At 59.7% G+C, this 86,469-nt stretch carries 79 protein-coding genes, 2 tRNA genes and 1 pseudogene (1 of these 82 running past the window's edge); 43 read left to right on the forward strand and 39 right to left on the reverse strand.

Annotated elements, in window-relative coordinates; genetic code table 11:
• The 8 genes from fabI to gloB all read right to left on the reverse strand — a co-directional run.
• A protein-coding gene (fabI, locus tag BMZ23_RS08240; protein ID WP_093475310.1) for an enoyl-ACP reductase FabI crosses the window boundary here: on the reverse strand, positions 1-547 show its 5' portion. The gene continues 251 nt to the left of window position 1, outside the view; the window shows 547 of its 798 coding nt (coding positions 1-547); its start codon is at positions 545-547; its stop codon lies beyond the left edge, outside the window.
• A gap of 16 nt (positions 548-563) precedes the next feature.
• On the reverse strand, positions 564-2,192 hold the full coding sequence (locus BMZ23_RS08245; RefSeq protein WP_093475313.1) for an ABC transporter ATP-binding protein: 1,629 nt from the start codon (positions 2,190-2,192) through the stop codon (positions 564-566).
• Position 2,193: 1 nt separating this feature from the next.
• On the reverse strand, positions 2,194-3,225 hold the full coding sequence (locus tag BMZ23_RS08250; RefSeq protein WP_093475318.1) for an ABC transporter permease: 1,032 nt from the start codon (positions 3,223-3,225) through the stop codon (positions 2,194-2,196).
• A 1-nt stretch (position 3,226) separates the two neighbouring features.
• On the reverse strand, positions 3,227-4,300 hold the full coding sequence (locus BMZ23_RS08255; protein WP_093475321.1) for a microcin C ABC transporter permease YejB: 1,074 nt from the start codon (positions 4,298-4,300) through the stop codon (positions 3,227-3,229).
• A gap of 2 nt (positions 4,301-4,302) precedes the next feature.
• The gene (locus BMZ23_RS08260; protein ID WP_093475325.1) at positions 4,303-6,138 is read right to left on the reverse strand and encodes an extracellular solute-binding protein; all 1,836 of its coding nucleotides are present in this window, start codon (positions 6,136-6,138) and stop codon (positions 4,303-4,305) included.
• A gap of 16 nt (positions 6,139-6,154) precedes the next feature.
• Positions 6,155-7,981, reverse strand: a complete 1,827-nt coding sequence (locus tag BMZ23_RS08265; RefSeq protein ID WP_093475536.1) for an extracellular solute-binding protein — start codon at positions 7,979-7,981, stop codon at positions 6,155-6,157.
• 14 nt (positions 7,982-7,995) lie between these two features.
• A complete protein-coding gene (locus BMZ23_RS08270; RefSeq protein ID WP_093475328.1) occupies positions 7,996-9,390 on the reverse strand; it encodes a LysM peptidoglycan-binding domain-containing protein in 1,395 nt (464 codons plus the stop codon).
• A gap of 69 nt (positions 9,391-9,459) precedes the next feature.
• Positions 9,460-10,233 (reverse strand): hydroxyacylglutathione hydrolase, encoded by a 774-nt coding sequence (gene gloB / locus BMZ23_RS08275; protein ID WP_093475331.1) that lies wholly within the window; start codon positions 10,231-10,233, stop codon positions 9,460-9,462.
• A gap of 82 nt (positions 10,234-10,315) precedes the next feature.
• Here gloB and BMZ23_RS08280 point away from each other — a divergent pair, with 82 nt between their 5' ends.
• From BMZ23_RS08280 to dnaQ, 3 genes are read left to right on the forward strand one after another with little or no spacing between them, the layout of a single operon-like run.
• Positions 10,316-11,104 carry a methyltransferase domain-containing protein gene (locus BMZ23_RS08280; protein ID WP_093475334.1) on the forward strand — a complete coding sequence of 263 codons (789 nt, stop codon included), beginning with the start codon at positions 10,316-10,318 and terminating at the stop codon, positions 11,102-11,104.
• A gap of 7 nt (positions 11,105-11,111) precedes the next feature.
• Positions 11,112-11,558: a ribonuclease HI gene (gene rnhA / locus BMZ23_RS08285; RefSeq protein ID WP_093475337.1), complete on the forward strand. Its 447-nt coding sequence runs from the start codon at positions 11,112-11,114 to the stop codon at positions 11,556-11,558.
• Complete coding sequence (gene dnaQ / locus BMZ23_RS08290) at positions 11,558-12,265, forward strand: DNA polymerase III subunit epsilon (protein WP_093475340.1); 708 nt, start codon at positions 11,558-11,560, stop codon at positions 12,263-12,265. Before rnhA ends, dnaQ begins: the two co-directional genes overlap by 1 nt.
• A gap of 59 nt (positions 12,266-12,324) precedes the next feature.
• Here dnaQ and nhaB read toward each other — a convergent pair whose 3' ends face one another.
• Entirely contained in the window at positions 12,325-13,821 is a 1,497-nt protein-coding gene (gene nhaB, locus BMZ23_RS08295; protein WP_093475343.1) for a sodium/proton antiporter NhaB, read from the reverse strand.
• A 274-nt stretch (positions 13,822-14,095) separates the two neighbouring features.
• Between nhaB and BMZ23_RS08305 the strand changes: the two genes are divergently transcribed.
• Genes BMZ23_RS08305 through BMZ23_RS08320 form a run of 4 tightly spaced genes read left to right on the forward strand, consistent with a single transcriptional unit; the run spans position 14,096 to position 18,113 of the window.
• Positions 14,096-14,908 (forward strand): crotonase/enoyl-CoA hydratase family protein, encoded by an 813-nt coding sequence (locus BMZ23_RS08305; protein WP_093475349.1) that lies wholly within the window; start codon positions 14,096-14,098, stop codon positions 14,906-14,908.
• A gap of 30 nt (positions 14,909-14,938) precedes the next feature.
• Positions 14,939-16,624, forward strand: a complete 1,686-nt coding sequence (locus BMZ23_RS08310) for a FimL-related protein (protein ID WP_093475352.1) — start codon at positions 14,939-14,941, stop codon at positions 16,622-16,624.
• Complete coding sequence (nudC, locus tag BMZ23_RS08315) at positions 16,617-17,453, forward strand: NAD(+) diphosphatase (RefSeq protein ID WP_093475355.1); 837 nt, start codon at positions 16,617-16,619, stop codon at positions 17,451-17,453. Before BMZ23_RS08310 ends, nudC begins: the two co-directional genes overlap by 8 nt.
• 54 nt (positions 17,454-17,507) lie before the next feature.
• Complete coding sequence (locus tag BMZ23_RS08320; RefSeq protein ID WP_143069575.1) at positions 17,508-18,113, forward strand: hypothetical protein; 606 nt, start codon at positions 17,508-17,510, stop codon at positions 18,111-18,113.
• Between the two features lie 57 nt (positions 18,114-18,170).
• On the opposite strand, the gene BMZ23_RS08325 is transcribed toward BMZ23_RS08320, so the two are convergent.
• The 4 genes from BMZ23_RS08325 to BMZ23_RS08340 all read right to left on the reverse strand — a co-directional run bounded on the left by BMZ23_RS08325 (position 18,171) and on the right by BMZ23_RS08340 (position 21,261).
• Positions 18,171-18,938, reverse strand: a complete 768-nt coding sequence (locus BMZ23_RS08325) for an SDR family oxidoreductase (RefSeq protein WP_093475361.1) — start codon at positions 18,936-18,938, stop codon at positions 18,171-18,173.
• 29 nt (positions 18,939-18,967) lie between these two features.
• Positions 18,968-20,035 (reverse strand): phosphotransferase family protein, encoded by a 1,068-nt coding sequence (locus BMZ23_RS08330; protein WP_093475364.1) that lies wholly within the window; start codon positions 20,033-20,035, stop codon positions 18,968-18,970.
• 151 nt (positions 20,036-20,186) lie between these two features.
• Positions 20,187-20,501 (reverse strand): SCP2 sterol-binding domain-containing protein, encoded by a 315-nt coding sequence (locus tag BMZ23_RS08335; RefSeq protein ID WP_093475367.1) that lies wholly within the window; start codon positions 20,499-20,501, stop codon positions 20,187-20,189.
• Between the two features lie 58 nt (positions 20,502-20,559).
• Complete coding sequence (locus BMZ23_RS08340) at positions 20,560-21,261, reverse strand: histidine phosphatase family protein (protein WP_093475370.1); 702 nt, start codon at positions 21,259-21,261, stop codon at positions 20,560-20,562.
• Between the two features lie 176 nt (positions 21,262-21,437).
• On the opposite strand from BMZ23_RS08340, the gene sohB reads away from it, so the two are divergent.
• Together sohB and BMZ23_RS08350 are read left to right on the forward strand one after the other, a co-directional pair.
• Positions 21,438-22,457 carry a protease SohB gene (sohB, locus tag BMZ23_RS08345; protein WP_093475372.1) on the forward strand — a complete coding sequence of 340 codons (1,020 nt, stop codon included), beginning with the start codon at positions 21,438-21,440 and terminating at the stop codon, positions 22,455-22,457.
• A 9-nt stretch (positions 22,458-22,466) separates the two neighbouring features.
• Positions 22,467-23,453 (forward strand): YhdH/YhfP family quinone oxidoreductase, encoded by a 987-nt coding sequence (locus tag BMZ23_RS08350; RefSeq protein WP_093475375.1) that lies wholly within the window; start codon positions 22,467-22,469, stop codon positions 23,451-23,453.
• A 92-nt stretch (positions 23,454-23,545) separates the two neighbouring features.
• On the opposite strand, the gene BMZ23_RS08355 is transcribed toward BMZ23_RS08350, so the two are convergent.
• From BMZ23_RS08355 to cysK, 3 genes are all read right to left on the reverse strand, one after another.
• Positions 23,546-23,752 (reverse strand): cold-shock protein, encoded by a 207-nt coding sequence (locus tag BMZ23_RS08355; RefSeq protein WP_036989629.1) that lies wholly within the window; start codon positions 23,750-23,752, stop codon positions 23,546-23,548.
• Between the two features lie 228 nt (positions 23,753-23,980).
• The gene (gene aceK / locus BMZ23_RS08360; RefSeq protein ID WP_093475378.1) at positions 23,981-25,696 is read right to left on the reverse strand and encodes a bifunctional isocitrate dehydrogenase kinase/phosphatase; all 1,716 of its coding nucleotides are present in this window, start codon (positions 25,694-25,696) and stop codon (positions 23,981-23,983) included.
• A gap of 87 nt (positions 25,697-25,783) precedes the next feature.
• Positions 25,784-26,758, reverse strand: coding sequence for a cysteine synthase A (gene cysK / locus BMZ23_RS08365; RefSeq protein WP_093475381.1), 975 nt, complete (start codon positions 26,756-26,758; stop codon positions 25,784-25,786).
• 131 nt (positions 26,759-26,889) lie between these two features.
• Here cysK and BMZ23_RS08370 point away from each other — a divergent pair, with 131 nt between their 5' ends.
• Both BMZ23_RS08370 and BMZ23_RS08375 read left to right on the forward strand, forming a co-directional pair.
• Entirely contained in the window at positions 26,890-27,735 is an 846-nt protein-coding gene (locus tag BMZ23_RS08370) for an AAA family ATPase (protein ID WP_093475384.1), read from the forward strand.
• 26 nt (positions 27,736-27,761) lie between these two features.
• Positions 27,762-28,940: a vWA domain-containing protein gene (locus BMZ23_RS08375; RefSeq protein WP_093475387.1), complete on the forward strand. Its 1,179-nt coding sequence runs from the start codon at positions 27,762-27,764 to the stop codon at positions 28,938-28,940.
• Between the two features lie 33 nt (positions 28,941-28,973).
• Here BMZ23_RS08375 and BMZ23_RS08380 read toward each other — a convergent pair whose 3' ends face one another.
• A complete protein-coding gene (locus tag BMZ23_RS08380; RefSeq protein ID WP_093475539.1) occupies positions 28,974-29,444 on the reverse strand; it encodes a MaoC family dehydratase in 471 nt (156 codons plus the stop codon).
• Between the two features lie 250 nt (positions 29,445-29,694).
• Here BMZ23_RS08380 and fadD2 point away from each other — a divergent pair, with 250 nt between their 5' ends.
• The 6 genes from fadD2 (at position 29,695) to BMZ23_RS08410 (ending at position 40,829) form a co-directional block, all read left to right on the forward strand.
• Positions 29,695-31,380, forward strand: coding sequence for a long-chain-fatty-acid--CoA ligase FadD2 (fadD2, locus tag BMZ23_RS08385; RefSeq protein ID WP_093475390.1), 1,686 nt, complete (start codon positions 29,695-29,697; stop codon positions 31,378-31,380).
• Between the two features lie 309 nt (positions 31,381-31,689).
• The gene (gene fadD1 / locus BMZ23_RS08390) at positions 31,690-33,378 is read left to right on the forward strand and encodes a long-chain-fatty-acid--CoA ligase FadD1 (protein WP_093475393.1); all 1,689 of its coding nucleotides are present in this window, start codon (positions 31,690-31,692) and stop codon (positions 33,376-33,378) included.
• Between the two features lie 79 nt (positions 33,379-33,457).
• The gene (gene hrpA, locus BMZ23_RS08395) at positions 33,458-37,345 is read left to right on the forward strand and encodes an ATP-dependent RNA helicase HrpA (protein WP_093475396.1); all 3,888 of its coding nucleotides are present in this window, start codon (positions 33,458-33,460) and stop codon (positions 37,343-37,345) included.
• Positions 37,346-37,505: 160 nt separating this feature from the next.
• Positions 37,506-38,627, forward strand: coding sequence for a beta-ketoacyl-ACP synthase III (locus tag BMZ23_RS08400; protein WP_093475399.1), 1,122 nt, complete (start codon positions 37,506-37,508; stop codon positions 38,625-38,627).
• Between the two features lie 269 nt (positions 38,628-38,896).
• Positions 38,897-39,958: a porin gene (locus BMZ23_RS08405; protein ID WP_093475402.1), complete on the forward strand. Its 1,062-nt coding sequence runs from the start codon at positions 38,897-38,899 to the stop codon at positions 39,956-39,958.
• A gap of 157 nt (positions 39,959-40,115) precedes the next feature.
• On the forward strand, positions 40,116-40,829 hold the full coding sequence (locus BMZ23_RS08410; RefSeq protein WP_093475405.1) for a DUF2057 family protein: 714 nt from the start codon (positions 40,116-40,118) through the stop codon (positions 40,827-40,829).
• Between the two features lie 61 nt (positions 40,830-40,890).
• Here BMZ23_RS08410 and BMZ23_RS08415 read toward each other — a convergent pair whose 3' ends face one another.
• The 3 genes from BMZ23_RS08415 to BMZ23_RS08425 are packed head-to-tail and all read right to left on the reverse strand — an operon-like array spanning position 40,891 to position 43,214.
• The gene (locus BMZ23_RS08415) at positions 40,891-41,466 is read right to left on the reverse strand and encodes a peptidylprolyl isomerase (protein ID WP_093475408.1); all 576 of its coding nucleotides are present in this window, start codon (positions 41,464-41,466) and stop codon (positions 40,891-40,893) included.
• A gap of 29 nt (positions 41,467-41,495) precedes the next feature.
• The gene (locus BMZ23_RS08420) at positions 41,496-42,302 is read right to left on the reverse strand and encodes an alpha/beta fold hydrolase (protein WP_093475411.1); all 807 of its coding nucleotides are present in this window, start codon (positions 42,300-42,302) and stop codon (positions 41,496-41,498) included.
• Positions 42,303-42,326: 24 nt separating this feature from the next.
• The gene (locus tag BMZ23_RS08425) at positions 42,327-43,214 is read right to left on the reverse strand and encodes a LysR family transcriptional regulator (protein ID WP_093475542.1); all 888 of its coding nucleotides are present in this window, start codon (positions 43,212-43,214) and stop codon (positions 42,327-42,329) included.
• An 82-nt stretch (positions 43,215-43,296) separates the two neighbouring features.
• Here BMZ23_RS08425 and BMZ23_RS08430 point away from each other — a divergent pair, with 82 nt between their 5' ends.
• Positions 43,297-43,617 carry a hypothetical protein gene (locus tag BMZ23_RS08430; RefSeq protein ID WP_093475414.1) on the forward strand — a complete coding sequence of 107 codons (321 nt, stop codon included), beginning with the start codon at positions 43,297-43,299 and terminating at the stop codon, positions 43,615-43,617.
• A gap of 188 nt (positions 43,618-43,805) precedes the next feature.
• Here BMZ23_RS08430 and BMZ23_RS08435 read toward each other — a convergent pair.
• Together BMZ23_RS08435 and BMZ23_RS08440 are read right to left on the reverse strand one after the other, a co-directional pair.
• Positions 43,806-43,881 (reverse strand) — tRNA-Asn (locus tag BMZ23_RS08435).
• 92 nt (positions 43,882-43,973) lie between these two features.
• Complete coding sequence (locus tag BMZ23_RS08440) at positions 43,974-45,179, reverse strand: amino acid aminotransferase (protein ID WP_093475417.1); 1,206 nt, start codon at positions 45,177-45,179, stop codon at positions 43,974-43,976.
• A gap of 145 nt (positions 45,180-45,324) precedes the next feature.
• On the opposite strand from BMZ23_RS08440, the gene uvrB reads away from it, so the two are divergent.
• The gene (gene uvrB, locus BMZ23_RS08445) at positions 45,325-47,370 is read left to right on the forward strand and encodes an excinuclease ABC subunit UvrB (RefSeq protein ID WP_093475545.1); all 2,046 of its coding nucleotides are present in this window, start codon (positions 45,325-45,327) and stop codon (positions 47,368-47,370) included.
• Between the two features lie 199 nt (positions 47,371-47,569).
• Here uvrB and BMZ23_RS08450 read toward each other — a convergent pair whose 3' ends face one another.
• Complete coding sequence (locus BMZ23_RS08450; protein ID WP_093475419.1) at positions 47,570-48,007, reverse strand: universal stress protein; 438 nt, start codon at positions 48,005-48,007, stop codon at positions 47,570-47,572.
• 487 nt (positions 48,008-48,494) lie between these two features.
• On the opposite strand from BMZ23_RS08450, the gene fadB reads away from it, so the two are divergent.
• The gene (gene fadB, locus BMZ23_RS08460; protein WP_093475429.1) at positions 48,495-50,642 is read left to right on the forward strand and encodes a fatty acid oxidation complex subunit alpha FadB; all 2,148 of its coding nucleotides are present in this window, start codon (positions 48,495-48,497) and stop codon (positions 50,640-50,642) included.
• Positions 50,643-50,669: 27 nt separating this feature from the next.
• On the forward strand, positions 50,670-51,845 hold the full coding sequence (gene fadA / locus BMZ23_RS08465; protein WP_093475432.1) for an acetyl-CoA C-acyltransferase FadA: 1,176 nt from the start codon (positions 50,670-50,672) through the stop codon (positions 51,843-51,845).
• A gap of 196 nt (positions 51,846-52,041) precedes the next feature.
• On the opposite strand, the gene infA is transcribed toward fadA, so the two are convergent.
• From infA to aat, 3 genes are all read right to left on the reverse strand, one after another.
• Positions 52,042-52,260: a translation initiation factor IF-1 gene (infA, locus tag BMZ23_RS08470; protein WP_093475435.1), complete on the reverse strand. Its 219-nt coding sequence runs from the start codon at positions 52,258-52,260 to the stop codon at positions 52,042-52,044.
• 125 nt (positions 52,261-52,385) lie between these two features.
• Complete coding sequence (locus BMZ23_RS08475; RefSeq protein ID WP_093475438.1) at positions 52,386-53,090, reverse strand: arginyltransferase; 705 nt, start codon at positions 53,088-53,090, stop codon at positions 52,386-52,388.
• Positions 53,083-53,826, reverse strand: a complete 744-nt coding sequence (aat, locus tag BMZ23_RS08480; protein ID WP_093475441.1) for a leucyl/phenylalanyl-tRNA--protein transferase — start codon at positions 53,824-53,826, stop codon at positions 53,083-53,085. The genes BMZ23_RS08475 and aat overlap by 8 nt, the downstream gene beginning before the upstream one ends.
• 183 nt (positions 53,827-54,009) lie before the next feature.
• Between aat and BMZ23_RS08485 the strand changes: the two genes are divergently transcribed.
• The 8 genes from BMZ23_RS08485 (at position 54,010) to BMZ23_RS08520 (ending at position 63,135) form a co-directional block, all read left to right on the forward strand.
• Complete coding sequence (locus tag BMZ23_RS08485) at positions 54,010-56,382, forward strand: DNA translocase FtsK (protein WP_093475444.1); 2,373 nt, start codon at positions 54,010-54,012, stop codon at positions 56,380-56,382.
• Positions 56,383-56,398: 16 nt separating this feature from the next.
• Complete coding sequence (gene lolA / locus BMZ23_RS08490; protein WP_093475447.1) at positions 56,399-57,034, forward strand: outer membrane lipoprotein periplasmic chaperone LolA; 636 nt, start codon at positions 56,399-56,401, stop codon at positions 57,032-57,034.
• Between the two features lie 54 nt (positions 57,035-57,088).
• Complete coding sequence (locus tag BMZ23_RS08495; protein ID WP_093475548.1) at positions 57,089-58,372, forward strand: replication-associated recombination protein A; 1,284 nt, start codon at positions 57,089-57,091, stop codon at positions 58,370-58,372.
• Entirely contained in the window at positions 58,369-58,755 is a 387-nt protein-coding gene (crcB, locus tag BMZ23_RS08500) for a fluoride efflux transporter CrcB (protein WP_093475450.1), read from the forward strand. Before BMZ23_RS08495 ends, crcB begins: the two co-directional genes overlap by 4 nt.
• Positions 58,756-58,779: 24 nt before the next feature.
• On the forward strand, positions 58,780-60,063 hold the full coding sequence (gene serS, locus BMZ23_RS08505; protein WP_093475453.1) for a serine--tRNA ligase: 1,284 nt from the start codon (positions 58,780-58,782) through the stop codon (positions 60,061-60,063).
• Positions 60,063-61,478: a siroheme synthase CysG gene (gene cysG / locus BMZ23_RS08510; RefSeq protein ID WP_093475455.1), complete on the forward strand. Its 1,416-nt coding sequence runs from the start codon at positions 60,063-60,065 to the stop codon at positions 61,476-61,478. Before serS ends, cysG begins: the two co-directional genes overlap by 1 nt.
• 18 nt (positions 61,479-61,496) lie before the next feature.
• Positions 61,497-62,555: a magnesium/cobalt transporter CorA gene (corA, locus tag BMZ23_RS08515; RefSeq protein ID WP_093475458.1), complete on the forward strand. Its 1,059-nt coding sequence runs from the start codon at positions 61,497-61,499 to the stop codon at positions 62,553-62,555.
• A gap of 109 nt (positions 62,556-62,664) precedes the next feature.
• Positions 62,665-63,135 (forward strand): thioesterase family protein, encoded by a 471-nt coding sequence (locus BMZ23_RS08520; protein WP_093475461.1) that lies wholly within the window; start codon positions 62,665-62,667, stop codon positions 63,133-63,135.
• Between the two features lie 4 nt (positions 63,136-63,139).
• Here BMZ23_RS08520 and BMZ23_RS08525 read toward each other — a convergent pair whose 3' ends face one another.
• On the reverse strand, positions 63,140-63,769 hold the full coding sequence (locus BMZ23_RS08525) for a TetR/AcrR family transcriptional regulator (protein WP_093475464.1): 630 nt from the start codon (positions 63,767-63,769) through the stop codon (positions 63,140-63,142).
• A gap of 99 nt (positions 63,770-63,868) precedes the next feature.
• On the opposite strand from BMZ23_RS08525, the gene BMZ23_RS08530 reads away from it, so the two are divergent.
• Both BMZ23_RS08530 and BMZ23_RS08535 read left to right on the forward strand, forming a co-directional pair.
• Positions 63,869-64,927, forward strand: a complete 1,059-nt coding sequence (locus BMZ23_RS08530; RefSeq protein ID WP_093475467.1) for an efflux RND transporter periplasmic adaptor subunit — start codon at positions 63,869-63,871, stop codon at positions 64,925-64,927.
• Between the two features lie 2 nt (positions 64,928-64,929).
• Complete coding sequence (locus tag BMZ23_RS08535; RefSeq protein WP_425431680.1) at positions 64,930-67,983, forward strand: efflux RND transporter permease subunit; 3,054 nt, start codon at positions 64,930-64,932, stop codon at positions 67,981-67,983.
• On the opposite strand, the gene BMZ23_RS08540 is transcribed toward BMZ23_RS08535, so the two are convergent.
• Positions 67,974-69,578 (reverse strand): L,D-transpeptidase family protein, encoded by a 1,605-nt coding sequence (locus tag BMZ23_RS08540; protein ID WP_177197250.1) that lies wholly within the window; start codon positions 69,576-69,578, stop codon positions 67,974-67,976. The two genes, BMZ23_RS08535 and BMZ23_RS08540, sit on opposite strands and share 10 nt — an antisense overlap.
• Before the next feature lie 211 nt (positions 69,579-69,789).
• On the opposite strand from BMZ23_RS08540, the gene BMZ23_RS08545 reads away from it, so the two are divergent.
• Positions 69,790-70,455 carry a murein L,D-transpeptidase catalytic domain family protein gene (locus tag BMZ23_RS08545; protein WP_245748165.1) on the forward strand — a complete coding sequence of 222 codons (666 nt, stop codon included), beginning with the start codon at positions 69,790-69,792 and terminating at the stop codon, positions 70,453-70,455.
• A gap of 22 nt (positions 70,456-70,477) precedes the next feature.
• Here BMZ23_RS08545 and BMZ23_RS08550 read toward each other — a convergent pair whose 3' ends face one another.
• Positions 70,478-70,891: a hypothetical protein gene (locus tag BMZ23_RS08550; RefSeq protein ID WP_093475480.1), complete on the reverse strand. Its 414-nt coding sequence runs from the start codon at positions 70,889-70,891 to the stop codon at positions 70,478-70,480.
• A gap of 15 nt (positions 70,892-70,906) precedes the next feature.
• Positions 70,907-71,710 (reverse strand): formylglycine-generating enzyme family protein, encoded by an 804-nt coding sequence (locus BMZ23_RS08555; protein ID WP_093475483.1) that lies wholly within the window; start codon positions 71,708-71,710, stop codon positions 70,907-70,909.
• A 195-nt stretch (positions 71,711-71,905) separates the two neighbouring features.
• On the opposite strand from BMZ23_RS08555, the gene BMZ23_RS08560 reads away from it, so the two are divergent.
• The 8 genes from BMZ23_RS08560 to BMZ23_RS08595 all read left to right on the forward strand — a co-directional run bounded on the left by BMZ23_RS08560 (position 71,906) and on the right by BMZ23_RS08595 (position 78,992).
• Complete coding sequence (locus BMZ23_RS08560; RefSeq protein WP_143069576.1) at positions 71,906-72,451, forward strand: hypothetical protein; 546 nt, start codon at positions 71,906-71,908, stop codon at positions 72,449-72,451.
• Between the two features lies 1 nt (position 72,452).
• On the forward strand, positions 72,453-72,782 hold the full coding sequence (locus BMZ23_RS08565; protein WP_093475489.1) for a winged helix-turn-helix domain-containing protein: 330 nt from the start codon (positions 72,453-72,455) through the stop codon (positions 72,780-72,782).
• Between the two features lie 58 nt (positions 72,783-72,840).
• Entirely contained in the window at positions 72,841-73,689 is an 849-nt protein-coding gene (locus BMZ23_RS08570; protein ID WP_177197251.1) for a MotA/TolQ/ExbB proton channel family protein, read from the forward strand.
• 2 nt (positions 73,690-73,691) lie between these two features.
• Positions 73,692-74,126: a TonB system transport protein ExbD gene (gene exbD, locus BMZ23_RS08575; RefSeq protein ID WP_177197252.1), complete on the forward strand. Its 435-nt coding sequence runs from the start codon at positions 73,692-73,694 to the stop codon at positions 74,124-74,126.
• Entirely contained in the window at positions 74,126-74,839 is a 714-nt protein-coding gene (locus BMZ23_RS08580; RefSeq protein ID WP_093475495.1) for a TonB family protein, read from the forward strand. Before exbD ends, BMZ23_RS08580 begins: the two co-directional genes overlap by 1 nt.
• Positions 74,840-74,858: 19 nt before the next feature.
• On the forward strand, positions 74,859-75,947 hold the full coding sequence (locus tag BMZ23_RS08585) for a lysozyme inhibitor LprI family protein (RefSeq protein WP_093475498.1): 1,089 nt from the start codon (positions 74,859-74,861) through the stop codon (positions 75,945-75,947).
• Between the two features lie 234 nt (positions 75,948-76,181).
• A complete protein-coding gene (locus BMZ23_RS08590) occupies positions 76,182-77,447 on the forward strand; it encodes an ankyrin repeat domain-containing protein (protein ID WP_093475501.1) in 1,266 nt (421 codons plus the stop codon).
• 18 nt (positions 77,448-77,465) lie between these two features.
• The gene (locus BMZ23_RS08595) at positions 77,466-78,992 is read left to right on the forward strand and encodes a phospholipase D family protein (protein ID WP_093475504.1); all 1,527 of its coding nucleotides are present in this window, start codon (positions 77,466-77,468) and stop codon (positions 78,990-78,992) included.
• A 52-nt stretch (positions 78,993-79,044) separates the two neighbouring features.
• Here BMZ23_RS08595 and BMZ23_RS08600 read toward each other — a convergent pair whose 3' ends face one another.
• The 7 genes from BMZ23_RS08600 to BMZ23_RS08630 all read right to left on the reverse strand — a co-directional run bounded on the left by BMZ23_RS08600 (position 79,045) and on the right by BMZ23_RS08630 (position 83,097).
• On the reverse strand, positions 79,045-79,416 hold the full coding sequence (locus BMZ23_RS08600; RefSeq protein ID WP_093475507.1) for a DUF6746 family protein: 372 nt from the start codon (positions 79,414-79,416) through the stop codon (positions 79,045-79,047).
• Positions 79,417-79,524: 108 nt separating this feature from the next.
• A complete protein-coding gene (gene cls / locus BMZ23_RS08605; protein ID WP_093475510.1) occupies positions 79,525-80,967 on the reverse strand; it encodes a cardiolipin synthase in 1,443 nt (480 codons plus the stop codon).
• Entirely contained in the window at positions 80,967-81,308 is a 342-nt protein-coding gene (locus BMZ23_RS08610) for a TusE/DsrC/DsvC family sulfur relay protein (protein WP_093475513.1), read from the reverse strand. Before BMZ23_RS08610 ends, cls begins: the two co-directional genes overlap by 1 nt.
• Complete coding sequence (gene tusB / locus BMZ23_RS08615) at positions 81,305-81,604, reverse strand: sulfurtransferase complex subunit TusB (protein WP_093475520.1); 300 nt, start codon at positions 81,602-81,604, stop codon at positions 81,305-81,307. Before tusB ends, BMZ23_RS08610 begins: the two co-directional genes overlap by 4 nt.
• An 11-nt stretch (positions 81,605-81,615) precedes the next feature.
• The gene (gene tusC / locus BMZ23_RS08620; RefSeq protein WP_093475523.1) at positions 81,616-81,969 is read right to left on the reverse strand and encodes a sulfurtransferase complex subunit TusC; all 354 of its coding nucleotides are present in this window, start codon (positions 81,967-81,969) and stop codon (positions 81,616-81,618) included.
• 2 nt (positions 81,970-81,971) lie between these two features.
• Complete coding sequence (gene tusD / locus BMZ23_RS08625; RefSeq protein WP_093475526.1) at positions 81,972-82,361, reverse strand: sulfurtransferase complex subunit TusD; 390 nt, start codon at positions 82,359-82,361, stop codon at positions 81,972-81,974.
• A 61-nt stretch (positions 82,362-82,422) separates the two neighbouring features.
• Positions 82,423-83,097, reverse strand: a complete 675-nt coding sequence (locus BMZ23_RS08630) for a Bax inhibitor-1/YccA family protein (protein WP_093475554.1) — start codon at positions 83,095-83,097, stop codon at positions 82,423-82,425.
• 183 nt (positions 83,098-83,280) lie between these two features.
• Between BMZ23_RS08630 and BMZ23_RS08635 the strand changes: the two genes are divergently transcribed.
• Positions 83,281-83,370: transfer RNA gene (locus BMZ23_RS08635), tRNA-Ser, on the forward strand.
• 263 nt (positions 83,371-83,633) lie between these two features.
• On the opposite strand, the gene BMZ23_RS14815 is transcribed toward BMZ23_RS08635, so the two are convergent.
• Together BMZ23_RS14815 and BMZ23_RS08640 are read right to left on the reverse strand one after the other, a co-directional pair.
• Complete coding sequence (locus BMZ23_RS14815) at positions 83,634-83,942, reverse strand: hypothetical protein (protein WP_218143581.1); 309 nt, start codon at positions 83,940-83,942, stop codon at positions 83,634-83,636.
• 508 nt (positions 83,943-84,450) lie between these two features.
• A pseudogene (locus tag BMZ23_RS08640) lies at positions 84,451-85,146 on the reverse strand (IS3 family transposase); the annotation flags it as partial.
• Between the two features lie 89 nt (positions 85,147-85,235).
• On the opposite strand from BMZ23_RS08640, the gene istA reads away from it, so the two are divergent.
• Both istA and BMZ23_RS08650 read left to right on the forward strand, forming a co-directional pair.
• A complete protein-coding gene (gene istA, locus BMZ23_RS08645; RefSeq protein ID WP_093475530.1) occupies positions 85,236-86,258 on the forward strand; it encodes an IS21 family transposase in 1,023 nt (340 codons plus the stop codon).
• Positions 86,255-86,469 (forward strand): ATP-binding protein (locus BMZ23_RS08650; RefSeq protein ID WP_245748163.1); only part of this gene is annotated, 215 nt, incomplete at its 3' end. The genes istA and BMZ23_RS08650, both read left to right, overlap by 4 nt.

Here is an 86,469-nt window from a genome sequence, read left to right on the forward strand (position 1 = left end):
CTGGGCCCAGGCTGGTGGCCAGGTAGCGAACGCCGGCTTCCAGGCTGGCCTTGGCCATACCCATCACGTTGTAGTTGGGCATGGTGCGTTCTGCACCCAGGTAGGACAGGGTCAGCAGGCTGCCATTGCGACCCTTCATCAGTGGGCGGCCGGCCTTGGCCAGTGCCACCAAGCTGTAGGCGCTGATGTCGTGGGCGATGCGGAAACCTTCACGGGTGGTGACCTCGGTAAAGTCACCGTCCAACTGGTCGCCGGGGGCAAAACCAACTGAATGCACGATACAGTCGAGGCCGTCCCATTGCTTGGCCAGCTCGGTGAATACCTGTTCGATCTGTGCGTCGTCGGCGACGTCACAGGGAAAGCACAGCTCAGGGCCTGAGCCCCATTCGCTGGCAAAGCCTTCAACACGACCCTTGAGCTTGTCGTTCTGGTAGGTGAAGGCCAGTTGCGCGCCTTCGCGGTGCATGGCGGCTGCGATGCCCGAGGCAATCGACAGCTTGCTGGCTACACCAACGATAAGTACGCGCTTGCCGCTGAGAAATCCCATGGTCTGCTTCCTGTAATTACGGGGTCATCTGGACCCGGTTGCTGGTAGCCGGCAGGGCGAAGGCCGCATCCAGCAGCTGACGGGTATAGTCATGCTGCGGTGCGGCGAACACCTGGTGCGCCGGTCCCTGTTCTACTATCCGACCCTGGCGGATCACCATCAGCTGGTGGCTGAGGGCGCGTACCACGGCCAGATCGTGACTGATAAACAGATACGTCAGATTGTGTTTGCGCTGCAGTTCGCGCAGCAGTTCAACCACCTGGCTCTGCACTGTACGATCAAGCGCCGAGGTTGGTTCGTCGAGCAGGATCAGCGACGGCTTGAGCACCAGTGCCCGGGCAATCGCAATACGCTGGCGCTGCCCTCCAGAAAACTCGTGGGGGTAGCGGTGCCGGCTGTCCGGATCCAGTCCGACCTCGGTCAACGCCTCGATCACCCATTGCTCGCGTTCCTGCTCAGTGCCAATCCCATGGATATCCAGCCCCTCGCTGATGATCTGTGCCACCGACATGCGCGGGCTCAGACTGCCGAAGGGGTCCTGGAAGACCACCTGCAGCTGCCGGCGCCAGGGCCGCACGTCATTCTGCGACAGCCCGTCCAGACGCTGGCCATCGAACTCGATCAGTCCCTGGCTGTCGATCAGTCGCAACAGTGCCATACCCAGTGTGGTCTTGCCCGAGCCGCTCTCGCCAACTATACCCAGCGTCTGTCCGCGTTGCAGGCTGAAGCCGGCATCGGTGACCGCCTTGACGTGATCGACCACACGGCGCAGCACACCCTTGCGTATCGGGAACCACACCCGCAGATCCTCGCAGCGCATCAGCGTCGGTGCCAGCGGATCGGCCTCCACCGGATTGCCGCTGGGGTCGGCCGCCAGCAACTGACGGGTATAGGGATGCTGCGGATCGGCAAACAGTTGCGCACAATCTGCCTGTTCGACGACGCGACCGCGATGCATGACACATACCCGGTGGGCAATTCTGCGCACAAGGTTCAGGTCATGACTGATCAGTAGCAGCGCCATGCCCAGTCGCTGCTGTAATGACTGCAACAGTTCAAGAATTTTCAGCTGGACAGTAACGTCAAGGGCGGTGGTGGGTTCGTCGGCAATCAGTAATTCCGGCTCATTGGCCAGCGCCATGGCGATCATCACCCGTTGTCGTTGGCCGCCGGACAGCTCATGCGGGTAGGCGCCAAGACGTTTTGCCGGCTCCGGGATGCCAACCAGCTCCAGCAACTCCAGGGTGCGCGCGCGGGCCTCGGCCTTGTTCAGGCCCTTGTGCAGGAACAGTACCTCGCTGATCTGCCGCTCCACCGTATGCAGCGGATTCAGTGAGGTCATCGGCTCCTGGAAGATCATCGAGATGCGGTTGCCACGCACCTTGCGCAGCTGTTTCTCGTCAGCCTGTAACAGGTCAGTGCCGCGATACAGGATGCGCCCGGCGGGGTGACTGGCGCTGGGGTAGGGCAGCAGGCGCAGGATCGAATGGGCGGTGACCGATTTGCCCGAGCCGCTCTCGCCGACCAGTGCCAGGGTTTCACCGGGGCGGATGTCGAAACTGACATCCTCGACGGCAACGCTCTGCTGTTGCCCTTGGGCAAAGCTCACCGCCAGTTGCTCGATACGGATCAGTGGCTGGTCCATGTCATTTCCTCGGGTCAAAGGCATCACGCAGGGCCTCGCCAATGAACACCAGCAGGCTGAGCATCACTGACAGCACGACAAATGCGGTGATCCCCAGCCAGGGTGCCTGCAGGTTGGATTTGCCCTGGGCAATCAGCTCGCCGAGCGAGGGCGAGCCGGGTGGCAGGCCGAAGCCGAGAAAGTCCAGCGAGGTCAGGGTGATCACGCCGCCGGTGAGGATGAACGGGAAGAAGGTCAGGGTGGCGACCATCGCGTTTGGCAGTATGTGGCGGAACATGATGGTGCGGTTGCCGGCACCCAGGGCGCGTGCCGCCCGCACATATTCCAGGTTGCGGCCCCTGAGGAATTCGGCGCGTACCACATCCACCAGCGCCATCCAGGAAAACAGCAACATGATGCCCAGCAGCCACCAGAAGTTCGGCTGCACGAAGCTGGCCAGGATGATCAGCAGGTAGAGTACCGGCAGCCCTGACCAGATCTCGATAAAGCGCTGGCCGAACAGGTCGATACGGCCGCCATAGAAGCCCTGAATGGCGCCGGCGACAACGCCGATGATCGAGCTGAGAATGGTCAGGGTCAGGGCAAACAGCACGGAAATGCGGAAGCCGTAAATGACCCTGGCCAGCACGTCGCGGGCCTGGTCATCGGTGCCCAGCCAGTTGTCCCGCGAGGGCGGTGCCGGTGCCGGCACCTGCAGGTCATAGTTGATGCTGCTGTAATAGTAGGGAATTGGCGGCCAGAGCATCCAGCCATTGCCCTGTTCCTCGATCAGCTGGCGGATATAGGGGCTGCGGTAATCGGCACTGATGGGAAATTCGCCACCGAATTCGGTTTCCGCATAACGCTTGAATACCGGCACATAAAGCTCACCCTGGTATTTCACCAGCAGCGGCTTGTCGTTGGCGATCAGCTCGGCACCCAGACTCAGCACGAACAGCAGCATGAACACATGCAGCGACCACCAGCCACGCCGATTGGCCTTGAACCGGGCAAAGCGGCGCTGATTCAGCGGGGACAGGTTGAACAGGCGCATCTCAACCCTCCCGGTTTTCAAAGTCGATGCGCGGATCGACCAGGGTGTAGGTGATGTCGCCGATCAGCTTCACCACCAGCCCGAGCAGGGTGAAGATAAACAGGGTGCCGAACATCACCGGGTAGTCGCGGTTGATCGCTGCCTCGAAGCCGAGCAGGCCAAGGCCGTCCAGCGAGAAGATCACCTCGATCAGCAGGGCGCCGGTAAAGAACACGCTGATCAGCGCCGAGGGGAAGCCGGCAATGATCAGCAGCATGGCATTGCGAAAAACATGGCCATACAGCACCCGCGACGGTGACAGCCCCTTGGCGCGGGCAGTCACCACATATTGCTTGCCGATCTCGTCGAGGAAGCAGTTCTTGGTCAGCATGGTCAGGGTGGCGAAGCTGCCGATCACCATGGCGGTAATCGGCAGCACCAGATGCCAGACGTAGTCCTTGATCTTGCCCCAGGTGCTCAGTTCTTCCCAGTTGTTCGAGGTCAGTCCGCGCAGCGGGAACCAGTCCCAGTAGCTGCCACCGGCGAACAGCACGATCAGCAGGATCGCCAGCAGGAAGCCGGGAATCGCATAGCCGACAATGATCAGTGAGCTGGTCCAGACGTCGAAGCTGGAGCCGTGATGCACCGCCTTGCGGATGCCCAGTGGAATGGAGATCAGGTAGGTGATCAGCGTGGTCCAGAGTCCAAGCGAGATGGATACCGGCATTTTCTCGATGATCAGGTCGATCACGCTGGCATCACGGAAGAAACTGTCGCCGAAGTCAAACGTCAGGTAACCCTTGATCATCAGCCAGAAGCGCTCATGTGCCGGTTTGTCGAAGCCGTACATGCGCTCTATTTCGGCGATGATGTCCGGGTCCAGTCCCTGGGCGCCGCGGTAGCTGCCGCCACTGGCGACCTCGCCGTGGATGCTGCCGGAAATGCGGCTGGTGGCTCCCTCGAAGCCTTCCAGTTGGGCGATCATCTGCTCTACCGGGCCACCCGGTGCCGCTTGGATGATCAGGAAATTGATCAGCAGGATGCCGAACAGCGTCGGAATGATCAGCAGCAAACGACGGATGATGTAGGCCAGCATGCTCAGCGATCCTCGCTCTGGCTCTGGGCACTGCGGGTGCGCAGGGCGGCTTCCTTGTCGGGGTCAACCCACCAGGTGTACAGCCCAAGATCATAGCGGGGTGATTGCTCGGGGTGGGAGAACTTGTTCCAGTAGGCTACCCGGTACACATCGGTATGGAAATTCGGTACCAGAATATGCTGTGCCCGTAGCAGGCGATCCAATGCCCGACTGTGGCTGACCAGTGCGGCCCGAGACTCGGCGCGGATCAGGCCCTCGACCAGAGTGTCCACTGTCGGGTCCTGCAGCCCCATCAGATTGCGGCTGCCGGGGTTGTCGGCGCTGCTCGAGTGCCAGTATTCACGCTGCTCGTTGCCGGGAGAATTGGACTGGCCGAAGCTGGCGACCAGCATGTCAAAGTCCCGCGAACGTACCCGGTTGATGTACTGCGAAACATCTACCCGGCGCAGGGTCATGTCGATGCCAAGGGAAGCCAGATTGCGCTTGAACGGCAGCAGAATGCGTTCGAAATCGGCCTGCACCAGCAGAAACTCAAAGCTCAGGGGTTGGCCCTGCTCGTTCACCAGACGGTCATTCTCGATGCGCCAGCCGGCCTCCTGCAGCAGTGCGTAGGCCTCACGCATCTGCTCACGGATCATGCCGCTGCCATCGGTTTGTGGCGGAATCCAGGCCGGCTCGAACACGTGCGCTGGCAATTGCTCGCGCAGTGGCTCCAGCAGCACCAGCTCATCCTCACCAGGCAGGCCGTCAGCTGCCAGTTCGGAGTTGCCAAAGAAGCTGCTGCTGCGCTTGTAGGCGTTGTGGAACAGGCGGCCATTCGACCATTCAAAGTCGAACAGCAGGCTGATGGCCTTGCGCACCCGCACATCGGCGAACATCGGCTTGCGCATATTGAATACGAAGCCCTGCATGCCCTGAGTGTTGTGGTTGGGGATTTCTTCCTGGATGATCCGCCCGTCACGCAGGGCCGGGCTGCTGTAGCCGGTCGCCCAGTTGCGTGCACTGACCTCCTGATTGAAGTCGAACTGGCCGGCCTTGAAGGCCTCCAGTGCTACCCCGGTGTCGCGGTAGTAATCCACCACCACCCGATCGAAATTGAAAAAGCCACGGCGCACCGGCAGATCGGCCGCCCAGTAGTCCTCAACCCGGCGAAAACTCAGGCTGCGCCCGGCATTCACCTGGTCGATACGGTAGGGGCCGCTTCCCAGTGGCGCTTCCAAGGTGCCGCGGCTGAAGTCCCGGCCCTGCCACCAGTGTTCTGGCAGAATCGCCATTTGTCCTAGCACCAGCGGCAGTTCACGGTTGTCGCCGTGGTGGAAATGGAAGATCACGCTGTGCGGTCCATCGGCCAGCACCTCACGCACATCGGCATAGTAGGCGCGGTAGAAGGGCGCGCCCAGTTCGACCAGGGTGTTGAAGGTAAACACCACATCGCTTGGCTTGACCGCTTCGCCATCGTGGAAGCGCGCCTGTGGGCGCAGGTGGAAACGCACCCAGAGATTGTCCGGATCGCGCTCGATCCGCTCGGCCAGCAGGCCATATTCGCTGAAGGGTTCATCCAGGGCATGGAAGGTCAGGCTGTCATAGATCAGTGACAGTTGATCGGCCGGTGTGCCGCGGCTGTTGAAACCGTTCAGGCTGTCGAAACTGCCAAACCCGGACAACCGCAGGGTGCCGCCCTTGGGTGCCTGCGGGTTGACATAGTTGAAATGCGTGAAGTCTCCGGGGTATGCCGGCGGATCACCGTAGAGGGTCAGGGCATGCTGGCCAGTGGCAGCCAGCAGGCTGGCGGGGAACCACAGCAAACAGGCGAACAGTGATCTGAGTATCACGGGCATGCAGGTCCTTGTTGTTCTAGCGGGCGGCCGGGTCGATCCACCAGCTACGGATGGCCAGTGAATAGGGCGGCGTGGCAGCCCAGCGCAGCCAGTGGCGATGCGCGATCCGGTGGTAGTTTATATGCCAGTTGGGAATTGTATAGTGCTCCCACAGCAGCACCCGGTCGAGGGCGCGGGCGGCGGCTTCCTGCTGTTCGCGGCTGCTGGCAGCCAGCAGGCTTTCCAGCAGATCGTCAACCACCGGGTTACTGATGCCCGCATAGTTGCGGCTGCCGGGAACATCGACCTGGCTGGAGTGGAAATAGCCATGCTGCTCCAGTCCGGGCGACAGGCTTTGCGGCAGTGAGGTGAGAATCATGTCGTAATCGAATCTGTCCAGTCGGGCCTTGTACTGGGCACGGTCAACGCTGCGGATATGCAGGCGGATGCCCAGTTGTTCCAGATTGCGTCGCCAGGGCTGGATGATCCGCTCAAGACTCGGGTTGACCAGCAGCACTTCGAAGGCCAGTGGTGTACCGCTGCGGGCATTCACCAGTTGGCCCTTGCGCATCACCCAGCCTGCTTCGGCGAACAGCGCCATGGCTTCGCGCAGGTGTTCTCGCGGAATACCGCGACCATCGGTAACCGGCAGACTGAAGGGCTGGGTGAAAAGTTCCGCCGGCAAGCTGTTACGGTGTTTGTCGAGGTGCAGGAACTCCTGGCCACGCGGCAGGCCCGAAGCAGCAAACGGGCTGTTCGGGTAGAAGCTCAGCGAGCGTTGATAGGCATCGAAGAACAGCACCCGGTTGCTCCACTCGAAATCGAACAGCAGGCCGAGCGCCTGGCGCACCGGGCGCTGGTCGAACGGCCGCCGACGGGTATTGAAGAACAGTGCCTGGGTCGGACTGGGGATCTGGTGTTCGACACTGCGGCGGATTACCTGGCCGTTGCGTATTGCCGGGAAGTCATAGGCTCCGGCCCAGTTGCTGGCCTTGTGATCAAAGTAGATATCGAACTGGCCGGCCTTGAATGCCTCGAAGGCGATGTTGTTGTCGCGGTAGAACTCCACTTCCAGACGCTGAAAATTGTATTTGCCACGGTTCACCGGCAGGTCACGGCCCCAGTAGTCGGCGACCCGCTCAAATACCAGCCGGCGGCCCGGCTGCACATCGACGATGCGGTAGGGGCCGCTGTTCAGACCGGGCTGGAAAGTGGTCGGGCCAAACTCCCTCCCGCGCCAGTGGTGTGCCGGCAATACCGGCAGTTCGCCAAGGCGCAGGATCAGCAGCGGGTTGTTGCTGCGGTTGAAGATAAAACGGATCTTGCGTGGCCCGAGGATATCGACCCGCTGCACATCCTGCAACATGGCGCGGTAGTCAGGGTGGCCGTGCTCGCGCAACAGGCGCCAGGAGAACTCCACATCCTCGCTGGTAATCGGCGTGCCGTCGTGAAAGCGCGCCTGTTCACGCAGGTTGAATACCACCCAGCTGCGGTCATCACTGTACTCAAGCGTCTCGGCAATCAGGCCATAGGCTGAGTAGGGCTCGTCAGCGGAGGGGTCGTAGCGGCCACTGCCGATCATCAGTGGTTCGTTCAGTTCAGTGATGCCGTAGTGATGGAAATTGCCGGTATTGATCGGGCTGGTGCCCTTCAGGGTGTAGGGGTTGACAGTGTCAAAGGTGCCGTTGGCCATCACCCGCAGGGTGCCCCCACGCGGTGCGTCAGGGTTGACGTAGTCGAAGTGGCTGAAATCCGCAGCGTACCTGGGCAGGCCGTACAGGCTGTAGGCATGGCTGCGCTGCACGTCCGCCATGGCAGGCATGGTCAGTCCCAGCAAAAGTGCAGCGCTGAGAAGCCAGGCCATGGCAGACATGGGCGTCAGGGCAGTCTCAGCATCTGCCCGACCTGCAGGGCGGAGTTTTCCAGTCGGTTGAGGCGCTTGATTTGGGCAACTTCAATGCCATTGTTTCGGGCAATGCTCCACAGGTTGTCACCAGCGCGCACCCGGTAACTGGCGGCTCCAGCCGCTTGGGTAGTGGCGGCGGGTGTCTCGGAAGTCTGCGCAATGGCTGTTCCGACACCCGGCAGTACCAGTTCCTGGCCCACTCGAATCAGAGTGCCTTTCAGGTTGTTGTGTTCACGGATCATGTCTGGGGTCAGCCCATGCCGACTGGCAATCTGTGAAAGGGTGTCCCCGCGCTGTACACGATACTGGCTGAATGACAAGCGTTGGTCGGCAGGCAGGCTGGCCAGTGCTTCGGCGAATTGATCGGCCTGTTCCAGTGGTATCAGCAGTTCAAAGCTGCCGCCGGGAGCAGTGATGCGCTGTTTGAAGGCAGGGTTCAGTTGGCGCATCTCCTCGGGGGAAATGGACGCAAGACTGGCTGCAGTGTGCAGGTCCAGTTGTTGCTCGATGCTGATACGGGCAAAGTAAGGCTGGTCGGGTAACTCTGGCAGGGCGGTGTCGTGGGAGTCTGGACTGTCGATAATCTGTGCCAGTGCCAGCAATTTGGGTACATAGTTCATGGTTTCTGCAGGCAGTTGCAGATTCCAGTAGTCAGTCGGCAGCCCCAGTGACCGGTTGCGTGCAACGGCCCGCGACACACAGCCTTCGCCGCAGTTGTAGGCGGCCAGGGCCAGCAGCCAGTCACCTTCGAACATGGCGTTCAGGCGGGTCAGGTATTCAATGGCCGCGCGGGTCGACTCGACGATATCTCGACGGCCGTCATACCAGCGATCCTGGCGCAGCGAGAAATTCAGACCGGTGGAAGGAATGAACTGCCAGATACCGGCGGCCTTGCTGGTAGACACAGCCATTGGATTGTAGGCGCTCTCGACGAAGGGCAGCAGTGCCAGCTCGAGCGGCATTTCCTGCTGGTCCAGTTGCTCGACCACATAGTGCAGATAACGGCCGGCACGCTCGGAGGTCAGTTCGAAGTAGCGCGGTTGTCCGGCATACACCAGACGCTGGCGCTCGATACGTGGATTGTCCAGCAGCGCCGGATCCAGCTGGAAACCATTGCGTATGCGAGCCCACAGATCCAGCGTTTCCTCGCTGTCGATGGCCTGTTCACGCGACGCTTCGGCGCGTCGCTGGGCGACACGCAGGCTGACCTGGCGTTCTGCTTTATGAGCCGCTTCCGGCAACACCTGTCCCTGTGCCGGCTGCTTGCTGATAGGTGCGCTGGTCTGGCAGCCGACAAGGGCTGCAAGGCCAACGGCAAGCAGTATGGTGCGGCATGATCGTTGCGGATGCCCGTTGAAACGAATCATGTCGTGGTCCTGAAAAAATTTGCCCGATTCTAGGGAGCAGGGCCTGCAGGGTCAAGTAAAAGCCTGGCGTCAGAAACTGTCCTTCCATTGACGCAACACCGCAAAGCAGTCTGCGCCGGGCGTTACAGCGCGATCGGTATGTGCGCTGGCGGCTGCCAGGGTTGCTGCCTGACGGGTGCGTAGAAAAGGATTGGTTTGTAGTTCCAGTCCAAGGGTGCTGGGCAGGGTAATGCGGTCATCCTCACGCAGTTCGGTGACTACTTCAAACCGTACCCGGATGTCGGCGTTATCCGGTTCTACAGCATGGGCAAAGCGCAAGTTGGAGAGGGTGTATTCATGCGCGCAATACAGACTGGTGTTGGCCGGCAGGCAGCCAAGCTTATCCAGGGAAGCCTGCATCTGTTGTGCAGTGCCCTCGAAAAGACGTCCGCAACCACCAGCAAACAGGGTGTCACCGGCCATTAACCACGCTTCCTGCGGGCAATGAAAAGCCAGATGGTCGAGCGTATGTCCCGGAACGCCGAGCACGCCAATCTTCAGACCGAAAAGTTCGAAGACGTCGCCATCATGCAGGCGGCGATCGATACCCTTGATCGCCGGATTGTCCGGGCCGTACACCCGGCACCCGGTGGCGGCTTTCAGTGTCAGCAGGCCACCAGTATGGTCGCGGTGGTGGTGTGTGATCAGCAGATGCGACAGACTGTAGTCCGGATGTCTGCCCAGCCAGGTAACTACCGGAATGGCGTCTCCTGGATCAACCGCAGCGACCTGCTGACTGTCATGATCGACAATCAGCCATATATAGTTGTCATTGAAAGCCCTCAGGGCAATGATTTCAGGCATGCGTCACCTCGGTCTGAACTGGTCACGATTAAGACACAGCCAGTGCGGCTTGTCAGCCCCGGGTGCAAGGCAGGAGAAGAAGATGCGCAGGCACAGGCGAGTCGGCGATATCAGTCAGCAGGATCTGCAGCAATTGCTGCAGGAGGCCCGAGACTGGCTCGATACCGAATCGGGGCGGCAGTTGTTGCTGGCTGAAGGACAAGCGCTGGAGCAGGCGATGCAACGTTGCTTCGGGCGTCATCTGGTGCAGTTCGGACTGCACCGGGAGTTGCTTCCCGGAGCCGATTGCGGCATTGCCTGCTGCTGGCGTGCCGATCAACTTGATAGCAATGCCGATTTATTGATCGAGGAAGGTGCTTGGCCGTTCGAGCCGCACTCGCTGGATGTGCTGGTCTTGCACCACGCTCTGGATTTCACCCTCGCGCCCCATGCGGTACTTCGGGAAGCTGCCTTGATGGTGCGCCCCGGCGGACACTTGCTGCTGTTCGGCTTCAATCCCTGGAGCCTGTGGGGGGGAGCGCATCTGATCGGTCGTGGCTGGTTGGGCGAGGCTGGCTTTATTGCCCCGGCACGTTTGGCTGACTGGCTGGCATTGCTCGGTTTCGGGGTGGAGAAACCCCTGTCAGGCTGTTATCGTCCGCCGCTGCGTTCGGCTCGCTGGCTTGAACGTTTGCAGTGGATGGAGCGTCGAGGCCAGCGTCAGGCGTTGCCCTGTGGGGGGTTCTATCTGCTGCAGGCGCGCCGACAAATGCCCGGCATCAACGCCGATCCGGTGCGCCGGCCATTGTTTCGCCGACTGGATGTGCCAGCGCTGACTGCCGGCTCCCGCCGCCATAGTGGTCGTCAGAGCCTGTACCGTAGCCCGTATTGAGGACAGCATGATCGAAATTTTTACTGACGGTGCCTGCAAGGGTAATCCCGGCCCGGGCGGCTGGGGAGTTCTTCTTCGCACCGGTGAACACGAAAAGACCCTGCACGGTGGTGAGCCGGACACGACCAACAACCGAATGGAGCTGATGGCTGCCATCATGGGACTTGCAGCCTTGAAGCGGCCATGTTCAGTTCGTCTGACGACCGATTCGCAGTACGTAATGAAGGGTATGCAGGAGTGGTTGCCGAACTGGAAAAAACGCGGCTGGAAAACTGCCAGCAAGCAACCGGTGAAGAATGCTGACCTGTGGCAGCAACTGGATGAGCAGGTCAGTCGTCATCAGGTCGAATGGCGCTGGGTGCGCGGTCATACCGGGCACCCGGACAATGAGCGGGCTGATCAACTGGCCAACCTGGGTGTTGAGGAAGTGCTTGCAAAGAGAGGACGCAACTGATGCGCGAAGTGGTGCTGGATACCGAAACCACGGGTATTGATCCTCGTGAAGGTCATCGGATTATTGAGATTGGCTGTGTCGAGCTGCTGGATCGCCGACTGACAGGCCGGCACTACCATGTCTATATAAATCCCGAGCGTGAGGTTGAGGAGGGCGCAATCGCCGTGCACGGGATTACCAACGAATTTCTTGTCGACAAGCCGCGTTTTGCCGATGTTGTCGATGATTTCATGGCATTTATCCGTGGTGCGCGACTGGTCATCCACAATGCAGCGTTTGATGTTGGCTTCATTGACAGTGAACTTGATCGGCTGAAGGGCAATCACGGCCGGATTGCCGGGCACTGCAGTGTGCTTGACACCCTGCAGATGGCCCGTGAGCGGCATCCGGGACAGCGCAATAGCCTGGATGCACTATGCAAGCGCTATGGCGTGGATAATTCCCAGCGCGACCTGCACGGCGCCTTGCTGGATGCCGAAATTCTGGCTGACGTCTATCTGTTGCTGACCGGCGGCCAGACAGCACTGTCACTGGCTGGTCAGGGTGGTGAAGGTGCTGACGGCAACCAGGTGAGTGCCATTCAGCGCCTGCCCGCCGGGCGCCCAGCGCTGGCAGTGATTCGTGCCAGTCAATCGGAAATGGATGCCCATCAGATGCGGCTTGAGGCACTGGCCAAGGCGGCCGGCAGTCACCGCTGGCCGGAATGAACGCACGTGCCGGTACCGGTCAGCCATCATCCTGCGCCGACCGGTTACGGTGATTCAGATCACACCCACAGATTGACTGCCAGCAGACCCACGCCACCCAGCACCAGGGTATAAGGCAGAGCCATTACCACCATGCGGCCGTAGGACAGGCGTACCAGCGGGGCAATCGCCGAGGTCAGCAGAAACAGGAAGGCCGCCTGGCCGTTGGGTGTTGCCACGCTGGGCAGGTTGGTGCCGGTATTGATGGCGATAGCCAGTCGCTCGAAGTGTTCACGGCTGATCGCGCCGCTATCCAGACTTTGTTTGACTTCGCTGATATAGACGGTGGCGACGAAAACGTTGTCGCTGATCATCGACAATACGCCGTTGGCAATGAAGAACATGCCCGGTTGCACCTCTTCCGGCATAGCCAGCACCGCATGGATGATCGGGCTGAACAGGTGCTGTTCATGGATCACGGCGACAATTGCAAAGAACACAACCAGCAGTGCAGTGAAGGGCAGCGCTTCCTGAAAAGCCTTGCCGATCTGGTGCTCATCAATCACGCCATTGAATGAGGCAATCAGAATGATGACCATCAGCCCGATAAAGCCAACCTCGGCAATATGGAAGGCCAGGCCGAGCACCAGCAGCACTGCCGCCAGCGCCTGGATCAGCAGGGCTGCCTGCTGCGGGGCCTTGCGCTTGGCCTGTTCGGCCTTGGAAAAGTCTTCAAGAACCCTGCGCACCGCGCGTGGCAGACGAGCGCCATAACCGAACCAGCCGGTTTTCTCCAGCAGCAGGCAGGTCAGCAAGCCGGCTCCCAGCACCGGCATGCTGACGGGCGCCATCAACAGGAAAAACTCGACAAAGTCCCAGTCTGCAACCCGCGCAATCAACAGATTCTGCGGCTCGCCAACCAGGGTGCAGACGCCTCCCAGTGCGGTACCCACAGCGCCATGCATCAGCAGGCTGCGCAAAAAGGCACGAAATTCCTCGAGGTGCTCGCGGGCCAGAACTTCCTCGGGATCTGGCTCGTTTGCCGGGTCAGCATTGAAGCCGGCAGAGGCAACCTTGTGATAGACGCCATAGAAACCGACAGCCACGCTAATGATGACGGCTGTGACCGTGAGCGCGTCGAGGAACGCAGAAAGCACTGCTGCAACCAGACAAAAAAGCAGTCCCATCAGTGATTTGGAGCGAATACCAAGAATAAGTCTGGCAAAAGTCACCAGCAGCAAGTCTTTCATGAAATAGATGCCGGCAACCATGAACATCAAAAGAAGAATGACCGGGAAGTTTCCCAGCACTTCCTTGTACAGGGCATCGGGGGTGGTCATGCCTATCAGCAATGCCTCGATGGCCAGCAGGCCGCCGGGCAACAACGGATAGCATTTAAGTGCCATGGCCAGTGTGAATATGAACTGCAGGATCAGCACCCATCCGGCTACCGTGGGGCCGGCCAGCCAGAAGATAAAGGGGTTGAGCAGCAGAAACAGGACGATACAGCGTTTGTACCAGGCAGGAGCCTGCCCAAGAAAGTTGTGCGCCAGTGCTGGCAGCAAGGTTGTGGACATGGTGGAGTTCCGAGAGGGAGTGGAAGAAATCTCCGAATACAGTCTGCCGCCGTTGCCGCAAGGGTCGACGGGAGTGTGCATTCGGGGTTTTCCTCGGGCGATCGGAAGCCTGTTGTGCTTGTGGGAGGGGCTGTCGCCGGGCGGCGCAATCATACTCCTTTTTTACCACTTGGCCAGCCTCTGCCTTTTTGCTGTTACAGCGGCTGGCTGGCTTGGTATAGTCGGTGACGAATAGCCGGAGAGCCGGCCATACCTCTGATCAGGAGTTATACGCATGACTGAATACCAGAGCCTGCTGGTTGAGCAGCAGGGCCACATTGCCCACATTCGCATCAACCGTCCGCAGAAGATCAACGCCATGGACGCGCCCTTCTGGGATGAGATGGTGCGCGCCTTTGATTGGGTGGATCAGACAGACAGTGTGCGTGTGGCGGTGATCTCTGGTGAGGGCAAGCATTTTTCCGCAGGCATTGATCTTTCGTTGCTGGCTCAGGCGGCTTCAGGCATGGGAAGTGACATAGGTCGCAATGCCGAGCGTATTCGTCGCAACATTCTGCGCCTGCAAAAAGCATTCAATGCCGTTGATTACTGCCGCAAGCCGGTAATTGCAGCCATTCATGGCTATTGTATTGGTGGAGCAATTGATCTGATTTCGGCCTGCGATATGCGTTATGCCAGCCGTGATGCGGTTTTCTCGATTAAGGAAATCGACATGGGAATGGCCGCCGATGTTGGCACCCTGCAGCGATTGCCGCACCTGATTGGCGATGGCATCATGCGTGAACTGGCCTATACCGGACGCAATTTCGATGCAGCCGAAGCGCTGCGCATGGGTCTGGTCAATCAGGTGTATGACGACCATGGGGCGCTGCTCGAAGAGGTCATGCAGCTTGCCCATACTATCGCAGGCAAGTCGCCGGTGGCGATCCGCGGCACCAAGGAAATGATCCGTTTTGCCCGTGATCACAGTGTTGAAGACGGTCTGAACTACATTGCCAGCTGGAATGCATCGATGTTGCAGTCCGAGGATTTGAAACTGGCCATGCAAGCGCACATGACAAAGAAAAACCCTGAGTTCAAAGACTGATCAAGCACAACAACCATCGCAGGGATGATCATGGAGAACAACAAGAAGATGCAGACTGGCGCACATTCGCTCGACCTGATCCGGGATGAGCTGTTCGCCAGCATGGGTGAAGTCGAAGACCTGTTGCAGCAGTATCTTGAGGACCGTAGCAACGGCAGCCTGTTGCAACAGGCGATAGACGGCATGCAGCAACTGCGCGGCACGCTTGCCCTGGTGCAGCTCAAGGGCGGAGCCTTGTTGCTAGAGGAAATGGTCGCGCTGGGCAATGAGATACCCGTGCATGATGGCGATAGCCACAATGCCGCGTTGTCTGCGATTTGCGACAGTCTGTTCCTGTTGCAGCGCTATCTGCCCTTGTGCCGGCAGAAGGGCGCTGAAATTCCCGAATTGCTGCTTCCTGGCATCAACCAGTTGCGTGCCCTGCGTACAGCGGCGACACAACTGAGTGATAGCCATTTCTGGGATCTGGATCTGGCGACGATCGATCTGCGTCAGCGTCCGGCAGGTAATCCTGTTGATGCAAAAACCCACGGTCGTCTGCGCCAGATGTACCAGATTGGCTTGTTGGGTTTGTTGCGCAATGAAAATCTTTCATCTTGCAGGCCAATGTTGCAACGCGCTCTACAGCGTCTTCAAGGCACTGTGGATGCGCGGACGGTGACCCTGTGCTGGATGGCTGATGCAGCTCTTGAGGCCATCGAGCAGACGCCCTTGCGATTGGATCCAATGCGTAAACGGCTGTTTGGGCGGCTTGATCGCGAACTGCGCAGCCCTGGCCAGGCATCCGATGAGAGTTTGCATGCTCTGGTCAAGGAGTTGCTGTATCTGGTCGCCCTGGGTCGTGATGGCCTGCCGCTTGCGGATGCGGTAAGCACAGCCTGCCAGCTGCCACTACCCGACTGCACAGAAGCCGAGCTGGAATCGGCATTTGCCAGCTTGCGAGGTCCCGGCCTGGATGTGATGCGTTCAGTCGCCGAAGCGCTGCAGGAGGAGATTGCCGCTTGCAAGGACATGCTCGATTTGCTGGCACGTAACGCGGCGGACGTGGAGCAGACGCTGGACAGTCTGGGGCAAGCCCTCGAGCGACTCTGGAAGACGCTGTCGATGCTCAATCTGAACGGCGTGTCTGCCTTGTTGCGTGCTGCTGCCCAGTCCCTGGAAAACTGGCAGGCAGGCGATGTAGACAGCCTGGAGCAGGTGGCTGATACCATTTTGCAGGTCGAGCGTGCCGTTGGGCGTTTGCAGAGCGAATTGCTTGATCCGGGCTCGGACCACAAGGGTTCCAACGATGCCGGCAATTTGCCGGTGGAGCTCAAGGAAGCGCGGATTGTACTGATTGACGAGTCTCAGGCCGGCCTGGCGCTTGCCAAACGATCCATTACCGCTTACCTCGAATCGGGTCTTGACCGGATGCACCTGCTGAATGTTCCGACCACGCTCGAAAGCGTACGCGGGGCGTTGACCTTCCTCGGTATGTCTCGCGCTGCTGCGGTTGTCGAACAGGCGGCACGTTTCATTCAGGAAGTGATGCTCGCAGAGAACGCCAACCTCAGTGATAACCAGCTGGAAACTCTGGCTGATGCCCTGTCGGGGATCGAGTTCTATCTTGACTCCAGTGAGTTGTCTGCCGTCACGGCAAGAGACATCCTGCGGTTGGCCGAGGACAGCATGGAATCCCTTGGTTATCCGGTAGGCAGTGACGCGGCACATGATTGACCGGACGTCAAGCTTCACACCGCTGGCAGGCGTGCCGCAAAGCACTGCACAGCGGGTTGTGCTGATCAGCGGGGAGCTGGTTGCAAGCCTGGACGGGCGTGTATTGCTCGATCCCGATCAGGCACGCTTTCTGGTGGACGTGTCCGGGCGAATCAGTCTTGGGCATGTGGATGGACAATTGTGCGAAATGTGGCAAGTGGCACATCCCGACTCGGCCGGGGGGCTGGTCTGGCATGAATTGCGCAGCGTTATTGGTCAGGTTGACTCGCTGACCTTCAGGGTTCTGGGGCTGGCCAGACAGCTTGCCGAGTGGCAGCAGAGTCATCGCTATTGCGGTAGCTGCGGAGCGCCAACCCGACTGGTCGAGACTGAGCGGGCATTGCAGTGTGAAGCCTGCGATTTGCGGCAATACCCCAAGCTGGCACCCTGCGTAATTGTTCTGGTGACGCGGGGAGAGGAGTTGCTGCTGGCGCGGTCACCGCGCTTTCGCCCCGGTTTTTTCAGCACCCTGGCAGGCTTTATTGAGCCGGGCGAATCGGCTGAAGAATGTGTTGAGCGTGAGGTGGCTGAGGAGGTCGGCTTGCGCATCGGACAGTTACAGTATCTTGGTAGTCAGAACTGGCCTTTCCCCAATTCCCTGATGCTGGGCTTTCATGCCAGTTACCTGTCCGGCGATATCGTTCCCCAGCCGGGCGAGATTGAAGAGGCTGACTGGTGGCATCCGGATCATCTGCCGGGATTGCCGCCGCAAGGCAGTATTTCGCGCTGGCTGATTGATTGTCACCTTGCAGACTTGCGTGGCGAGCCCCGACCTCCGATTCCTCACTGAGAGCCCTTGAGCATGCTGCAATTTATCGGCCTTGGCGTCATTCTGTCACTTCCGTTGCTGTTGCTGCTGGTTTTGTTTGTGCGGCTGGTATGGCGCCGCCAGTGGATCGCTGGCTGGCTATACGGGAATGTGCTGGTGCTGTTTGCCGTCGTGCTCGTAATTGGTGGCGCGGCTGCTTGGGAGCTGCAGAGTTTTCGATCGCTGGCTGTCTCTGAGCCTGTGCTGAAGGTGAAGGTCAGCCAATTACAACCCGCGCTCTATCGTCTGACACTGGATCAGGCCGGCAAACGGCGGATATTTGATGTCTCGGGTGATTTGTGGGAGCTGGATGTTCAAGTGTTGCGCTGGAAAGGACTGAGTGCGGCGATTGGTCTGGAAGACGGCTATCGGCTGCATCAGCTACGAGGACGCCATCTGGGCCTGGAAGAACAACAGCGAACCATTGCACACAACACCCATCCGCTGCACGGATCGCCATCCTGGCGGGATCTGTGGTTCTGGCTTGAACGTTGTGACCGGCCTGTGCTTGTTGAAAGTGATGCTTTTACGCTGGCCTATATGCCTCTTGCGGACGAGGCGGAATTTGCTGTGCGCATCGGTGTTACCGGTCTGATACCGGAGCCGTTGAATGCTGCTGCAATGCGTGCCCTGAGGCCCTGAAAGTCGGGGCTGCGGAAATATCCGGCAGCCCCGTGTGCCCTGTCAGGAAGGTACTGATCAGGAGAGCATGCCGCCATCCACGTTGATGGCAGTGCCTGTGGTGTAGCTGGATGCGTCGCTGACCAGATACAGCACTGTGCCAGCCATCTCGCTGGGGTCTGCAGCACGACGCAGCGGAATGCGTTCCAGCGCACGCTTGAGAATGGCGTCATTGGTGGTCAGGGCCGAAGCAAACTTGGTGTCGGTCAGGCCTGGGAGCAGGGCATTGCAGCGAATGCCGAATTGCGCGCATTCCTTGGCAAACACCTTGGTCATGTTGATTACGGCGGCCTTGGTGATTGAGTAGATGCCTTGAAGCTCGCCAGGTACTATGCCGTTTACTGATGCCACATTGACGATAGACCCGCTACCGTTCTCACGCATCAGCTTGCCGGCTTCGACAGACATGAAGAAGTAGCCGCGAATATTCACATCAACGGTTTTCTGGAAAGCACCAAGATCGGTATCCAGTACGTTACCGAAGTAGGGGTTTGCGGCCGCATTGTTTACCAGAATGTCCAGCTTGCCGAACTTTTCACGGATTGCCTGAACTGTGGCGCTGATCTGATCCATATCACCAATATGGCAGGCCATGGCCACGGCCTTGCCGCCGCTGGCGGTAATGGCATCTGCTACCGCCTGGCAGTCATCGAGCTTGCGGCTGGAAATAATAACCTGAGCTCCCTGTTGGGCCAGCAGGCGTGCAATGGCTTCACCGATACCACGGCTTGCACCGGTTACCAGGGCAACTTTGCCGTCGAGGTCGAACAATTGGGTTTTTTGCATGGGTCGGTCCTGTTGGATGTCGATAACGCTCAAAGCGTCGATTTTTTAATGACGGCAAGACTCATCTGTTCCAGCAACCGGTTCATGTGAATGAACTGGGCGAAGCGCTGGTCGCGTGTCTGGCCATGGAAATAACGGTAGTAGATCTGTTGGACAATGCCGGCAAGACGGAACAGGCCGTAGGTGTAGTAAAAGTCGACGTTGTCGATGCGAATGCCGGCGCGCTCGGCATAGTAGTCGACGAACTCCTGGCGCGTCAGCATGCCGGGTGCATGGCTTGGCTGGCGGCGCATCAGTTGAACCGGCGCCGGGTCGCTCGCTTCGATCCAGTAGGCAAGACTGTTGCCGAGATCCATCAGCGGGTCGCCGATGGTGGTCATCTCCCAGTCCAGTACGCCGATGATGCGCATGGGATTATCCGGATCCAGTATCACATTGTCGAAGCGGTAGTCGTTGTGAACCAGTCCCGGCTTGGGGTGGTCCGCGGGCATCTTGTCGCGCAGCCATTGCATGACGTCAGTCCAGGCTGGCGCATCTTCGGTCAGTGCGCGCTGGTAGCGCTCAATCCAGCCCTCTATCTGGCGTTTTACATAGCCTTCCGGCTTGCCAAGGTCACCCAGTCCGCAGGCCTGATAGTCGACATTGTGCAGTTCAACCATGCGGTCGATAAAGCTCTTGCAGAGTTCACGCGTGCTCTGTTCATCAAGTCCCAGTTCTGCCGGCAGGTCTGCCCGCAGAATGACTCCCTTGATGCGCTCCATGACATAGAATTCGCAGCCAAGTACGGACTCGTCGGTGCAGTGCACGTAGGCTTTGGGGCAGTAGGGAAAGCCGGCATTGAGCTGGTTCAGAATGCGGTATTCGCGGCCCATGTCGTGGGCGGACTTGGCCTTGTGACCGAAGGGGGGGCGCCGCAGCACAAAGTCCTGTTGGGGATAGCTGATCAGATAGGTCAGGTTGGAGGCGCCGCCGGGGAACTGGCGGATTTGCGGACTTCCTTGCAGGCCTGGAATGTGTTGCTTGAGATACTCGTCAACGCGTGCTGTGTCCAGCTCCTCGCCTTCGCGAATACCGGTTGCTTGATCGGTCAAAGTCATGGGTCGGTCTGCTACCTGTTGCAATAGTGGCAGTCAATCTAACCGACAGGGGCAGGGGCAACAAGCTGGAACGGGCGTTTGAAAGCGTTTATCAGGCAGGGTGTTGTTTGTGGATTGGCCGGGGTGATGAATCACCCCGGCCATGTCCGCATCAGGCCGGGAACAGCTCGCTGAGCTTCAGTGCCAGCATCATGTCGCCTTCGGCGCGCAGCTTGCCAGCCATGAAGGCCTGCATGCCATCGGTCTCACCGGTCATGACGCCAACCAGAGTGGCAGTGTCCATGATCAGGGTGACGTTCGGAGTGCCGGCATCGCCCTGGGCGACGGCGCAGGTGCCATCCTTGACGGTGACGTTGAAGTTTTCACCGTCTTCGATGCTGAACTGGAATACCAGATCCAGGCCGGCGGCAGCGCTGGCGTTGAACTTGGATTCCATATTGCTGATGATGTCTGCAACAGTGGTCATTGGCCTGTCCTTATCTGTGTGTCATTTCAAAGGGTTCAACCCTTGGGCGGGTTGCGGGTCATCTGTAGGTCACCAGGTCGGGGCGGGGGTCAATATCAAGATGGGCCCGGCAATTGAAGCCGGCCAGACTGATTTTTTCCCGGCCGAACTGCAGGCGGGTTACAGAGGTATTCACGATCTGCCAGTTGAGCTCGAAAGCGCTTGCAACAGGCATTTGCGTGATTTGTTGTACGGCTGCGGTAATCGCGCCACCGGACGTAAAAACAGCAATATCATTACCGCTGTCGGCCTCACGCTGCAAACGCTGCAGGCCGTTGAGGACCTTTTCGGCATAGTGTTGCCAGCTTGGGCAGCCAGCAGGCAGCGCTGTGTCGCTAACCCACCAGCCAATTATGCGGCTGAAGATTTTCTGGAATTCCTTGCGGTGCTGCCCGGCGTTTTCAAGATAGAGCATCGCCTCAGGCTGGCTCTCCAGCAGTCTGGGCAGATAGGCCTTGATGACGGTGTCCGCGGGATATTCATTGAATGCAGGGTCTGACTCAAAGAGTCCGGTTGATCCGGTCATTTGTTGCAGTGCATGTTTGGCGGTATCAGACTGGCGCAACATGCTGCCGCTCAAAATCCGCTGGAAAGTCACTGCGGTTCGTTGCAGGTGCTGGCCAAGAACCTGAGACTGGATCACACCAAGCGGCGACAGCACGTCATAATTGGCTGCCCCGAGTGAAGCCTGTCCATGTCGGATCAGATAGATGCTGCCCACTGTGTTTACCCGCCTTGTTGATCTGTCTGAGGGTATGAGTGCCGGCAAGGGCTGTCAACAAAAATCATACGATCGTTTGAATTCCTCTGTTGCCGGAGGTGTCCGCAGTGTTGTCTGCATCCTGTATGCTCTAGGCAAACACTAGATCAATCCAGCTAGACCAAGGAGCCTGCAAGGTGGAGTGGATGTCCGAATATGGCCTGTTTCTGGCCAAGGTTATGACCGTCTTGTTGGCGGTTTTGGCGGTTATGTTGATGGTCGCTGTCAGCCGTGGGCAGCGTCGCCGTGGCGAAGGGGAGTTGCAGGTGACGCCGCTAAACCAGCGGCTCGAGCGCATGTCGGACCGTCTGGCCGCGAGTGTTCTGTCTCGCCCCGGACTGAAACAACGCAACCGGGAACGCAAACGTCTGGACAAGGCGCGGGAAAAGGAAGCCGAGAGTCGCCCGAGGGTATATGTGCTGGATTTCCACGGCGACATCAAGGCCAGTGCACTGGAAGGGTTGCGCCACGAGATTACCGCAGTGCTTGAACTGGCACGCCCCAAGGACGAGATTCTGGTTCGACTGGAGAGTGGGGGAGGTATGGTCCATGCTTACGGTCTGGCTGCGGCACAACTGGTGCGTGTCCGCGAGGCCGGCATCCCGCTGGTGGTCAGTGTTGACAAGGTGGCTGCCAGCGGTGGTTACATGATGGCGTGTATTGGAGATCGTATTTTGGCTGCGCCCTTTGCCATGCTCGGTTCTATTGGCGTGATTGCGCAGTTGCCCAACTTCAATCGATTGCTGAAGAAGCATGATGTGGATTTTGAGATGCTGACGGCAGGCGAGTACAAACGGACCCTGACACTTTTTGGTGAAAACACCGAGAAAGGTCGGGAGAAATTCCAGCAGGATCTGGAAAACATCCACAAGCTCTTCAAGGAGTTTGTCAGTCGTTACCGGCCTGAACTCAATGTTGGCGAAGTAGCTACCGGTGAGGTGTGGTTTGGTAGTGAGGCGCTGGAGCGCTCACTGGTTGACAGCCTGATTACCAGCGACCAGTACATCAGTAGCAGGGTGGCAGATGCAGACCTGTTCGAGGTGCATTTTGTCGTGCGCAAGCGCTTGCAGGAAAAGCTTGCCGGCAGCTTGTCGACAGCTGTCGACCGCTTGCTGCTGACATGGCTGTCGCGTTTGAACAAACAGTATTTTCATTAGGAGTGGCACATGTCTCAATTCAAGGCACTGGTAGCACAGGAGCAGGATGGGCAGTTCAAGTTGGCACTTGCCGAGCGGCACATTGATGATCTGCCGGCTGGAGAAGTACTGATTCGCGTGCGCTACTCATCACTCAATTTCAAGGATGCCCTGTCGGCCACGGGCAACCGCGGAGTCACTCGCAGCTATCCGCATACACCGGGTATTGATGCTGCCGGCGTGGTGGAAGCGTCTTCGGTAGGCGAGCTTGCGCCCGGTGATGAGGTGATTGTTACCGGCTATGATCTGGGTATGAACACCTCTGGTGGGTTTGGTCAGTACATTCGCGTGCCGGCTGCCTGGGTGCTCAAGCGTCCGTCTGCCTTGTCGCTGCGCGACAGCATGGTGCTGGGTACCGCTGGCCTTACGGCGGCGCTCTGCATTGACAAGCTTGAACAGGCCGGCCTGTCGCCCGATGACGGTCCGGTTCTGGTGACCGGGGCTACAGGAGGGGTGGGCAGTATTGCGGTGGCTCTGCTGTCACGCCTTGGTTATGAGGTGGCTGCATCCACGGGCAAGGCGCTGCAGGCTGATTTCCTGAAAGGTTTGGGTGCCCGGCAGATCGTTGATCGCAGTGTGCTGGAAAGTGGCAAGGAAAAGCCCTTGCTCAAGGAACAGTGGGCCGCAGCAATCGACACTGTGGGTGGCGATATTCTGTTCAATGTGCTCAAGTCGCTGCGTTACGGCGGTAGTGTCGCCTGCTGTGGGCTGACTGCCGGTGTGCAGTTCCAGGCCAGTGTGCTGCCATTCATCTTGCGCAATGTGAATCTGCTGGGCGTTGATTCTGTCGAGCAACCGCTGGTGGTCAAGGCGTCGATCTGGGATCGCCTGTCGGTACAGTGGAAAACCGATCTGCATAACCTAGAGCATGAGGTGTCACTGTCGGAATTGCCTGAACAGGTTGAGAAGATTCTTGCGGGCCGCATGATTGGCCGGGTGGTCGTGCGCGTCGATTGAGCAGGATATTGCACCCACAAAAAACCCCGGCAAGCCGGGGTTTTTTCAGAGCTTGAGTGCTGCGGCCTAAGCCGGCACCCAGTCAGCAGCTATTAGCCGATGATCTGGATGTTTGCAGCCTGCTTGCCCTTGGGACCAGTAGTGATGTCGAAGGACACCTTCTGGTTCTCGGCCAGCGACTTGAAGCCCTGTACCTTGATTTCGGAGAAGTGGGCGAACAGATCATCACCGCCACCGTCCGGAGTAATGAAGCCAAAACCCTTGGTGTCGTTGAACCACTTAACAGTACCAGTTGCCATTTCGGATAATTCCTATTCAGTTTTGTTAAACGAGCCGAAGCTCATCAAGCGTGGGAATCAAAGATTACGAGAATGACAAACTTACGTACTGTTTAGTGCGCTTGCAGCCTACAACTCTATCTTGAAAACCTACGCGCTTGACGGTCCGGCAAAAGCCGGTGCCCGTCAAACGGATTTCAGTATACGCCAGATTCGGAAAATAACACCCCCGAAAGGTAAAAATATTCCTCAGCCTTCGCCGCCGCCGCGGCGGTAGGGAAAAACGTCGAGTACCTGACCTTCCAGAATGCGTTGTTGGATGCCTTTCCAGTAATCGGCTTCGAACAGATCGCCGTGCAAGCTGGCAAACAGTCTGCGATGTCGGATGTCAGCAAACAGGAATACCGGAAACTCCTCCGGGAAAACATCATTCGGCCCGACGGAGTACCAGGGCTCGCTCGACATTTCCTGTTCCGGGTACATGGCTTCGGGAATGTGCCGGAAGTTCACTTCTGTCAGGTAGCTGATTTCGTCGTAATCATAGAAGACCACGCGGCCGTGACGGGTGACGCCGAAGTTCTTCAGCAGCATGTCGCCGGGAAAGATATTTGCCGCAGCCAATTCCTTGATTGCCTGACCATAATCCTGCAAGGCTTCGCGAGTCTGGGTCTCGCTGGCGGTTTCAAGGTAGATGTTCAGCGGTATCATCCGGCGCTCGGTCCAGCAGTGACGGATCAGGATGGTGTCGCCTTCTTCGACCACGGTGGAGGCGGCGACTTCCAGCAATTCGGCGAGACATTCAGGTTCGAAGCGGTCTCTGGGGAAGCGGAAATCGGCAAACTCCTGAGTGTCTGCCATCCGGCCAACCCGATCGTGGCGTTTTACCAGCCGGTATTTTTCGATCACAGTCGAGCGTTCAATATTTTTTGAAGGGGCAAACTTGTCCTTGATGATCTTGAAGACAGTGTTGAATCCGGGCAGCGTGAATACACTCATCACCATGCCACGCACACCTGCAGCCATTTCAAAACGGTCGTCAGTGTGCTCCAGGTGGTCGATCAGTCCGCGGTAAAACTCCGACTTGCCCTGTTTATAGAAACCTATGGCGGTATAGAGTTCGGCAACGTGTTTGCCGGGCATCAGTCGCTTTAGAAAACGTATCAGCTTGCGTGGAACAGGAGCGTCCACCATGAAATAGGAGCGGGTAAAGGAGAAGATGATCGATACTTCGCTCTCGTCCGTAATCAGCGTGTCAACAGCAATGCCTTTGTGCTCATGATGAATCAAGGGCAAAACGAAAGGCCATTGCTCGCCCTGACTGAGCACGCGACCAACCAGATAAGCGCCCTTGTTGCGATAGAACACCGATTGCACCAACTCCACAGCCAGTTGGGTATCCATCTGAGCCCAGTCAGGCAGGCCGCGGCGAAGCTGTGCCACTATCATGGCCTGGTCGCCCACCGGATCTGCCCAGGGCACATCAAAACTGAATTCTTCAAGAATTTCCCGCACCAGGTTTTCCAGTGATCCGTTGGAGACAAAGCCTCGGGTCAGCTGCACCCGGGAGGGGATCCGGTGGGCCGGGCGCGTGCTGTGGACGAACATGGTCTGATCGCTGATCAATTCGTGCTGGTGCAGGCTGCAGAAAATCGAGTTGAACCAGGTTTCTGCCAGCTCGTCATCAAAGCGTCCATTTATGATGTCGATGTAAGCCAGGCGAATTTCCGGCCAGCGTGATGCGTCCAGAATGCCGCTCTGCTCGGCTTGCAGCAGCAGGGCGTCAGCGGTGACCTGTACCTGTTCCTCGTAGAGGTTGATACGTGCGGTTGACGCCTCCTGTATGCCGTCCCATTGAGCCAGCTCAAAGCGCAGGCGCGCACCTTCAGTGATGTCACGAAAAGCTGCGCGATACAGGTCGAAACCATCAAGTATCAGTTGCGCAATGCGAGAGGCAGAGTAGGGCATGGGCGAGTATCCGGGAAGCTGGAAATAAGGCAGTTATGCGTGCACTGCCTGGCAACGGCCTGCCGGTGGCAGGCCGTTGCCAGGGAGTTACTGGATATTTTCCTGCTCGGTGAACAGGTCACTGAACAGCATGCTGGACAGGTAACGTTCGCCGGAGTCAGGCAGTACCACGACCAGCGTCTTGCCCTGCATCTCAGGCTCATGGGCAATGCGCACAGCCGCGGCCATGGCGGCGCCACAGGAAATGCCGCAGAGAATGCCTTCCTCTCGCATCAGGCGCAGAGCCATGGCCTTGGCTTCGTCGTCGCTGACCAGTTCGGCGCGGTCAATCAGCGTCAGGTCGAGGTTGCCGGGAATAAAGCCGGCACCCAGTCCCTGGATCTTGTGAGGGCTGGGGGTCAGTTCCTGTCCGGCCAGTGCCTGGCTGATTACCGGTGAGCTGGTGGGTTCTACCGCCACGCTGATGATTGGCTTGCCACACTGCTGCTTGATGTAACGCGATACCCCGGTCAGGGTACCGCCGGTGCCAACACCGGCGACAAAGACGTCAATGGCACCGTCGGTGTCCTGCCAGATTTCTGGTCCGGTGGTCTTTTCATGAATAGCCGGGTTGGCCGGGTTCTCGAACTGTTGCAGCAATAAATGATCAGTAGGACTGGCGGCCACGAGTTCGCCGGCTTTGGCGATCGCACCCTTCATGCCCTGAGCAGGTTCGGTCAGCACCAGTTCAGCACCCAGCGCCTTGAGTACCTTGCGCCGCTCAAGACTCATCGAGGCAGGCATGGTCAGCACCAGCCGATAGCCACGGGCGGCGGCAACAAAGGCCAGAGCGATGCCGGTATTACCGGAGGTCGGTTCGACCAGAGTCATGCCGGGCTTGAGTACGCCACGCTGCTCGGCATCCCAGATCATGCTGGCACCAATGCGGCACTTCACCGAGTAAGCCGGGTTGCGGCCTTCGATCTTGGCCAGAATGGTGACGCCGGCGGGGCCGAGACGATTGATACGGACCAGTGGGGTATTGCCGATGGATTCGGCGTTGTCGGCGTAGATCTTGCTCATGACGGACTCCTGCTCATTCAGTCAGTGAATACTACATCCCGGTTCACACTGCTGCTACCGTCACGTTATAGTCATGCGCCCCGGGCGAGCACTGCGTCGCCGCCGTTATAGATTCCGTTGAGGACAACCGAATGAAATTCGAAGGTACCGCTTCCTACGTTGCCACCGACGACCTGAAGCTGGCAGTGAATGCTGCCATCACCCTGCAGCGCCCGTTGCTGGTCAAGGGCGAGCCGGGCACCGGCAAGACCATGCTGGCCGAGCAACTGGCTGAGTCGCTGGGTGCCAAGCTGATCACCTGGCATATCAAGTCGACCACCAAGGCCCATCAAGGTCTGTACGAGTACGATGCGGTCAGCCGCCTGCGCGACTCGCAACTGGGTGAGCAGAAGGTTCATGACATCCGTAACTACATCAAGAAGGGCAAGCTGTGGGAGGCCTTCGAGTCTGACCAGCGCGCCATTCTGCTGATCGACGAGATCGACAAGGCCGACATCGAGTTCCCCAACGACCTGTTGCAGGAACTCGACAAGATGGAGTTCTACGTTTACGAGACCAACGAGACGATCAAGGCCAAGCATCGCCCGATCATCATCATTACCTCGAACAACGAGAAGGAACTGCCAGACGCCTTCCTGCGTCGCTGCTTCTTCCATTACATCGCCTTCCCTGATCGCGACACCATGAAGAAGATCGTCGAGGTGCATTTCCCCGGCATTCGCAACGAGCTGGTGGCCGAGGCAATGGACATCTTCTTTGACGTGCGCAAGGTGCCGGGCCTGAAGAAAAAGCCCTCGACCTCCGAGCTGGTGGATTGGCTTAAGTTGCTGATGGCGGACGAGATCGGCGCTGAAGTGCTGCGCGAGCGGGATCCGACCAAGGCCATCCCGCCAATGGCCGGAGCGCTGGTGAAAAACGAACAGGACGTGATGCTGCTGGAACGCCTGGCCTTCATGACCCGCCGGCAGAATCGCTGAGACGGTACAATTCAAGGGGGTGCCCGATGTTGCTGGGCCTGTTCAATGAAATGCGTGCGGCCAAGGTGCCGGTGTCAGTGCGCGAGCTGCTCGACCTGATCAATGCGCTGAAGCACCACGTGGTGTTTGCCGATATGGACGAGTTCTACTATCTGGCGCGCACCGTGATGGTCAAGGACGAGCGCCACTTCGACAAGTTCGACCGTGCCTTCGGCGCCTTCTTCAAGGGGCTGGAGAATCTGGATCAGTTGCTTGAGGCACTGATTCCCGAGGATTGGCTGCGCAAGGAATTCGAGCGTTCGCTGACCGATGAGGAGCGCGCCAAGATTCAGTCCCTCGGCGGGCTGGACAAGCTGATCGAGGAGTTCAAGAAGCGCCTTGATGAACAGAAGGAACGCCATCAGGGCGGCAGCAAGTGGATTGGCACCGGCGGTACCAGTCCGTTTGGTTCGGGCGGCTACAACCCCGAAGGTATCCGCGTTGGCAATGCCGGGCAGCGCCAGGGCAAGGCAGTCAAGGTCTGGGATCAGCGCGAGTACAAGAACCTCGATGACCAGGTGGAGCTGGGCACGCGCAACATCAAGGTAGCGCTGCGTCGGCTGCGCAAGTTTGCCCGCACCGGCTCGCCCGACGAGTTCGATATCGACGGCACCATCGACCATACCGCCCGGGATGCCGGGTTGCTGAACATTCAGATGCGTCCGGAGCGGCGCAATGCGGTCAAGCTGCTGCTGCTGTTCGATATCGGTGGCTCAATGGATGCGCACATCAAGGTCTGCGAGGAACTGTTTTCTGCCTGCCGCACCGAGTTCAAGCACCTGGAATATTTCTATTTCCACAACTGCGTGTACGAGTCGGTATGGAAGAACAACATGCGCCGCACCAGCGAGCGCACGCCGACCATCGACCTGCTGCACAAGTACGGGCCGGACTACAAGGTGATCTTTGTCGGTGATGCGGCCATGGCGCCCTATGAGGTCACCCAGCCGGGCGGCAGCGTCGAACACTGGAACGAGGAGGCCGGGGCGGTCTGGCTGCGCCGTTTTATCGACAAGTACAAAAAGGTCATCTGGATCAATCCCTACCCGAAGGATGCCTGGGAATACACCTCGTCCACCCGCATGATCCGTGAGCTGGTGGAAGACAAGATGTATCCGCTGACACTGCAGGGGCTGGAAGACGGGATGCGTTACCTGAGCAAGTGATGCGCAGCGGCGTTTGCCGCTGCGCTGCCGGTCTCAGTCAACCCTTGCCTGCGGCCGGGCCGGGCGCGCGATGCTGACCTTTTCGCTGGGTGCCATTACCGTTGCAAAGCCATCAACTACCTGCTTGTTGTCCTGATTGAATACCCGGGTGGCGATCTTCACCCGGTTCTTCGGCAGCTTTTCCAGAATTTCCAACTCCACCCGCAGGCTGTCGCCGAGCCTGACCGGGCGCAGGAAACTCAGCTCCTGTCCGATATAGATGGTGCCCGGCCCTGGCAGCTCACAGGCAATCGCAGCGGAGATCAGCGCGCCGGAAAACATACCGTGGGCAATACGCCCCTTGAACGGAGTGGCGGCGGCGAAGGCTTCATCCAGATGTACCGGATTGACGTCACCGGAGACAGCAGCAAACAGCTGCAGGTCCTGCTCGCTGACACTGTGCTGGATGTTGGCCTGCTGGCCGCATTCGAGTTCGTCGTAGGTATGGTTCTCAAGGCGTGACATCTTTATTCCTATGGCATTTTGTGATTGCTGGGCGCGGGCTTCGCGCAGGCGAATCATTCAGTTGATACTGTGCATTCATGTAACAAATGCGTGTTTTGCATGCTTTGAGTTTGTAGCGGGTTGCTGTTAGTTTTGTGCAACAGCTATGGCGACTGAACGCCGGGTCTCCAATCGCCCGGGTTTCGGTTTGACTGCTCTGACCGTTGAACAATTACACCAAAGACAGACCACGGGGAAGGGGATAACAATAATGGATGCAACTTTCTGGAACGACAAGCGTCCGGCAGGCGTGCCGAGCGAAGTTGATTTCAATCAGTACTCATCAATCATCGAAGTATTTGAGAAGTCCTGTCGCAAGTTTGCCGACCGGCCGGCTTTCACCAATCTTGGCAAGACCCTGACCTACGGTGAGCTTGAGAAACACTCCGCAGCCTTTGCCCATTACCTGCAGAATCATACCGACCTGCAACCGGGCGATCGTATCGCCGTGCAGATGCCCAACGTCCTGCAATTTCCGATTGCCGTATTCGGTGCTCTTCGTGCCGGTCTGGTAGTGGTCAACACCAACCCGCTGTACACCGCTCGTGAAATGCGCCACCAGTTCAAGGATTCCGGCGCCAAAGCCCTGGTGTTCATGAATATGTTCGGTCATCTGGTTCAGGAAGTGCTGCCGGATACCGAGATCAAGTATCTGTTCGAAGTGCGCATGGGTGACATGCTGTCTCCGCTGAAAGGATTCCTGATCAATACGGTGGTAAAGAAGGTCAAGAAGATGGTGCCTTCGTACCAGTTGCCGGGTGCGGTATCGTTTCGTGCCGCTCTGTCCAAGGGGCAGGGCGGGGCAGTCAAGCCGGTCACCCGTACCCTGGATGATATCGCTGTGCTGCAATACACCGGAGGCACCACTGGTGTGGCCAAGGGCGCCATGCTGACCCATGGCAACCTGACCGCCAACATGCTGCAGGTGTACGCGAACCTGCAACAGGTCGACAAGGATGGCAAGAAGATCATGGATGAAGCGGGGGAAGTGGTGATTGCTCCGCTGCCGCTGTATCACATCTATGCCTTTACCGTTAACTGCATGTGCATGATGGTGGCCGGCCATCACAATGTATTGATTACCAATCCCCGCGACATTCCCGGCTTTGTCCGTGAGCTGAAAAAGTGGCGGTTTTCCTCGATTGTTGGCCTGAATACCCTGTTTGTAGCCTTGATGGAGCATCCCGAATTTGCCGATATCGACTTCTCAAAACTGAAGTCGACCAACTCCGGTGGTACTGCTCTGGTCAAGGCCACCGCCGAACGCTGGCAGGAAAAGACCGGCTGCAAGATTGGCGAAGGCTACGGGCTGACCGAGTGCTCTCCAGTGGTTTCAGCAAGTCCGGGCGATGGCCTGTCACGTATTGGTACGGTTGGTCTGGCGGTTGTTGGCACGTCCCTGAAAGTAATTGACGATCAGGGTAACGAATTGCCTTTGGGCGAGCGTGGAGAGCTGTGTGTCAAGGGGCCGCAGGTGATGAAAGGCTACTGGCAGCGTCCGGATGCTACTGCCGAGGTGCTGGATGCAGAGGGCTGGCTGAAAACCGGTGATGTGGCAATCATCGACAATGACGGTTTTGTCAGTATCGTTGACCGTATCAAGGATCTGATCATTGTGTCTGGTTTCAATGTCTATCCCAACGAGATCGAGGATGTGGTCTCTGCCCATCCCAAGGTGGCCAATGCTGCTGCCATTGGCGTGCCGGACGAAAAATCCGGTGAGGCGGTCAAGCTGTTTGTGGTGCCGAGCTCCCCTGACCTGACCATCGAGGAGATCAAGGCCTATTGCCGTGAGAACTTTACCGGTTACAAGGTGCCCAGACACTTCGAAATTCGTGAATCACTGCCAATGACGCCTGTGGGCAAGATCCTGCGTCGGGAGCTCCGCGACAAGTAATTTTCTGCTGATTTGACTGCCGTCAAAAAGCCCTGCCGCCTGAAAGGGAGGCAGGGCTTTTGCGTGGGCAAATGCTGGTCGGGCTTGGTAAAAACTGCTAGTCTTCGGCCACTTTTCGACTTTAATGTACCGTTCGTTCACGGTCAGTGTCGGAAGAATTGACCGGCAGCTCGACTCAAGCCTGCAGCCCCACCAAGCATGCAGGTCCGCCCTTCAGGTGGTCACTGCTCGTCGCCATATAACAATCGCAGAAGACACAAGGCGGTCACCGTGCATGTGGCCGCCCCAAGCGTTCAGGAGCGGGCATCTATGCAAGAGAATTTCTGGAAGGACAAGTATCCGGCCGGCGTACCCACGGAAATCAATCCGGACCAGTACCCCAACATCCTCGCGGTACTGCGCGAATCCTGCAAAAAATTCGCCAGCAAGCCGGCCTTCAGCAATATGGGCAAAACCCTTACCTACGCTGAACTCTATACCCTGTCCGGCCAGTTCGCCGCCTACCTGCAGAAACACTCCGGCCTGCAACCGGGTGACCGCATTGCGGTGCAGATGCCCAACGTCCTGCAGTACCCGATCGTGGTTTTCGGTGCCATGCGTGCCGGCTATGTGGTGGTCAACACCAACCCGCTGTACACCGCCCGGGAAATGGAACACCAGTTCAATGATTCCGGCGCCAAGGCGCTGGTGTGTCTGGCCAACATGGCCCACCTGGCCCAGGACGTAGTGCCGAAAACCGGCGTCAAGCAGGTGATCGTTACTGAAGTCGGCGACATGCTGCCGCCGCTCAAGCGTCTGCTGGTCAATACTGTGGTCAAGCATGTGAAGAAGATGGTGCCGGCCTACAACATCCCCGGCATGGTCAAGTTCAACGATGCCATGGCCAAGGGCAAAGGTCTGTCGCTGCAGGAAGCCAACCCGGTCAGCGAAGATATCGCCGTACTGCAATACACCGGCGGCACTACCGGTGTGGCCAAGGGTGCCATGCTGACCCACCGCAATCTGGTCTCCAATATGCTGCAGGCCAAGGCAATGATGGGCAACAACATCAAGGATGGTGAGGAGGTGCTGATCTGCCCGCTGCCTCTCTATCACATCTATGCCTTCACCTTCCATTGCATGGCGATGATGATCAGCGGTAACCACAACATTCTGATTACCAATCCACGTGACATTCCGGCCTTCGTCAAAGAACTGGGCAACTATCGCTTCACCGGTTTTGTCGGGCTGAACACCCTGTTTGTCGCCCTGTGCAACGATGCCGAATTCCACAAGCTGGACTTCAGCAACTTCAAGGTCACCCTGTCTGGCGGCATGGCCCTGCAGCTGGCTACCGCCGAGCGCTGGGAACAGGTTACCGGCTGCAAGATCTGTGAAGGTTACGGCATGACCGAAACCAGCCCGCTGGCCACGGTGAATCCGATTGACAACATCCAGCTGGGCACCATCGGCATTCCGGTATCTTCAACCTTGTGCAAGGTGATCGACGACGACGGTAATGAGTTGCCGCTTGGCGAGCGTGGTGAGCTATGTGTCAAGGGTCCGCAGATCATGAAGGGCTACTGGCAGCGCCAGGAGGCCACCGACGAAATCCTTGATGCCGAGGGCTGGCTGCGTACCGGTGATATTGCGGTGATTCAGGAAGACGGTTACCTGCGCATTGTTGACCGCAAGAAGGACATGATTCTGGTGTCCGGCTTCAACGTCTACCCGAACGAGCTGGAAGACGTGATGGCGACCCTGCGGGGCGTGCTGCAGTGCGCTGCCATCGGTGTGCCGGACGAGAAGTCCGGCGAGGCGATCAAGGTGTTCCTGGTCAAGGCTCCAGGCAGCGAACTGAGCACCGAGCAAGTCAAGGAGCACATGCGCAGCAACCTGACCGGCTACAAGGTGCCGCGTTATGTTGAGTTTCGCGAGGCGCTGCCGACCACCAACGTCGGCAAGATCCTGCGCCGCGAGCTGCGCGACGAGGAGTTGAAGAAGCTGGCAGCCAAGTAACACGGCACAGGCTTTTCTGCGACAATGCACCCCGCCCGGGCAACCCGGGCGGGGTGTTTTCATTGTGGATGGATAATGCATGGGCGATCTGCGGCAACTTGCCAGTAATCTTGATCAGGCGATGGCCGCTGACCGTCATCGCTTGCGCCGCCAGTTGCAGCAACTCGGCCAACAGCCGGATGCGCAAAAGCTGGAGCAGTGGTTGCAGCGCTTCCAGCGCTCCGCAGCACGGGTGACACAGCGCCGGGCCAGCGTGCCGTCGATCCGTTATGACGATAATCTGCCGATTGCCGCGCGGCGCGAGGAAATACGCAAGGCGATTGCCGAACACCAGGTGGTGGTGATCGCCGGTGAAACCGGCTCGGGCAAGACCACCCAGTTGCCGAAGATCTGTCTGGAGCTGGGGCGCGGTGCGCATGGCCTGATTGGTCATACCCAGCCGCGCCGGCTGGCGGCACGCAGCGTTGCCAGCCGGGTGGCCGAGGAGCTGGGCAGCAGTCTGGGCGAGCTGGTCGGCTACCAGGTGCGCTTTACCGACCAGAGCAACGAAAACACCCTGGTCAAGCTGATGACCGACGGCATCCTGCTGGCCGAAACCCAGCATGACCGTTTCCTTGAGCGCTACGACACCCTGATCATCGACGAGGCCCACGAGCGCAGTCTGAATATCGACTTCCTGCTGGGTTACCTGAATACCATCCTCGACAAGCGCCCGGACCTGAAGCTGATCATTACTTCGGCGACCATTGATCTGGAGCGCTTTTCCGCACACTTCAACGATGCGCCGATTATCGAGGTGTCCGGGCGTACCTATCCGGTGGATGTCTGGTACCGGCCACTGGGTGCCGAGCTGGACGAGGAGGGCAACCGGGTCGAGGAAGACCTGTCGATTGATCAGGGCATAGTGGCTGCGTTGCGCGAGCTGGAGCAGCATGAGCGTGCCGCCGGCAAGGGGCCGGGAGATGCGCTGGTGTTCCTGCCCGGTGAACGCGAGATCCGCGATACCGCAGAATATCTGCGCAAGGCCAACCTGAAACACACCGAAATTCTGCCGCTGTATGCGCGGCTGTCGGTCAGTGAGCAGCAGAAGATTTTTGCCCCGCATGCCGGGCGCCGGGTGGTGCTGGCGACCAACGTCGCGGAAACCTCGCTGACGGTACCCGGGATTGCCTATGTGATTGATCCCGGCGAGGCGCGTATCAGCCGCTACAGTCCGCGCTCCAAGGTGCAGCGGCTGCCGGTCGAGGCGGTATCCCAGGCCAGTGCCAACCAGCGCAAGGGGCGTTGCGGCCGGGTCGCAGCGGGCATCTGCGTGCGCCTGTATACCGAGGAGGATTTCAACGCGCGGCCGGCCTTTACCGACCCGGAGATACTGCGCACCAACCTCGCCGCAGTGATCCTGCAGATGCTGCACCTGCGCCTTGGGCGTATCGAGGATTTCCCGTTTATCGAGCCGCCGGATGGTCGGGCGATCAGCGATGGTTTCACCCTGCTGCAGGAACTCGGGGCGGTGGACCGCGCCGGACAGATCAGCGAGATCGGTCGTCAGCTGGCGCGCCTGCCGGTGGATCCGCGTATCGGTCGCATGCTGATCGAGGCCAGCCGGCTGAACAGTCTGGATGAGGTGCTGATCATCGCCAGCGCGCTGGCGGTGCAGGATCCTCGCGAACGTCCGGTGGAGCGCCAGCAGGCCGCCGATCAGGCACATGCGCAATGGAAGGATGACAGCTCGGATTTCGCTGCCTTTATCAACCTCTGGCGCGGCTTTGAGGAGCAGCGTCAGGCGCTGACGCAGGGCCAGCTGCGCAGCTGGTGCCGGCGTCAGTTCCTGAATTACCTGCGGCTGCGCGAGTGGCGTGAAACCCACCGCCAGTTGCTGCTGACCTGCCGTGATCTGGGGTTACAGATCAACCGCGAGCCGGCGGGCTACGATGCGCTGCACCAGGCCCTGCTGGCCGGCCTGCTCAGCCAGGTCGGCAACAAGACCGAGGAAGGGGACTACATGGGTGCGCGGCAGCGGCGCTTTATGCTGCATCCATCCTCGGCGCTGGCGAAGAAGCGCCCGCCGTGGGTGATGGTCGCCGAACTCACCGAAACCCGTCGGCTTTACGGACGGCTGGCGGCGAAGATCGACCCGCAGTGGGTCGAGCCGCTGGCCGCACATCTGGTCAAGACCAGCCACAGCGAGCCGCACTGGGAGAAGAAGCGTGGTCAGGTGGTGGCCTTTGAACAGGTCAGCCTGTACGGGCTGATCGTGGTGCCGAAGCGGAAGGTACATTTCGGCCCGATCGATCCGCCGGCGGCGCGCGAAATTTTCATTCGCCGGGCACTGGTGGATGGCGAATGGCATGGCCGGGCAGCCTTCAATCAGGCCAACCGGAAACTGCTGGCCGAGCTGGATGAGCTCGAGGCCAAGGCCCGCCGCCGCGACATTCTGGTGGATGACGAGACGCTGTTCCGCTATTTCGATGCGCGGATTCCGGCGGACATCTATCAGCTGGCCAGCTTCGAGCGCTGGCTGAAAAAGGCCAGCCAGAGTCAGCCGGCCTTGTTGCATATGACCCGCGAAGATCTGCTGCAACGCGACGCCGGGGAGGTGACCGGCGAGCAGTATCCGGATCTGTGGCGCTGGCAGCAGGTGGCGCTGCCGCTCAGTTACCACTTCGAGCCGAATCACCCGGCGGATGGCGTGACCCTGCGGGTGCCGGCGGCGCTGCTGCGCCAGTTGCCTGTCGAGCGGCTGGACTGGCTGGTGCCGGGTCTGTTGTTCGACAAGTGCGTGGCACTGGTGCGTGGCCTGCCCAAGGCGCTGCGCAAGAACTTCGTGCCGGTGCCGGACTTTGTGCGTGCCGCGCTGGAGCGCATGCCCTTTGCCCAGGGCAGTCTGACCGAGACGCTTGGTCGCGAGTTGTTGCGCATGACCGGGGTGCGGATTGCCGACGAGGCCTGGGCCGATGTCGAACTGGAGCCGCACCTGCTGATGCGCATTGAGGTGCTGGATGCCGAGGGCAAGGTGATTACCGCCGGGCGTGATCATGCGGCGCTGTGTGCCGAGATGGCCGGGCGCCCGCTACCGGCGGCAGCCAGCTTGACAGTTGAGCCGCAGGCCGCTGCCGGCGTGCCCGGCGACTATGCGCTGGACGAACAGGTAACCCGCCAGCAGGCCGGGATCGCGGTGAACTTCTGGCCGGCCTGGGTGGAGCAGGGCGAGGCGGTGGTTGAGCAGTTGTTTGATACCCCGGCCCAGGCCCTGCAAGCCCACCGTCAGGGGGTGCAGCGGCTGATCCTGCAACGGCTGAATGAACAGGCGCGCTATTTGCGGCAGAAACTTCCGGCGATCCGCGATGCGGCCATTTACTACCGTGAGTTTGGCAGTCAGGCAGAGTTGCTGGATGACCTGCTGCTGGCCGCCATCGATCGCGCCTTTCTGGCTTCAGCCGATCTGCCGCGTGATCCGCAGACCCTGACCGCCTGCATCGAGGCCGGTCGCGGTGACTGGGTGGCGGTGGCCGAGCGCCTGGCCGCCGAGGTGCTGGCGATCCTCAAGGCCTGGCATGCGCTGCAGAAGCGTCTGAAAGGACGAATTGACCTGAGCTGGGCACTGGCGCTAAATGATGTGCGCGAACAACTGGTCGGGCTGGTGTTCAAGGGCTTTGTGCGGCAGGTGCCGGGGCAATGGCTGGCCCAGTATCCACGTTATCTGTCGGCGCTTGAACAGCGGCTGGACAAGCTGTCCGGTCAGTTGCAGCGTGACCGGGTCTGGACCGACGAGCTGCAGCAGTTGAGCCGCCAGTACCGCGACCGTGCCCGGCGTATGCAGCAGGAGGGGCGGGTTGATCCGCGCCTGGAGGAATGGCGCTGGATGCTTGAGGAATACCGGGTGTCACTGTTTGCCCAGCAACTGGGTACGCGGATGCCGGTGTCGGCCAAGCGGCTGGGCAAACTCTGGCAGGAGATGGCTGGCTGAGCGTGGCGCATGTTGGTGCGTGGCGGTATGATGACAGCCCTATGAAACCTGTGCGTGCATGTGACCGGCCGCCTCTGCGGTCGTCTCACGGGTATTGCCCGATGCATCCGGTTGCCGGCAGGGCCGGCGCCCATATCCAACAGACAGCAGGGGATCGAACGTGCACAACGTCGTGATCAGTGGTACCGGCCTCTATACACCACCCAACAGCATCAGCAATGAAGAACTGGTGGAAAGCTTCAATGCCTTTGTCGAGGCGCACAATCGTGAGAATGCCGACGCCATCGCCGCCGGTGAGATTGAAGCGCTGGCGCCCTCCAGCACCGAATTTATCGAAAAGGCCTCCGGCATCAAGAGCCGTTTCGTGGTGAACAAGAGCGGCATCCTCGACATTCAGCGCATGGTTCCGGATATCCCCGAGCGCAGCAACGACGAGTGGTCGGTATTTTGCGAGATGGCAGTGAAGGCCGCTACCGAGGCGCTGCAGCGCGCCGGGCGTACGGCGGCGGATATCGACGGGGTGATCGTGGCCTGCTCCAACCTGCAGCGCGCCTACCCGGCGATTGCCGTGGAAGTGCAGGAGGCGCTGGGTATCGAGGGCTTTGGTTTCGACATGAACGTGGCCTGCTCCTCGGCTACCTTCGGCATTCAGGTGGCCGCCAACAGCGTGCAGCTGGGCCAGGCCCGGGCGGTGCTGATGGTCAACCCGGAAATCTGCACTGGCCACATGAACTTCCGTGACCGCGACAGCCACTTTATCTTTGGCGATGCCTGCACCGCCGTGATTGTTGAGCGCGCCGACCTGGCGGTGTCCAAATACCAGTTCGATATTGTCGGCACCAAGCTGTTGACCAAGTTCTCCAACAATATCCGCAACAACTTCGGCTTCCTTAATCGTTGCGATCCCAGCGGGGTGGGCGCACCGGACAAGCTGTTTGTGCAGCAGGGCCGCAAGGTGTTCAAGGATGTCTGCCCTATGGTTGCCGAACTGATTGGCGCGCACCTGCAGGAACACCAGTTGCCGGTACCCGAGGTGCGGCGTTTCTGGCTGCACCAGGCCAACCTGAACATGAACATGCTGATTGCGCGCAAGCTGTTTGGCCGTGACCCGACCGCCGATGAGGCACCAGTGGTGCTGGACCAGTATGCCAACACCAGTTCGGCCGGCTCGATCATTGCCTTCCACAAGCACCAGGACGACCTGCCGTCCGGCAGCCTCGGGGTGATCTGCTCCTTCGGTGCCGGCTACTCGATCGGCAGTGTGCTGGTACGCAAGCGCTGAGATGCGGCTTGATCTGACACAACGCCCGGCCAGTCCGGGCGTTGTTGTTTCTGCTGTTTCTGATGTCAATTTGTTGTATGGCGCGAGACCTTCTGGCATGCAGGTTTCGGTAAATTCGTAAAAGTTCCCCTGTCATCAAACCTTCATCAGCCTGCAACCGAGCTGAAATGACCCGCTGACAAGATTCCCTCAACACCGGGCTGGCACCTCCGCCAGCGTCAACGTGTTGCACCACTGTCAACGCATAACCAAAACTGAGGGAAGACTCAATGACACTGCACAAGCATTTCGCCGGATTTGCCCTGACTGCCCTGGCTGCAGCCATCCCCGCTGTCGCCATGGCTGACGTGAGCATCTATGGCCGTGCCCATGTTTCCGTGGATTTTCTGGATGACGGTGCCGATTACTCCGAAACCAACCTGTCCAGCAACTCTTCCCGTCTGGGTTTCAAGGGCAGCCATGAAATCAACCCGAATCTGACTGCATTCTTCCAGATCGAGCAGCAGATCAACTTTTCCTCGGGTGAATCCGACTCCAGCAGCACCAACTTTGCCACCCGCGACACCTTTGTCGGCCTGAAAGGTGGTTTCGGCTCGGTGCAGATGGGCCGTTTCGACAGTCCGTTCAAGGCTGCCCGCGGCCCGGCCAACCTGTTCGGTGACCAGCTGGGTGACATGCGCAACCTGACCCGTGTTGGCAATGCGCGCTTCGACGAGCGTTATGACAACACCATCGAATACACCACGCCGAGCATCAACGGCTTCTCCGGCAAGCTGGGCTATTCGGTACATGAAACCACCGTGGCTGGCGAGGACCTGGATACCGACACCCTGAGCCTGTCGCTGAACTACGCCGGGTCGGCGCTGGAAGCCGCTCTGGCCTATGAGAAGGCTGAGGAAGATACCGGTCGTGGCGAGCGTGACGGTATCCGTTTTGCTGCGGGCTACAAGGTGACTGATGCGTTCAAGGCGGTGGCCTTCTACCAGACGGTTGATTACAAGAATGCTGCCGTTACCGATGCAGTGCGTGATCAGCTGACCTCCGACACCTACGGTCTGGGTGGCGAGTTCAAGGTCGGTGCCAATACTGCCCTGAAGGCCATGTGGATGACCCGCGATGCCGATGCCGACAATTACGATAGCGACATGTGGGTGGTGGGCGTCGAGCACAAGCTGGACAAGGCTGTGCGTGTGTATGCCAACTACGCGGTGGTCGACAACGATGACAACGCACGTCTGACGCCCTGGACCCAGGCCCGTTCGGCTACCCCGGGCGGTGCCTTCGGCGAGAAGGCCAGTGGTCTCAGCGTAGGTCTGCGTTACGACTTCTGATCCGCCGCAGATCAGCAGCAAGCAAGGCCGGACTGTTCTCTAGAACAGTCCGGCTTTGTCATCAAAGTGCAATGCAATCGTCCTAGCCTTGTCTTCCAGCGGTCATCCACTGATGGCCGGGTTGTTACCTGTTACCTCCATACTGCTCGGAGTCGCCATGCGCCTAGTCATCTGTCTTGCTGCTGTAGCCCTGTTGTCTGCCTGTGCCCAGCCGGCACCGGTCAAACTCTACAGTGGTGCCGAACTGTCACCCTCGCAGTTGCTGGTGGTGGAAATGCCCAACACCCTCGAGGTGCTCAACATCAACGGCCAGCCGGCACCGGCGGCCAACAGCATGATCGGCAACAGTACTCGCCAGCTGCACCTGCAGCCAGGTGAATACCGGGTGAATGCCTATTACGAGAATGTCTACGATATTGCTGGCGGGCTGAGCAGCGAGGTGGTGCGCAGTCGCAGTGCCACGTTCAAGATTGACGGACGGGCCGGTGAAACCTGGCGCCTGGAGTTTGATGCGCCGCGCAATGTGACTGAAGCCCGTGAACTGCGCAACCAGTTTGCCGGTTGGGCGGTGAATGCGCGCAGTGGTGAGCGCGTGCCGACTGAGCCGGGTCCGGCCTATGTGTCGATGCTCGGGCAATTGCTTGGCACTGGCGGCACCGCAGTGACTGCTGACAGCTCGATTGCGCCGCTGGGCAGTCAGGTAGCTCCGTCGGTTGCTTCTGCTTCAGCCATGCCTGCTGCCTCGCAGATGGCTGCGCAAACCCTGCCGCACAATGATGCCACCTTTACCACACTGCAGCAGATCTGGCTGCTGCTCGGCAGCGACAGCCGTAAAGCGTTCCTTGAGTGGGCTGCGGGACAGGGTCAATAAACACAAAGGCGCCCCTGTGGGCGCCTGACAGTGCTGCTCCTGGCCCCGCGAGGGGCCTTTTTTATTCGGCGTTGTCAGCCTGCGGCGTGGCACGGCGCACGGCATTGATGACCACCGGGTTGCGCGGTACGTCACTGTGCATGCCCTGGCGACCGGTCGACACCTTGGCAATGGTTTCCACCACCTGCTGGCCGTTGACCACCTGACCGAACACGGCATAGCCGAAGTCACGACCGCCATGGTTGAGGAAGTCGTTGTCGTTGACGTTGATGAAGAACTGGCTGGTGGCACTGTCGACCACATTGGTGCGGGCCATGGCAACGGTGTAGCGGTCATTGCGCAGGCCGTTGTCGGCCTCGTTCTTGATCGGCTCACCGACTGCGCGCTGCTTCATGTCTGGGGTGAAACCGCCGCCCTGAATCATGAAGCCGGGGATCACCCGGTGGAAGATCAGCCCGTCGTAGTGACCGGCATCAGCATAGCGCAGGAAGTTGGCCACACTGATCGGTGCCTTGTCCTGATTGAGTTCCAGTTCGATGTCACCCAGCGAGGTAGCGAGGATCACCCGCGGATTTTCGGCCAGCGCGTACTGGCTGGCGAGAGTCAGGGCGAGGCCGGCGAGCAGGGGTTTGAGCATGGGCAGTCTCCAGTTGAATGGGTCAGTGTTCAGGATTCAGTGACAGCAGGTTGCCGGCAGCTGGCGAGAAAGTCCAGCAGCAGGCGGTTGAAGGCTTCGGGCTGATCGACTGGTGTGGCGTGTCCGGAATCCTCGACCACCGCCAGCCGCGCATCGCCCAGCAGACTGACATATTCGCGCTTTTTCTCCACCGGGGTGTAGTCGCGGTCACCGCTGACCACCAGTACCGGACAATTGATGCGATCCAGGCGCTTGCTCACCCCCCAGCCAATCAGGGCGCGCAGTGAGGCCAGGTAGGCACGCCGGTCATTTTCCTTCCAGCGTTGCTCGAAGATCGCGCGCAGTTCTGCCTGTTCGGGTTTGGGCAGTAACAGTCTGGCCAGCCCGTGGGCGACGGTCGGCAGCGGCAGCACATGGGCAAAGAACAACCGCTTGGCAACCATGGCGTATTCGGCTGGCCGACGGGGGATCAGCTCGGGGCCGCTGTTGATAATGGTCAGGCTACCGGGAATCTGCGGGTGGTCGGTGGCCAGCTGGAAGGCGATCATCCCGCCCATCGATATACCGACTATATGCGGCCGTTCCAGTTGCATCTGCTCGATAAAGGCCCGGCAGTCCTCGGCAAAGGCCTTGATGCTGTAGCCGCGTGGCGGCTTGTCGCTGGCACCATGACCACGCATATCCAGCGTCAGTACGCGGTAGTGCGGGAGCAGTGCGGGCAGCTGGTGTTCCCAGTCGCGGCCGCTGGAACCCAGACCATGGATCAGCAGTACCGCCGGGCCCTGGCCCTGGTCGGTGTAGTGCAGGCGGCAGCCGTTGAGCATCAGATCAGGCATCGGCAAGGTCTCCGGAGCATTGCATCAGGCGTTGGAATGGCTGATCAGCAGATCGGCCAGTATGCGGGTGGCCGGGCCGGGTTGGCGGTCGCGGGCACTGTAGAGAAACATTGAATGTTCGCGCCGGCCACCCTCGGGCAGCGGCAGTGGCAGCAGTCGACCGCTGGCGATCAGTTGCTCGACCTGTTGCAGTGGCAGCCAGGCGAAGCCCAGACCGCTGGCCACTAGCTGTGCCGCAGTGGACAGGCTGGTGACCGTCCAGCGTTGTTCGGCGCCGAGCCAACCGGTATCGCGTGGCTGGCGTTGGCCGGAATCGCGGATCACCACCTGCAGGTGCTGCTCCAGATCCTGCACACCCGGCTGGCGTTGTAGCTGATGCAGCGGGTGTTGCGGGTTGGCTACTGCGATAAAGGTCACGGTATTCAGCTGCTGCGGCAGAAAGCCGGTAATGCTCAGGCCGGAAATCGCCAGATCGGCATGCCCGCCGATCAGGCGCTCCTCGACGCCGGAGAGCACCTCCTCGCGCAGCTGTACGCGGCAGCCACGGCTTTGCGGCATAAAGGCCTGCAGCGCGGCGGCCAGCCGTTCGGTGGGGTAGGCGGCATCCACTACCAGGCGGATTTCCGCTTCCCAGCCCTGATCCAGGGTATGGGCGAACTGCTCCAGCTGGCTGGCGCGGCTAACCAGCTCGCGTGAGCGGCGCAGCAGTACCTCGCCGGCCTCGGTCAGTACCGCCTTGCGGCCTTCGATTTCCAGCAGGGCAATGCCCAGCTGCTCCTGCATTTTTCCCACCGTGTAGCTGACCGAAGACTGCGAGCGATGCAGGGCCTCGGCGGCCTGGGCAAAACCGCCGTGGTCGACCACGGCTTGCAGGGTGCGCCATTGATCCAGGGTAACGCGGGGTGCTTTCATGGTGGATGGCATGTCCTTGAACATCGGCCTATTGTAGGTAACCCAAGTGATCTTTGCAGTCCATCACTGGACAGGAGACTATATGAACAGGGTATTGGCGATACCGCTGCTGCTGTGCAGCAGCCTGGCGCTGGCACAGATGTTTCCCATTGACCTGGAGCTGCGTGCCGAAGGGCTGGCGATGCTGGCGCGCACCGGCAGCCAGGACAATCTGGTGACCCTTGAGCTGGCCAATCAGGGGGCTGCTCCGGCCAGCTGCCGGATACGCTGGGTCAACGGCCCGGAGCGCCCGCCGGAGCAGCGCACGCTGCTGCAACCGGGCGAACAACGTATCCTGCATCAGGCGCTGCAGCGGCATGTGACCCGGGTACGGGTGCATGTTGATTGTCAGCCGCCGGACTGAATGGCTTGCGCGCAATAGCTGCCATCCACACCGATGATGGCGATGACCTTGCCTTGCAAGTCCTGCATGGTTGCACTCCCGTGATTGACTGAAAAGGGCAGTGACAACCATTGCACAGTCGATACGGCGAAACAATGACAGGGATCAGAAAAGCAAAAACCCCGGTGCAGGCACCGGGGTTTTCATGTTGGCTCCGCGACCTGGACTCGAACCAGGGACCCAATGATTAACAGTCATTTGCTCTACCGACTGAGCTATCGCGGATCGGATGCAGCGCACTTTACCAAAAAAATCTGCCCAGTCAAGGGCTTGTCAGCAATTTGCCGAACCTCGCCAAAGGTTCGGCAGGTCCCGTTTCAGGCGTCGCGCAGCACCGCAGCAATGGCCGTGGTGACTGCCGCAATATTGCCCTGATTCAGCGCCGCCACACAGATGCGGCCACTGCTGACCGCATAGATGCCGTACTCGCTGGCCAGACGCGCCACCTGATCGGCGCTAAGGCCGGAGTAGGAGAACATGCCGCGCTGGCGCTGGATAAAGCCCATGTCCCGGCTGACCCCGGCGGCCTGCAGCTGCTCGACCATGGCCTGGCGCATGGCCTTGATACGCACGCGCATCCCGGCCAGCTCGTCTTCCCAGAGGGCGTACAGGTGCGCGTCGTTGAGAACGCGGGCAACCACCTTGGCGCCATGGATCGGCGGGTTGGAATAGTTGGTACGGATCACCCGCTTGAGCTGCGACAGCACCGGGGCTGTCTCGTCACGCTCGCCGGTGAGGATGGTCAGCGCGCCAACCCGCTCGCCATACAGCGAGAACGACTTGGAGAAGGAGCTGGCGATCAGCAGCGGCAGACCGGATTCGGCAAACAGGCGCACCGCCACCGCATCGTCCTGCAGGTTCTCGCCAAAGCCCTGGTAGGCGATGTCGAGGAAGGGCACATGCTGGCGCCGCTGGATCACGTCGATTACCCGCGCCCAGTCGGCCAGACTCAGGTCAACCCCGGTCGGGTTGTGGCAGCAGGCGTGCAGCAGCACCACGCTGCCCTCGGGCAGGGCTTCGATGCCGGCGAGCATGCCGTCGAGGTTCAGCCCGTGGGTGGCCGGATCGTAATAGGGGTAGGTGACCACTTCATAGCCGGCGGCCTCGAACAGCGCCCTGTGGTTTTCCCAGCTGGGGTCACTGATGGCTACCAGCGACTTGCCGAGCTGGCGATGCAGGAAATCGGCACCCAGCTTGAGTGCGCCGGTACCGCCGAGTGATTGCGCAGTGACCAGTCGACCGGAGTCCAGCAGCGGCGAGTCCTGGCCGAACAGCAGGCGTTGTACCGCCGCGTCGTAGGCGGCAATGCCCTCCATTGGCAGGTAGGTGCGTGCCGCATGCTCGGCAACCAGTGCTTCCTCGGCGGCGGCTACCGCCTTCAGCAGCGGTACCTTGCCGGCCTCGTCGTAGTACACGCCCACGCCCAGGTTGACCTTGTTCGGCCGGGTATCGGCATTGAACGCCTCGTTGAGACCAAGGATGGGGTCGCGGGGGGCAAGCTCTACGGCGGAGAAAAGACTCATGGTGGGCAAACTCTGAGCGGGTGAATGATCGGGTTCACTGCCCGAAACCGGACTGCCGGCTGCGTAAAATCGGGCGCGACATTATAAACAGAGGCAACCCCGGCATGCGAGTACTGCTCGGCCAGCATCCGTGGCAAATGCTATGATGGGCGCCCGTCGCAGCACCCGGAGTCGCCCCTTGAGCCAGTTCACCCTGAAAACCCGTTTCCAGCCGGCCGGCGACCAGCCGGCCGCGATTGCCCAGCTGGTCGAAGGGCTGGAAGCCGGCCTGTCGCACCAGACCCTGCTCGGGGTGACCGGTTCGGGTAAGACCTTCAGCATTGCCAACGTGATTCAGCGGGTGCAGCGGCCAACCATCATCATGGCGCCGAACAAGACTCTGGCGGCGCAGTTGTATGGCGAATTCCGCGAGTTCTTTCCGGACAATGCGGTGGAGTACTTCGTTTCCTATTACGACTACTACCAGCCGGAAGCCTATGTGCCGTCGTCGGACACCTTTATCGAGAAGGACGCCTCGATCAACGACCATATCGAGCAGATGCGCCTGTCGGCGACCAAGGCGCTGATGGAGCGGCAGGATGCGATCATCGTGGCTACTGTGTCAGCCATCTACGGCCTGGGTGATCCGGAGTCCTACTTGCGCATGGTGCTGCATGTTGATCGGGGTGATCAGCTGGATCAGCGCCAGCTGCTGCGTCGCCTGGCCGAACTGCAGTACACCCGTAACGACATGGAGCTGGCACGTGCCACCTACCGGGTGCGCGGCGACGTGATCGATATTTTTCCCGCCGAATCCGAGCTGGAGGCCATCCGTATCGAGTTGTTCGACGACACCGTTGACAATATCTGCTTTTTCGATCCGCTGACCGGCGAGGTGCTTCGTCGCGTGCCGCGTGCCACCGTGTACCCGAAGTCCCACTACGTGACGCCGCGTGAGAACCTGCTGGAAGCGGTCGAGCAGATCAAGCTGGAGCTGGCCGACAGGCTCAAGGTGCTGCAGGAGCAGAACCGCCTGGTGGAGGCGCAGCGGCTGGAGCAACGCACGCGCTTCGATATCGAGATGATTCTGGAACTGGGCTACTGCAACGGCATCGAGAACTACTCGCGCTATCTGTCCGGCCGCGAACCGGGACTGCCGCCGCCAACCCTGTTCGATTACCTGCCGCCCAACGCGCTGATGGTGATTGACGAGTCGCATGTTTCGGTGCCGCAGATCGGTGCCATGTACAAGGGCGACCGTTCACGCAAGGAAACCCTGGTGGAGTACGGCTTCCGTTTGCCTTCGGCCCTCGACAACCGGCCCATGCGCTTTGACGAGTGGGAGGCGATTTCGCCGCAGACGATTTTCGTCTCGGCCACCCCCGGCCCCTACGAGGAGGCGCATGCCGGGCGGATTGTCGAACAGGTGGTACGTCCCACCGGGCTGGTCGATCCGGAAATCGAGGTGCGTCCGGCGACCACCCAGGTCGATGACCTGCTGTCACAGATCCGTCAGCGGGTAGCGCAGGAGCAGCGGGTGTTGGTCACTACCCTGACCAAACGCATGGCCGAGGATCTGAGTGATTACCTGTCAGATCATGACGTGCGGGTGCGCTATCTGCATTCGGACATTGATACGGTGGAGCGGGTCGAGATCATCCGCGATCTGCGCACCGGGGTGTTCGACGTGCTGGTTGGTATCAACCTGTTGCGCGAGGGGCTGGATATGCCGGAGGTGTCGCTGGTGGCGATTCTGGATGCTGACAAGGAGGGCTTCCTGCGCTCCGAGCGCTCGCTGATCCAGACCATTGGCCGCGCCGCGCGCAACCTGCACGGCAAGGCCATCCTGTATGCCGACCGCATGACCGGCTCAATGCAGCGGGCGATCGACGAGACCGAGCGCCGGCGCAACAAGCAGCTGGCGTTTAACGAAGCGCACGGCATAGTGCCGCGCGGGATAACCAAGAGTGTTACCGATATTCTTGAGGGGGCGGTGGTGCCGGGCAGTCGCAGCGGCAAGCGACGCAAGCTGAAGGCCGCCGAGGAGGGCGCCGATTACGCCGCCACACCACGTTCGGCCGCCGAAATCAGCAAGCGCATTGCCCAGCTGGAGGAACAGATGTACCGGCATGCGCGGGATCTGGAGTTCGAGTCAGCGGCACAGGTACGTGACCAGATCCATCAGTTGCGTGAGCAGTTGGTGACGGTCTAGGTAACAGCTGCTGCGCCAGCGCGACAACCGATGACCTGTTCAGGACACGCCGTAAACCCATCCCTGGGGGCTCGCCGCTAGCCATCCCTGGCTATCGACGGTCCTGAACAGGTCATCGGTCATCGCGCTCTGAATATCCGTGCAGTTGATCAGCGATTCCCCAAGGCCGCGCGTGCCCGGTTACCGCGTGGAATCAGTGCTACTCCGGCTTGCGCAGGCGCACGGCAATCACATCGCAGGGCGCGCCGTGCAGTACGTCGTTGGCGGTGGAGCCGAGCAGCAGGGCCAGGCCGTGACGGCCATGGCTGCCGACCATGATCAGATCGCAGTCCAGTTCCTTCGACAGCCGGTGGATTTCCTGACGCGGGTGGCCAAAGGCGATCTGCAACTGATCGGCCGGCAGTGCGTAGTCGGCGGCAAATGCCTGCATGCGTTCGCGGGCCTGTTCGAACTGCTGCTGTTGCAGGGTTGACAGGTCCATCGGTACATCGCCGCCGTAGGCCATGGCCAGAGGTTCGACCACATGCAGCAGGGTGACCTTGGCATCCAGGGCCTTGCCCAGTGCCATGGCGTGATCGGCGATGGCCCGGCATTCATCAATCAGATCCACTGCAGCCAGCAGGTGTTTGTATAGCATCGGCCCGTCTCCGCGTTGCCTTGTTATTAATGGTGCTGAATTTCGCCGGTTGCCCGGTTACTGTGCCGATACTAGGGCAGCACTGATGCTTTTGCCAGCTTGCGCGCGGCTGGCGTGTTTTGCCGCTATAGTGTCGCCTCTGCCTGTCGTGGTGGGCTGATGCTGCGCGCTGGAGGTTGCCAGTCGTGGTAATACCCATTTAAAGCGTACTGTCAGGGTTGGGTTGCAATGCATTGATATTAATCACATTTGATTTTTATCATGTTTGCCAATTCGATAACTGGTTCGCAGATTTTATTGACAAGGCGGGGGAATTCCCCGAAGGTGTGCGCACCCGAATCAAACAAGCGTATGAATTCGTCTATCCGGCGACTCAGACAGCCTCGGGAACGTTCATGACAAGGTCAGGCCTTGGCGTCGAGCAGATAGTCGGCGTGCCAGGCCAGGCCCTGTTTCTCATGTGCTTTTATAGCGTGGAGATCAGTTGATGATTTACGAAGGTAAAGCCATCACGGTTCAAGCCCTTGAAGACGGCATCGTCGAACTGAAGTTCGACCTGCAGGGCGAATCTGTCAACAAGTTCAACCGTGCCACCCTGGCCGAGCTGCAGACGGCGGTAACCGCCATCCAGAGCAACAGCAGCGTCAAGGGCGTCATCGTCACCAGCGGCAAGGACGTATTTATCGTCGGCGCCGACATCACCGAGTTCACCGGCACCTTCCAGCTCCCGGAAGCCGACCTGGTCACCGGTAACCTGGAAGCCAACAAGATCTTCAATGCCTTCGAAGACCTGAGCGTTCCCACCGTGGCCGCGATCAACGGTCTGGCCCTGGGCGGTGGTTTCGAAATGTGCCTGGCCTGTGATTTCCGTGTTATGGCCGCCAGCGCCAAGGTTGGTCTGCCGGAAGTCAAGCTGGGTATCTACCCGGGCTTCGGCGGCACCGTCCGTACCCCGCGCCTGATCGGTGTCGATAACGCCATCGAGTGGATCTGTGCCGGCGCCGAACAGCGTGCCGACAAGGCCCTGAAAGTGGGTGCCGTGGACGCTGTGGTAGAAGATGCCAAGCTGCGTGATGCCGCGCTGGATCTGGTCAAGCGTGCCGCTGCCGGTGAGATCGACTTCAAGGCCAAGCGTCAGCCCAAGCTGGAAAAGATCAAGCTGAACACCATCGAGCAGATGATGGCCTTCGAAACCTCCAAGGGTTTCATTGCCGGCCAGGCCGGTCCGAACTACCCGGCACCGCTGGAAGCGGTGAAGACCATCCAGAAAGCGGCCAACCTCACTCGTGAAAAGGCCCTGGAAGTCGAAGCTGCCGGTTTCGCCAAGCTGGCCAAGACCACTGTGGCCCAGGCCCTGGTCGGCCTGTTCCTGAACGACACCGAACTCAAGCGCAAGGCCAAGCAGTACGACCAGCAAGCCGCTGACGTGAAGCTGGCGTCGGTGCTGGGCGCTGGCATAATGGGTGGTGGTATCGCCTACCAGTCAGCGGTCAAGGGCACCCCGATCCTGATGAAGGACATCCGCGAGGAAGGCATCCAGCTGGGTCTGGACGAAGCCTCCAAATTGCTCGGCAAGCGCGTCGAAAAGGGTCGCATGAAGCCGGCCGAGATGGCCAAGGCACTCAACGCCATCCGTCCGACCATGTCCTATGGCGATTTCGGCAATGTCGATATCGTGGTCGAAGCTGTTGTCGAGAACCCCAAGGTCAAGCACGCCGTGCTGGCTGAGGTGGAGTCTAACGTGCGTGAGGATGCAATCATTGCCTCCAACACCTCGACCATCTCCATCACCTACCTGGCCCAGGCGCTGAAGCGTCCGGAAAACTTCTGCGGCATGCACTTCTTCAACCCGGTACACATGATGCCGCTGGTTGAGGTGATCCGTGGCGAGAAGTCCAGCGACAAGGCGATTGCCACCACCGTGGCTTACGCCAAGAAGATGGGCAAGACGCCAATCGTGGTCAACGACTGCCCCGGCTTCCTGGTCAACCGCGTACTCTTCCCGTACTTCGGTGGCTTTGCCCGCCTGCTTGGCATGGGTGCTGACTTCCAGCGCGTCGACAAGCTGATGGAAAAGTTCGGCTGGCCCATGGGCCCGGCCTACCTGATGGACGTGGTTGGCATGGATACCGGCCACCATGGCCGTGACGTAATGGCTGAAGGTTACCCGGACCGTATGGCCGACAAGACCCGCACTGCCGTTGATGTCATGTATGACGCCAACCGTCTTGGCCAGAAGACCGGCAAGGGCTTCTACGCCTACGAGATGGACAAGAAGGGCAAGCCGAAGAAGGTGGTTGATCCTGAGGCTTACGAACTGCTGAAGCCGATTGTGCTGGAGCAGCGTGAGTTCACCGACGAGGAAATCGTCGAGATCATGATGGTCCCGCTGTGCCTGGAGACCGTCCGTTGCCTGGAAGATGGCATTGTCGAAAGCGCTGCAGACGCCGATATGGGTCTGATCTACGGCATCGGCTTCCCGCCCTTCCGCGGTGGCGCACTGCGCTACATCGACACCCTGGGTGTGGCCGAGTTCGTTGCCATGGCCGACAAGTACGCCGAATTTGGTGCCATGTATCACCCGACTGCCAAGTTGCGTGAGATGGCCAAAAACGGTCAGAAATTCTTCGGTTAATGCGGAATACGGAGCGAGAGTAAAGCTATGAGCCTGAATCCGAGAGATGTGGTAATTGTCGACTTCGGCCGCACCCCGATGGGCCGTTCCAAGGGCGGCATGTATCGCAATGTACGCGCCGAGACCCTGTCCGCCAAGCTGATCACCGGCGTACTGGAGCGCAACACCAAGCTGAATCCGGCTGAGGTGGAAGATGTGATCTGGGGTTGTGTCAACCAGACCCTGGAGCAGGGCTGGAACATTGCCCGCATGGCGTCGCTGATGACCCCGATCCCGCACACTGCAGCTGGCCAGACTGTCAGCCGTCTGTGTGGTTCCTCGATGAGCGCACTGCACACCGCCGCCCAGGCGATCATGACCGGTAACGGTGACGTGTTTGTGGTCGGTGGTGTCGAGCACATGGGTCACGTTGGCATGATGCACGGCGTTGATCCGAACCCGGCGCTGTCGCTGTATGCAGCCAAGGCCGCTGGCATGATGGGCCTGACCGCTGAAATGCTCGGCAAGATGCATGGCATCACCCGCGAGCAGCAGGACCAGTTCGGTGAGCGTTCGCACCGTCTGGCGCACAAGGCTACTGTTGAAGGCCGTTTCAAGGACGAGATCATCCCGATGGAAGGTCACGACGAGAACGGCTTCCTGCGCGTGTTCACCGCGGACGAAACCATTCGTCCGGAGACCACCCTGGAAAGCCTGGCTGCCCTGCGTCCGGCGTTCAATCCGAAGGGCGGTACCGTGACTGCAGGTACTTCCTCGCAGATCACTGACGGTGCTTCCTGCATGATCGTCATGTCGGCCCAGCGTGCCAAGGACCTGGGTATGGAGCCGCTGGCGGTGATCCGTTCCATGGCCGTGGCCGGTGTTGATCCGTCGATCATGGGTTACGGCCCGGTGCCGTCGACCCACAAGGCACTCAAGCGTGCTGGCCTGACCATGGATGATGTCAGCCATGTCGAGTTGAACGAGGCCTTTGCTGCCCAGGCGCTGCCGGTCCTCAAGGACCTGAAGCTGATGGACAAGATGGAAGACAAGGTGAACCTGCACGGCGGCGCGATCGCCCTGGGTCACCCCTTCGGCTGCTCCGGTGCGCGTATCTCCGGCACCCTGCTGAACGTGATGAAACAGAACAACGGCACCATCGGTGTATCGACCATGTGTGTGGGCCTGGGTCAGGGCATCACTACCATCTTCGAACGCGTCTGACGCTGTTGCGGTAAGTGAAAACCGGGGCCATGCGCCCCGGTTTTTTTATGTCTGGAACAGGCTGGCTGCTGGCATGTTCTGCCTGAATGCCAGACAGCAGGAAAACCGCCGGTGACGAATCAGCTGCGGTGAAAAGGTTGGAAGTAAAGCGGGGAAAAGGGCTGCTGCGACTGCAGGAGCCCCGTACCGGCGGGACTTAGCGGGCGCGGTAGGTGATACGAGCCTTGGTCAGGTCGTAGGGGGTCAGCTCCACGCGCACCTTGTCGCCGGTGAGGATGCGGATGTAGTTCTTGCGCATCTTGCCGGAGATATGGGCGGTCACCACATGGCCGTTTTCCAGTTCAACGCGGAACATGGTGTTCGGCAGGGTGTCAATAATGGTGCCTTCCATTTCAATACTGTCTTCTTTTGCCATTCAGCAAGGGCCTCTCTGCTATCGGTTGCTGGCGAGCGTATCTGTTGCCCGCAAAAAAGGTGAGCAATTGTGCATCAAAAGCGCCGTCTAGCCAAGCCGGCATTGGCTGAAGCCGTTGATTTGTCTCAGATGCGCACCCATTTTTGGTGAATCAGCACCTCCAGCGGACGATATTCGCCCTTGTAGCTCATCTTCTGGCACTCGCGTATCCAGTAGCCAAGGTACAGGTGGGGCAGGCCAAGCTCTCGGCAGTGCGCTATTTGGTGCTGGATTGCAAAACGGCCGAGGCTGCGTTGTGGTAATTCGGGTTCGTAAAAGGTGTAGACCGCCGACAGCCCGTTGGGCAGGTGGTCGGTTACGGCTACTGCGACCAGACGTCCATCCAGGCGGAATTCGTGAAAGCGGGTAAAGGGCAGGTCGTGCAGCAGAAAGTCTTCAAACTGTGAGCGGCTTGGCGGGTACATGTCGCCATCGGCGTGGCGCTGCAGGATGTAGCGTTCATAGAGGGCGAAGACTTCGTCATCCAGTCGCGCAGCGCCAATGCTCAGTTGCAGGTCGGTATTGCGGCGTCGTATGCGTTGCTGGGTTCGACCGGGCCTATACAGATCGACCGGCACCCGGGCCGGAATGCAGGCGTTGCACTGGCGGCATTGCGGCCGATAGAGGTGGTTGCCACTGCGGCGAAACCCGAGGGCGGACAACTGGCCGTTCAGCTCGGCGCTGATGTTGACGGCAGGATCAAGAAACAAGGTGGTGGCCTGCTGGCCGTCAAGATAGCTGCAGTCATGCTCTGGGGTAACGAAAAAACGCAGTTGCGACAGGTCAGTCATGGCGGGTGTGCTCCAGCAGCCAGGCCGTATCAACCCGCTCACCGGGGCTGGATTCTGGCCAGGCTGACGGCTGCCCGGGCGGGCAGCATTCGGCCAGTTGGGCAAGGTAGCCGTTGCGACTGATATTGCAAGCCCCCAGGCTGTCAAGGTGCGCGGTGGGCATCTGGCAGTCGATCAGCATGAAGCGGCGTTGCTGCAGGTAATGGCAGAGGGCGAACAAGGCGGTCTTGGATGCGTTGTCTACGCGGCTGAACATTGACTCGCCACAGAACAGGCGGCCGATGACCACTCCGTAAAGACCGCCGACCAAGGTGTCTTGCTGCCAGACTTCGATCGAGTGAGCGTGACCCCGTCGATGCAGTTCGATATAGGCCGCTTGCATCTCGTCAGTGATCCATGTGCTGTCAGTGTAATCGCGCGGTGCGGCGCAGGCGGCGATAACCCCGGCAAAGTCACGGTCGTGACTGACCTGCAATCGATTGCTGCGCAGAAAGCGCCGCAGACTGCGCGATACATGCATGGTATTCGGTTGCAGCACAGTGCGCGGGTCCGGGCTCCACCAGAGCAGTGGTTGCCCCTTGGAGTACCAGGGGAAAATCCCGCTGCGATAGGCCAGCAGCAAGCGTTCCGGAGACAGGTCGCCGCCGCCGGCCAGTAGCCCGTTGGGGGCCTGCAGTGCATGCTGGGCAGGAGGAAACCACAGGCGATCCCGCTGCAGCCAGCTCAGGGCTGACATGGATGCCCCCTGTGAAGGTGCAGAAATGCTGATATTGTTATCAAGAATATGCCCCAAGCATTTGTAAGTGTTGAGTAAAGTTGGCTACAGCTGGAACTGTCCGGCGTGCTGTCGGTCAATCGTCAATACCCGGACTGCGCTGTTACAATAGCCAGCCGATGCCAATATAGGGAAGAGTCCGTTTTGAAGGATAGCCAAGTCACCCAGCCTGCCTTTGCCTGGCGCGAGCAACTGACCCTGCGTCTGCGTGAAGGGGTGTTGCTGGCGATGATCGCCCTGTGCGTGTACCTGAGCATGGCCCTGCTGACCCACCATGTCGGCGACCCGGGCTTTACCCGCAGCGGCAGTGGTGCCGAGGTGCAGAATGCCGGTGGGCGCATGGGCGCCTGGATTGCCGATGTGCTGTTGCTGGTACTGGGCTGGCTTGCCTACCTGTTTCCGCTGATCTGCATCGTCAAGACGCTGCAGATGTTTCGCAACCGTCATCAGCCCTGGGTGTGGAATGGCTGGTTGTTTTCCTGGCGGCTGATCGGGTTTGTGCTGACCCTGCTTGCCGGTACCGGCCTGCTGGCGTTGCATGCTGTGCCGGCTGACGGATTTCCCCAGGACTGTGCTGGCGGTGTGCTGGGACAATTGCTGGTACAGCTGAGTAAACCTCTGCTTAATACGCAGGGCAGTACCCTGTTGTTCCTCACCCTGTTCCTGTTCGGTATCACGGTCTTCACCAACCTGTCCTGGTTCCGGGTGATGGATGTCACCGGCAAGCTGACCCTGGATCTGTTCGACCTGCTGCAACGTGCCTGGCAGGGCTGGCGTGCCGGTCGCAACACTGGCGTCGCGCCAGGCAATGCACGTCGTGAACCTGAAATGTCGGCTGAGGACCGTCGGCGTACCGAGGACCTCAAGGCCAAGCGCCAGGAAGCCCTGGCGCGCCATGTGGCTGCCCAGGAAAACCGCAAGGCCCCGGAAATCGTGCCGCCGGAAAACAAGCCGGCGGAATCCAGCGTGCGCCTGCAGAAGGAAAAACAGACCAAGCTGTTTCGCGATACGGTTGATGCGGGCTCGTTGCCTCCAATCGGTCTGCTGGATCCGCCGAGCAAGAAGGTCAAGGGCTTCTCGCCGGAGTCGCTGGAGGCCATGTCACGTCTGCTGGAACTGAAACTCAAGGACTTCGGGGTGGATGCCGAGGTCGAGAAGGTACAGCCCGGTCCGGTGATTACCCGTTTCGAAATTCAGCCGGCACCCGGGGTCAAGGTCAGCAAGATTTCAAATCTGGCCAAGGATCTGGCGCGCTCGCTGGCGGTGATCAGCGTGCGGGTGGTCGAGGTGATCCCCGGCAAGACTACCGTGGGTATCGAGATTCCCAACGAAGATCGCGAAATCGTGCGACTGTCCGAGGTGTTGCAAACCCGCGAGTTCGACGAGGCGCAGTCGCCGGTAACGCTGGCGCTGGGGCATGACATTGGCGGGCATCCGGTGATGGCCGATCTGGCCAAGATGCCGCACCTGCTGGTGGCCGGCACCACAGGTTCGGGCAAGTCGGTGGGGGTGAATGCCATGCTGCTGTCGATCCTGTTCAAGTCGACACCGCAGGAAGTGCGGCTGATCATGATCGACCCTAAGATGCTCGAGTTGTCGATCTACGAAGGCATTCCGCACCTGCTGGCCCCGGTGGTGACCGATATGAAAGAGGCGGCCAATGCACTGCGCTGGTGCGTCGCCGAAATGGAGCGCCGTTACAAGCTGATGGCAGCACTCGGGGTGCGCAACCTCGCCGGCTTCAATCGCAAGGTCAAGGATGCCGAGAAGGAGGGAGCGCCGCTGGGTGACCCGCTGTACCGCCGCGAGTCGATGGATGATCAGCCGCCACTGCTGGAAACCCTGCCGATCATCGTGGTGGTGATCGACGAATTTGCCGACATGATGATGATCGTCGGCAAGAAGGTCGAGGAACTGATCGCACGTATCGCACAGAAGGCCCGGGCCGCCGGCATCCATCTGATTCTGGCGACCCAGCGGCCCTCGGTGGACGTTATCACCGGTCTGATCAAGGCCAATATTCCGACCCGCATGGCGTTCCAGGTGTCCAGCCGGATAGACTCGCGGACCATTCTCGATCAGGGCGGGGCGGAACAGCTGCTGGGCCATGGTGACATGCTCTACATGCCACCCGGCACCAGCCTGCCGGTTCGGGTGCATGGCGCCTTTGTCTCGGATGACGAGGTACACTGGCTGGTGGATGAGTGGAAGCAGCGTGGCGCGCCGGATTACATCCAGGACATTCTCGACGGGGTCGACGAGGGTGGCGGCGGCAGCTACGAGGGTGGCAGCGGTGGCGAGGGAAGCGATCTGGAGGATGATCCGCTGTACGATCAGGCCGTGCAGTTCGTGCTGGAGACTCGCCGCGCCTCGATTTCCTCGGTGCAGCGCAAGCTGAAGATCGGCTACAACCGGGCCGCACGGATGATTGAAGCCATGGAGATGGCCGGGGTGGTGACTCCGATGAATACCAATGGCTCGCGCGAGGTAATCGCGCCGGCCCCCATGCGCGACTAGTGGAGATACGTCCATCATGATCAAACGACTGGCGGTGACCCTTGGCTCCCTGTGTCTGGCCCTGACGCCCCTGTGGCTGCAGGCCGACGAGCAGAGCGCCTCGGCGGCACGCCTGAATGAGTTGCTGTCGAAAGCCAGCACCCTGACCGCGAATTTCTCGCAGATGACCCTGACCGCCAATGGCGCCAGCCTGCAGGAGTCCTCGGGTACCCTGGAGGTCAAGCGCCCCGGCATGTTCCGCTGGCACACTGATCCGCCGCTTGAACAGGAGCTGGTTTCAGATGGCCAGGTGATCTGGCTGTATGACCCGGATCTGGAGCAGGTAACCATTCAGCAGGTTGACCCGAGGCTGACCCATACGCCAGCGTTACTGCTGTCCGGGGATGTCAGCACCCTGCAGGAAAATTTCAATATCAGTCGCACCGAGGGCGGCAGCGTGGTCGACTTCGTGCTGACACCCAAGGCCAGTGATTCAATGTTCGACCACCTGCGTCTGTCGTTCCGAGATGGTCTGCTGAATGACATGCAATTGAATGATCCGGTCGGGCAGCGCACCAATATCCTGTTCAACAACGTGCAGCTGAATCCGCCACTGGACGCCACACGTTTCACCTTTGAGATCCCCGAAGGTGTTGACGTGATCAGCGAGTAGCCTGTGGGCGACCTGTTTGGCGCAACAACAGCGGTGCAGCCCCTGGCTGCGCGCATGCGTCCGCGCACACTGGATGAATACGCCGGCCAGGATCACCTGCTGGCACCGGGCCGCCCGCTGCGTCAGGCGCTGGAGCAGGGCGCGCTGCACTCGATGATTTTCTGGGGGCCGCCCGGGGTGGGCAAAACCACCCTGGCGCGCCTGTTGGCCAGCCTGGTGGACGCGCATTTTGTCACCCTGTCGGCGGTGCTTGCCGGCGTCAAGGATATCCGTGCAGCGGTGGATGAAGCACGCCAGCAACAGGCCCGGAGTGGTCGGCGCACTATTCTGTTTGTTGATGAGGTGCACCGTTTCAACAAGGCCCAGCAGGATGCCTTTCTGCCCTATGTCGAGGATGGCACCCTGGTGTTTATCGGGGCTACTACCGAGAATCCGTCCTTTGAGCTGAACAACGCCTTGCTGTCGCGCGCGCGCGTGTACCTGCTCAAGTCGCTGGATGCCCAAGCCTTGTCAACACTGCTGCAGCGAGCACTGACAGACCCCGAGCGGGGGCTCGGTGAGCTGCAGTTGAGCATCGAGCCGGCGGCGCAGCAGATGCTGCTGGAGGCCGCCGACGGCGATGGCCGGCGCCTGCTGAACCTGCTGGAAACCGCTGCCGATCTGTTGCAGCCGGGCGATTGCCTGGGCGTGGCGCTGCTGGCCGAGCTGCTCGGCGAGGGACGACGGCGTTTCGACAAGGGCGGTGAAGCCTTCTACGACCAGATGTCGGCGCTGCACAAGTCAGTGCGCGGCTCGAATCCCGACGCCACCCTGTACTGGTTCGCGCGCATGCTGGATGGCGGTTGTGACCCCTTGTATATCGCACGCCGGGTGGTGCGCATGGCTAGCGAGGATGTCGGCAATGCCGACCCGCGGGCACTGACCTTGGCTCTGAATGCCTGGGATGTGCAGGAACGCCTGGGCAGTCCCGAAGGCGAGCTGGCGATTGCCCAGGCGCTGGTTTATCTGGCCTGTGCACCAAAGAGCAATGCCGTCTACATGGCGTTCAAGGCAGCCATGCGCGATGTGGCGGAACAGCCGTCCCACGAGCCGCCGCTGCACCTGCGCAACGCGCCGACCAAGTTGATGAAGGAACTCGGCTACAGCCAGGGCTATCGCTATGCGCATGATAAGCCAGAGGCCTATGCCGCCGGCGAGGATTATTTCCCCGAACAGCTGGAGCCGCGTCAGTATTACCAGCCGGTGCCGCGCGGGCTAGAGCTGAAGATTGCGCAGAAGCTCGAGCACCTGCGCGTGCTGGACGCCGCCAGCAGCAACCAACGCAGGAGTTCGCCATGATCAAGATACTGCTGGCCATTGCCTTTGGTGGATCGCTCGGTGCGCTGGCACGCTTCGGCGTGGCGCACTGGGTGGCGCTGAGCTGGCCAAAGGCCTTCCCGCTGGCGACCCTGTTGATCAATGTCAGCGGCTGTCTGCTGATCGGTATACTTTATGCTCTGTGGTTGCAGCGACCCGAGTTGTCGCCACTGTTGCGTCAGGGCCTGTTTATTGGTTTCCTTGGCGCCTTTACCACCTTTTCCACGTTCTCCCTGGATACCCTGCGTTTGCTGGAGAACGGCGAGGGGCTGATGGCCCTTGGATATGTCCTGCTCAGTGTGTGCGTCTGTTTACTCGCCACCTGGGCCGGTCTGGCACTGACCCGTTCAGTAGCCGGACTGTAACCTGCAACCAAAAAGTGATGACCCATGCTTGATCCGAAACTGGTCCGTAGCCAAACCCAACAACTGGCCGAGCGCCTGGCGACCCGTGGTTTTGTTCTTGATGTCGCTGCACTGGAAGCGCTGGAAAGCCGCCGCAAGGCCGTGCAGACCCGCACCGAAACCCTGCAGGCCGAGCGCAATAGCCGCTCCAAGGCAATTGGCCAGGCCAAGGCTCGTGGCGAGGATATCCAGCCGTTGCTGGCCGACGTGGATCGTATGGGCGAGGAACTGAATACGGCCAAGCAGGAGCTGGAACAGATCCAGCAAGAGCTGGATGCATTGCTGCTGGCTATTCCCAACCTGCCCGACGACAGCGTGCCGGTGGGCGCCAGTGAGGACGATAATGTCGAGGTGCGCCGCTGGGGTAACCCGCGCAGCTTCGATTTTGAGGTGCGGGACCATGTGGCTATTGGCGAGCAGCGTGGCTGGCTGGACTTCGAGACCGCGGCCAAGCTGTCCGGTGCCCGCTTTGCTCTGATGCGCGGGCCGATTGCCCGTCTGCACCGGGCGCTGGCGCAGTTCATGCTAGACCTGCACATCAATGAACATGGCTACGAGGAGGTCTATACCCCCTATCTGGTGCAGGCCGAGGCGCTGCTGGGCACCGGCCAGTTGCCGAAGTTCGAGGAAGACCTGTTCAAGGTGCCGCGTGGCGAGGACCAGCGTGACCTGTACCTGATCCCCACCGCCGAGGTGTCGCTGACCAATATCGTCAGCGGTGAAATCCTCGATGCGACCAGCCTGCCGCTGCGGCTTACCGCACATACCCCGTGTTTTCGCAGCGAAGCCGGATCAGCCGGTCGCGACACCCGCGGCATGATCCGCCAACACCAGTTCGACAAGGTCGAGATGGTGCAGATAGTACGGCCCGATCAATCGCAACAGGCGCTGGAGGAGCTTACCGGGCATGCCGAGGATGTGCTCAAGCGTCTTGAGCTGCCGTTCCGTACCCTGGCGCTGTGTACCGGTGACATGGGCTTTGGTGCGGTGAAGACCTACGATCTTGAGGTGTGGATTCCCAGTCAGGGCAAGTACCGCGAGATTTCCTCCTGCTCCAGCTGTGGCGATTTCCAGGCGCGCCGTATGCAGGCGCGCTGGCGCAACCCGGAAACCGGCAAGCCGGAACTGGTACACACCCTGAACGGCTCGGGTCTGGCGGTAGGCCGGACTCTGGTGGCGATTCTGGAAAACTATCAGCAGGCTGACGGCAGCGTGCTGGTTCCTGCAGTACTACAACCCTACATGGGCGGACTGGAGCGTATCGGCTGATGGAATATCTTCCGCTGTTTCATAATTTGCAGGGCCGGCTGGTACTGCTGGTAGGCGGTGGCGAGATTGCCCTGCGCAAAGGGCGTCTGTTGTGTGAGGCTGGTGCGCGCTTGCGTGTAGTAGCACCCGATATCGAGCCGGAGCTGGCAGGACTGGCCGAGCAGGGCGGTGGTGAATGCCAACTGCGCGGTTATGCAGCGGATGATCTGGAAGGTGCTGTGCTGGCTATCGCGGCTACCGATGACGAACCCCTTAATGCGCGTATTTCTGCAGATGCGCAGGCGCGAGGGATCGCGGTGAATGCGGTGGATGCACCACACCTGTGTACCGTTATCTTCCCGGCAATTGTTGATCGTTCGCCGCTGGTAATTGCCATTTCCAGCGGCGGTCACGCGCCGGTACTGGCCCGCTTGGCGCGCGCACGTATCGAAACCCTGTTCCCGCATAGTTATGGCCGACTGGCGCAGCTCGCGCAGCGTTTCCGCGAGCGGGTCAAGGCAGCCTTTAGTCAGATCAACCAGCGCCGCGCCTTCTGGGAGCAGGTGTTTCAGGGTGAAGTGGCTGAGCGGGTCTTCGCTGGTCAGGATCAGCAGGCTGAGCAGGTGCTGGAGAAATTGCTGGCCGGACAGGCAGGTCAGGGTTATCAGGGTGAGGTGTATCTGGTCGGCGCCGGCCCCGGTGATCCGGATCTGCTGACCTTCCGCGCCCTGCGCCTGATGCAACAAGCTGACGTCGTGCTGTATGACCGGCTAGTGGCCCCGGCAATCATTGATCTGTGCCGGCGTGATGCTGATCGCATTTATGTTGGCAAGCAGCGCTCGGAACATGCTGTGCCCCAGGATGAAATCAACCAGCTGCTGGTGGATCTGGCACGTCAGGGCAAACGGGTGCTGCGCCTGAAGGGTGGCGATCCCTTTATTTTTGGCCGCGGCGGTGAGGAAATCGAACTGCTGGCGGAGAACCGCATTCCTTTCCAGGTAGTGCCGGGTATCACCGCAGCCAACGGCTGCTCGACCTATGCCGGTATTCCGCTGACCCACCGTGATCATGCCCATTCGGTACGTTTTATCACGGCCCATCGCAAGGAGGGGCGTACCGATCTGCCCTGGACCGAGCTGGTGGTACCCGGGCAGACCTTGGTGCTTTATATGGGGCTGGTGGCCTTGCCGGACATCTGTGGCGGGCTGATTGCCCATGGTCGAAGTCCGGATACGCCGATTGCGCTGATCCAGCAGGGCACCACCGCCAACCAGAAGGTGTATACCGGGACTTTGCAAAGCATGCCGGGGATAGTCGAGCGCGAGCAGGTCAAGGCGCCAACCCTGGTGATTGTTGGCGAGGTGGTCAGTCTGCACGAACGGCTCAAGTGGTTTGAGCCGGGGCAATCGAGTGCACAGGACAGCGCGGTAGTCTGAGTCATCAGGGGAGGGTGCATGTCTCGTAAATGGCAGGCCAAACGCAGCCGCAAGGCTGGTGCGCCACCCGGCACCCTGATGCATATTGGCCGGCCCGGCAGCAGCGACAGCCACTTGCGGTTGGTCAGTTACGACGCTGACCAACTGCAAGAAAGCCATCTGCAGGGACTGCAGCAGCTACCCGATGCCAACCGGGAGCGGGTGCTCTGGCTTAATGTGGATGGCGTGCATCAACCTGAGCTGATCGGCACACTGGGGCGGCAGCTGAACCTGCATCCACTGGTGCTGGAGGACATTGTCAATACCGACCAGCGCCCCAAGCTGGAGGATTACGATGGCTACCTGTTTCTGGTGCTGCGCATGTTGCAGCTGGATTCACACCAGCAGATCCAGTCGGAACAGCTCAGTCTGATTCTGGCGCCTGGCATGGTGCTGTCCTTGCAGGAGCAGCCCGGTGATGTGTTTGATGGCGTACGCGAACGCCTGCGCAATGGTCGGCGGATACGTTTTATGCATGCCGATTATCTGGCCTATGCACTGTTGGATGCGGTGGTCGATCATTATTTCGTAGTGCTTGAGCAGCTTGGTGAGCAGATCGAACAATTGGAAGACGAATTGATCGAGCGGCCTTCACCCGAGGTGCTGAAGCGCATTCACCACTACAAGCGCGAGATGCTGCTGCTGCGCAAGTCGGTATGGCCGTTGCGAGAGGTGCTGAGCCGTCTGAGTCGTGACGAAAGCCCGCTGGTCAGCAATGAAACCCGCCTGTTCCTGCGGGATGTCTACGATCACAGTATCCATGTGCTGGATACCATAGATACCCTGCGCGAACTGCTGGTGGGCATGCTTGATCTGTATCTTTCCAGCAGCAGCAACCGGATGAACGAGGTAATGAAGGTGCTGACCATCATTGCCACCCTGTTTATGCCGCTGACCTTTATTGCCGGCGTGTATGGCATGAACTTCGAACATATGCCGGAACTGGGCTGGCGCTGGGGCTATCCGGCGGTCATGCTGCTGATGCTGGGCGTGTCCTCCGGCTTGTTACTGGCGTTCCGGCGACGGCGCTGGATCTGAATAGTGGTTCAATCTTTGGCATAAATGCCATGCATTTTGTGCTGGCGCCATTGTCACCACTGATGCAGTCTCTGGGGTGCCAACCAACCATAACAAGGGAACGCCCCCGATGGCCGAGATAGATACCAGCTTGCCTGCCGATCTGGAAAAGCTGGTGCACAGTTTTTTTGACCGCATTCCCTTCAACCTGCTGCTGGGCATTCGCATTGACAGCCTGGCCAGCGACAAGGTGCATATGAGCCTGCCAATGCGCGAGGATCTGATCGGCAACTACTACCGCGGCATTCTGCACGGTGGGGCGATTTCCGCACTGATCGATGTCTGTGGCGGGGCCATGGCAATGATCGGTGCCTGGGAAAAACAGCAGGACCTGCCGGCCAGCGAACGCATGCAACGCCTGTCCAAACTGGGCACCATCGATCTGCGGGTGGACTACCTGAGCCCCGGCAAGGGCCAGCTGTTTACCTGTGATTCCAGCCTGTTGCGCATTGGCAACAAGGTGGCAGTGGTGCGCTCGCACCTGCACAGTGACAGCGGTGCGCTGGTGGCGGCCGGGACTGGCACCTATCTGTGTGGCTAACGGATCAGGTTTTTTGGCATGCCAGCGCGTTGAGCAGCAGGTCTGTCGCAGAAACTACGCGCTCTTCACGCTGTGCGATTGTTGGTGCATGACACCCGTTCATCAGCAGTCCGCTCATCAATGAGCCTTTCCACATGCCGACCAGTTGCTCGGCGCGCAGTAGTGGGTCATCCAGCGTTATGGCTCCGAGCTCGGCGGCTTGTTGCAGGTGCTCGGCGGCGCGCCGGACAAAGGCCATGGGGCCGTCACGAAAGATCATTTCGCCATGCTGGGGATGGCTGGCGCCATAGGCGTAGACGGCACGCAGTAGCCGGATACCCGCTTCACTGCTGTAAAAATCCACCAGCTGTAAACCCAAACTCAGCAGATGTTCACGCACCTGCGGCAAGTTCTGCGCCGACGCATCCACCTGGCCGGCAAGCTGGCTGTGATGGCGTTCCAGTACTGCCAGCAGTAGCGCGTCGGCATTGGCAAAATGCCGGTACAGGGTGCCCTTGGCTACGCCCGCGCGGGCCGCCACTTGTTGCATGTTGAAGTTCTGCTCCTCGGCCATGCAGGCCAGCGCCGCTTCAAGAATACGCTCTCGGCGCGCCGGATCGACCGGCCGGCCGGGGCCTTTGGTTGACGCTGTCATGCGAACTCCAATGAGTCAGTCATCATTAATGTTGATGCCATATTTACTGAACGCTATCGTTCTGTAAATATGGTGCGGACAACAACAAGGTAAACCGCCATGCGAAAAATAATTCTTGCGGTGCTGCTGGCCGGGCTGGCCGCCTGTGATACCGAGCACAGCCAAAATGATGTGCTCACGGATGCTCCGGTCAAGGTTCGCAGTGCACAACTGGAAATCCCCAAGGGGCAGCACTGGAGTCTGAGTGGCAGCGTACATTCGCGTCACGAGGCAGGATTGGCATTTCGTTTGCCGGGGCAGATCCGCGAACGTCTGGTGCAGGCCGGCGAGCAGGTCGAGGCGGGGCAGTTGCTGATGCGGCTGGATGCCCGTGATGTGCGCCAGCAATTGAATGCCGCCCAGGCGCAGCTGGATGCGGCCCGTGTACAGGCAGACAATGCCGAAGCCAGCCGGCGTCGTTTGCAATCCTTGCGTGAGCAGGATCTGGTGCCAGCCCAAGCTTATGAAAATGCTGAAGCAACCGCCAATGCCGCGTTGCAGGCGGTTCGCACAGCCCGGGCAGCCATGGAGCAGGCACGAACAGCTACCGAGTATGTCGACCTTCGCGCACCGGCCAGCGGCGTATTGATCGAAGTTGCCGGCGAAGCTGGTCAGGTTGTCGGTGCGGGTCAGACTGTGGCAAGACTGGCTTATGCCGGTGAGAGGGAAGTGCAGGCATGGGTGCCTGAAACCCGCCGCAATGATCTGCCCGAGCGTGCCCAGGTGCTGCTGTTCAGCGGTGCCCACACAGCGCCCGCACGCCTGCGAGAGGTGGCCGGTGCTGCCGACCCGCAAACCCGAAGCTGGCGGGTTCGCTATGCCATAGAGGATGAGCCGGATAACTGGCCTCTGGGCGCCAGTGTGACGCTGGACTTTACCCGCAGTGCGGACGATCAGGACAGCTTGCGTCGTGTACCGCTGTCTGCGTTGATTGATCGGGGGCAGGGTGCCGGCGTCTGGTTGATCGAGCAGGGGCAGGTGCGCTGGATTCGGGTTGATCTGCTGCGTGTCGATGCCGAGCACGCCTATGTCCGTAGCCGTCTGCCAGCAGGGACGCTGGTGGTTGCACTTGGCACGCATTTGCTGGAGCCCGGGCAGTCTGTCGAGGTGCTGCCATGAGCATGGATCCGTTGCGCTTCAACCTTTCTGCACTGGCAGTGCGCGAGCGCTCGGTGACCCTGTTTTTTTTGTTGCTGACGGCTTTTGCCGGTCTCTTCGCGTTTCTGGACCTGGGGCGGGCGGAAGATCCGGTCTTCGGTGTCAAGGCTGTACTGGTTTCGGCGACCTGGCCGGGTGCCAGTGCCGAACAGATGCAGCAGCAGGTAGCCGATCCGCTGGAAAAGCGTCTGCAGGAAGTCGCCTATTTCGAGAAAGTCGAAACCACCGCACGGCCTGGCCGGGTCGACATGCAGATCAGCTATCAGGATTACACTCCGACCGAGCTGCTGGCCGACCTGTCCTACGAGATCCGCAAGCGCATGCAGGATGCTCAGGCGAGCATGCCGCCCGGCGTGCAGGGCCCCTTCGTCAATGATGACTTCTCCGATGTGTATTTCTCGCTGTATTCCCTGACCGCGCCAGGTCTGCCGCCGCGCTTGCTGGTACGGGAGGCGGAACGTCTGCGGGATGCCTTCTCGCGCATCTATGGTGTGCAGAAGGTGCGGGTGCTGGGTGAGCGGCGCGAGCAAGTGTTTGTCGAACTGGATCCGCAGCGGCTGGCTGAGTTGGGTATTACCAGCGCACAGATTGCCGACGCGCTGGATGCCTGGAATCGTCTGACACCGGCAGGCCTGATCGAAACTGCTGGCGCCCGCTTGTACTGGCGGATCCAGGCTGATCTGGCTGACCTGGATGCCATTGCCGGCGTCCCGCTGCAGGTAGGTGAACGGTTGATACGCTTGGGTGATGTGGCGGATATCAAGCGCGGGTATGAGGACCCGCCCAGCTATATGATTCGCGCCTTTGGTGAAGATGCCGTGCTCATCGGTGTGGTACTGCGTAGCGGCGTCAATGGTCTGGAGCTTGGAGAGAAGCTGGCCGACATGCATCAGAGGCTGTCTGCCGAGTTGCCGCTGGGTATGGAGCTGCGTCAGGTGACCAACCAGCGCGAGGCCATCAGTCGTGCGGTGAACCTGTTCCAGTACAAATTCCTGATAGCTGTGCTGGTAGTGATGCTGGTGAGCTTTGCCAGTATCGGGCTGCGCCCCGGATTGATCGTCGGCATTGCCGTGCCCTTGACCCTTGGCATTACCTTTGTGCTGATGTACAGCCGTGGCATGAACCTGGACCGCATCACGCTGGGCGCGCTGATCATTGCCCTTGGCCTGCTGGTGGACGATGCGATCATTGCCATCGAGATGATGCTGGTAAAGATGGAGCAGGGCTGGGACAAGGCGCGTGCCGCTGCACATGCCTGGACGGTAACAGCCGCGCCTATGCTGTCTGGTACCCTGGTGACCATGATCGGCTTTGTGCCGATTGGCTTTGCCCGCTCCAACGTCGGCGAGTACGCCGGCAACATTTTCTGGGTACTGGCCTTTGCCCTGCTGACCTCCTGGCTGGTGGCGGTGACCTTTACCCCGATGCTGGGGGTCGCCTTGTTGCGCGAGCCACGCAAGGACCAGCAGCACAGCCATGAAGCCCAGTATCAGGGCACTCTTTACCGGCGATTCCGGATGTTGGTGCAGCACTGTGTGCGCTACCGGAAAAGCGTAGTCTTGCTTACGGTAGCCGCTTTTGTGCTGGCCTTGGTGGGTATGCAGACGCTGGTGCAGAAGCAGTTCTTTCCATCATCCGACAGGCCTGAAGTGCTGGTGGATATATACCTTCCCGAGGGCAGCAGCGCACAACAGACCGATGCCTTGGCCCGACGCATTGAAGCGCGACTGCAAGAGCATCCGGATGTGGTGTCGCTATCCAGCTTTGTCGGTGCCGGTGCGCCTCGCTTCTTCCTGTCGCTGAATCCAGAACAGCCGAACCCGGCCTTCGCCAAAGTGATCGCGATTGCTGCGGATGCTGCCGGCCGCGACAGACTGATTGCCGAACTGCGTGCCCAGGTCGCCGCTGGTGAGTATCCGGAGGCACGGGTACGGGTACATCGATTGCTGTTCGGGCCGCCGGTGACCTGGCCGGTTAGCTTCCGTGTGCTTGGACCTGATCCGCTTCAGGTGCGCAGGATTGCCGAGCAGGTTAAAGGTGTCATGCAGGCACATCCACATACAGTGGATGCCCACCTGGACTGGAACGAACGGGTGCCGGCGGTACGCCTGGCATTGGATGCCGAGCGCTTACGCGCGATCGGGCTGACCCCGCGCGAGCTGTCAAGCCAGTTGCAACTGCATTGGGGTGGCGTGCCGGTCACCCAGTTGCGTCAGGACGTGCGAAGCGTTCAGCTGGTGTTGCGTGGCACCCGTGGCAGTATCGAGGATTTTGCTGACCTGCCTCTTCGGACTAGCGATGGGCGAACAGTCACACTGGCCCAGGCCGGCCTGATCGAACTGGTCAGCGAGGACCCGGTGCTGCGCCGTTACAATCGCCAACCCTTTATCCAGGTGCAGGCGGATATTCAGGGGGCACAGCCGCCAGATGTCACCTGGGCGCTGTGGCGTGACCTGCAGCCGCTGCGCGAGCAATTGCCGGCCGGTTATCACCTGGATATCGGTGGTAGTGTGGAACGCTCCGGCAAGGCGCAGGAGTCGTTGCGCAAGGTGCAGCCGATCATGATCGGACTGATGCTGGTGATCATCATGCTGCAGATGCGCAGCTTCTCCGGCACCCTGATGGTGCTGGCGACGGCGCCACTCGGGGTGATCGGGGCGGTACTGGCGCTGATTGTCGGCAACCAGCCGTTCGGCTTTGTTGCGCTGCTTGGCATGACCGGTCTGGCCGGTATCCTGATGCGCAACACGCTGATTCTGACCAAGCAGATTGACGACAATCTGGAGAGTGGCATGCCCAGGCTGGAGTCGTTGGTCGAGGCGACAGTACAGCGTGCGCGCCCGGTATTGCTGACCGCGCTGGCAGCGGCGCTGGCCTTTGTGCCGCTGACGCTGGACGCCTTCTGGGGGCCGCTGGCCTGGGTGCTGATTGGCGGCACCCTGATTGGCACGCTGATTACCTTGCTGTTCCTGCCGGCTCTCTATGCCCTGTGGTTCCGTGTTGCCGCTCAGCGGTAACGCGGCGTCCACTGGCGCAGCGCCTGATCCAGTTCCGGGTCGAGCCGGTAGGGGTCATTGAACCAGCGGGCGCCATCGGCGTCCGCTTCAGCGGTCCAGTAGGCCAGTACCAATCGTGGGCCGCCGGGAATGCTCACTTCGTGGGTGCGCCCGCTGGCCAGCTGGATGGCGACCTGTTCACGGCGAGCCGGCTCAAGTCGCTGGAAGAGCCAGTCGGACAGCTGACTGGCCGCTTCCACCCGTACACAGCCTGAGCTCACCGAACGTGTCGCGCGCTCGAACAGGTGCTGGCTGGGCGTGTCGTGCAGGTAGACGGAAAATGGGTTGGGAAAGCGAAAAGCCATTTGTCCCAGCGGGTTGGTGCTGCCCGGGCGCTGGCGTAAAAGCACATTGCCTGGGTTGGTCCAGTCGATGCTTGTCGCATCCAGTACCTTGCCATCGCTGCTCAGGACCTGCATGTCGCTACGGGCGATATAGCCGACATCCTCACGAATCAGCGGCAGCTTGTCCTTGCGGAAAATGATTGGTGGGACTGTCCAGCTGGGGTTCAGGGTTACCCGGTTGAGCCTGGAAACCAGTAGCGGCGTGCGGCGATCAGAACGACCGGCCTGAATACGGGTCTGCCAGCGTTGCTGACCCTGCTCGATTACCTGCAAGGTACCACCAGCGACATTCACCAGCAGCATATCCGGGCTGCGCCAGGCTTCCAGCCAACGCAGACGCTCCAGATTGAGGCGCAGTTGTAACAGACGCTGTGACGGGCTGCGATTCAATGCCGACAGGGTATCCGGCCCGAGAACGCCATCCACTTTCAGCCCTTGGGATAACTGGAACTGGCGCAACGCCTGCTCCAGTTCGGCATCGTAATGATTGGGAGCCTCGCTTTGCCGCGATGTTGCCGGTAGATACCCCCCGCTCACCAAACGCTCGCGCAATGCGGGTATCCGCGGACTGTCAGCACGGGGGCGCAGCAACGCACCGGGCGGCACCGCTTGCCACTCGCCCGGATGCAGTCGTAACTGACGGTATTGTTGGCGTAGCCATTCATACTCTGGAACGGCGGGACGGGCGCGGTGCATAGCCATGGCCGGATCGGCAAGCGACGCTGCGGCCAGCATGGAGAGCGCCGCCCGCTCGCTGATCAGTCCTTCCGCAACCCATTCCGGCTGGGTGGTGGGGACACGACCATGCAGCAATTCTTCCAAGGCCCGGAGGTAAAGACTGCTCAGGTGCAAGTCAAAACATGCGGCAGCTTGATCGGGTGATGCGCCATCACGGGTTTCTGCCATGACCTGCGGACGGGCGTAATCGTCGGACGCCAACCCGTCGTCTTCCAGTGATTGCAAGGCCGCGACCAAGGTCTGTACCCGTGTGCCTGTGCTCCATAACAACGGCTCTTGATGCGACTGGTACAACAGTTCCAGTTGACTGTCATGCTGATGCAGTCGCAGTTGTGGCAGGGGCGGGCAGTCCTGAATCGCCACAGGAAGGGCTGAATCTTGCGTGGAAAGGATATTTGACGGATCCCCTGCGGCCAGCGCATGCACGCCTTGCAACATAAAACCGACGAACAGGGGTGTACATTTTTTAATCAACAGGTAATCTCCTTCAACCGCTGGCGAAAACAGTCGCCAGCAAGCCGTCATTGGCAGTATAGGCAAAACGGGTTGGCTGGGGGCCGATCCGGTCAAACACAACATGTCTCATGAATTCGGTTCGCCATTTGCGGACCAGGGGGAGAACTGCATGTTTTATCGACTGCGCCTGTCCGGCGCTGCCGTGTTTTTTTCGTTGTTCACCTACACAATGGCTGCACCGGTAGCTGCAGCGCCAGCCCAAGAACTGGCAGACAAGCTGGGAAGCCTGAGTCGGGTAGCCCCGGATCTGGATCTGTCGGTTTTGGGTAATGCGCTGGCTGCCATGCAGTGTGCCGAGAGAAGCGGTGAGCCGCGCTCTGAGCGCCTGGCTGTAATCGATTTTTCACTGCCCTCCACGGAGCGGCGACTGTGGATATTCGATCTGCGCCAAAAGGCTCTGCTACTGAATGACCTGGTTGCCCATGGCCAAGGATCCGGTGGCAACTTCGCCGAACATTTTTCCAATATTGAAGGTAGCTACCAGTCCAGCATAGGTCTGTTCCGGACAGCGGAAAGCTATCAGGGGCGTCACGGATATTCCTTGCGTATGGACGGGCTTGAGCCTGGCGTTAATGATCTGGCCCGACAGCGCGCCATTGTGATTCATGCGGCAGATTATGTGGACCCCGAATGGATTACCCGTCAGGGTCGCATCGGGCGCAGTCAGGGGTGCCCGGCTGTGCGGCCGGAAATCGTTGATCATGTGGTGGACAGTCTGAAGGGCGGACAGTATCTGTTCGCGTGGTATCCGGACCAGCAGTGGCTGCAGACATCAAGTCTGCTCAATTGCCCTTACGGCGATTATCGTGAAGCGCTGGCCCTGAATACCCGGTAAATGGCAGATGCGTCACTGCGGCTCAAGGCAGCAGTGACGCAATCCACTGTCGAATCATCGCTTGATTCTTGGGAACCTGCAGACTGCCCAGTAATTCACCCTCGGCATCAAACAGCAGCAGGTCGCCGTCACGAGATCCGTGGCGCTCGGAGAACTGGCGACTGGTCTCATGCCCTTGATGGGCGACCCGCATCAGCAGTCCGGGCGCATACTCAATCTGCATCGGTTTGAGCATGTCCAGAACGTCTGCACCGCCCAGATAATGGATATCCCGGGTCAATACCAGTACGGGTGTACCTTGACCTATGGGTTGCAGGTCTGTCGACAACCCGGTGCGCGGCAATAACTGCCAGGCAGCAAACAGCAGGGTAATAATAATCCCGATGATTACCAGGGCGCGTAGTGGCAGGTTTTTCGTGCTACTGATGGATGTCATGAAACTCCTTAGTGGTCAGTCAATTGAACGAGCCAGGCGGAAGCCGCCATTGTTTTCGCGTGTGCGTGGGAAAAAGCTGTAACGATAGGTTGACCGACTGGCCCACCCATCAAGCCCCCAGGAACCGCCGCGTATCATTCGGCGCTCGCAGTAGCCCTCCAGCAGAGGCGCGGCATTGGCTGGCGCCTGTTTGTAATCGGAGCGGGCACAGTCGGCCACCCACTCCCATACGTTGCCATGCATGTCATGTACCCCGAAGGCATTGGCGTCAAAGCTGCCAACCGGCAATGTCTGATTGCGGAAATCGCTCACAGGACAGTTGAAATGCGGTCGCCTGCCATCAAAGTTGGCCTGGTCACTGGTCAGGCAGTTCCCGTTAAAGAACTGTGTAGTAGTACCGGCTCGCGCCACGTACTCCCATTCCGCTTCGCTGGGGAGGCGGTAGTTGCTTCCTGTGCGCTGGTTCAGCCAAGGCAGGAACTGGTTGGTAACATCGTCAAAGCTGACACTGATCACTGGACGTTGATCACGCCCCCAGCCCTGATCAGAGGGGCTGTGGGTGCAAGCTCCATCAGCCACACAGGCGTCCCATTCAGCGAAGGTGACTTCGTAACGGCCTATTTCAAAAGCGGCTACTTCGACCTTTCGCACCGGCATTTCACGCGAGTGGCAATGATGACGGTGGTCACACCCCATCATGAAACTGCCCGCAGGAATGGTGATCATATCCGGCTGCGGAACAGTCTGCTCGGCCAGCGCAGGCGCTGCCAGCAGGCCTAACAACAGGCCCAGCGATGAAAGGGGTCGTGTGTTGATCATTTACTCTGCTCCTTGGGCATGTCTACCGGTCAGGCTACACCAGCGCAGAGTATCCAGCCTGAGGCGTGTTGTCGCAAGACATCACCTGAATAGGTGAATATGTCCGCTTGCGTCAAATCGGCTCTGCGAGATAGAGTTCTTTAAATGATTCTGCCAGTCATTTGGCAGGACACCAGCCAGGGAAAGAACGCCAGCATGTCTCCCACCGCCTACGAAGCCGAACGCGCCTTGCGCGATATAGCAACCATTAATCGGCGAGCAGCCGGCTTTCAGGATTACCAGGCCGAATCTCTGCAGCTGATGCTCTGGGGGCTTTTCTACATGATCGGTTTTGCCGGCGTGGCGGCATTCGAGTTGCCGGTACTGCTCTGGTGGGGCGGGTTGCTGGTGGTTACCGTGCTGTTTGGTAGCCGTCTGGTCAGCCGTGGCCACCCTGACTCTCCGGGCATTATCGGGCGCTACTTGCTGGTATTGGCCATCATTCTTGGTTTTGTCGTGTTGATGACAATTACCCTTCAGCCGTTGACTGACCAACAGGTGTCCCTGCTGGCCCCGGTATTTGTCTCGGTGCTCTATCTGCTGCGTGGTACCCAGTTACCACGTTATCTGTTGATTGGGATTTCACTGTTGCTGCCCTGTCTGGTCAGCTATTGGATGGCTGGCGAGCATTTCTGGTGGGCGATGAGCCTTGCTTGCGGGGCGCCCATGTTGGGGGCCGGGCTCTGGCTCCGGTTTGGCTGACATGCAGACACCTGACGAAACCATCCACCAACCGATTCGCCTGAAAATCATGGCTGCGCTGAACACGCTACCCAGCGGTCAGTGGCTGGAGTTTGTGGCGTTAAAGCGTATTGTCGATACGACAGACGGTAACCTGGGGGCCCATCTCGGCACGCTCGAGAGTAAGGCCTACATACGCATCAAGAAGGACTTTCTTGGCAAGCGTCCACGTACCCGGGTAACGCTCAGCAGCCGTGGGCGCGAGGCCTTTGCGGTGTATGTCGCAACCTTGCATGCGATCCTGTCGCCGGCAGTGGCAGAGGATGACGAGCAACCGGAAGCACCGGACTGAAATAGCTGAAGCAACGGGCTGTCAGCACACAACAATAACAATCACGCAGGAAATCCATATGAACAGTGTCGTTCTGTCACCCGCTGCACACCTCTGGCTGCGCCGTACCCGTCTAATTGCGCTGTTGTTGCTGCTGTTTGGAGCTCTGGCAGGTACAAGTCTGCTGGCCGGTGCCGAACCGACAGGCGCAGAAGCAGTGCTTGACCAGGTGAATGCTACCGAGCCTGCAGAACATCAGCCGTTTGGTGTGCGCGAGATGTATCTGCAGGCTGATCTGGTGGTCAAGTCGGTAATGATCTTTCTGGCATTCTGCTCGCTACTGACCTGGGCTGTATTGCTTGAGAAGCTGTTGGTGTTTGGCCGTGCACGGCGCGCCAACCAGCAGTTTTTGCAGGCGTTCCGGTCAGGCGACAAGGCTGCACTTACAGCGCTTGCGGAACGTTCAGCAATGGGCCGCATGTGGCAGGTTGCACAGGGCGAGCTACAGCATTTCAGACGCACAGCCAAAGACCGGGTGGATGCTGACCGTATCACCCGCCTGCTGCAGCGCATGGCCTTGAGTGCCAGCATCGTTCAGGAACGTGATCTGGCCAGACTTGGCAGCATGATGGGTGTACTGGCAACCATTGGTGCGACCGCCCCCTTTATTGGTCTGTTTGGTACCGTTTGGGGCATTCTCAACAGCTTTGCCAGCATCGCCACCATGCGCTCGGCCAGTCTGGCCATTGTTGCCCCGGGGATTGCCGAAGCCCTGCTGGCGACCGCCCTGGGCCTGTTTGCTGCGATTCCGGCGGTGATGATCTTCAACAAGTTTGCCCGTGACATTAACGGTTTTGTCGGCGGCCTGGACAACTTCTCGGCAGAGATGCTGGCCAGCACTTCACGCCAGCTGGAAGAGGAACTCTGAGCATGGGCATCCAGTTCAACTCGGGGCCAATGCCGAAGCGGCACAACTACCAGCAGAATGCCGAGATGAACATCACGCCCTTTGTTGACGTGATGCTGGTGCTGCTGATCATCTTTATGGTGGCGGCACCGCTGGCCACGGTGGATGTGCCGGTGGACCTGCCAAGCAACTCGGCTACTGTCAGCCCGCCGCCTACCGATCCGGTCTACGTCAGCGTGCAGGCCGATGGTGCCCTGTTTGTTCAGGAAACCGCAGTGGAGCTGGATGGCCTGGCGGCGCTGATTACTTCGGCCACCGGCGGCGCCCGGGATACCCGGCTGTTTCTGCGCGGTGATCAGGCGGTCGACTACGGTCGGCTGATGCGCGTAATGAATACGCTGCAAAAGGCCGGTTACAGCCGTATCAGTCTGGTTGCCAGCGAGGATCCGGAGCTCTGATGCGCACTTCAGCCGACAATCCATCGGGGATTGGCTGGTCGCTGCGGTTAATGGTGATTGGCCTTTCGCTGGCAGCGCACGTGGCGCTGGCGGGCTGGCTGCTGCTGTACCGGCATACCCCGTTGCCGGCACCGGCGGAAACCGTGGTGGCCATCGAAATGATTGAGCTGCCAGTACCGGAGCCTGAGCCCGAGCCGGAACCTGAGCCTGAGCCAGAACCCGAACCCGAACCGGCGCCACCGCCGCCGCAACAGCAGCCGCCGCGTCCACAACCGCAACCGCCACGCCCGGTCAGTCAGCCGCCACGCAGTTCCGGCCCGCCGGCGCACAGCTTTGGTGCCAATCAGGAATGGGCTGCGCCACCGCCGCCAACCGAAAGCGCCGCCAGCCGTGGCCGCATGGCGCCCTCCGGCTATGCCGAGACAGTCAAGGGCCGGGTCAATGCGCGCTTGCAACGGCCTGAAGGTGCCGTGTACAAGCCACCGCCGGGGTACAAGGGCAATCCCGATGACTTCAAGCGCCAGTGCTACATTCCCTGGGAAGTGGTAGTGGATGCCCAGGGCAATCTGCTGTCGTGGAAGATTGACCGCTGCGGTGATGAACTGCTGGATCAGGCTGCGGAACAAGCCATTCGGGCGGCTGCGCCATTTCCGCCGGCACCCGGCGGCAGTGGCAACTACACCATTTACGGCACAGCCATCTTCATCAAATAACACCAATGCAGAGGATTGCATGATCAACAGATCCGCCTTGCTGAGTTTGCCCGCCGCCGCACTCCTGATGCTGGGCGGCTGTACCACCCAGCCAACTGCCCCGGTTTCCGAGACCAGCAGCCGTCCGCAGTTGCAACCGGCCAGCTACCGGCCGGATCAGCCACCGGGGTATGACTGCCGCAATGCACTGCCGGATGTGCAGCGCCTGATCTGCACTGATCAGCGTCTGGCGGGGCTGCACCTGAGTGTCCAGCAGCTGTATCACCAGCGTCTGGGTGAGCTGGATGTGCCGGCGCTGATGCTGCTGCAAAGCAATCAGCGTCAGTGGTTGCTGAGTCGTTTCGAACAATGCCCGCAGGCCGAAGACAGTCAGCGTGCCAGCTGTCTTGAAGGGCTGTATGGGCAGCGTCTGGCGGCGCTGCGCAACTGGCCGGCGGTTGCGTCCAGGGCATCCACACAGCCCCATGCGCTGGCCAGCTATGCCGAGTACCGGCTGGCCGAGGGCAGTGCCCCATTCTGCAATGCCTTCACCGACAGGTTGAACAGCGAGCTGCGGCGCAATGGCCTGCCGTTGATGTCGCGTCTGCCAGGTGTCGAGGCGCTGGCCGACTCGCTGGGCGGCGCTCTGGAAACTGATACCAGTTCAGGGCGCCTGCGCATCGATATACACAACAGCGGCTCCTATGGTGGTCAGCGTATGCGTCCGACCGGCCTCAGTCTGAATGGCGAGCGGATCATGGATTCGCGCACGCTGCCGGCCTGGGTGGCGCAGCAGCCGAATTATGGCGGGCGTGCCCATGTTTCCTCGTCGCAGACTGGCGACTACGGTGATATTCAGATCTTCCGCGAAGATGGTCAGCTGCGCATCCTGGTCAACGAGACCTGGGGCTTCTATTCGCCGGCCGCCCGTGGTGAATCGGCCTTTGCCGGCCTCTATGGCTTGCAGGGCGGGAGCCTGCAACCGCTGTGCCTGTACCGCAGCTATCTGACACCGCCACGTACCGACCTGCTTGCCGGCCTGCCGAGGGTGCAGCAGCTGCAGTCCTTGCTGACCCAGCTGGCTGGTCAGCCGCTTAACGAAGTCGCCCAGCACGAGCGTCGTGACTAGCACCAGTTCCGCAGCGAGCTGCAGTGGACGCTGCTGAATCTGCCGCTGCTGGGTGCCCATCAGCTGGAGCGCCATGGTCGCCGCGCGGCCCTGCAGCAACAGCATGACCTGCTACTTGAGCGGCTGTTCCAGTGGTCCGAACGTAACCTGCTGAACAAGCAGCTGTACCGCCAACTGCTACCGCTGCTGGCACCGACCCATGGCGAGCTGCGTGGCGTATTTGCTGATCAGGGGTTGAATCCGGGTGAGGCCGAGGCCGCCGCCGATCTGCTGATACACGCCATGCTCGCCGACGCCATGAATAACCTCCCGCTTGACGGGCAGCGGGTAGATCTGCCGTTGCCGGCCTTTGCGGACTATCGGTCGCGCTACCGGATTGCCACCGAACCCGGTGAGCTGGAGCGCGGCCGTCAGTTCCAGAGCCTGCACAGCGTAATTCTCAACGGTGCACCCTGGCCGGTGGTTAACGACTTCATTGGCTGGGAACGTGGTCAGCGCGGTGCTCAGACCGGTCTGGGTGCGGATCAGGACAGTGCCGTGCATGCCGCAGTGGCCAACCCGCAACTGCTGCAGGCGCTGTTGCAACGCGGCTTTGATATCAACGCGCAGAATGCCTGGGGTCGTACGCCGTTAATGCTGGCCGCACGCCTTGATCAGCCCGAATCACTGCGCCTGCTGTTGGCTGGCGGTGCCGATGTACATCTGCGTACCCGTCGCAACCAGTCGGCGGGAGCCGGCGGCATGGACCGCAACGAAGCGACTGGCAGCCCGCAGACGGCCCTGTTACTGGCCGCCAGCCATGCGGGTGCCGAGACCATTCGCGGCTTGCTGGATGCCGGTGCCAACAAGGAAGAGTGGGGCGGTTACCAGCAACAGGTATGCAGCGCACTGGATGGCAATGCCCGGCTCGACGCGGCGCAACGTGACAGCCTGCGCCAGGGGCTCTGTGCGGTCAGCTATGCGCCGGCACCGGTGACCCGCCAGCCGGTGGCAAATCTGCGAGAGGGTGATGAATTGGTCATCACCGAAGACGCACAGACCTATCGTATTCGCCTGCAGCAGCGCAGTGCTCATCCCTGGTTTTCCCGTCCCCTTCAGATGACGGCGCAGCGCATGTCGCGCGATCTTCCTGGTGTGGGGAGAAGCATCGGCATGGCCGCAGTAAGGCGGGCCGGAGTGAGGCTGGAAGGGCCCTTTACCCTGTATTTTGCTGACCTGACAGCGGCGTCGGGAGAGGGGCTGCGCTTTGAAGCCGGGTTCCCGGTGCGGACGACGGGCAATCCGGTTGGTGGCTACCAGCAACGAGACCTTCCTGCCTTGCAGGTCCTGAGTGTGTTCCTCGAGCCTGACCAGCAGAATGCCGAAGCCGCGTGGCGGGCACTGTATAGTGCGGCCTATACTCAGGGCTTTGAACCCACCCATGAAGGTCTGGTGGTTTCACACACGCGTGCGCGTCGGGCCACCGAATACCAATTGGTGGTTCGCGACCGCCACCCCTGATCAAGGAAAACAGTAGCGGTGAAATCCGCCATTCTCCTGCTCGTGGTGGCCCTGCTGGGGGGGTGTGCTACACGCCTCCCGCCGCAGCAGGGCCCAGTCAGCTTTGTCCGGCAGGCCGCAGCAGAGGCTCCCTTGCTGCAGCTTGCCGAATCCTTGGCCCTGACATCCAATACAGACCTGTCAGCCTTCAGTCTGCTTACCAGCGGCAAGGACGCCCTGGCCGCGCGCTTGCAGCTGATAGATATGGCGGAATCCGGGATTGATCTGCAGTACTACATCTTCAAGGGTGATACAACAGGCGGGCTGCTGGCCCTGCGTCTGCTGGCGGCCGCCGATCGTGGCGTACAGGTGCGGTTGCTGGTGGATGATATCGGCAACAGCATGGGTGATTTCAAGATAGCCAGTCTGGACCGTCATCCCAATATTGAAATTCGTCTGTTCAATCCGCTTACCTTGCGCGACCCCTGGTTACGATATGCCAGTAAGGTGGGTGAATTCGGGCGCATCAATCACCGGATGCACAACAAACTGATGGTGGTTGATGGCATGGCGCTGATCACCGGTGGGCGCAATCTTGGTGATGAATATTTCGCGCTCAGCGAGCGGGACTTTCAGGATATCGACGTGCTGGCCATAGGACCGGTAGCGGCGTCGGCGGCAATGACCTTTGACGTTTACTGGAATAGCCATAAATCAGTTGCTGTTGCCGGCCTGGTTCGGGCCCCCGGTAGCAGGGCGCTGCACCGCTTGCGACGGCAGCTTGACAGCCTGCGCGTCCAACAGGAACAAACGCCCTGGCAGCAAGCTGTTGCTTCCTCTTCGTTTCGAGGTGAAAACGCCCTCGGCAAAATCGAGTGGCTGCACGGTAGCGGCTGGTGGCTGGCCGATCCGCCAGACAAGGCCGATCCTTTCAGTAGCAAGGCAAACCATCCCGCACTGGGGCTGGGACTGGCCGAACTGGGTCGGGCAACACGTGAAGAGCTTTTGATGATGACGGCCTATTTCATTCCTGGGCGTGATGGAATGCAGGTGTTGCGTGAGTTTCGTCACAGCGGAATGCAGGTAGGCATTCTGACCAATTCACTGGCCACCACAGACGTACTGGCTGTGCACAGCGCCTATGCCGGCTATCGCACAGCACTGCTTGAGGCCGGTTTGCATCTATGGGAATTACAGCCAATTGCTGCGCAGCAGGAACGGGCCAGCACCTTTGCTGGCGACTCCCAGGCCAGCCTGCATGCCAAGAGCTTCATTTTCGATCGCGAGCGGGTATTTATCGGCTCACTGAACCTCGACCCCAGATCCATCCACCTGAATACAGAAGCGGGCGTATTGATTGAGCAGCCTGAACTGGCCGGACAGATGTATCAGTTATTCCAGCGCTGGACAGATGCCGAGCACGCCTGGAAGCTGGGGCTGGATGAGCGGGGCGAACTTTACTGGCAGGCTGGCGAGCAGATACTGCGAGGTGAGCCTGAAGCAGGTTGGTGGAGACGGCTGAACAGTTGGTTGCTGGGCTGGTTGCCCATAGAGCGGCAGTTATGAAACACCGCTACGCGTTTCTTGCATGGCGGCATTCAGGATAGGTATTGCCGTTTTACTTGACCAGTTTGCGGGACTGCTCCAGGTAGGCTTTGCCGTGCTTCTGTACGCCTTCGGTGTCCATGCGCTCGGAGGCAAGGTGAACTTCTTCCAGGGTGTCAGCCAGTTCTTTCAGATCGTCGCGTATTTTTTCCAGCGCATTTTCCAGTGTGTAGGTGATCTCGTGCACATCCGACATCGCTTGCGGATTGAGCTCACCAGCCAGAATGGCTTCCAGCTGGTTGTTGTACTCGGAGAAGTTGTTAACGGCCTGCTCCAGCGTCTCGGATTGCAGCCCCTTGAAATGCTTGACGGCATCGTCAGCGGTTGCGGCAGCAGATGACATAAGAGCCAGAGTAAAAGTCAGGGGCAGCAGATACACGCGCATTAGTGAATCCTTTTCAAATGAGAATGATTTGCGAAAAGAAATCTACGCTTATTGAAACTTGTTTGCAAGTGCAAGCAGGGTGCGACAAGTTGGCGCACCCTGGATAGATTAGAGCAGCGGACTGAGCAGGTACATCAGGCGCTCAAGAGCACGTGCAGGCTTGCCGCGAGCCGACCAGCGCTGCAGATCCAGTGGCTGGCTGGCCTCTCTGTAACCGTCCAGCAGGCGCTTGATCTCGGCACAGCCTTCGGGCGTAAAAAGTGCCACGGTAAGCTCGAAATTGAGCTGAAGGCTGCGTATATCAAGGTTCACGCTGCCGACCAGCGCAAGCTGGTTATCCATCAGCATTGCCTTGGTGTGAAGCAGGCCGTGCGGGTAAAGCATGATGCGTCCGCCAGCCTGCAACAACGGCTCGAAGTAGGAGCGACTGGCCCAACCGACCATCATTGAGTCATTGTGGCGGGGTAGCAGTAGCGTCACCTGAACGCCGCGTCTGGCTGCATGACAAAGCGCGTCGAAAATTGCTTCCGACGGCACAAAATACGGAGTGCAGATCACAATGCTGTCATTTGCCCGATGGATGCTTGACAGCACCGCCTGGCTAATCAGGTCATCTGCAAAACCGGGGCCAGACGGCAGGATCGACATCCAGCGATTGCACGGCAGGTTTTCCGCATAGTGCTCGGGAAGCCGCCGCTGCCCGGTTTCCACTTCCCAATCCCAGGCAAATACCTTGGCCAGGCCAGTAGCCCCGGGGCCTTGAATACGCAGCAGCATATCCACCCAGGGAGCATGCCGGCTGCCCTTGCGGAATACCTCGGGGTCGGCAATGTTCATCGAGCCGCACCAGGCCAGCTGGTCGTCGATCACTACCAGCTTGCGGTGCATGCGCAGGTCCATACGATGGAACAGCACACGCCACAGCCGAACCGGCAGGGCTGGCACCACCTGAATACCAGCCTGAACCATGTCACGCCGCCAATGCGAACGGAAGAAAGCTCGGCTACCGGCATGGTCAATCAACAGGCTGACCTCGATACCGCGCCGGCTGGCATCGATCAGCGCCTGCGCCAGGGCATCCGCCCGGCCACCGGGGTGCCAGATATAGGTAACGATGCGAATGCTGTGTTGTGCCTCGCGGACATCCGCGCAAAGTCGGGAAAAAATCCGCTGAGGATCATCCAGCAGTTGCAGGCTGTCATACTGCATGGCGCCAATACCGACACGGTTAGCCAGCAACTGGTGGATGCCCAGCGCCAATTGACCTCCCGGAAGTGGGCCGCGGCCACCCTTGAAGCGACTGGATAGATTATCCAGATAGGGATCAACCATGGCAGCCGCCCGCTGGGCGCGTGCGCGCCCCAAATTCAATTCGCCAATCAGCAGATAGAGCAGGGCGCCCAGAACAGGCAGTACAAAAATCACCAACAACCAGGCCAAGGTCACACTGACCGGACGGCGGCGGGCAATAACCCGCATGGTGACGGCAATGGTCAGCAGCCAGTAAAAAACTGCAAACAGCAGGCCGGCGATGCTGTAAACCTGTTCCATTACAGACAATTGTCCGGTTTCGGCAAACCGGCCAGACGGCTGGCAACGCGGGCCGGGCTACCTGGGAAAAGTTTTAGCAGATACAGGCTGTTTCCAATCTCTGGCCCCAACTGCTGGGCCAGATAGCGAACCAGCGGACGCATGGCCGGAGACAATTGGAACTCTGTGTAGAAATTGCGCAGCGCATGCAGTACCTGCAGATGCTCGTCTTCCAGTTGCAATCCCTCCTCGGCAGCCAGCACCTTTGCCAACGCCTCGCTCCAGTCGCCGGCGTTCAGCAGAAAACCGTGCTTATCGAGCGCTACAATGCGCCCGTCAACCTCCAGATCACGGCTTCTCACCAGCTCACCACGCGGCTGTGTTCACAGCACAACTGAACCATGCCGGCATGGTCAGTCAATTGCACGCGCCCCGGCAAATCATCCAGCGCCATACCGCGTGCGTGAAGATCTTCTGTCAGCGCAAACAGACGGACACTGCCTGGCAGTAGTTTGAGCGAAGCAGACAGGCGTGAGTCGGGGAGCAGTGCGTAGACGGCATCCTCGATAAGCAACAGGGATTGCTCAGGCCCCATGACCCTCAGGCAGCTGGACAGGCGGTCGTCCCGATGTGGCGAATGACGCAGAATGTGCAACATGCCAGCCTCCCTCAGAGGGTAATGATGCGTTGATAGTGTTCCAGCAAGACGGCAATTTCTGACGCATCGACGCGCCGCACCGGCAGCAATAAAGGTTGGGCACGCATGCCGCGCTCAGCCAGCGAATGATCACAGACCATGATGTCCTCGACGCCGAACACCGGCAAGGCCTGCAGGTTGGCCGCCAGCGATTTAAGACCAATGGCAGGCGCGTCCTGGCCTTGACGCAGTTGCAGCACGCCGTCGTCCATAAACAGCAGGCCGACCGGCACATCGAAGGCGGCGGCGGCCAGTGCTACATCCAGCGCTTCACGCGCGGCATGCTGCGAAGGCGGTTGACGCGAGATAATCAACAGACTTTTCATGCTCATGTACCAAAACTCAAAGCGCGGTCGGCTTCCTGCATGGCGTCTACCCACTGGCCAAGACCGGACAGTTCCCAAGGCATCCCACTATTGGCGACGGGTCTGTCCCAACGATCTGCCTCGGCCTCATCCAGAACGCCTCGTCGCAGGGCGGCAGCGATGCAAACCACGGCATCAAGCCCGTTGCTCTGAATAAAATCACGCCATTCGGCACAGATATCGGCTTCATCGCGCGGGCAGACGACCAGTTGCGACGCCAGATGGACAGCATCGCGATAAAAGAACAATCGAGTGATCTGGTGCCCTGAGGCCAGCACAGCCTGGGCAAAGCGCAGTGCAGTGCGGGCAGAGGGGTCCTGCGGGCCGGCCAGCAGGGCAATCGCAAATTTCATTGTAAGTCCCGAAACAACAAGGCCCGCAACATGCGGGCCCCGGATTATAGCGCAGTCACAATCAGTCGTTGCTGAAGATGCCGAGAAGCTGCAGCAGGCTGAGGAACAGGTTGTAGATCGACACAAACAGCGTCACCGTGGCCATGATGTAGTTGTCTTCGCCACCGTGGATGATAGCGCTGGTCTGATACAGGATCACCGCCGAGGAGAACAGCACGAAACCGGCGGAGATAGCCAGCGACAGCCCACTGATCTGCACAAAGAAGCTGGCGACAATGGCACACAGCAGCACCACAAAACCGGCCATGATAAAGCCGGACAGGAAGCTGAAGTCCTTGCGGGTCAGAATGGCATAGGCAGACAGACCGAAGAACACCATAGCGGTCATGCCGAGGGCCATGGATACCAGCTGACCGCCGTTGGGCAGGGCCAGGTAATGATTGAGGATCGGGCCGAGGGTATAGCCCATAAAGCCGGTCAGGGCAAAAGTCAGCAACAGGCCGACACCGGAGTTACGGAATTTGCTGATGGCGAACAGCAGCCCGTAAAAACCCACCAGGGTAATGATGATGCCCGGACGCGGCAGGTTCATGCTCATGGAGACAAAGGCCACCAGCGCACTGAAAGCCATGGTCATCCCGAGCAGGCTGTAGGTGTTGCGGAACAGTTTGCTGACCTGTGCCTCGTCGGCCATCGACGGATGCAGCACATGGGCCTGGGTGTTGCGATCTTGCATGTTCATTTGACGCTCCCGAGTGTCGAAACCAAGGTTCCATTGATCAGACCTGATGATAGCGGCAAAATTTCCCAGTACAAGGCAAACTGCCCCGCTAAACTGTTTCTGTCAGTGAAAACAGTCACACCAGCATACGCACAAGTCATTGACTGACAGCCGAATTCCGGTAGTATTGCCGCCCGTGGAGGGATGGCAGAGCGGTTGAATGCACCGGTCTTGAAAACCGGCGAAGGTGAAAGCCTTCCCAGGGTTCGAATCCCTGTCCCTCCGCCATATGCCGTTATAAATCAAGTATTTGCAGCGCATTTTGATTTGTAACCAACAAAGCGCCCCACAATGAGAACTGCTCAGGTGGGGCGTTTTTCTTTCTGCCTTTCCCGCCCCACATTTTTCATCTGAAAATGACTTTCCTGCGATCAAGCAACTCCAAACAAACAGATGTGCGCAACGCATGCTGGTGGTAGATATCCAGAAACACCAGATACTGCTGTTCACGGGTCAACGTCGTCGTCTTGCAAGATGACCTACCTAGCCATTTAGCATGGTTTGGATAAGCGATATTTTCCAACAAGGACATACCCTTTTATGTTGTTTTTCATGATTTTGTAAACTTGGTAATGCTTGGTGACTTCACATCCTATTACCCGCACTAACTCCCCCTCTTCTAAATACCATGTCGCCGGCGCCAGCGGCCAGGTGGTGGCATCAGTAAGACTGTTAAATACAGGGACACGCTCTTCAGCAGTCAGCGTACTAGCCTCTCTTGTAAGAAGTAACATTGCGAAGCCAAAGATAGCGCTAAAAAGTAGACCTGCCATCAACAGTTGTTTTCTCATCTCGCCCACGGCGCATCATCCCAGAAGCCTCGGTCGGGCCCCTCATAGAATTTTGAAGAGCTATAGTATGGTGAGCTAAGCAGGTCATTCCCAATGGACACCGGGAAAAAAGAACTGGAAATTGAATGACCTAGAGCTTCTTCCAAGCATTCTTTATGAGGACCGCCGCAGTTGTTTGTCCATACGCTATATTCCTTTCTCTTTTTTGTGTAACACTCAATCAGCTTTTTTTCCTGCTCGGTCGATAAGCTCAGCACCGTTCCGACTCCTGATCGAAAATTCGTTTGGTTAGCTGCATAGACCTCAGCGCTGGGATTCGTATCCCAGCCACCCGGCCCCCAAGAATAATTAACTCCGTTTATATTGGCTGACACATGCCCAAATGAGGAGCTACCATAGCGAACCGGTTGCCATATTATTATCTCCGTATAAAGACCCAGTGGGTCGACGTAACCTACTGGGCTACCATATACGTACCTGAATCACACCGGGTTTTATGGAGGCCATTTCGTTTAAGTCAGGCAGCCATGGCCTGACCGGTGTGTTGCTGGTAGAAGTTTGCCTCAGCTTCTGCCGGCGGTATATATCCAATCGAGCTCAGTAGCCGTTGGTGGTTGTACCAGTGAACCCACTTCAAGGTGGCGATTTCGACGGCTTCGCGGCTCCGCCAGGACTGTCGGTAAATCAATTCCGCTTTGTACAAGCCATTGATGGTTTCTGCCAAGGCGTTGTCGTAGCTGTCTCCTTTGCTACCAACAGATGGCTCTATTCCAGCCTCAGCGAGACGCTCCGTATAACGAATAGAGACGTACTGACTACCCCTATCGCTATGGTGGATCAGACCGTCCGCGTGGCCTGGCTGCCGGGCGTAGAGTGCTTGCTCCAGGGCATCGAGCACGAAGTCCGTTTTCATGCTGTTGCTCACACGCCAACCGACGATGCGTCGTGCGAAAACATCGACAACAAAAGCTACATAGAGCCAGCCCTGCCACGTTGATACGTATGTAAAGTCTGAAACCCATAGCTGATTGGGACGGTCAGCATTGAACTGGCGCTGAACCTTGTCGAGAGGACAAGCGGCGTTGCCGTCAGGTACCGTGGTACGAACTATCTGGCCGCGCCGAACACCCTGTAATCCCAAGTGGCGCATCAATCGCGCAACCGTACAACGGGCAACGGGCACCTTGTCGCGCCTGAGTTGCTTCCAGACCTTCACTGTCACCGCCGATGTAAAACTGACCCCCTGACGCCGAGGTAATTTTGACCCCCTGGGCGATGATGGCAGCTTTTTGAGCTGCCGATATGTTGACCCAGGAGCAGTCAGTGGAAATCAGAGTGTTGGCCCGGCAAGGCCATGGCATCAAGAAGATCGCCCGGGAGCTGGGGCTGTCTCGCAACACGGTGCGCAAGTACCTTCGGGGTGAGACGGTTGCGCCGCGCTACAAGGCCCGCGGTCCCCGTCCTTGCAAGCTCGACCCCTTTACCGCGTATCTGCAAGAGCGTATCGACGCGGCAAGATCCAAATGGATTCCCGCGACCGTGTTGTTGCGGGAGATTCAGGAGCGCGGCTATACCGGCGGCATCAGTCAGCTCAAGCGCTATCTGGCGCCCTTCAAGCACCACGCGCCGGATCCTGTCGTTCGTTTTGAGACCCCGCCAGGCAAGCAGCTGCAAGTGGACTTCACCACCATCCGCCGTGGTCGCGAGCCGCTCAAGGCATTCGTTGCAACGCTCGGCTACAGCCGCGCTACCTATGTGCAGTTCTTCGACCGAGAGGGCAGCGATGTCTGGCTGACCGGCCTGCGGGAAGCCTTCGTTTACTTCGGCGGCGTGCCGGCCGAGGCCCTTTTCGATAATGCAGCCGCGATCATCAGCGAGCGCGACGCCTATGGTGAAGGCCTTCATCGCTGGCATCCAAGACTCGCTGCGCTGGCTGATGAGTATGGTTTCCGGCCTAGAGTCTGCCGTCCCTATCGGGCCAAGACCAAGGGCAAGGTCGAACGCTTCAATGGCTACCTGAAGGGCAGCTTCGTCACGCCCTTGGCCGCTACGCTCAAGACCGCGGGCCTGAAGCTGGATGTTGCTACGGCCAATGCGCATATCGGCAAATGGCTGGAGAACGTGGCCCATCAGCGCGTTCACGGCACCACCGGCGACAAGCCAGCGATCCGATTGGCCGAAGAGCGGCACGTCCTGCTTCCTCTGCCCATCAAGGCCCTCGCGCCACGCCCGGCGCCTGCACTGCGTCCCGGTCGGGCTCTGCCACATGACAGCCTGCAACATCCGCTCTCGGTATACGACCAGCTACTGGAGGTGCGAGCATGAACCTGCAACACGCCCGCATCGCAGAGCTCTGCACCAGCCTGAAGCTCGACCGGATCGCGATGGACTGGCCACACCTGGCCCAGCAGGCCGCGTCGGATGACGTCAGCTTCGCCGACTTCCTGGAGAAGCTGCTGACCGCCGAGATGGATGCACGAGGCGAACGAACTCGCCAGACGCTGTTGAAGATGGCCACGCTACCGGCGGTCAAAAC

Origin of the sequence: Halopseudomonas yangmingensis (assembly GCF_900114825.1) — a bacterium.
GTDB lineage: Bacteria > Pseudomonadota > Gammaproteobacteria > Pseudomonadales > Pseudomonadaceae > Halopseudomonas > Halopseudomonas yangmingensis.

Bases quoted from the DNA above. Each gene is read 5' to 3' on its own strand.
- corA (WP_093475458.1), top strand. From the start codon at position 61,497: ATGTCTCGTAAATGGCAGGCCAAACGCAGCCGCAAGGCTGGTGCGCCA.
- BMZ23_RS08375 (WP_093475387.1), top strand. From the start codon at position 27,762: ATGTTGCTGGGCCTGTTCAATGAAATGCGTGCGGCCAAGGTGCCGGTG.
- BMZ23_RS08475 (WP_093475438.1), bottom strand. From the start codon at position 53,090: ATGACTGACCTGTCGCAACTGCGTTTTTTCGTTACCCCAGAGCATGAC.
- gloB (WP_093475331.1), bottom strand. From the start codon at position 10,233: ATGCCTGAAATCATTGCCCTGAGGGCTTTCAATGACAACTATATATGG.
- BMZ23_RS08495 (WP_093475548.1), top strand. From the start codon at position 57,089: ATGCGTCCGCGCACACTGGATGAATACGCCGGCCAGGATCACCTGCTG.
- BMZ23_RS08265 (WP_093475536.1), bottom strand. From the start codon at position 7,981: ATGGCCTGGCTTCTCAGCGCTGCACTTTTGCTGGGACTGACCATGCCT.
- uvrB (WP_093475545.1), top strand. From the start codon at position 45,325: ATGGGCGCCCGTCGCAGCACCCGGAGTCGCCCCTTGAGCCAGTTCACC.
- BMZ23_RS08305 (WP_093475349.1), top strand. From the start codon at position 14,096: ATGACTGAATACCAGAGCCTGCTGGTTGAGCAGCAGGGCCACATTGCC.
- infA (WP_093475435.1), bottom strand. From the start codon at position 52,260: ATGGCAAAAGAAGACAGTATTGAAATGGAAGGCACCATTATTGACACC.
- BMZ23_RS08565 (WP_093475489.1), top strand. From the start codon at position 72,453: ATGCAGACACCTGACGAAACCATCCACCAACCGATTCGCCTGAAAATC.
- aat (WP_093475441.1), bottom strand. From the start codon at position 53,826: ATGTCAGCCCTGAGCTGGCTGCAGCGGGATCGCCTGTGGTTTCCTCCT.
- BMZ23_RS08350 (WP_093475375.1), top strand. From the start codon at position 22,467: ATGTCTCAATTCAAGGCACTGGTAGCACAGGAGCAGGATGGGCAGTTC.
- tusD (WP_093475526.1), bottom strand. From the start codon at position 82,361: ATGAAATTTGCGATTGCCCTGCTGGCCGGCCCGCAGGACCCCTCTGCC.
- nhaB (WP_093475343.1), bottom strand. From the start codon at position 13,821: ATGTCCACAACCTTGCTGCCAGCACTGGCGCACAACTTTCTTGGGCAG.
- crcB (WP_093475450.1), top strand. From the start codon at position 58,369: ATGATCAAGATACTGCTGGCCATTGCCTTTGGTGGATCGCTCGGTGCG.
- BMZ23_RS08450 (WP_093475419.1), bottom strand. From the start codon at position 48,007: ATGCTATACAAACACCTGCTGGCTGCAGTGGATCTGATTGATGAATGC.
- BMZ23_RS08335 (WP_093475367.1), bottom strand. From the start codon at position 20,501: ATGACCACTGTTGCAGACATCATCAGCAATATGGAATCCAAGTTCAAC.
- BMZ23_RS08570 (WP_177197251.1), top strand. From the start codon at position 72,841: ATGAACAGTGTCGTTCTGTCACCCGCTGCACACCTCTGGCTGCGCCGT.
- BMZ23_RS08270 (WP_093475328.1), bottom strand. From the start codon at position 9,390: ATGATTCGTTTCAACGGGCATCCGCAACGATCATGCCGCACCATACTG.
- BMZ23_RS08245 (WP_093475313.1), bottom strand. From the start codon at position 2,192: ATGGACCAGCCACTGATCCGTATCGAGCAACTGGCGGTGAGCTTTGCC.
- BMZ23_RS08415 (WP_093475408.1), bottom strand. From the start codon at position 41,466: ATGCTCAAACCCCTGCTCGCCGGCCTCGCCCTGACTCTCGCCAGCCAG.
- BMZ23_RS08405 (WP_093475402.1), top strand. From the start codon at position 38,897: ATGACACTGCACAAGCATTTCGCCGGATTTGCCCTGACTGCCCTGGCT.
- BMZ23_RS08370 (WP_093475384.1), top strand. From the start codon at position 26,890: ATGAAATTCGAAGGTACCGCTTCCTACGTTGCCACCGACGACCTGAAG.
- BMZ23_RS08260 (WP_093475325.1), bottom strand. From the start codon at position 6,138: ATGCCCGTGATACTCAGATCACTGTTCGCCTGTTTGCTGTGGTTCCCC.
- BMZ23_RS08355 (WP_036989629.1), bottom strand. From the start codon at position 23,752: ATGGCAACTGGTACTGTTAAGTGGTTCAACGACACCAAGGGTTTTGGC.
- dnaQ (WP_093475340.1), top strand. From the start codon at position 11,558: ATGCGCGAAGTGGTGCTGGATACCGAAACCACGGGTATTGATCCTCGT.
- BMZ23_RS08560 (WP_143069576.1), top strand. From the start codon at position 71,906: ATGTCTCCCACCGCCTACGAAGCCGAACGCGCCTTGCGCGATATAGCA.
- BMZ23_RS08380 (WP_093475539.1), bottom strand. From the start codon at position 29,444: ATGTCACGCCTTGAGAACCATACCTACGACGAACTCGAATGCGGCCAG.
- BMZ23_RS08580 (WP_093475495.1), top strand. From the start codon at position 74,126: ATGCGCACTTCAGCCGACAATCCATCGGGGATTGGCTGGTCGCTGCGG.
- BMZ23_RS08525 (WP_093475464.1), bottom strand. From the start codon at position 63,769: ATGACAGCGTCAACCAAAGGCCCCGGCCGGCCGGTCGATCCGGCGCGC.
- tusB (WP_093475520.1), bottom strand. From the start codon at position 81,604: ATGTTGCACATTCTGCGTCATTCGCCACATCGGGACGACCGCCTGTCC.
- BMZ23_RS08280 (WP_093475334.1), top strand. From the start codon at position 10,316: ATGCGCAGGCACAGGCGAGTCGGCGATATCAGTCAGCAGGATCTGCAG.
- cysG (WP_093475455.1), top strand. From the start codon at position 60,063: ATGGAATATCTTCCGCTGTTTCATAATTTGCAGGGCCGGCTGGTACTG.
- BMZ23_RS08550 (WP_093475480.1), bottom strand. From the start codon at position 70,891: ATGACATCCATCAGTAGCACGAAAAACCTGCCACTACGCGCCCTGGTA.
- tusC (WP_093475523.1), bottom strand. From the start codon at position 81,969: ATGAAAAGTCTGTTGATTATCTCGCGTCAACCGCCTTCGCAGCATGCC.
- BMZ23_RS08325 (WP_093475361.1), bottom strand. From the start codon at position 18,938: ATGCAAAAAACCCAATTGTTCGACCTCGACGGCAAAGTTGCCCTGGTA.
- BMZ23_RS08310 (WP_093475352.1), top strand. From the start codon at position 14,939: ATGGAGAACAACAAGAAGATGCAGACTGGCGCACATTCGCTCGACCTG.
- BMZ23_RS08585 (WP_093475498.1), top strand. From the start codon at position 74,859: ATGATCAACAGATCCGCCTTGCTGAGTTTGCCCGCCGCCGCACTCCTG.
- BMZ23_RS08630 (WP_093475554.1), bottom strand. From the start codon at position 83,097: ATGCAAGATCGCAACACCCAGGCCCATGTGCTGCATCCGTCGATGGCC.
- BMZ23_RS08530 (WP_093475467.1), top strand. From the start codon at position 63,869: ATGCGAAAAATAATTCTTGCGGTGCTGCTGGCCGGGCTGGCCGCCTGT.
- cysK (WP_093475381.1), bottom strand. From the start codon at position 26,758: ATGAGCAAGATCTACGCCGACAACGCCGAATCCATCGGCAATACCCCA.
- aceK (WP_093475378.1), bottom strand. From the start codon at position 25,696: ATGCCCTACTCTGCCTCTCGCATTGCGCAACTGATACTTGATGGTTTC.
- hrpA (WP_093475396.1), top strand. From the start codon at position 33,458: ATGGGCGATCTGCGGCAACTTGCCAGTAATCTTGATCAGGCGATGGCC.
- BMZ23_RS08255 (WP_093475321.1), bottom strand. From the start codon at position 4,300: ATGCTGGCCTACATCATCCGTCGTTTGCTGCTGATCATTCCGACGCTG.
- nudC (WP_093475355.1), top strand. From the start codon at position 16,617: ATGATTGACCGGACGTCAAGCTTCACACCGCTGGCAGGCGTGCCGCAA.
- BMZ23_RS08600 (WP_093475507.1), bottom strand. From the start codon at position 79,416: ATGCGCGTGTATCTGCTGCCCCTGACTTTTACTCTGGCTCTTATGTCA.
- cls (WP_093475510.1), bottom strand. From the start codon at position 80,967: ATGGAACAGGTTTACAGCATCGCCGGCCTGCTGTTTGCAGTTTTTTAC.
- BMZ23_RS08330 (WP_093475364.1), bottom strand. From the start codon at position 20,035: ATGACTTTGACCGATCAAGCAACCGGTATTCGCGAAGGCGAGGAGCTG.
- rnhA (WP_093475337.1), top strand. From the start codon at position 11,112: ATGATCGAAATTTTTACTGACGGTGCCTGCAAGGGTAATCCCGGCCCG.
- BMZ23_RS08440 (WP_093475417.1), bottom strand. From the start codon at position 45,179: ATGAGTCTTTTCTCCGCCGTAGAGCTTGCCCCCCGCGACCCCATCCTT.
- fadD2 (WP_093475390.1), top strand. From the start codon at position 29,695: ATGGATGCAACTTTCTGGAACGACAAGCGTCCGGCAGGCGTGCCGAGC.
- fadA (WP_093475432.1), top strand. From the start codon at position 50,670: ATGAGCCTGAATCCGAGAGATGTGGTAATTGTCGACTTCGGCCGCACC.
- istA (WP_093475530.1), top strand. From the start codon at position 85,236: ATGTTGACCCAGGAGCAGTCAGTGGAAATCAGAGTGTTGGCCCGGCAA.
- BMZ23_RS08555 (WP_093475483.1), bottom strand. From the start codon at position 71,710: ATGATCAACACACGACCCCTTTCATCGCTGGGCCTGTTGTTAGGCCTG.
- BMZ23_RS08420 (WP_093475411.1), bottom strand. From the start codon at position 42,302: ATGCCTGATCTGATGCTCAACGGCTGCCGCCTGCACTACACCGACCAG.
- BMZ23_RS08520 (WP_093475461.1), top strand. From the start codon at position 62,665: ATGGCCGAGATAGATACCAGCTTGCCTGCCGATCTGGAAAAGCTGGTG.
- BMZ23_RS08430 (WP_093475414.1), top strand. From the start codon at position 43,297: ATGAACAGGGTATTGGCGATACCGCTGCTGCTGTGCAGCAGCCTGGCG.
- BMZ23_RS08425 (WP_093475542.1), bottom strand. From the start codon at position 43,214: ATGAAAGCACCCCGCGTTACCCTGGATCAATGGCGCACCCTGCAAGCC.
- BMZ23_RS08545 (WP_245748165.1), top strand. From the start codon at position 69,790: ATGGCTGCACCGGTAGCTGCAGCGCCAGCCCAAGAACTGGCAGACAAG.
- fadD1 (WP_093475393.1), top strand. From the start codon at position 31,690: ATGCAAGAGAATTTCTGGAAGGACAAGTATCCGGCCGGCGTACCCACG.
- exbD (WP_177197252.1), top strand. From the start codon at position 73,692: ATGGGCATCCAGTTCAACTCGGGGCCAATGCCGAAGCGGCACAACTAC.
- lolA (WP_093475447.1), top strand. From the start codon at position 56,399: ATGATCAAACGACTGGCGGTGACCCTTGGCTCCCTGTGTCTGGCCCTG.
- BMZ23_RS08535 (WP_425431680.1), top strand. From the start codon at position 64,930: ATGGATCCGTTGCGCTTCAACCTTTCTGCACTGGCAGTGCGCGAGCGC.
- serS (WP_093475453.1), top strand. From the start codon at position 58,780: ATGCTTGATCCGAAACTGGTCCGTAGCCAAACCCAACAACTGGCCGAG.
- BMZ23_RS08250 (WP_093475318.1), bottom strand. From the start codon at position 3,225: ATGCGCCTGTTCAACCTGTCCCCGCTGAATCAGCGCCGCTTTGCCCGG.
- BMZ23_RS08410 (WP_093475405.1), top strand. From the start codon at position 40,116: ATGCGCCTAGTCATCTGTCTTGCTGCTGTAGCCCTGTTGTCTGCCTGT.
- fadB (WP_093475429.1), top strand. From the start codon at position 48,495: ATGATTTACGAAGGTAAAGCCATCACGGTTCAAGCCCTTGAAGACGGC.